The sequence below is a fragment of the Flavivirga rizhaonensis genome (assembly GCF_004791695.1).
In the GTDB taxonomy this organism is placed as follows: domain Bacteria; phylum Bacteroidota; class Bacteroidia; order Flavobacteriales; family Flavobacteriaceae; genus Flavivirga; species Flavivirga rizhaonensis.
The window spans coordinates 1-115343 of record NZ_SRSO01000013.1; the positions used below are offsets into that span (position 1 = coordinate 1).

The 115343-nt window shown below is 32.3% G+C and carries 95 protein-coding genes and 2 tRNA genes (1 of these 97 running past the window's edge); 46 read left to right on the plus strand and 51 right to left on the minus strand.

The window, feature by feature from the left end; translation table 11 throughout:
- Nucleotides 1–398: 398 nt before the first annotated feature.
- The 4 genes from rpsU to EM932_RS10680 all read right to left on the minus strand — a co-directional run bounded on the left by rpsU (nt 399) and on the right by EM932_RS10680 (nt 4670).
- Nucleotides 399–593 (minus strand): 30S ribosomal protein S21, encoded by a 195-nt coding sequence (gene rpsU / locus EM932_RS10665; protein ID WP_135877176.1) that lies wholly within the window; start codon nt 591–593, stop codon nt 399–401.
- A gap of 193 nt (nt 594–786) precedes the next feature.
- Complete coding sequence (locus tag EM932_RS10670; RefSeq protein ID WP_135877177.1) at nt 787–3477, minus strand: AsmA family protein; 2691 nt, start codon at nt 3475–3477, stop codon at nt 787–789.
- A 124-nt stretch (nt 3478–3601) separates the two neighbouring features.
- The gene (locus EM932_RS10675; RefSeq protein WP_135877178.1) at nt 3602–4306 is read right to left on the minus strand and encodes a queuosine precursor transporter; all 705 of its coding nucleotides are present in this window, start codon (nt 4304–4306) and stop codon (nt 3602–3604) included.
- Nucleotides 4307–4373: 67 nt separating this feature from the next.
- Nucleotides 4374–4670 (minus strand): GIY-YIG nuclease family protein, encoded by a 297-nt coding sequence (locus EM932_RS10680; RefSeq protein WP_135877179.1) that lies wholly within the window; start codon nt 4668–4670, stop codon nt 4374–4376.
- A 195-nt stretch (nt 4671–4865) separates the two neighbouring features.
- Between EM932_RS10680 and folK the strand changes: the two genes are divergently transcribed.
- Entirely contained in the window at nt 4866–5996 is a 1131-nt protein-coding gene (gene folK / locus EM932_RS10685) for a 2-amino-4-hydroxy-6-hydroxymethyldihydropteridine diphosphokinase (RefSeq protein ID WP_135877180.1), read from the plus strand.
- A 185-nt stretch (nt 5997–6181) separates the two neighbouring features.
- Here folK and EM932_RS10690 read toward each other — a convergent pair whose 3' ends face one another.
- Both EM932_RS10690 and EM932_RS10695 read right to left on the minus strand, forming a co-directional pair.
- Entirely contained in the window at nt 6182–6907 is a 726-nt protein-coding gene (locus tag EM932_RS10690; RefSeq protein ID WP_135877181.1) for a hypothetical protein, read from the minus strand.
- 161 nt (nt 6908–7068) lie between these two features.
- Nucleotides 7069–7497 (minus strand): DUF1801 domain-containing protein, encoded by a 429-nt coding sequence (locus EM932_RS10695; RefSeq protein ID WP_135877182.1) that lies wholly within the window; start codon nt 7495–7497, stop codon nt 7069–7071.
- 357 nt (nt 7498–7854) lie between these two features.
- Here EM932_RS10695 and EM932_RS10700 point away from each other — a divergent pair, with 357 nt between their 5' ends.
- Both EM932_RS10700 and EM932_RS10705 read left to right on the plus strand, forming a co-directional pair.
- Nucleotides 7855–8733: a hypothetical protein gene (locus tag EM932_RS10700; RefSeq protein ID WP_135877183.1), complete on the plus strand. Its 879-nt coding sequence runs from the start codon at nt 7855–7857 to the stop codon at nt 8731–8733.
- A gap of 51 nt (nt 8734–8784) precedes the next feature.
- Nucleotides 8785–10104: a hypothetical protein gene (locus EM932_RS10705; protein ID WP_135877184.1), complete on the plus strand. Its 1320-nt coding sequence runs from the start codon at nt 8785–8787 to the stop codon at nt 10102–10104.
- A gap of 142 nt (nt 10105–10246) precedes the next feature.
- Here EM932_RS10705 and EM932_RS10710 read toward each other — a convergent pair whose 3' ends face one another.
- Complete coding sequence (locus EM932_RS10710; RefSeq protein WP_135877185.1) at nt 10247–10777, minus strand: RNA methyltransferase; 531 nt, start codon at nt 10775–10777, stop codon at nt 10247–10249.
- A 319-nt stretch (nt 10778–11096) separates the two neighbouring features.
- Here EM932_RS10710 and mutS point away from each other — a divergent pair, with 319 nt between their 5' ends.
- From mutS to EM932_RS10730, 4 genes are all read left to right on the plus strand, one after another.
- Entirely contained in the window at nt 11097–13709 is a 2613-nt protein-coding gene (gene mutS, locus EM932_RS10715) for a DNA mismatch repair protein MutS (RefSeq protein WP_135877186.1), read from the plus strand.
- Nucleotides 13710–13826: 117 nt separating this feature from the next.
- Nucleotides 13827–13898, plus strand: a tRNA-Gly gene (locus tag EM932_RS10720).
- Between the two features lie 26 nt (nt 13899–13924).
- A tRNA-Leu gene (locus tag EM932_RS10725) sits at nt 13925–14008 on the plus strand.
- Between the two features lie 219 nt (nt 14009–14227).
- Nucleotides 14228–14443 (plus strand): T9SS type A sorting domain-containing protein, encoded by a 216-nt coding sequence (locus tag EM932_RS10730; protein WP_135877187.1) that lies wholly within the window; start codon nt 14228–14230, stop codon nt 14441–14443.
- A gap of 370 nt (nt 14444–14813) precedes the next feature.
- Here EM932_RS10730 and EM932_RS10735 read toward each other — a convergent pair whose 3' ends face one another.
- The 3 genes from EM932_RS10735 to EM932_RS10745 all read right to left on the minus strand — a co-directional run bounded on the left by EM932_RS10735 (nt 14814) and on the right by EM932_RS10745 (nt 16632).
- Complete coding sequence (locus EM932_RS10735; RefSeq protein ID WP_135877188.1) at nt 14814–15203, minus strand: hypothetical protein; 390 nt, start codon at nt 15201–15203, stop codon at nt 14814–14816.
- Between the two features lie 108 nt (nt 15204–15311).
- The gene (locus EM932_RS10740; RefSeq protein WP_211344280.1) at nt 15312–15617 is read right to left on the minus strand and encodes a hypothetical protein; all 306 of its coding nucleotides are present in this window, start codon (nt 15615–15617) and stop codon (nt 15312–15314) included.
- A 154-nt stretch (nt 15618–15771) separates the two neighbouring features.
- Nucleotides 15772–16632, minus strand: a complete 861-nt coding sequence (locus EM932_RS10745; RefSeq protein WP_135877190.1) for an AraC family transcriptional regulator — start codon at nt 16630–16632, stop codon at nt 15772–15774.
- A gap of 212 nt (nt 16633–16844) precedes the next feature.
- On the opposite strand from EM932_RS10745, the gene EM932_RS10750 reads away from it, so the two are divergent.
- The 9 genes from EM932_RS10750 (at nt 16845) to EM932_RS10790 (ending at nt 31984) form a co-directional block, all read left to right on the plus strand.
- Complete coding sequence (locus EM932_RS10750; RefSeq protein WP_135877191.1) at nt 16845–19919, plus strand: SusC/RagA family TonB-linked outer membrane protein; 3075 nt, start codon at nt 16845–16847, stop codon at nt 19917–19919.
- 10 nt (nt 19920–19929) lie between these two features.
- Complete coding sequence (locus EM932_RS10755; protein WP_135877192.1) at nt 19930–21405, plus strand: RagB/SusD family nutrient uptake outer membrane protein; 1476 nt, start codon at nt 19930–19932, stop codon at nt 21403–21405.
- 13 nt (nt 21406–21418) lie between these two features.
- Nucleotides 21419–22369 carry a hypothetical protein gene (locus tag EM932_RS10760; protein WP_135877193.1) on the plus strand — a complete coding sequence of 317 codons (951 nt, stop codon included), beginning with the start codon at nt 21419–21421 and terminating at the stop codon, nt 22367–22369.
- 8 nt (nt 22370–22377) lie between these two features.
- Entirely contained in the window at nt 22378–23913 is a 1536-nt protein-coding gene (locus EM932_RS10765) for a cellulase family glycosylhydrolase (RefSeq protein ID WP_135877194.1), read from the plus strand.
- 35 nt (nt 23914–23948) lie between these two features.
- Nucleotides 23949–25001, plus strand: coding sequence for a glycoside hydrolase family 130 protein (locus EM932_RS10770; RefSeq protein WP_135877195.1), 1053 nt, complete (start codon nt 23949–23951; stop codon nt 24999–25001).
- Nucleotides 24994–26547, plus strand: a complete 1554-nt coding sequence (locus EM932_RS10775) for a cellulase family glycosylhydrolase (protein WP_135877196.1) — start codon at nt 24994–24996, stop codon at nt 26545–26547. Before EM932_RS10770 ends, EM932_RS10775 begins: the two co-directional genes overlap by 8 nt.
- Before the next feature lie 48 nt (nt 26548–26595).
- A complete protein-coding gene (locus EM932_RS10780) occupies nt 26596–28191 on the plus strand; it encodes a sodium:solute symporter (RefSeq protein WP_135877197.1) in 1596 nt (531 codons plus the stop codon).
- 96 nt (nt 28192–28287) lie between these two features.
- Nucleotides 28288–29265, plus strand: coding sequence for a T9SS type A sorting domain-containing protein (locus EM932_RS10785; RefSeq protein ID WP_135877198.1), 978 nt, complete (start codon nt 28288–28290; stop codon nt 29263–29265).
- A gap of 217 nt (nt 29266–29482) precedes the next feature.
- Nucleotides 29483–31984, plus strand: coding sequence for a beta-mannosidase (locus EM932_RS10790; protein WP_246041023.1), 2502 nt, complete (start codon nt 29483–29485; stop codon nt 31982–31984).
- Nucleotides 31985–32035: 51 nt separating this feature from the next.
- Here EM932_RS10790 and EM932_RS10795 read toward each other — a convergent pair whose 3' ends face one another.
- A complete protein-coding gene (locus EM932_RS10795; RefSeq protein WP_135877200.1) occupies nt 32036–32758 on the minus strand; it encodes a hypothetical protein in 723 nt (240 codons plus the stop codon).
- Nucleotides 32759–33130: 372 nt separating this feature from the next.
- Here EM932_RS10795 and EM932_RS20885 point away from each other — a divergent pair, with 372 nt between their 5' ends.
- From EM932_RS20885 to EM932_RS10810, 4 genes are all read left to right on the plus strand, one after another.
- Nucleotides 33131–33283, plus strand: coding sequence for a hypothetical protein (locus tag EM932_RS20885; RefSeq protein ID WP_170179773.1), 153 nt, complete (start codon nt 33131–33133; stop codon nt 33281–33283).
- A gap of 41 nt (nt 33284–33324) precedes the next feature.
- The gene (locus EM932_RS10800) at nt 33325–34998 is read left to right on the plus strand and encodes a tetratricopeptide repeat-containing sensor histidine kinase (RefSeq protein ID WP_135877201.1); all 1674 of its coding nucleotides are present in this window, start codon (nt 33325–33327) and stop codon (nt 34996–34998) included.
- 9 nt (nt 34999–35007) lie between these two features.
- Nucleotides 35008–35676, plus strand: coding sequence for a response regulator transcription factor (locus tag EM932_RS10805; RefSeq protein WP_135877202.1), 669 nt, complete (start codon nt 35008–35010; stop codon nt 35674–35676).
- A gap of 206 nt (nt 35677–35882) precedes the next feature.
- On the plus strand, nt 35883–36188 hold the full coding sequence (locus EM932_RS10810) for an HNH endonuclease signature motif containing protein (protein ID WP_135877203.1): 306 nt from the start codon (nt 35883–35885) through the stop codon (nt 36186–36188).
- Between the two features lie 145 nt (nt 36189–36333).
- On the opposite strand, the gene EM932_RS10815 is transcribed toward EM932_RS10810, so the two are convergent.
- From EM932_RS10815 to EM932_RS10830, 4 genes are all read right to left on the minus strand, one after another.
- Entirely contained in the window at nt 36334–38070 is a 1737-nt protein-coding gene (locus tag EM932_RS10815) for a sodium:solute symporter family transporter (RefSeq protein WP_135877204.1), read from the minus strand.
- A gap of 123 nt (nt 38071–38193) precedes the next feature.
- Nucleotides 38194–39303, minus strand: coding sequence for a helix-turn-helix domain-containing protein (locus EM932_RS10820; RefSeq protein WP_135877205.1), 1110 nt, complete (start codon nt 39301–39303; stop codon nt 38194–38196).
- 976 nt (nt 39304–40279) lie between these two features.
- A complete protein-coding gene (locus EM932_RS10825) occupies nt 40280–40621 on the minus strand; it encodes a hypothetical protein (RefSeq protein ID WP_135877206.1) in 342 nt (113 codons plus the stop codon).
- Between the two features lie 145 nt (nt 40622–40766).
- Complete coding sequence (locus tag EM932_RS10830; RefSeq protein WP_135877207.1) at nt 40767–42002, minus strand: 3-deoxy-D-manno-octulosonic acid transferase; 1236 nt, start codon at nt 42000–42002, stop codon at nt 40767–40769.
- A gap of 127 nt (nt 42003–42129) precedes the next feature.
- Between EM932_RS10830 and EM932_RS10835 the strand changes: the two genes are divergently transcribed.
- The gene (locus EM932_RS10835; protein WP_135877208.1) at nt 42130–43287 is read left to right on the plus strand and encodes a DegT/DnrJ/EryC1/StrS family aminotransferase; all 1158 of its coding nucleotides are present in this window, start codon (nt 42130–42132) and stop codon (nt 43285–43287) included.
- Nucleotides 43280–44302, plus strand: a complete 1023-nt coding sequence (galE, locus tag EM932_RS10840) for a UDP-glucose 4-epimerase GalE (RefSeq protein ID WP_135877209.1) — start codon at nt 43280–43282, stop codon at nt 44300–44302. The genes EM932_RS10835 and galE overlap by 8 nt, the downstream gene beginning before the upstream one ends.
- Here galE and EM932_RS10845 read toward each other — a convergent pair.
- The 3 genes from EM932_RS10845 to EM932_RS10855 form a co-directional block, all read right to left on the minus strand.
- A complete protein-coding gene (locus EM932_RS10845) occupies nt 44299–45417 on the minus strand; it encodes a sensor histidine kinase (RefSeq protein ID WP_170179774.1) in 1119 nt (372 codons plus the stop codon). The two genes, galE and EM932_RS10845, sit on opposite strands and share 4 nt — an antisense overlap.
- A gap of 136 nt (nt 45418–45553) precedes the next feature.
- Nucleotides 45554–46669, minus strand: a complete 1116-nt coding sequence (locus EM932_RS10850) for a sensor histidine kinase (RefSeq protein WP_135877211.1) — start codon at nt 46667–46669, stop codon at nt 45554–45556.
- A 3-nt stretch (nt 46670–46672) separates the two neighbouring features.
- On the minus strand, nt 46673–47455 hold the full coding sequence (locus EM932_RS10855; RefSeq protein ID WP_246041025.1) for a LytR/AlgR family response regulator transcription factor: 783 nt from the start codon (nt 47453–47455) through the stop codon (nt 46673–46675).
- Nucleotides 47456–47989: 534 nt separating this feature from the next.
- Between EM932_RS10855 and EM932_RS10860 the strand changes: the two genes are divergently transcribed.
- The 8 genes from EM932_RS10860 (at nt 47990) to EM932_RS10895 (ending at nt 62947) form a co-directional block, all read left to right on the plus strand.
- Nucleotides 47990–51184: a SusC/RagA family TonB-linked outer membrane protein gene (locus EM932_RS10860; RefSeq protein WP_135877212.1), complete on the plus strand. Its 3195-nt coding sequence runs from the start codon at nt 47990–47992 to the stop codon at nt 51182–51184.
- Between the two features lie 10 nt (nt 51185–51194).
- Nucleotides 51195–52889 carry a SusD/RagB family nutrient-binding outer membrane lipoprotein gene (locus EM932_RS10865; RefSeq protein WP_135877213.1) on the plus strand — a complete coding sequence of 565 codons (1695 nt, stop codon included), beginning with the start codon at nt 51195–51197 and terminating at the stop codon, nt 52887–52889.
- 12 nt (nt 52890–52901) lie between these two features.
- On the plus strand, nt 52902–53795 hold the full coding sequence (locus tag EM932_RS10870; protein ID WP_135877214.1) for a hypothetical protein: 894 nt from the start codon (nt 52902–52904) through the stop codon (nt 53793–53795).
- Between the two features lie 601 nt (nt 53796–54396).
- Entirely contained in the window at nt 54397–55881 is a 1485-nt protein-coding gene (locus EM932_RS10875) for a helix-turn-helix domain-containing protein (RefSeq protein WP_170179775.1), read from the plus strand.
- 263 nt (nt 55882–56144) lie between these two features.
- Nucleotides 56145–59285, plus strand: coding sequence for a SusC/RagA family TonB-linked outer membrane protein (locus EM932_RS10880; RefSeq protein ID WP_135877216.1), 3141 nt, complete (start codon nt 56145–56147; stop codon nt 59283–59285).
- 18 nt (nt 59286–59303) lie between these two features.
- Nucleotides 59304–60767 (plus strand): RagB/SusD family nutrient uptake outer membrane protein, encoded by a 1464-nt coding sequence (locus EM932_RS10885; protein ID WP_135877217.1) that lies wholly within the window; start codon nt 59304–59306, stop codon nt 60765–60767.
- Between the two features lie 15 nt (nt 60768–60782).
- Entirely contained in the window at nt 60783–61487 is a 705-nt protein-coding gene (locus EM932_RS10890; RefSeq protein WP_135877218.1) for a hypothetical protein, read from the plus strand.
- 182 nt (nt 61488–61669) lie between these two features.
- The gene (locus tag EM932_RS10895) at nt 61670–62947 is read left to right on the plus strand and encodes a metal-dependent hydrolase family protein (protein ID WP_135877219.1); all 1278 of its coding nucleotides are present in this window, start codon (nt 61670–61672) and stop codon (nt 62945–62947) included.
- Between the two features lie 19 nt (nt 62948–62966).
- On the opposite strand, the gene lspA is transcribed toward EM932_RS10895, so the two are convergent.
- The 6 genes from lspA to EM932_RS10925 form a co-directional block, all read right to left on the minus strand.
- Nucleotides 62967–63482, minus strand: coding sequence for a signal peptidase II (gene lspA / locus EM932_RS10900; RefSeq protein ID WP_135877220.1), 516 nt, complete (start codon nt 63480–63482; stop codon nt 62967–62969).
- Entirely contained in the window at nt 63483–64373 is an 891-nt protein-coding gene (fabD, locus tag EM932_RS10905) for an ACP S-malonyltransferase (RefSeq protein WP_135877221.1), read from the minus strand.
- 283 nt (nt 64374–64656) lie between these two features.
- Nucleotides 64657–66213, minus strand: coding sequence for an NAD(P)/FAD-dependent oxidoreductase (locus tag EM932_RS10910; RefSeq protein ID WP_135877222.1), 1557 nt, complete (start codon nt 66211–66213; stop codon nt 64657–64659).
- Between the two features lie 365 nt (nt 66214–66578).
- The gene (locus tag EM932_RS10915) at nt 66579–68027 is read right to left on the minus strand and encodes an FG-GAP repeat domain-containing protein (RefSeq protein WP_135877223.1); all 1449 of its coding nucleotides are present in this window, start codon (nt 68025–68027) and stop codon (nt 66579–66581) included.
- A gap of 122 nt (nt 68028–68149) precedes the next feature.
- A complete protein-coding gene (locus EM932_RS10920) occupies nt 68150–68671 on the minus strand; it encodes a DinB family protein (protein ID WP_135877224.1) in 522 nt (173 codons plus the stop codon).
- Between the two features lie 4 nt (nt 68672–68675).
- A complete protein-coding gene (locus EM932_RS10925) occupies nt 68676–69338 on the minus strand; it encodes a pyridoxamine 5'-phosphate oxidase family protein (protein WP_135877225.1) in 663 nt (220 codons plus the stop codon).
- A 153-nt stretch (nt 69339–69491) separates the two neighbouring features.
- On the opposite strand from EM932_RS10925, the gene pdxR reads away from it, so the two are divergent.
- Nucleotides 69492–70988 (plus strand): MocR-like pyridoxine biosynthesis transcription factor PdxR, encoded by a 1497-nt coding sequence (pdxR, locus tag EM932_RS10930; RefSeq protein WP_135877226.1) that lies wholly within the window; start codon nt 69492–69494, stop codon nt 70986–70988.
- Nucleotides 70989–71189: 201 nt separating this feature from the next.
- Here the strand turns inward: pdxR and EM932_RS10935 are convergent, their stop codons facing one another.
- The 3 genes from EM932_RS10935 to EM932_RS10945 all read right to left on the minus strand — a co-directional run bounded on the left by EM932_RS10935 (nt 71190) and on the right by EM932_RS10945 (nt 73498).
- Nucleotides 71190–71672 (minus strand): PIN domain-containing protein, encoded by a 483-nt coding sequence (locus EM932_RS10935; RefSeq protein ID WP_135877227.1) that lies wholly within the window; start codon nt 71670–71672, stop codon nt 71190–71192.
- Nucleotides 71662–72441, minus strand: coding sequence for a hypothetical protein (locus EM932_RS10940; RefSeq protein WP_135877228.1), 780 nt, complete (start codon nt 72439–72441; stop codon nt 71662–71664). Before EM932_RS10940 ends, EM932_RS10935 begins: the two co-directional genes overlap by 11 nt.
- Before the next feature lie 139 nt (nt 72442–72580).
- Nucleotides 72581–73498 carry a dihydrofolate reductase gene (locus tag EM932_RS10945; protein ID WP_135877229.1) on the minus strand — a complete coding sequence of 306 codons (918 nt, stop codon included), beginning with the start codon at nt 73496–73498 and terminating at the stop codon, nt 72581–72583.
- A gap of 281 nt (nt 73499–73779) precedes the next feature.
- Here EM932_RS10945 and EM932_RS10950 point away from each other — a divergent pair, with 281 nt between their 5' ends.
- The gene (locus tag EM932_RS10950; RefSeq protein WP_135877230.1) at nt 73780–74076 is read left to right on the plus strand and encodes an isoamylase early set domain-containing protein; all 297 of its coding nucleotides are present in this window, start codon (nt 73780–73782) and stop codon (nt 74074–74076) included.
- Nucleotides 74077–74186: 110 nt separating this feature from the next.
- On the opposite strand, the gene EM932_RS10955 is transcribed toward EM932_RS10950, so the two are convergent.
- From EM932_RS10955 to EM932_RS10975, 5 genes are all read right to left on the minus strand, one after another.
- Nucleotides 74187–75041, minus strand: coding sequence for a thymidylate synthase (locus tag EM932_RS10955; RefSeq protein WP_135877231.1), 855 nt, complete (start codon nt 75039–75041; stop codon nt 74187–74189).
- Nucleotides 75042–75261: 220 nt separating this feature from the next.
- A complete protein-coding gene (locus EM932_RS10960) occupies nt 75262–76803 on the minus strand; it encodes a NupC/NupG family nucleoside CNT transporter (protein WP_135877232.1) in 1542 nt (513 codons plus the stop codon).
- 16 nt (nt 76804–76819) lie between these two features.
- A complete protein-coding gene (locus EM932_RS10965) occupies nt 76820–77434 on the minus strand; it encodes a bifunctional nuclease family protein (protein ID WP_135877233.1) in 615 nt (204 codons plus the stop codon).
- Between the two features lie 120 nt (nt 77435–77554).
- Nucleotides 77555–78514, minus strand: a complete 960-nt coding sequence (locus EM932_RS10970; protein WP_135877234.1) for an electron transfer flavoprotein subunit alpha/FixB family protein — start codon at nt 78512–78514, stop codon at nt 77555–77557.
- A gap of 113 nt (nt 78515–78627) precedes the next feature.
- Entirely contained in the window at nt 78628–79374 is a 747-nt protein-coding gene (locus EM932_RS10975; RefSeq protein ID WP_135877235.1) for an electron transfer flavoprotein subunit beta/FixA family protein, read from the minus strand.
- A 644-nt stretch (nt 79375–80018) separates the two neighbouring features.
- Here EM932_RS10975 and EM932_RS10980 point away from each other — a divergent pair.
- Together EM932_RS10980 and EM932_RS10985 are read left to right on the plus strand one after the other, a co-directional pair.
- Entirely contained in the window at nt 80019–80996 is a 978-nt protein-coding gene (locus EM932_RS10980; protein WP_135877236.1) for a pyruvate dehydrogenase complex E1 component subunit beta, read from the plus strand.
- 74 nt (nt 80997–81070) lie between these two features.
- Entirely contained in the window at nt 81071–83575 is a 2505-nt protein-coding gene (locus EM932_RS10985) for a DUF5686 and carboxypeptidase-like regulatory domain-containing protein (RefSeq protein WP_135877237.1), read from the plus strand.
- A gap of 119 nt (nt 83576–83694) precedes the next feature.
- Here the strand turns inward: EM932_RS10985 and EM932_RS10990 are convergent, their stop codons facing one another.
- On the minus strand, nt 83695–84489 hold the full coding sequence (locus EM932_RS10990) for a class I SAM-dependent methyltransferase (protein WP_135877238.1): 795 nt from the start codon (nt 84487–84489) through the stop codon (nt 83695–83697).
- Between the two features lie 468 nt (nt 84490–84957).
- On the opposite strand from EM932_RS10990, the gene dnaG reads away from it, so the two are divergent.
- Nucleotides 84958–86916, plus strand: a complete 1959-nt coding sequence (gene dnaG, locus EM932_RS10995; RefSeq protein ID WP_135877239.1) for a DNA primase — start codon at nt 84958–84960, stop codon at nt 86914–86916.
- On the opposite strand, the gene EM932_RS11000 is transcribed toward dnaG, so the two are convergent.
- Both EM932_RS11000 and nadE read right to left on the minus strand, forming a co-directional pair.
- Nucleotides 86911–87543, minus strand: coding sequence for a response regulator (locus EM932_RS11000; protein ID WP_135877240.1), 633 nt, complete (start codon nt 87541–87543; stop codon nt 86911–86913). The genes dnaG and EM932_RS11000 overlap by 6 nt on opposite strands.
- Before the next feature lie 98 nt (nt 87544–87641).
- Nucleotides 87642–88430 carry an NAD(+) synthase gene (gene nadE / locus EM932_RS11005; RefSeq protein WP_135877241.1) on the minus strand — a complete coding sequence of 263 codons (789 nt, stop codon included), beginning with the start codon at nt 88428–88430 and terminating at the stop codon, nt 87642–87644.
- Between the two features lie 92 nt (nt 88431–88522).
- On the opposite strand from nadE, the gene gldB reads away from it, so the two are divergent.
- The gene (gldB, locus tag EM932_RS11010) at nt 88523–89485 is read left to right on the plus strand and encodes a gliding motility lipoprotein GldB (protein ID WP_135877242.1); all 963 of its coding nucleotides are present in this window, start codon (nt 88523–88525) and stop codon (nt 89483–89485) included.
- Entirely contained in the window at nt 89485–89820 is a 336-nt protein-coding gene (gldC, locus tag EM932_RS11015; RefSeq protein WP_135877243.1) for a gliding motility protein GldC, read from the plus strand. The genes gldB and gldC overlap by 1 nt, the downstream gene beginning before the upstream one ends.
- Nucleotides 89821–89863: 43 nt before the next feature.
- On the opposite strand, the gene EM932_RS11020 is transcribed toward gldC, so the two are convergent.
- From EM932_RS11020 to EM932_RS11060, 9 genes are all read right to left on the minus strand, one after another.
- Nucleotides 89864–90697, minus strand: a complete 834-nt coding sequence (locus tag EM932_RS11020; RefSeq protein ID WP_135877244.1) for a carboxylesterase family protein — start codon at nt 90695–90697, stop codon at nt 89864–89866.
- A 401-nt stretch (nt 90698–91098) separates the two neighbouring features.
- Nucleotides 91099–91752: a peptide deformylase gene (def, locus tag EM932_RS11025; protein ID WP_135877245.1), complete on the minus strand. Its 654-nt coding sequence runs from the start codon at nt 91750–91752 to the stop codon at nt 91099–91101.
- 31 nt (nt 91753–91783) lie between these two features.
- Nucleotides 91784–93061: a rod shape-determining protein RodA gene (rodA, locus tag EM932_RS11030; RefSeq protein ID WP_135877246.1), complete on the minus strand. Its 1278-nt coding sequence runs from the start codon at nt 93059–93061 to the stop codon at nt 91784–91786.
- A 5-nt stretch (nt 93062–93066) separates the two neighbouring features.
- Nucleotides 93067–94995 (minus strand): penicillin-binding protein 2, encoded by a 1929-nt coding sequence (gene mrdA / locus EM932_RS11035; protein WP_135877247.1) that lies wholly within the window; start codon nt 94993–94995, stop codon nt 93067–93069.
- Entirely contained in the window at nt 94992–95498 is a 507-nt protein-coding gene (gene mreD, locus EM932_RS11040) for a rod shape-determining protein MreD (RefSeq protein ID WP_135877248.1), read from the minus strand. Before mreD ends, mrdA begins: the two co-directional genes overlap by 4 nt.
- On the minus strand, nt 95491–96297 hold the full coding sequence (mreC, locus tag EM932_RS11045) for a rod shape-determining protein MreC (RefSeq protein WP_135877249.1): 807 nt from the start codon (nt 96295–96297) through the stop codon (nt 95491–95493). The genes mreD and mreC overlap by 8 nt, the downstream gene beginning before the upstream one ends.
- Before the next feature lie 17 nt (nt 96298–96314).
- Nucleotides 96315–97343 (minus strand): rod shape-determining protein, encoded by a 1029-nt coding sequence (locus EM932_RS11050; protein WP_135877250.1) that lies wholly within the window; start codon nt 97341–97343, stop codon nt 96315–96317.
- Between the two features lie 163 nt (nt 97344–97506).
- Complete coding sequence (purH, locus tag EM932_RS11055) at nt 97507–99039, minus strand: bifunctional phosphoribosylaminoimidazolecarboxamide formyltransferase/IMP cyclohydrolase (protein WP_135877251.1); 1533 nt, start codon at nt 99037–99039, stop codon at nt 97507–97509.
- 477 nt (nt 99040–99516) lie between these two features.
- The gene (locus EM932_RS11060; RefSeq protein WP_135877276.1) at nt 99517–99975 is read right to left on the minus strand and encodes a GAF domain-containing protein; all 459 of its coding nucleotides are present in this window, start codon (nt 99973–99975) and stop codon (nt 99517–99519) included.
- Nucleotides 99976–100068: 93 nt separating this feature from the next.
- Here EM932_RS11060 and xrtF point away from each other — a divergent pair, with 93 nt between their 5' ends.
- The 6 genes from xrtF to EM932_RS11090 all read left to right on the plus strand — a co-directional run bounded on the left by xrtF (nt 100069) and on the right by EM932_RS11090 (nt 105194).
- Nucleotides 100069–100620, plus strand: a complete 552-nt coding sequence (xrtF, locus tag EM932_RS11065) for an exosortase family protein XrtF (protein WP_246041027.1) — start codon at nt 100069–100071, stop codon at nt 100618–100620.
- The gene (locus EM932_RS11070; protein WP_135877253.1) at nt 100613–101041 is read left to right on the plus strand and encodes an exosortase F system-associated membrane protein; all 429 of its coding nucleotides are present in this window, start codon (nt 100613–100615) and stop codon (nt 101039–101041) included. Before xrtF ends, EM932_RS11070 begins: the two co-directional genes overlap by 8 nt.
- Nucleotides 101042–101099: 58 nt before the next feature.
- The gene (locus tag EM932_RS11075) at nt 101100–101510 is read left to right on the plus strand and encodes an HYC_CC_PP family protein (RefSeq protein WP_135877254.1); all 411 of its coding nucleotides are present in this window, start codon (nt 101100–101102) and stop codon (nt 101508–101510) included.
- Between the two features lie 186 nt (nt 101511–101696).
- Nucleotides 101697–102413, plus strand: coding sequence for a heavy-metal-associated domain-containing protein (locus EM932_RS11080; protein WP_135877255.1), 717 nt, complete (start codon nt 101697–101699; stop codon nt 102411–102413).
- Entirely contained in the window at nt 102414–104669 is a 2256-nt protein-coding gene (locus EM932_RS11085) for a TonB-dependent receptor (RefSeq protein ID WP_135877256.1), read from the plus strand.
- A 138-nt stretch (nt 104670–104807) separates the two neighbouring features.
- On the plus strand, nt 104808–105194 hold the full coding sequence (locus tag EM932_RS11090; protein WP_135877257.1) for a heavy-metal-associated domain-containing protein: 387 nt from the start codon (nt 104808–104810) through the stop codon (nt 105192–105194).
- A gap of 936 nt (nt 105195–106130) precedes the next feature.
- Here EM932_RS11090 and groL read toward each other — a convergent pair.
- From groL to miaB, 7 genes are all read right to left on the minus strand, one after another.
- Nucleotides 106131–107765, minus strand: a complete 1635-nt coding sequence (gene groL / locus EM932_RS11095; RefSeq protein WP_135877258.1) for a chaperonin GroEL — start codon at nt 107763–107765, stop codon at nt 106131–106133.
- A gap of 108 nt (nt 107766–107873) precedes the next feature.
- A complete protein-coding gene (locus EM932_RS11100) occupies nt 107874–108149 on the minus strand; it encodes a co-chaperone GroES (protein WP_135877259.1) in 276 nt (91 codons plus the stop codon).
- Nucleotides 108150–108324: 175 nt separating this feature from the next.
- Entirely contained in the window at nt 108325–108687 is a 363-nt protein-coding gene (secG, locus tag EM932_RS11105; RefSeq protein ID WP_135877260.1) for a preprotein translocase subunit SecG, read from the minus strand.
- A gap of 2 nt (nt 108688–108689) precedes the next feature.
- Nucleotides 108690–109727, minus strand: coding sequence for a hypothetical protein (locus EM932_RS11110; protein ID WP_135877261.1), 1038 nt, complete (start codon nt 109725–109727; stop codon nt 108690–108692).
- A gap of 4 nt (nt 109728–109731) precedes the next feature.
- The gene (locus EM932_RS11115) at nt 109732–110235 is read right to left on the minus strand and encodes an LptE family protein (RefSeq protein ID WP_135877262.1); all 504 of its coding nucleotides are present in this window, start codon (nt 110233–110235) and stop codon (nt 109732–109734) included.
- A 162-nt stretch (nt 110236–110397) separates the two neighbouring features.
- Entirely contained in the window at nt 110398–111666 is a 1269-nt protein-coding gene (locus EM932_RS11120; protein ID WP_135877263.1) for a sigma-54-dependent transcriptional regulator, read from the minus strand.
- Between the two features lie 43 nt (nt 111667–111709).
- Complete coding sequence (gene miaB, locus EM932_RS11125; RefSeq protein ID WP_135877264.1) at nt 111710–113158, minus strand: tRNA (N6-isopentenyl adenosine(37)-C2)-methylthiotransferase MiaB; 1449 nt, start codon at nt 113156–113158, stop codon at nt 111710–111712.
- Between the two features lie 177 nt (nt 113159–113335).
- On the opposite strand from miaB, the gene EM932_RS11130 reads away from it, so the two are divergent.
- The 3 genes in view from EM932_RS11130 to EM932_RS11140 are tightly spaced (at most 21 nt apart) and all read left to right on the plus strand, a layout consistent with a single transcriptional unit that may run on beyond the window.
- Nucleotides 113336–114034: a lipocalin-like domain-containing protein gene (locus EM932_RS11130; protein WP_135877265.1), complete on the plus strand. Its 699-nt coding sequence runs from the start codon at nt 113336–113338 to the stop codon at nt 114032–114034.
- A gap of 21 nt (nt 114035–114055) precedes the next feature.
- Nucleotides 114056–114496, plus strand: a complete 441-nt coding sequence (locus EM932_RS11135) for a hypothetical protein (RefSeq protein WP_135877266.1) — start codon at nt 114056–114058, stop codon at nt 114494–114496.
- A gap of 16 nt (nt 114497–114512) precedes the next feature.
- Nucleotides 114513–115343, plus strand: partial view of an LVIVD repeat-containing protein gene (locus tag EM932_RS11140; protein ID WP_135877267.1) — the 5' portion only. It continues 411 nt past the right edge of the window; the window shows 831 of its 1242 coding nt (coding positions 1–831); its start codon is at nt 114513–114515; the stop codon falls past the right edge of the window.

The following is a 115343-nucleotide window of genomic DNA, read 5'->3' on the forward strand; positions in this document are numbered from 1 at the left end:
CATTTACAGGGCTATTTAGATGAAATCGCTTTCAAGTTCAACAATAAGGGAAAGGATTTGTTCAACCTGCTTATCTGTAAAATAATTCAAGGAAGAAATGAAATTGCCACTTTATAGGAAATCGCCCCTCAAGGGGACAATTTTACCGAGTGAGATTCCTCCCTCGAGGGAGGATTAAGGAGGGTGTTTTTAAATACAAAATACTTTATAAGTCTAGCAATCAGAATTTTACAGCGAAGTTAAATAATTTAAGTTACATCGAACTCGTTAAGTAATAAGTTTTTTTGAAGATGTTATACAATATCAATTCAGATTAATGAAAATATCATCTTGAAATTGTGGCAATAAAAAAGCCACATTTGTTATACACAAATGCGGCTTTTTTATAATAGGGAATTCTAAATATCTTCTTGATCTCTTAAGTTTTGAATATACGCAGCTTTTTGGATTTCGCGACGTCTTTTAACAGATGGCTTTGTGAAAAACTGACCTTCTCTCAAATTTTGCATAACCTTAATATTTCTGTGTTTTCTTTTGTAGCGTTTTAAGGCACGCTCAATATTTTCACCTTCTTTAATAATAATCTTTAGCATGTGTGATTTTTAAATTTATTCGTTTTAGGACTATCCGTAAATACGTTTTTAATACTTTACTTTTTAAAGTATGTCTTAACCATGCTATTTGTTTTCGTTAAATTCATAGAGCTGGCTAGTTACAATAATAACTTTTTTAAATTAACATCCTAATAAAAAAGGAATTATTTAAATAATGTGCAAAAATACGGTTTTATTTTTTGGTGTCAACCTTTTTCTTTCTGCCTCCTAAAAGACCGCCAAGAGCATTTTTTACAGCATCTTCTGTAGTGTTAGTTTTGGTAGAATCTTTTTCTGTTTGATTCTTTTTATTTTTAATAATGCCACTTAAAACATTTTTAACCGAATTATTTTGCTCTTTCTTTATAGAGTCTGTTTTGCTCTTATTGCCACCAATAACACCGCTAATTAAATCTGATACTTTGTCTTTGCCTTTATTGAGTAATTTTTGTTTCTCAATTTCAATAAGTTGATTTGTCAGGTTTTTAACGCCACTTGTTAAATCGGTTGTTACAGAAGGGCTTGTATATGTGCCTCCAATGTTAGCTGTAACGGGAATTATTATGTTTTTTGCTTCCTTATTATCAATTTTTCCAATTAATTGATTAACATCGCTCCCTAAATATTTAGCAGGCACATTAAAAATCGCACTGTATTCTAATTTTTTATCAAAACCATGAGACCCCGAAACATCAATAGTAATATCATCGTATTTTAGTTGGAAAGGTTCAACACTAACTTTTCCATTAGCGAATTCTAACTTTGTTTTAAGGTCTTTCAAGTCTAATTTATCAAAATCTATAAAGCTTAAAGACCCTTCTAGTTTGTTAAATAATTCACTTTTATTCTCATTGACTTTTGAAGTTAATAATTCAGCTAGAGCATCCCCAGAGACACTACTTAATTCAGGAGAAAATTCACTATCTAAATTACCCGCTAAATTAATATCGGTATTTAGTTTTCCTTGAAGTATTTTGGCAATAGGAGCTAGGCTTCTTAATAGTTCTAGCTCTTTAAACGACTGACCTATATCAAAACCATCTATACCTAAATTTAGATTAAAAGTCGGTGTTTCACTTTTTGTGGAAACATTACCGGAAATAGCTAAAGCACCATCAAATAAATTAGAGGTCATATCTTTAAGTGTTGCTCGCTGATCTTTAATTATAAGTGTTCCTTTTAAATTTTTTAAATTTAAATTGTCATAAAGAACAGTTTTTGCATTGGCATTAATAGTACAATTTAAAAATTTTGGAATTTTCAAGGACTCAGCATCACTTGTGGTTTTATTATTTGTTGAGGCGGTTTCATCTTCAGACATGAAATCACTTACCTTAAAAAAGGTAGAATTCACATTGAAATACCCTTGAAGCGTATTATCACTTAATAAAAACCCTAATAGATTTTTAATAGTTCCTGTGGCATTCAAATCGCTATTCCCTGTTCTGGCTTTAAAACTGCTAAGGGAAACTGTTCCTGGGTTAAAAGACATATTAGCTTCAGAAATATGAATCGGATTCACAATGTCTTCCGAAGAAAACACAAAATCACTAATACTAGCAGAACCATTATTTTTTATACGCTCGTAAGCATTTGTTTCGATAGCGTTCATATCGAAAGCAGTATTGATATTCCCTTTTAAAGTACCTGTTAAGGTATTTTCTAATTCAACAGGATACACCTTTGTAATATTTGCTAAGTTTAAAATACCATCAATATTGGCATTAACTAACATATTTTTACTAATATTTTTTAAAGAGGCAGACGATTTAAACATGTCTTCATCAATACTAAAATTAAGCGCTTTAATATCAACATAAGTATCGTCAGCATGTCCTGTAGTATTTTTTATAACTGTATTTATAGTAATGTTTTTAACACGTTTTGGTAAATCAGGGTATTTAAACGATGCATTGTTTGAGGTCAGGCTAATATCTAGCTTAGGAATTGTTGTTTCTGAGCTTAACCCTTTTACAATACCTTTAACTTTAAAGTCACCAGTAGTTTGAACACCTTCAATGTTTTTTGAAAATTCTTCTGGAATGACTGCTAAGAAATTTTTAAAAGAAGTTTCTGGATTTTCAAAAGTAATGTCCATTTCTTGACCATTTTCTAATTGCTGAACATAGCCATGAAACTCCAAAGGTAATTTGTTTATAAGTGCCTTATTATCTTTAAAAGTGTATTTGCTATTAGCTAAATCTAATCCTATTATAGCGTCCAGTTTTACAGGATTATTATTTAAATAGGTGCTGCTATCTATCTTAAAACTAATATTTGCTTCGCTTTTTGTCTCTAATTCTGATGTTTCTGCGGAAAAGATGCCTGTACCTTCATGATTGAGTTCAGATACATAAATAGTCATCTTGGAGGCCTCATCAATATATGCTAAAGCACTGTTATTGATACTGTAATTTTCAATATCAAACGAAAAACTACTTCTCTCTGTTTCTGTTTTGGTTGATGCTTTTTCTTCATCTTTTTTAGCAATGTCAAAATTAGTGTTGCCGAATTTATCTGTTTTAAGAGTGAGCAAAGTTTCGTCTACAGTAATGGAATTTACGATAATGGGATCTCCACCAGACATTTTAAATAATTCTTTAATAGGCATCGTAAGTGTAATGTTTTTGGAGGTTACAAATGTCTCGCCTTTAAAAGGCTCAAAATTAGTAATGACCAAATCACTTACAGAAACATGTGCTTGTGGAAAGCTTATTAAAAAACTTAAACTCACATCGCTAAATTCTACTTGTGCATTTAAGTTGTCATTTATTGATTGCTTTACCATGTCTTTAATTTGCCCTTTAAAAGCAAATGGAATAGCAACTAAGAGTACTAGAATAATGAGTAAAGTAATACTTAATATTTTTAAAGCTTTTTTCATTGTGTAGGTTTTTTTGATTAATAGGCTTGCGGGATGTTGATATAGAATATGTTATGAATATACGTAAAAATGGTATTAGAAAGATGAAACTTGTTTTTATTTAATATTAATTTATTATAAAATTTTAAAGCAAATCAATTTCTTCGTTCACTTTTAATTTAAAACGCTTTCTAAACAAATAAACACCCAAATATAGAAAAGGTGTATCACAAGCAGCAACAAAAACTTTAAATAAAAACCCACTAATTAATAAACCTTTAAAATTCGACCAATCGATGATGCCGAATGAACATAATAAAGTTACAATCGTAAACGTATCTACAAATTGAGAAAACCAGGTAGAGAAATTATTTCGTAGCCAAAGATATTTCCCTTTGGTGAGTCGTTTCCAAAAATGGTAAATCTGAATGTCTACAAACTGTGCGAATAAATAGGTGAGCATGCTTGCAAATACAGCAATGATGGAATTACCAAAAACCGTATTAAACATATCGTTTTTAACGTAAGACCAGCTTGTGGCAGGAACGCTGTCTGCAACCAGTATTATTAAAAGTGAAAAAAGTGAAGCAAAAATACCCGTTACAACAACATCATTAGCACGCTTTTTACCATAAATTTCACTAATTAAATCGGTGATTAAAAAAGTAATCGGGTAGGGTAAAATACCAACAGAGATTTCGAAAAGCTTACTTCCAAAAATTTCAATGTCAACAGGATGCCAATAAAAAAACTTCTGAAAAATGAGGTTTGACACCACCAATGATGTTATAAATAAAGCCCCAAGGAGTATGTAGATACGCTGAGCAGCAAGTTTGTCTTTTAATGTCATAACAGGTTATAAATAAATTTCACTTTGTCAGTTCGAGTGATGCGACGAAGGAGCATTGTATCGAGAACTAAGGTGTGTTGAATTTCTTTTTAGCTAAGTTAGGAAGCTTTTCAAATTCATTTTTAATTAATGCTTCTTTTTTTGCTCTAGACCACTTTTTAATTTGCTTTTCTGTTTGTATGGCTAAATCAACATTTGTGAATTCAGCATAGAACTCCAAACGTATTGGTCGGCGTTTATAAGTGTAACTATCTGCATGTTTTCCTAATTTATGTTCTGTAATACGTCTAGTCAAATTAGATGTTATACCTGTATAATAGCTTTTATCGGAACATTTTAAAATATAAACATAATATATTTTCATATTTATGGAAATAAAGCTTCTCGATACAATTTTTCTTCATTTAGTTTCGAAAAATTACTCGAAGAGACATATTAACTAAGTTCATGTCTATTTGAGTATTTAGAAACTTTAGAAGTGTTTCGAGGTAATTTGTGAATAAATACGTCTCGTAAATATAAACGAATAAAAATTGTTTTAGTTATTTTGCCAATACTTATGATAAAACCAACGACATTTCATATCGCTTTAGGAAGTAATAAAGGAGATAAACTTAAAAACCTCCAAAATGCAGTTGATTTAATACATGTGAGAGCTGGTAATATAAAACTGATTTCTAAAGTATATAAATCGCCTGCTTTTGGATTTGAAAGTGATGATTTTTTTAATGCTTGTTTGGTTTTAGAAAGTTATTTAAAACCTCAAAAATTACTACAGGTTTTATTAACTATTGAAAAGGACTTGGGGCGTACTAGGAAAAACTCTGAAGGTTATGAAGCGCGTATTATTGATTTAGATATTATTTTTGCTGAAGATCGTATTATTGAAACCAATACACTTCAAGTGCCACATCCAGAAATGGAAAAACGAAGGTTTGTATTATTACCACTTCATGATATAGCATCTAAAATAAAGCACCCAAAATTAGATAAACAAGTATCAGTTTTGTTAGAAGAATGTGGAGATGAAAGTGTTTTAGAACCTATTAATATTTGGTTGAAAAACCCAAGAAAGGCCTTTGATTTTTCAAAGTATAATTACATTGCTATTGAAGGTAATATTGGTGCTGGTAAAACCAGTTTGGCAAATAAAATAGCACATGATTTTAATGCGAAACTTATTTTAGAGCGTTTTGCTGATAATCCATTTTTACCTAAATTTTATGAAGACGCTGCGCGGTATTCCTTCCCTTTAGAAATGTCTTTTTTAGCAGATCGCTACCAGCAAATATCGGACGATTTATCTCAGCTAGATTTGTTTAAAGATTTTATTGTAAGTGATTATGATGTGTTTAAATCACTTATTTTTTCAAAAATCACATTGCAGGAAGATGAGTTTAAGTTGTATAGAAAGTTGTTTTATTTAATGTACAAAGAGATAGCAAAACCCGATTTGTATGTCTATTTATATCAGAATACTGAGCGATTACAAGAAAATATTAAAAAACGTGGTCGTGATTACGAACAGAATATTGAAAACGACTACTTAGAAAAAATTAATGCTGGGTACTTAGAGTTTTTAAAATCACAACCTGATTTTAATGTGAAAATCATTGATATTTCGGATAAGGATTTTGTTGAAAACAGATTGGATTATTTGTGGCTTTTGGGAGTGATTTGTAGGGAGTGATTTTTGAGTTGCGCTTATCGGTTTTGTGTATGGCTAGTTGTGGAAAATCAGCTATGATTTTTCACTGTAACCAAAAGATAGCAAATTGCAGCGAATTCCGACTAAGGAATTCAGCCGCAATGAGCTATACAAGTTGTTGGCAAACGTTTTTTACTTTCATATTTTGGACCACGACTATGTCAAAATCAACTATTATAATTATCATGCTGTTTATTAATGATTATAACTATGTCATTAATAGGCTTTGATTTATGTGCTTTATTTAAAGTATTGGCGATTGTCCTATCTTTCTTAATTGTTCCATATTTTGAAGTGTAATCTGCCAATAATTCAGAAGCTTTTGTTAAGGTGTTTTGGTACAATTGATTACTTGATTTCATTTCATTTATTGTTTTCTGGTCATCGTATGATTGCTTTTTCAAGTTGTTTAATTCACTATTTAGGTTGTCATTATCAGCTATATACTCGTCATTAGATTTTATCAAATCAGTTCTCTCCGTATTTATGGACTGAATCTCATTAGCCCATTTATCTTTTATGTTTTTTAATTCGTCTAATAATTTGCCATATTCAGCCGAATCTACTTTGGTTCGCTTATCCACGTATGTGAACTGAAAATTTTTAAATTGAAGTACAATCCAAGAAGTAATTATGTTAAGTATGCCTAAAGCAATTAATGCTACCACTGCTATACCGAATGGTTTCCACACTAAGTTATTGATTCCTAAAAGTTGAAGATTCTCAATGTACTCAATGCGAGTAATGTCTTTTAAGTGTTCTTCATTGATAAAGAAAATCGCAACTAAAATTTTCCAATTATAAGCAATCCATGCTAAAATAAATGTACCAGTAAATGGTTTTTTTGCTCTATCATATAAAGTCGCTTTTACTGATTGAGTAAATTCTTGCATAAATTTTATGTTTTGAGAGTTAATTTAATGTTTGCCAACGTTAAAATATAATTCCGTTTCAATGAATTATATCGATTGATAAGCAAAGTTATAATTTTGTATGTTTAGAATCAAACCAAATTGTATATAAAAAACTACAAATCAGGAAGTTGCTTTGTGTTCTAGATCCCTAACAAAGGCAAATGCTTCACATTATGATATGTTAAAGCCGCAGCAATACATTTTTTTAAGGGCTCTTCAGGAAGTTCTTTATGTAGCTGCAAAATGATAGCTCTTTTACCTTCAAAATCTAGCGTGTTTTTATAAACGGTTCTGAATGTAGAGACCAGCCTGCTAGTACATTGGAAATACATAGCATATTGATCGGGGTTTTTAGAGCTCCAATTTATTCTAATGGTACTACCTTTTTTGGTTAAATAACTTGGTTCTCCCCATTTTAGTGTTTCTTCCAGATTGGTTACTCCTTCTATGTTATTTGCAGTCTCAATAATCAATTCCCGAAGGTTTGTCATTTTCTTTCTAACGGAATCGGGGTAATTATTGAAAATCGATGCAACTCTAGGGTCTGTTTTTACTTCTAAATGTTTCATTCAGTTTTAGTTTCGAAAATATATTATACCCAAACAGGGGACATTGATAAACGAAGTTATGATTTTCAAGCTTTTCAATCAAGTTAAATTATGTTTAAACATATTCAAAAACTTTGTACTCCTGTCATTCCTGTTGTAATGGATTCCGTGTCAAGCACGGAATGACAAAAAATGAATTATTTAAGAATAGAGATGATTAAAACAAAACATTCACTATTTATTAATAACTGAATACCATGGCACAAGCCGTTTAAACCAGAAAACTTGTATTTAAGCGAATTTTTTTGAGGCTATAGAAGGTTAGTATATACATTTGACAGCACCCTCATTTACTGTATTAAACTTAATTTATAATTTATGAAAACTATTTTCATATGGTCGGTTCTTACATTCTTAGCAGTTTGTAATGCGTATTCTCAAGAAAAGCACTACGAATTTAACAGACTCAACACTAGGAAACAAACGTTAAAAGGACAATCTACTTCAGAAATTTATGTTGTCTCTTGTTTAAAAACAGAGGAATCATTAAATCCAGAATATACTAAATTAAAAAGTGAGTTAGAAAAGGTAATCACCGATAGTATTTCTAAAACGGCAGATTATTATAAGGCTCTTGATAGATTTAATGATATATCGACTGTTAAAAGTAAAGTCGTTGCTTTTAACAGCTCAAGTAAGTCTTTCAGAAATAAAGTAACGTTTTTAAAAGAAGCACAAATTCTAGCTTCAAAACATAATATTAAAGATCTTTTTTATTCCGATAACTACATAAATAAAGGTATGAAGGCTGGGTTTTTACTTCTTAGTTTAAATCCTGAGAATATGAAAGCGCATTTAAACAAGATTTTATTGAAATTAGATAATAAAATTGAAGTTCCAGAAAAACCTACTTATGAATCAATTGCTGTTTTAAGAGAGAAATTATCCAATACTAAGAAAACAAAAGATATTAAAAACCTAAAAAATAAAAGGGGTTATGCGTTACAGAATAACATAGTACCTCCTGAAGAGATAACAGGAGATTTCTCGGTTGTAGGCGAATATTTTGTATTAAACAGACCAACCAATAGGTTTTTGAAAGATCAATTAATATCAAAAAAAACTGTTTTAAATTTACGTATAGCTAAAGAGAAATTATACACTAAAGAAGAGCGCGTGTTAATTCAAAATAAGCGAACTAAAGAAATGTATTTGGTGGATAATAGTTTTTTAAATGGCTTTTCTGTTAAAAGTTAAGAAGGTTCTATGAAGTCTAATAAAGAACTATTTTAATAATAAATATGTATCATGAAAAATTTCACTAAAATAATATGGTTGCTAATAGTCGTTTCTGTAAGTGTTAGTGCGCAACAAGAAAGAGGTATAATAGGGGCTAATAATTGGCTCAATGGCTGGACAGAATTTAAGCCGAATACAGTGGGTTACGGAGAAAGCACTCACATATTGACTGGCAATATAACAGAAGATACAACACTTTATAAAGAATATACTTATTTGTTGATAGGAAATGTTTTTGTTACAAATAATGCCATTCTTAGTATAGAACCAGGAACAGTGATTATGGGGGATTCCAAATCGAAAGCAACACTTACTATTACTGTAGGAGCTGCTATAATAGCTGAAGGGACTTTAACCGATCCTATTGTTTTTACTTCAAATAAAACCACCAAAAAAGCAGGAGATTGGGGAGGTATAATAATACTTGGAGATGGGCATACTAACAAATTGGAGAAAAATTCTGGAACTTCTTTTTATGCAGAAATTGAACCCCCAAACTATAAATACACAAATTTTGGAGGAGAAGGCCTAAAAGACAACTCTGGATTTATATCATATGTAAGAGTGGAATATGCAGGAGGAAAAACGAAAAGGTCTCATGTTTCCAATGCCTTATTGTTAGGTGGATTAGGGGCGAAAACTACAATAAATAATGTCATGGTAAGCTATTCTGCGGGCAATTCCTTTAGCGTTATTGGAGGAGAAGCTAACTTGGATAAGATGGTTTCATATAAATCTAATGGAAATGATTATAATTTTAGCTATGGGGCAGTATGTCATATAAATAACTCATTAGCTGTTCGGTCGCCTTATATATCATCTGGTGAATCTAGATGTATTAACGCAGTCTCCTACAATAGTGTTAAAGAGGTCGATTTTACTAAACAGGAAACAGTAGTAATAGCAAAAAACATGACGCTTTTAACTGATACTAAAAACTTAGATTATGAAATTGAAGTAGGTCTGGTAAAGGAATCTATATATATAGGTGAAAATACAAATTTTAAAATTGACAGAAGTGTCATATCTGGTTTTAGTAAAGCAGTAATACTTGATGAAAATATCAAAATTAATGATGCTGGTTTGGCAAGGATACAATTTAAAAATACATGTTTTAACAATTGTAAAGGAACTATTTTTTCAAACTTTAACGATAACAATGAAGATTTAAAAAGTTGGTGCGAAAACTTTTCTTTTTTTAATATCTTCTCTAAAACTAATCCTTCTGAATTATTCATTGATTTAGGCAATGGTAAAAGACCAGATTATCGATTGCTTAAAAACAAAATAATGGCCATGAGTAATGGTTCAAAAATAACTAATAATTAATCGTTGAAAATTCTTGTGTGAATTTTGTGATTAAAATTAGTTAAATATGAGCATGATAGAAACGAATTATAAGGGGCATCATTTTATGTTTATTTGGTATCAAACATAAAAAATCTCTGGATTTTAGCTCCATAGTGTTCTATTAGTTATTCAACTTAGAGAACACATCCCAAACCACAACGCCACAACTCACAGAAATATTTAATGAGTGTTTGGTTCCAAACTGTGGAATCTCAATAACAGTATCGCTAGCACTAACCACATTTTGAGCAACTCCTTTTACTTCATTGCCAAAAATTAAAGCGTAAGTTGTGTTAGCTTCAGGTTTAAAATCATTTAACATGGTAGCGTTTTCAGTTTGTTCAATAGCACATACTTTTATGTTTTTAGCTTGTAATGTTTCAACTAAATCCATCGTATCGTCAACATATTCCCAATCTACCGTATTAGTACTTCCTAAAGCGGTTTTATGAATGTCTTTATGAGGTGGTTTGGCTGTGATACCACAGAGGTAGATTTTTTCAATTAGAAAAGCATCACTGGTTCTAAAAACAGAACCGATATTATTAAGACTTCTAATATTATCTAGGACAATAATGATTGGTGTTTTTTTTACCGATTTAAAATCATCGACACTCAATCGATCCAATTCACTATTTTTTAGTTTGCGCATTGAAAATTATTTTTTTTCATTTCCTCGAAGGAGGAAATCTAATCATTTACATGTCATGGCGAGAAACTTTTTTGTGACGTGGCAATCTGTTTAATGAAACTCAGAAATACTTTCAATAAGATTACTACAGTTGTTCCTCCTTCGTAATGGCATATTGTTAAAATCTTACCATAATTGTAGATAACTTCTAATGTTTCAATTTCAAAAAAAATCAAAATAATACTACATTAGCAATCTTACAATATCTGCAAAAATAACATTTAAAAACCATTTTACCATTGGTAGATTTCCGTCTTCACGGAAATGAAAAAAAGATTAAATGAAGAAAAAATCAAAAAAAGAGACGCCTTTAATGAAGCAATACAATACGATTAAGGCAAAGTATCCAGATGCTTTACTATTGTTTCGTGTTGGCGATTTTTATGAAACTTTTGGAGAAGATGCTGTTAAAACAGCGGGTATTTTAGGTATTATTTTAACCAAACGTGGTGCAGGTAGTGAAAGTGAAACCGAATTAGCTGGTTTCCCGCACCATTCCTTAAATACGTATTTGCCTAAATTGGTTAAGGCAGGCGAACGTGTTGCTATTTGCGATCAGTTAGAAGATCCTAAGCAAACCAAAACAATTGTAAAGCGTGGTGTAACAGAGTTGGTTACTCCAGGAGTTGCATTGAATGATGAGGTTTTGGTATCAAAATCCAATAACTTTTTGTGTTCGGTTTATTTTGATAAAAAATATATAGGTATTTCGTTTTTAGATATTTCTACTGGGGAGTTCTTAACCTCACAAGGTAATGCAGAGTACATAGATAAATTGTTGCAGAATTTCAGACCTAGTGAAGTCTTGGTCTCCAAGAAAAAACGTACCACGTTTAATGAGATGTTTGGAGACGATTTTCATACATTTTATATGGAAGATTGGATCTATCAAACTGATTATGCCTATGAAACATTAATAAAGCATTTTGATACTAAAACATTAAAAGGTTTTGGTATTGAAGATTTGTATGAAGGCATCATAGCATCGGGGTCTATTCTTCATTATTTATCAGAAACGCAGCATAACAAACTACAGCATATTACGTCTATTTCCAGAATCGCGGAAGATGAATATGTGTGGATGGATAAGTTTACCATTAGAAATTTAGAGCTTTATAATTCGACTAATAATAATGCTGTTACACTTTTAAACGTGATTGATAAAACGATTTCGCCTATGGGCGGAAGGTTATTGAAACGTTGGCTGGCATTGCCTTTAAAAAATGTTGAAAAGATCAAACAGCGCCATGAAGTCGTTAGTTTTTTAACTCACGAACATACTGTACTTCAGGAAATTCAAGGTCATATTAAGCATATTGGTGATTTAGAACGACTCATTTCTAAAATAGCAACGGGTAAGGTAAATCCGCGTGAAGTTATTCAGCTTAAGAACTCTTTGGAGGCTATTGTGCCTATAAAATCGTTGGCGTCAAATTGTGAAAATGAATCGCTTAAAGTTATTGGAGATAATCTTCAAGGTTGTGACGTGCTTCGTGAAAAAATTAAAGAAACACTCAATGAAGATGCTCCTGTAAATGTGTTAAAAGGAAATAGTATTGCCCCTGGCTTTTCATCAGAATTAGACGAATTGAGAGATTTATCAAAATCTGGAAAAGACTATTTGGATAATATGTTGGAGCGTGAAAGTGAACGCACAGGCATTACTTCTCTAAAAATAGCTTCAAACAATGTGTTTGGGTATTATATAGAAGTACGCAATACACATAAAGATAAAGTGCCCGAAGAATGGATTAGAAAGCAAACTTTAGTAAGTGCTGAGAGGTACATTACTGAGGAGCTTAAAGAATATGAAGCTAAAATATTAGGAGCAGAAGATAGAATTCAGGCTATTGAGCAACAGTTGTTTGCAGAATTGGTAAGCTGGATGAACTTATATATAAAAGTAGTGCAACAAAATGCCTATTTAGTAGGGCAGTTAGATTGTTTATGCGGATTTTCCCAACTAGCAAAAGACAACAACTATATATATCCTGTTATTGATGATTCTTTTGATTTAGAGATAAAAGATGGTCGTCACCCAGTCATAGAAAAGCAATTACCTATTGGGGAAGCCTATATTGCTAATGATATATTTTTAGATAGGGAAGTCCAACAGATTATTATGATTACGGGACCTAACATGTCTGGTAAGTCAGCAATTTTGCGTCAAACGGCGTTAATCGTGCTTTTAGCTCAAATAGGTAGTTTTGTACCTGCTAATGAAGCGCGTATTGGTTTAGTAGATAAGATTTTTACCAGAGTTGGGGCGAGCGATAATATCTCTATGGGAGAATCGACCTTTATGGTGGAAATGAATGAAACAGCTTCTATTCTGAATAATATATCAGATAGAAGTTTGGTATTGCTTGATGAAATAGGGCGTGGAACAAGTACCTATGATGGTATTTCAATAGCTTGGGCAATTAGTGAATATTTGCATGAGCATCCTGCGAAACCAAAAACGTTGTTCGCAACACATTACCATGAGTTAAATGAAATGACCGAAACGTTTGGTCGTATTAAAAATTTCAACGTATCGGTTAAAGAATTAAAAGATAATGTGCTTTTTTTAAGAAAGCTGGTTGAAGGAGGTAGTGAGCATAGTTTTGGTATTCATGTAGCTAAAATGGCAGGGATGCCACAACAAGTATTACGTCGCGCAAACAAAATTTTAAAGAAATTAGAGAAATCGCATTCCAGTGAAGAATTAACAGATAAGGTTAAATCCATAGACGACGAGATGCAGCTAAGTTTTTTCAATTTAGATGACCCATTATTGGAGAATATTAAAGAAGAAATATTATGTACTGATATTGATACGCTTACACCTGTTGAAGCGTTAATGAAACTCAACGAAATTAAACGAATGTTGGTCAAAAAAAAGCGGGCGTAAAATAAATGGAATTTATTTTACTAAAAGGCTTTGCAATTAATATAAATATTTTAAATTTGCATCCGCAATCACGATTGCATTACCTGCTTGCCGCAGGTAAGTTCATTAAAAATGACTGCGAAAGTAGCTCAGGGGTAGAGCATCACCTTGCCAAGGTGGGGGTCGCGGGTTCAAATCCCGTCTTTCGCTCTGATACTTTCTTAAAATATACCAATGCTGAAGTGGTGGAATTGGTAGACACGTTGGACTTAAAATCCAATGGACATTAGTCCGTGCGGGTTCAAGTCCCGCCTTCAGTACATCATGGGACAAATCAAATAATTATGATTTGTCCCTTTTTTATTCCCTTGTAAATCCCTGTAAATACTAGCATTTTTTAAAAGTATCGAATTAACATCTTTGGTTCGAACCTTGTAATTCTCAAATTGAAATTTTTCAGGAAAGATTGAACCCTATAAATTCAATTACATTTGAATGGTCACAAATTAGTGTGTCTACTTTTTCTTTACAGTGATGATATGGTAAGAGTCCCAGTCATTTCTGGACTAGTAACTAGTAATACGTATACTTTTAAGTTAACCGTAAGTGATGAAATTCTTGATAGCAGTGATGATATAATTTCTAATGTATTTGTTTCTGATAAGTTAAATATGTTTGGTTTTTCTTCTGGAATGTATTTTATTAGAATACCTAGTGATACAAAGGAGACAGTCAAAAAACTTATAGTTAAATAATAAGGGCTATTAACCGCTTTGAATTAATCATTAAAGAAGTATCTCTTAATTCTTTTGTGAAAAAAATAGAAAACCTACCCTATAATTAAAAAACATAAACCTCGAACTTATTATGTAATTAATTATATCAGGATAGGCTTTTCTTCATAGAAGGGGCATTTTTCTTTTCCTTAAATTAATTATTCAATTATTAAGTAAACGATTGCAAACCGTAAAACCCTCTTTTTATTATAAAAATTATTTTATTGCTTTGGTAGTCGGTGATTAAGTGTTGGTTAGGGATAGGATTCCTCAAGACAGACTCTATCAAAAGACTCATTTTCCACACCATCGAAATAGAAGCTATTTTACTTGTTATCATATGGAGTATCTAGTCCTTTTTTTTAGGAAAGGGCTCAATAGGCATTGAAACAGGAGTAGGGAAGAATGTCGGATCAAAACTATCTAGTATTTTTATACTTGACGTGTCTGTGTTTATTCTTAAACGATACTGCTCAAAAAGATCGTTAAAATGCTTTAAATCTATAAGGTTATTATCTAGTTTTCTTATTGTCATTTCGAATAGATTTTTATTTTCATTATCAGCCGTTAATACAATGAGATAATTTTTACTTAATTCGAATAGACCTTGAGAAGTAAAATATTTGATCTTTTCTAAATTACTGGTTATTAGTATTGTATTTATTTTTTCTATAATGGCATTGTGATTTTTTAAAAGTGCACTATAAGAATAAGAATTTTGTATGCGATAAAGATTCATTTTAAAATTCTCATATTTTATTTTACGACCTATATCAAATTCAATACCTCCATCTGGTGTTCTTATAAGAGAGGAATCTTCCCAATCTATACCTATGTTCTCAATTCCCTAGTTAAATTCACTTTGTTTATAGACGGCAGGGTTAATTAAAAATGTAATTTCATTATAAGTATAGTAATCGTTAATATTATGAATCCTTTTTTTGAGATGAACTCTTGTTAATTGGCTAATAGGGAATCCATTATTTTCTAGTTTTTTAGCAACTTTCATAATAAACTTTTGTTCCAAACTAGTAAATTCAGTAATAGCAGGTTTAAGACCTCTAGTAATATTCATAGATGAATTTTTTGATGAATTTTTACCACTAAAGAAAAGTATAAAAACACAAAGATTAATGATAATTTTATATCTCATAAAATTTCTTATTTGTTTTATACTTGATCTCTTTTAGTTTTTTGCAATTCCCTTATTAAATACATTGATTTCTTTCTAATGACTGTTTTTTGATTTGTATGGTTAAATTTCGATAAATAATTTGAGCATTAGATATACGTTTTAACAATCACTTTTATTCTTCTAAATGATTAATATAATTAATTCTGTATTGTTTAGGAGACACCCCGTGCTTTTTTTTAAAAGATCTGTTGAAGTTTGACAAAGTGATAAAACCAGTCATGTATGAAATCTCATTAATAGGGATGTTGGTTTCAGATAATAATTTGGTAACAATAGATAATCTATGATCAAGTAAATATTTTATAAAACTCTGGCCTGTTCTCTTTTTAAAATAGTGACTAAAAGCAGATTCAGACATATTAATCATTTCTGCTAATGTTGTTAGCTTAATCTGCTTGTCATAATTGTTTTCTATGTATTTTGTTACTATTGTAATTCGTCTACTTTCTCTTTTTTGACTGTAATTATTACTGGCAGCACTACTCAGTACTTTTTTGTCTTCAGATTTAGATAAATCATGTAAAATTTCTAAAAATAATAGAAAAGAATCAAAATGATCGGGATCCTTTAGTTTTGAAATTTTTTTAGCAATTTTATTTTTTGTTGGATTTTGTATTGAGATGCCTCTTTTGGATAATTCTAATAATGCCCTTATATCTTTAAAGATAGTATAATCAAGTGTTTTGGATGCTAAGAAGTGCTCTTGAAATTGAATTGTTATAACATTGGCGGTGCTAATAATCTCATTAGATTTCCAGATATGTTTCAATTCTGGACCTAATAATGTTAAATCAACAGATTCACACTCTTCAATAGAGTCACCTACAATTCTTTTTCCTTTAAAATTAGTTATTAAATTTAATTCAAACTCATTATGATAATGTATAGAATAGTCAAATTTCGCATTTTTATGTTTTAAAATGACGAAAGGAGCATTTGATTTTAAAGGTGTTATCTCTTTAATAGTTTTCATTGAGAAGGTTATTTTATTGAAGTATTTGGGATAGTTTAGCAACAAAATTAATAAATATTATTATAATGGCTTATTTTTTAATAATATGATAATGTTTAAATGTTCCCTTGATGAATAAATTCATTATAAGCATAGTTTTAGGTGGAAAAGAGTCATTCTTGAGTATTGAAGTGATTTAATTTTGTCTTAGATAAAACTTTATACCCTAATCTATGAAAAAAATAATAAATAAATCATTTGGAATATTTCTATTGTTTAGTTTATGCGCTGGTTTTTCTTATGCTCAAAAAAAGGTGTCAGGAAAAGTTGTAGACCAATCAGGATTCTCCATTCCTGGAACTTCAATTGTTGAAAAAAATACAACAAATGGTGTCTCAACAGATTTTGATGGTTCTTTTACTTTATATGTTGAAAACGAAAACGCCATTTTAGAAATTTCTTCAATGGGTTTTAAAACTCAAGAAGTACCAGTTTTAAATACATCAACATTTACTATCGTTTTATTAGAAGATATTTCACAATTAGAAGAAGTTGTTGTAATTGGTTATCAAACGGTTAAAAAGAGTGACGTTACAGGAGCTGTTAGTAAAATTAATACCGAGGAATTATCAGAAATACCAGCAAACTCTGTAGAAGAATTATTAGTAGGCCGTGTTTCAGGTTTAATAATTGGAAACCCTTCAGATGATCCCGGCGCGGGATTAAATGTTAGAATCCGTGGAGCAAGTTCGTTTACTGCGACAACACCTTTAATAGTCGTTGATGGATTTCCTTTAGGAGATGCTGGTAATTTAAAACAAATTAACCCTGCAGATATCGTTTCTGTTGAGGTACTAAAAGATGCGTCTGCCGCATCAATCTACGGTTCCAGAGGAGCAAATGGTGTGATTTTAGTAACAACAAGAAGGGGTAAAGAAGGAAAAATGGCTGTTAATTTTACAGGAATCACAACCGTTAGTGATTTTGCTTCAGAATTTGATATCTTCAAGAATCCAGTAAATCTCGCAGTATTAACTGACGAAGGTAGAGTTAATTCAGGTTTGACTCCTATATATGTAGGAGCAGAAGATGTTAATGGTACTTTTTTCCCTTCTATTTCACAAATAAGAGACGGGTATCCAACAACAGATTATGTTGATTATGCTTTTAGAACAACTATTAATAAAAATTACAACGTAAGCATTTATGGAGGCACCGAAAAAACGAAGTATAATTTTGGATTAAACCTAAATACACAAGATGGTGTAGTGAGGAATAACGATTTATCTAAAGTAACGGTTAGTTTTGGAATTGACCAAAAACTTAATGATAAGGTAAGTCTCTCTACAAACATGAATATTTCCAGAGGAAAAAGAAGTGATAATGGTGGGATTTCTTTTGACAGAAATATATTGTTTCCAATTTTTGACGAGAATAATAATTTTTTCAAAGCAAATGATAATGATTTTGCCAACCCAGCAGCACTTACAGAGTTAAGAGTAAATGAAACCAAAACATTAGATTTAATATCTTCCTCTATATTTTTATGGCAAATAAATGATGCTTTAAAGTTTAAATCGCAATTTAACTATAGTTTAGGGTCTTCATTTCAAGAACGCTATTTTCCTGATACATACACACAATTAGGTTTTGAAGGAAATGGTGTGGCATTTAATGATAACTTTCAAAATCAACGTGTCGTAGTCGATGCTTATTTTACTTATAATAAGACGTTTGCAGAAAAACATGCCTTGACTTTATTAGCAGGGTATTCAAGTGAATATTTTGAAGTGAGAACGTCGCAACTTAGAGCTCAGGATTTTGTTAATGGTTCTTTAGGAGCTGGAAATTTAAGTCTAGGGAATGAACAACGTACTTCTAATGACTTTATAGAAACAGCTTTATCTTCTGCAATTTCAAGGCTAAACTATACTTTTGATGATAAAGTGTTATTCACATTTACAGGTCGTTTGGACGGTTCATCAAATTTTGGAGCCAATAATAAATATGCATTTTTTCCATCTGGAGCTATAAGTTGGAAAATGCAAAAAGAGGCCTTTGTAAAGGAAGGTCTGCCATTTGTTAATGAGTTAAAACCAAGGGTGAGTTATGGTATTGTAGGGAACCAAGCAATCGGGCCATTCGAAACATTAAATAGACTAGGAAATGGGCGTTACTTTACAAATGATGGTTTTGTAACTACAATTGGACCAGGCATCATCTCAAATAATGGCATCTTTATAGAGTCAAGAGGTTTAGGTAATCCAGACCTTAGGTGGGAAACAACCAAGGTTTTTAATGTAGGTCTCGATTTTTCTGGATTTCATCGTCGTTTAGATTTCGCTTTCGAATTCTACAATAAAACTACAGACGATTTACTTGTAGATAGTACATTACCACCAACTTCAGGTTTTGATTTTTTAAGAATAAATGCAGGTAAAATTGAAAACAAAGGTATCGAGTTAAGCCTAAATTATGATGTTGTTAGAAAGCAAGATTTTAAAATCTCTACAGGTTTGATATTTAATAGAAATAAAAATAAAGTGTTAAGTATAGGTCCACCAGAAACGACTTCTGTTTTAAGCGATGATTTTGGTAATCAATATAGATTTACTGGTACTAATTTTAGAGATCAGTACAGATCAAACATTAATGTCTTCGCTATAAACCACCCCGTAAATGTGTTTTATGGTGCTGTAGTTAGAGGGATCGTTCAGAGTGAGGCAGAAGGACTGTTTAATGGCCTTACGGGAGCAGCTGCTCAACCAGGAGAATTTTTGTATGAAGATATAAATGGAGATGGGCAAATAGACCCTTTTGGAGCAGATAGAACCATCATTGGAGACCCGAACCCAGATTTTTCAGCTAGTTTCACTTTAGATGCATCATATAAAAACTGGGAACTGTCAGCCTTATTTAATGGATCGTTTGGAGGTGATGTAGTAAACATGAATAAATTTAGTACAGGAGCTGGAGGCGGACAAGTAAGCAACCTTTTACAGCGATGGTCACCAGATAATCGTTCTACAGCCTATCCATCTTTAAGAGATAATAGAAATGTAGCATTCTCAGATTGGTGGATCGAAGACGGAAGTTTTGTAAGGATCCAAAATGTTAGACTAGGTTACAATTTAGGTATTAAGAATATAAGATGTATCGATAATGCTAAGATTTATTTTAGTGGAGATAATTTATATAATTTCACTAATTACAGCGGTATAGACCCCGAAGTCAATTTGCAGGGTACAGATCAAAATAGAGTACCAAGGTTAAGAAGATTCTCATTAGGTTTAGATATAACATTTTAGAAAATTAATTATGAAAAAAATATATATAGTAATATTCGGACTTGTTTTGGCCTCATGCTCTTTGGAGCCAGAACCAACAACTTTCTTGTCAGATTCTAATTTTTATAATACCGCTGAAGAAGCAAACTCGGCCATACTGCATAGTTACCAAACCATGACGCTTTTGGATTATTTAAGGCCTTACATGAATATTCCAACAACAGCCTCAGAAGAAACATTTCCGAAAGAAGGAGAAGGTTTAAATATTGATCAGTTTGATAATTTTAACATCGATGATAGAAATCAGAATTTAGAACAATTCTTCAGACTGTCTTACATTGGTTTAAATAGAGCGAATACAGTTATTGAAAAAACAGAAGAAGTAACTTATGATGCCGATTTAGCGAATAAATATCAAGGAGAAGGTTTGTTTTTAAGGTCTTGGCATCATTTTATGCTAGTTAGATTATTTGGTGAAATACCATTAAAAACAAGTGCTGTAGATGAGCTAAGCGAAGTATTCGGTGCCCAAAATAGCTCGATAGAAACCATTTATAATTCAATAATATCAGATTTAAATAGAGCCATAGACTTACTTCCAATAGAAAAAGTAGGAGGAAGAGCAGATAAGGTAGCAGCCCAGGCATTACTTTCAAAAGTATACATTACTATGGCCTCAGCAAAAAGCACAGGAAGTCCTAGTTACGAATGGGTTTCTGGTGCAGATACTTATTATAATTTAGCGTCACAAACGGCCTCAGAAGTCATTAATAATCAATCTGTTTATACATTCGACCCAGATTTACTTCATATTTATGATGTGTCTACAGCAGACGCTTTTAATGGTCCTGAACATATCTTTTTTATCCCTCAAGATAGAAGTGGACAGGATGAAGGAGAATTTTCTAAACTATCAAAATTCTTTATTCCAGCAAATGCACCTTCATCCTCTTTTCTGCCAGACGGAACAGCAACTCATGGTGGTTTTGGTGTTTATGTTACAGAGCTTCCATTTTTATCGTCGTTTAATTCTAATGACAGAAGAAAAAATGAACTTGTAATTGATGAGTTGTATGATGCAGCAGCAGGTGGGAGTTTGGTATGGACACCATCTGGAGGTGAATCACAGCCTTTTTCCAGAAAATATATCGATCCAAATTATGAAGGAGATAAGACAAGTACACATCCGTATTTATTGAGGTACTCAGACATTCTTTTAATTTATGCAGAAGCAGAAGGCCCAACAGTTGAAGGTTACAATGCTGTTAATCAGATTAGGAATAGAGCTGGTTTGGTAGATTTACAACCAGGATTATCGGCAGCAGATTTTAGAGAAAAAATTATAGAAGAACGTTCTTTTGAATTAGCTTTTGAAGGCCACAGATTATATGATTTGAGGAGAACAAATAAAATACAGTCTGTCCTTACAGGAATTTATGGAAAAACAATCACTAATAGTGCTTATTTTTTCCCAATTCCAGCAATTGAAGGCGAGTTGAATAACTAAAAAAAAGAGAATTATGAAAAATCAAATTTTAAAATTAGTACTTTTTATTTTCGTTGCAGCTTTTGTTGTATCATGTCAAGAAGATCCATTAGAGGATATTATAAGTAACGATAGACAGTTTTTATCTTTTAAAATTGAAGGACAAGTAGGACCATCAATAATAAAGTCTATAGGCGAAGATTCTGGAACGATAGAATTGTTTGCTTTAACAGATAATGTGAATTTAAATAATATCACGCCAATATTTGAAGTGTCTGAAAAAGGGTCAGTTTCTCCACAAGAAGGCGAGGCCGTAAACTTTAATAATAATGATGGCTCATTTACCTATCAAATCGTTTCTGAATCTGGTAAATCAAGAGCATGGACCGTAATAATTAATACATACGATTCTACTTTAGATGGAAATTGGAAAGTAAGTTCATTGATCTACGATTGGCATATAGGGTTAAACAATGATTGGGGATGGGGTGTTTTTGGGCCTTATGATGTAGCAACAAGCTCTTACGATCCTGCAAATTATGCCCCAGAAGTACTCGCAAAAGATTTTCCAAATGTAGCTTTTGAAGAAGATAATACTTTAGAGTTTCGGACGCTTTTAATTAATGAAAATGGTAACCCAGAGGGCGCTTTTTCTTTTGGAGCTGGTGCAGATAATACCTTTTCTTCCTTTGTCTTAGATCCAGATCATAAAGGGAATGTAAGAGACTATTCAGATAGGTACAGACAAATGCCAGAAGGAAATGGTGTTTGGGAATATAACGAACTAGGAAAAGTAATCACACTTTGGGAAGGTAATAAAAATGGTCCCAGCGTAAAAGGTGATGTAACAGTAGATGCACAAGGTAATATTACCATAGCTTTTAATATTTGGGAAGATGCCTTTACATGGGATCATTGGGATGCAGAATCACACATACAAAACGCCTATACCATTTATTACAATTTTGAAGAAGATAACCTATAATTAGAAAAATGAAAAAAGAATATTTTAAGCCCCGTTTTAGATTTAGTTTACTAATTCTAGTAATAATATTTTGTGCAATAAGTGCTTTTAGCTGTGATGATGATCATGACGTTAAAATTGAAGAAAAATCAAACGATTTGGTTGTTAAAACCAGAGAAGTATTAGTAGAATCTTATATAGGTAATGGCGTACAATGGGATCCATATCCACAAGCATATCGTTACTGGAACCAACCAATACAAGATGCAGATTGGAACAAGATGTATGCGCGTCTGGATTATATGAAGCCAAGTTTTATACGTGTTGTATTTGGATCTTATGACAAATATGCTATATCTAGTGCAGATAGTTATGACCCAACAGCATTGTATGAGGGATTGGGTAAGATTTTACAATACTGTCAAGACAATGATATTACTGTTATGCTAGGAGATTGGGGGTATAATCAAGTTGATTCTAATCAAGATATAATTTTTGAAAACAGAATCGATAATGCTGTTAATTATTTGGACTATCTGGTAAATACACAAGGGTTTACATGCATTAAATATTATACGACAATCAATGAACCTAATTTAAGTGGATCTGCAGCTAATGGTAATTATAACGTTTGGAAAAATGCAACTGCTTACTTCTATGATAAAATGGTTGAAGCTGGATTAGACACTCAGGTAAAGTTAGCAGGACCAGATATTGCTATTTTTAATGATAATGATGTGTCTTGGATTACAGATACAGAGTCCGATTTAGGCAATAAAATAGACTTATACGATGTTCATACCTATCCATCAAGAGGCGCTTTGTTTAGTGGAGAGTTTGAAGAATTACTAAATGTATATAAATCTCGAGTACCAGCAGGAAAACAAATTGTAATTGGAGAATTTGGTTTTAAATATGAGACAGGATCCTCAAGAATGGATGTGGAATTAAGCAATGAGAATTTGAATAACATCAATTCAGACCCATTCATTGGAACTGACTCCAACACCTTAGTAGATCAATATATACATGGTGTAGACTTAGTTGGATTAAATATGAAAATCATAAATTCTGGATTTGCAGGAGCCATTAATTGGAATTTAGATGATGCCATGCATAGTAGCTCGACTTCTGGTCAAGATTTAAAAGTTTGGGGATACTGGAATGTATTGGGAGAAGAACTATTAGGGAACTCCGAAAAAGAAACTCTAAGACCTCATTTCTACTCTTTCTCTCTCATTTCAAGATATATGCAAAAAGAATCTAAAGTGTATAAAGTAGAAGTTCCGGAATTAGTAGGATTAGATGCTATTGCAGTAGAAAAAGATGGAAAATATATGATTGCTATTAACAACATGAGTAATAACGAATACAATATAAACTTCTCGTTAGATAACGGTAATGAATTATCGGGATTAAAAAAGTTCATATATAAAGAAGTTAACAGGTTAGTTGATGCTGATGGTTTCCCTTTACCAGAGGAAGAGAACCTATCTATTGGAAAAGGAAATATCATTAATATTAAGCCGGAAACACTTACTGTATACACAAACTTTGATTTTTAAATTAAAAAATTAAAGCCTAGCAACTAGAATAATCAATGAATAATACAAAAGATAAAGTAAAGACCATTCGTTTAAAAAAGTACGAAAACAACCCTATTTTAAGTCCTAACTCTCAAAGCGAATGGGAAAACTTAGTAGTTTGTAATCCAGGAGTATGGTACGAGAACGGTAAATTTTCTATGCTATATAGAGCCGCTGGAAATGATGAAGAACATTTAATTAGATTTGGATTGGCTGAAAGTGTAGATGGCATAAATTTTACAAGAGTGTCAAACAAACCCGTATTTTCTCCTAGCATAGATGGACCAGATATGGGAGGTGTAGAAGATGCCCGAATAGTAAAGTTTGGAGATGATTTTTATATCACCTATGCTTACAGGCCATTTCCACCTGGACAATATTGGAAATTTGAACATGATGTTATTATGTTGCCAGAATCTGGAGAAGACGCCCCTTTGGTATACAAGAATAACATAGCAAATTCTGGCTTGGCTATTTCAAGAGATCTTAGAACTTTTAAACGATTAGGAAGAATTACGTCTTCTAATTTAGATGATAGAGATGTGATTCTATTTCCAGAAAAGATACATGGAAAATTTGCCATGCTTCACAGACCAAAAGAATGGGTGGGAGAAAAGTATGGTACAAATCATCCTGCAATCTGGATTCGTTTTTCTGATGATCTAATGGTATGGGAAACACCAAGTACTTTATTACTAGCAGGAAGAGAAGATTCATGGGAGGTGAAAATAGGAGGAAGTACGCCGCCCTTAAAAACTAAAGATGGTTGGTTGATTATTTACCATGGCGTAGAAAATGGCGGCTTAGGTTATTATAGAGTGGGTGCTGCATTATTAGATATTAATGACCCAACAAAGGTTATTGGGCGTATTAAAGACTGGATCATGGAACCGGAACATGACTATGAAATCAATGGATATTATAATGGCTGTGTATTTCCAACAGGAAATGTTATTATAGAAGATACGCTATATGTATACTATGGTGGTGCAGATAAGTATGTTGGTCTGGCAACATGTAGTGTTCATGAACTGCTAGGCCAATTAAAAAATAGTTTAAATGCCTAAAGCTTTAGTTAGTTTCATACTATTGATTATTTTGTTTAGTTGTAAGGAAGCAGGTACGATTGATAAAAGATATAAGCTTAAGTTTAAGAAATCTAATATCATCGACCTGCCATTTATTGGTCATGGAGTGCAGTGGTCTGCATACCCCCATGCCGATTCGTATGAAGCAGAATGGGGCTTTTTAATGACAGATGAAAAATGGAACGAATTATACAAACGACTAGACTTTGTGAATCCACACATAATACGTGTTATGGATGTTTCAACTTGGCGTTATTACAAAGGATTAGATGTAAATAATCAACCCATTTTGGATTTCAATACGCAAGAGGTTAAAAGTTTATATAAAGTTTTAGACTATTGCCAAAAAAATGACATTACAGTTCTTTTTGGAGAATGGGGAGCACCAGGGCTTTGGAAAACAGATAAAAATCCAAACAATATTAATAGAGCAGATGATGTTCGTTGGATTGAAATGATTACTAAATATCTTGAACATCTAATTGTTGAAAAAGGATACACCTGTATCAAGTATTATAATTTAGTTAACGAACCTAATGGCTATTGGGCATCCACAAATGGAGACTGGGAACAATGGAAGGCAGGTTATCAGTTGCTAAATAATACTTTAAAATCTAAAGGATTAGATAAATACGTAACCTTGGCAGGGCCAGATGCAGTAACACAATGGAATCATCCAACACATCCCAAAAAAGCCGAGGATTGGGTATATTCAACAATAAATGATCTGGATAGTATAACAGCTCTATACGATTTTCATATTTATGCAGATCAAGAGTTAATTAGAACAGGGAATTTTCAAACCTACTTAACACCATTTACGACCGAAGTCAAAAAGACAAAAAAACCATTAATTCTTGGTGAGTTAGGAATGAAATATAGCGGTGATCTTAAGGAAGAAAACCTTAAGAAAGGAAAAGCCGATCCTTTTGCAGGTCCCGACGATTCCAGTATGTTTGTTTACGACTATTTTTACGGGGTCGATATGGCAGATGCAGCCATACAGAGCATGCTTGCTGGAGTAGGAGGGGCTGTTGCATGGGATCTAGATGATGCTATGCATACTGTAGGAGATTTAGGTGAGAAAAGCCAATTAAAAAAATGGGGTATGTGGAATATTTTAGCCGAAGAATTTGGAGACCTTGAGGTAGATAAAACACCGAGACCTTGGTCTTACTCATGGACCTTACTTTGTAATTTATTTCCTCCCAATGCTAAGTTATACAAGCCTGAATTTTCGATAAAAAATGATAGTATTCGTGCTATTGCCTCAGTTACAAATAAAAATGTAACGCTTGCAGTAGTTAATCAATCAAAAACATACAAAACATTTAATATTGAAACTGAAGGATTGATAAAAAAACGGAATCTCTATGTGTATGAATATATAGATGGTAAAAGAGCATTAAATGCTGATGGTTTTCCGGTGCCTTCAAAATCTTTTGAATATAATGAAAATGAGGTTGCAAATATTACTGTTCAGCCAAAAAGTGTTGTGTTTTTAAGTTCTATCTTACTCAACTAGTAATCACTACATTTTAGCATATAATTTAATATAGATGAAATCATCATTATGGAATATAATTTAGGACTAGTAGATAATATTATACTCATTGTTTATTTTATTTTTATAGTATGGTTTGGTATTAAATATTCAAAAAAAGGGAGTGATTCCACTGATAACTACTTTTTAGCAGGAAGAAAAATGACATGGCCAATTATTGGTTTTTCATTATTTGCTGCAAGTATTTCAAGTACCACTTTAATTGGTAAAAGTGGTGATGCCTATTCTACAGGTATTGCTGTTTTTAATTACGATTTAATTTCGGTGTTGGTCATGGTATTTTTTGCGATGTTCTTCCTGCCGTTTTATATTAAATCCGGAATTTTTACGATACCGGAATTTTTGGAAAAACGTTTTGATAAACGCTCCAGATATTATTTTTCATTCATAACCCTTTTAGGTTCCACGTTTCTAGATGCTGCTGGAGCATTATATGCTGCGTCATTATTAATGAAACTTGTATTCCCATCACTATCAATAGTAGAATTATCTGTGATTTTTGCCATTATAGTGGCGGCTTATACAATTCCTGGAGGGTTGTCTGCCGCTATTCGTGTGGATTTGATTCAAGGGGTGTTATTACTTTTTGGTACACTTATATTAACATTTTTAGCCATGAATAATGGCGGGTTAGATTATTTAAAAAGTTTACTTCTAGAAGGCGATACTATGATGAAGCTAATAAGGCCATTGGATGATAGTTCGGTACCATGGTTAGGTATGATTGTAGGGATTCCTATTTTAGGCTTTTACTTTTGGGGAAATAACCAAATGTTGGTGCAACGCGTACTCACAGCAAAATCTGTTGATCATGGTAGAAAAGGAATTTTAATGGTCGGTTTTTTAACCGTATTAATCCTTTTTATTATCATATTTCCAGCAGTTATAGGTAAACATTTATTTCCAGGTTTACCAAAAAATGACATGGTATACCCTAAACTAGTTATTGAGCTTATGCCAATAGGCTTACTAGGCTTGATGCTAGCTGCAATGATTGCAGCATTAACCTCTACATTAAGTGCCTTGCTTAATTCTGTTGCGACTTTATTTACTATGGATTTTTATACCAAGTTTAAAAAGGATACCTCACAAAAAGAACAGGTGTATGTTGGTAAAGTTGTTTCTATGATTGTTTTAGTATTGGCGGTTGCATGGGTTCCTTTTGTATCTAAATTTGATTCCTTATTAAAATATTATCAAGAGATGCTTACTTATATTGCACCTCCGGTAGTGGCTGTATTTATGCTGGGTGTTTTTTGGAAACGTATTAATAAACATGGCGCCTTTTGGGGCTTAATAGGTGGAGCTATAGCAGCTTTTTTAACAGTGCTGCTAAAATATACATTTGATTATGAGTTATTGGGAGAGATTCATTTTTTACTTAAAGTACCAGTATATTTTATTATAAGTTGTGTTATTATAATTACAGTAAGTCTATTATCCCCTCCAGATGATGAAGATGATATAAAGGACTATGTTTGGTCTAAAAAAATCTATCACGAAGAAACACAAGAATTGGTAGGCGTTCCTTTTTATAAAAATTTTAGATTTTGGTCCCTTGTGCTTATAGCATTTTGTTTTGTGGTGATGTACCTATATCAATAAATTCATAAAACAGGTAGTTTTCAGCAGTATTTAGTCGTTTTTGCCTTACATAGAGAGTTAATTTTACGAAGAACATTAACCTTTAAAAATTTAAATATGATTTGTAAAATTACTCAAAGGAATTCTATTAAGATTTCTTCATTTCTTTCAAGTCTTTTAATACTTGTATTTTTTTTGTCAACAAGTATGATTAATGCACAAGAACCTGGTGCTCCAACAGGGCTCGCTTATACAGATGGTACGCCAAATCAATTTGCCTTAACCTGGGATGCTAATGCATTAGCAACGGGAGGATTCAATATAGGTATAGTTGGTGCAGATGGTTCAGATATTTGGATTGAATGGGGTTATACAACAGGAACATCTTATGTGTTTTCAGGAACCTATGGGGCTGGTGGATCCGCAGAAATCACAATAACAGATGGGCAAACTTATAAAGTGAAACTGCAAGCACAACCAGATACCGATTTTAACGCTTATTCTGATCTTGATGTAACAGTAAATGGAACACCTTCTATGGATCCTAATGCACCAACAGGCTTAGCTACTACGGCTATTTTGTCAAATCAATTTACTTTAACATGGGATGCTGATCCGTTAGCAACGGGAGGATTCAATATAGGTATAGTTGGTGCAGATGGTTCAGATATTTGGATTGAATGGAATTATAAAGGAGGAACATCTTATCTCTTTTCAGGAACCTACGGATCAGGTACACCTGCAGAAATCACAATTGCAGATGGAGGAACTTATACAGTAAAATTACAAGCGCAACCTGATTCTAATTTTAATGCGTATGCAGAAACAACAACAGGAACACTTTCAGCAAATGATATTAATGAGGTGAATTTTAATGTATCCCCAAATCCTGTAGCCAATGTTGTTAATATTCAAGCCAATGCTAATACTTTAAATGAGATATCAAAAGTTTCTATATATTCTTTAATGGGTCAATTAGTTAAAGAATCAAATACAGTTAAAATCGAAGTAGAAGATTTAAGCTCTGGCATATATATGCTATCTGTTCAAGATGAAAATGGAAATACCACAACTAAAAAATTTGTTAAAAATTAATATAGAGATTAGTATTTACAAATTAAAAGCACTGCTTCTGTTAAAGGAAGTGGTGTTTTTTTATAAAACCATATGTACTTAATATGTTGCTTTTTCGAATTTATACTTAAGATGAGTTCAGTATTTAATAGTTATGTTTTACAATCCTTTTAAATATCTTTTAGTTTTTTTATGCTTATTAGCTTGTTGTCAAAATAAGCCAAATCAATATATACAAGTGATAGATGAACATTGGACTTTTAAAGATGTTAAAGGTGTGGGATGGCTTCCGGCAACCGTACCAGGCTCAGTACATACAGATTTAATAAACAATAAAATTATTGAAGATCCATTTTATCGTATAAATGAAGATACGTTACAATGGATTGATAAAAAAGACTGGGAGTACAGAAAAACGTTTACCGTTCCTAAGGATGTTTTAAAGAAAGAACAAATTCAGCTTCATTTTGAAGGATTAGATACGTACGCAAATGTTTATTTGAATGACTCACTTGTTTTAAAAGCTGATAATATGTTTTTAGGTTGGCAAGTGCCATGTAAACCTTTGTTAAAGGAAGGTGTAAACGTATTGCGAATTGTTTTAGAATCACCAGTTAAAGTTGGATTAAAAAAAAGAAAAAGATTGGGGTATGAGTTGCCTAATGCAGTCAATGATCAGTCTGAAAAAGGCGGATTAGGTAAAAAACAAGTCGCTGTATTTTCAAGAAAACCAGGATACCATTTTGGTTGGGATTGGGGACCAAGATTAGTAACTAGCGGCATATGGAAAAAGATTAAAGTAGTAGCTTGGGATAAAGCGAAGCTTACAGATGTTTTTATCAATCAAAAGAAATTAAGTGAAACGGAAGCCAGTTTAATTGCCGAAATTGAAATTAAAGCCAGTAAAGATTTTGATGCCACAATCGAAATTTCAATTGATTCAACAAGAAAAATAAATAAAGAGGTTACCTTAAAAAAAGGAATAAATAACTTAAAAATACCTATAACGATTCATAAGCCAGAATTGTGGTGGACAAATGGCTTAGGCAATCAAAAATTATATAAAATAACAACTATTTTAAAAGAGAATAATGCGATAATAGATACTGTATCAAAAACGATAGGTCTACGTACTATTAAAGTTATACAGGAAAAAGATGATGTAGGAAAGAGTTTTTACTTTGAGCTAAATGGCGTACCCGTTTTTATGAAAGGAGCTAACTACATCCCTCAAGATGTGTTTTTAAATAGAGTTTCTAAAGAAGATTACGAGCGTATTATTAAAGCAGCAGTAGAGTCTAATTTTAATATGATTCGCGTTTGGGGAGGCGGCATCTATGAAAAAGATATTTTTTACGATTTATGCGATAGATATGGGATGCTAGTTTGGCAAGATTTTATGTTTGCATGTGCCATGTATCCAGGAAATGATGCGTTTTTAGATAATGTAAAAAAAGAAGCAGCATATAATGTGAAACGCTTACGTCAACACCCTAGTATTGCATTGTGGTGTGGGGATAATGAGATTTTAACAGCTTGGAATAATTGGGGTTGGATAGATCAGGTAACCGAAAGTCAGGGAGAAGCTGTAAAAGATAGCGTATGGAAAGCTTATGAAGCTGTATTTCATGATATTTTACCAAATACCATAAAAAAATATGATCGTGATAGACTTTATTGGTCATCATCACCAAGTTCTGGTTTTGGAACCTTAGATAGTTTAACAGCTGGAGATTATCATTATTGGAAAGTATGGTCTAATAAAGAACCGTTTTCTAAATATAACGAAGTTATCCCTAGATTTATGTCTGAATATGGTTTTCAATCTTTTCCAGAATTTGAAAGTGTAAAAAAATACACCGAAGAACAAGATTGGGACATCTATTCTGAGGTCATGAAATCGCATCAACGTTCATCAGTTGGTAATGAGAATATTGAATATTATATGCTTAAAAGCTATAATAAGCCTAAAGATTTTGAGTCTTTTTTATACGTTGGACAGTTACTTCAAGCTAAAGGAATTACAACAGCCATTGAAGCACATAGACGGAACATGCCTTATTGTATGGGCTCGCTATATTGGCAACTTAATGATTGCTGGCCTGCTGCTTCCTGGTCGAGTATAGATTATTATGGGAATTGGAAAGCCTTACAATATAGCGTAAAAGAAGCTTTTAAGCCCATTTCGGTGGTACCGTTTCAGAAAGATGATAGTATAGAGATATATGTGGTTTCAGATGCATTAAAGAATCAAAATGCCATTTTAAGACTCAAGGTCTTAGATTTTAATGGAGAAACTTTATTCAAAGAAGAGCAAATAATTTCAGTTAAATCAAATTCAAGTGCATTGTATTTTTCTAAAGATGTTTTTGATATTCTCGAGAAGAAACTTTTAGCAAAATCTCTAATTCATGTGGAGTTAATAGGAGAGGGAAATATAGAAATTGATGATAAAGTCTTTTATTTTAAAGAGCCCAAAGACTTAAAATTAACCAAGCCAAATATAAATTTTGATTGTACTAAAAAAGATATTAATACTTTTGAAGTCACTTTAAATAGTAATGTTTTGGCTAAAAATATATTTTTAAAAAGCAATGTAAAAGGTCGCTTTTCTCAAAACTTTATGGATGTTTTGCCTTCTAAAAATTATAAAATTTCATTTCATTCAGAAGGAAAAGATATTACAATTGATGCATTTAAAAATAGTCTAAAAATAACTTCGTTGTTTGATTCTTTTTAAAATACGAAAAAAGGTAACTTCTAATCGTTCCATAAGCTTTTTTTAAGTGTATTATTCTTTAGAGCTGATTTTAATAAAGCTACAGGGTTTTATTTCAGACTGAATAATGGTTTTGGTTATAGAATTCGTATATACGCCTTCAAATATTGGATGTTTACTATCACTTATAAAAAAATCAATGTTATTATTGAGTCTGGTATAATGAACAATTGATTTTTCATTTTTATAGAAGATATAGTCTTTACAAGTGCATGGCTTCTTAAATTCTCTTAACACGATCTCTTCTAATTTATTTTCATTAACTACTTCAGAACATCGTACCTTTTTATAATGATCATTAACCCATATCATGCAGTCCTTTTTGTAATATTTCGAAATAAATAATACTAGCATTATTATTAAAGGCAAGCAGGTGAATAAACCTATCTTTTTTATTTTAATCAGTTTGTTATTAATACTTATAATTTCTTTTCTTAGTTCATTCTTTACTATTTCGTATTCACGATTCTGCTGGAATTTCCTGTAATTTTCATGACCTAAATATTGGCTTAGAATATTTAGATTATGTTCGCTTGGAGTTCTTCGTTCGCTTTTTTTATCTAAAATATAACCATCGTAATATCTGGTGAGAGTTCTTTCTGTAATTTTTTCATTTAATACGTCTTCAAGATATCTTGAAATTCCATAAGCCTTCGTTTTTTTAGATGCTTTTATGGCTTTTACAAATACCAATTCAATTAATTCCTGAATTAATTCGTCTTTTCCTAGTTCCACTATTATGTTCTTTTAAGGGTTTAATGTATTGTAGGTTAGTGCTTTAATTAAATTTGGTTTCTGTGTCAAAAAGATGTCAAAAAGTTGACAATAGCGTGTCAACAATTGTTTTTAATAACCTCACGTAATTCGCTTCAGAATTCGGTTCAAGTTATATCGCGCTAACATAATGAATGTGTAAAACTGAATTGTGCGGAAAACCGTAAAGTGGTAAACGAATGGTTGCATTGGGAAGTAATTATTTGTTATCACTATACATTCTCCACTTCCCAAAACAACAAAAATTAATAACCCAAAAGGGGTTGCTGTTGCTGTAAACAAAGTTATCTGAGTAAAAGCTCGGACAGGGATCTCTTTGCAAAATTTCAAATTATGAAAACCATTTTATATGTATTTGTATTTCTTTTAATTGGAGCTAATTTTTTATCGTGTACACCTCAAAACACGATTGAAGCAGATGCACAGAAAATAAATCCACAAGAATGTTGTGGGGACGGAGGGAATATTCCTCCGCCAACATCGTAAAAACTGATTGCTGAATAAAAATTAGTTATTACATTAGGGGAATGAAATATACCATATTATCATTCCTCTTTTTTTTTGTTGTTAAAAACGGGTTTGGAGCTAAGGTTATTAATAGTAGGCAATTAGATAGTTTGAGCTATTATAGTCATATGGCTAATAATCCTACAACAGATTCAAGTCTTATAAAAGCTTATGCTTTTTACGAGCGAAAAAAAAATGAAAGTATTGAATCAAACGATACAGGATCTACAATTCGTCATTTAAGACAAATAGCTATTATACAGAATGAGTTAGGAGATTATTTTGGAGCCGAAATATCAGTTGTCGAGGCATTAAAACTGCTGGAGACTATAAAGGATTCTAAGAATGTTATAAATAATAAGATTGGTTTGTATAATCAGTTAGGGCGAATTTATTTGGCTTTGTTAGATTATGAAGAGGCTATTAGGTACTTTGATGAAGGGTTAAAGATCGCTAAACTTAAAGATTACATTAATATTATTCAGAATAACAAGGCGTTGGTATATATTCGACAGCATAGATATGAATTGGCCGAAAATGAATTTTTAAAAGTCTATAAGAATAGTCTTTTACAAGATGACAAAAAACAACTATCAAGAGCTTTAGATAATTTAGGCTTTGTTCAATCAAAACTAAATAAACCAGAAGGGTTAGAAAAATTAATGTCAGCCTTGAAGCAGAGAATAGCTATAAAAGATAATGCAGGAATCTATTCAAGTTATAAGCATTTGGCTGAAATTTATGAAGACCGAGGGGATTTAGAAAAAGTTACTTATTACGCTCATAAAGGATATGAAGTAGCAAAAACAATTAATAGCCCATCATTTATAAAAGATGCTTTGTCAGGTCTTATAAATTTAAATCAAGACAACAATATTGCTGAATACGTAAAGATTCTAGATAGTATAACTTTAGCAAAGCAAGTACAAGAGAATAAGTATGCTAAAATGAAGTACGATTATACCGAAAAGGAGAAATTGGCAAAAGAGAATGAGCTAGCCAGAGAAAAGGAAAAAGGTTTAAAAATCCTCTATTTGTTTATAGCAGGTTTTATTTTATTGATATCAATATTCTTGTTCTTCATTTTAAGATCTAGACATAAAAAAGAGAATATCAAGAAAGTGTATAGAGCAGAAACACGTATGTCTAAAAAAGTCCATGATGAGGTTGCAAATGATGTGTCAAGTCTCATGAGTTTTGTTGAAAATGATTTGGAAATTAAGGCAGATAAAAAGATAGAATTGTTAGATGTTTTGGAAGATATTTATTTGCGCACACGAGATATATCGACTCAAACAGCTAGTATTGATTTAATTAATTTCACTGAAAGTCTTGAATATTTGCTAATTCAGCATAAGCGAAAAGGAACAAAAATTATTACGAATAAAATAAGTACTATTAATTGGTCCAAAGTTCCCGATCATAAAAAAATGGCCGTTTTTAGAAGTATTCAAGAGTTATTAGTTAATATGAAAAAGCATAGCCAAGCTAGAGTGGTGAGTTTAGTGTTTAAAGAAGATCGTCGTAAAAAGGAGATTATCTATTCAGATGATGGGGTTGGTGTTTCAATAAAAGATGTTAAATTAAATGGACTACTAAATGTGGAATCCCGCATTAATAATATAGGGGGAAGTTTTAATTTTATAACTTCAAAAGGAAATGGCTTTAAGGCTGTATTAAAGTTTAATAGTTAATATGTCACTATGTTTCAAAAGGTTTTAATTGCAGAAGATCAGAATACAATTCATAAAGGTCTTGAGAATATACTTAAGGAGTTAAATATTAAAGAAGTAGATACAGTGCAATATTGTGATGATGCACTCTTGAAAATTAAAGCGTCTTTAAATACAGAAAGCCCGATTGAGCTTTTAATAACAGATTTATCTTTTAAGGAAGGTCATCGAGATAGAACATTAACATCGGGGCAAGAATTAATACAAGCAGTCATGGATGTACAGCCTGAGTTAAAGATTATTGTATTTTCAGTAGAGCATCGTATTGGCAAAATAAAAAATTTAATAGAGGTTTCTAAAGTAGATGCTTATGTTGAGAAAGGACGAGAAGAATCAAGAGAGATGATAAAAGCAGTCCGAGCAGTGTTAAAAGACGAAATTTATTACTCGCATAATCTAGCTCAATTAATTCGAAGTGCTGATGATATCTCCCAAACAGATATATATGATGAATTACTTTTGCAATTATTGGCAAAGGGATTAAAAAGAAACCAAATTGCTTCATATTTTAAAGAAAAAGATTTACCTGCACGTAGTTTAAGAAGTATTGAAAAACGTATTAATAAGCTTAAAATTCTTTTTGATGCCAATACGTCCGAACAATTGGTGGCAATTGCTATAGATAGAGGCTTGATTTAAATTATTCAAAAATATTTAATGTAATTGCGGTTTTCCGTATAAAACTATTGTTTAATAATAATAGTTTTGAAACGCTATTAATAATTATCATAAGCGAAAATAACTATTAGCATGGGTTAGAGCGTGCGTTTCGTTATCATGCTTGGGGGTTGATTGATTTTAGAAGTGTTTTAGGTTTACATATGATTAATTTTTAAGAATAAAATATGGAAAGAAAACCAAACACGGATAAAGTTGGTAAAAAGTGGAGTGAATTTCAAAAAGTGGCTGTTTGGAAAAAAGGAAAAGTCATTTCTGGGATAGATGCAGATATTTGTAGAAATGACGAATTAGGAAAAAGAATAAAATGGGGACATCACGGTAATAGAGAATCTTCCTATGGGTGGGAAATTGACCATATAAACCCCGTATCAAATGGTGGGGCTGACAATATTGATAATTTACAGCCTCTTCATTGGAAAAATAATACTGAAAAAGCAGATAAACTAGACTGGATAGAAGTTCTTAAATGAAATAAGATAGTTACTATTCATGTTTCAAGGAAAGCACCTGTCTGTAAGGTATCGCGAACATAATTTTTAAGACATTTCAACACTTTTTTTTTTGTTAAATGTAGGTAATAACTTTAAATTCTATGTGTATTTAGTGTTCCTATTTCTACCACAAAAAACCATAGATGGCGGAAAGAATAATAAGAATTATGTACGCTATCATATTAAAAGATTTTTCAGTTTTAAAAATTTGAGGGCCAAGTACAATGGCTTTTCTGTTATTGGTTTTATTAGAAAAAACAAAATACAGACAAACAACATTCATAAATAAAAGTAATGTACCAACCCAGGGGGGAAGAATAATATCATTAGTAAATATTCTAAGAACAAATGGGATGGAGGTTAGTAACATCGTACCGAGAATAACCAATGCAGATTTCGAATCTATTTTTTTGTCTACAGAATAAGGTTTATCAAGATAAGATAAAGAAACTATTAGCGTGGATAATACAACAAACGAAATAGTCATACGGTAGAAAAAAGGTAAATCAGTCATCAAAAATAACCCTATGGACAAAGGGACACATAATAGTGCAACCCATAGTGCTGCTTTCGCACTGGTTCGTTTCCAAAACATGCCAAATATAATAGCAACAAAAGCACCAGGACTTATAAAGCCTGTAAACTCTTGAATGAATTGGAAGGCTTGATCAAGTTCTAGCATACTCAAAAGAGGAGCGGCCAACATGCCAACTAATAGAGCTGCGGCAGCTGTTATTTTTCCAACCTTAACCAGATGTTTTTCAGAAGCCTTTTTATTAAATATTGGTTTATACAAATCTAGTGTAGTTATGGTGGACACGCTATTAACCAACGAACTAATAGAGCTGCCAATAGCAGCTACTAAAGCGGCAAAAACCAATCCTTTTACGCCTATTGGGACTAACTGACTAAGCACCCATGGAAACGCTTCGTCTGGTTTTCCTATATCTGCATGTAATGCATAAGCAGTCATTCCTGGTATAACAGCTATTATGGGTATTAAAATTTTTAATAAAGCAGCAGAAGCAACCCCTTTTTGAGCTTCCTTTATGTTTTTTGCAGCCAATGCTCGTTGAATAATAAATTGATTTCCGCCCCAATAATATAAGTTAGTAATCCACATACCTCCAACTAAAACACTAATTCCGGGAACGCTACTAAAATGTTCGTGGCTTTTATCTAAAATCATATCAAACCTCTCTGGAGCAAATTTGTATAAATTGGAAAGACCATCAAATATGTTTCCATGCCCCAGCGTATAAAGAGCTGCTCCTGCTGCAAATAATCCGCCTATTAATAAGACAACAGCTTGTATAACATCTGTCCATACAACAGCTTTTAGACCTCCAAAAATTGAAAAAGATGCCGAGTATATAACCAGACCAAGGACTCCAATTAAGATAGGAAGTCCCGTTAAGTTTTCAATAGCCAAACCACCTAGATAAAAAATGGAAGATATATTAACAAAAACGTAAAGGATGATTAGAATAAAACTAAAACAAATACGCACACGATTATCAAATCTGTTTTTTAGAAATTGAGGGATAGAATAAATCTTTTTCTCAAGAAAAACAGGAAGAAGATATTTTGCAACTAAAATTAAAGTTAAAGCAGACATGAGCTCGTAACCACCAATGGCTAAACCAATAGCATAGCCAGACCCATTTGTTCCTAAGATTTGCTCAGCTGAAATATTGGATGCGATAAGAGAGCCTCCAACAATCCACCATGGCAAAGACTTACTCGCTAAAAAATAATCTGAGGCATTTTTGTATTTAGCACGAGACATCCATAGTCCATAGCCTATGATTCCAAATAAATAAACAAATAAAACAATAAGGTCTAGGTTCGATAAAAACATGATTTACTAATTAGGTTAGACCCAAAAGTATAGAGGACTAATCTTAATGAGGGAATAAAAAGGTTAACAGTGGTACTGTTTAGTGAAATAAATGTTCGTTTTAGCTTAGCCGTACGTATTGATTTATAGAAAGATACTTTTTTTGTACTCAGAAGGAGTCTGTCCTGTGCTTTTTTTGAAAGCAGTATTAAAAGTAGTTTTAGAGTTAAAGCCAGCTTCCATAGCTATAGCTATTAATTTATAACCTTTATGTTTTTCAGAATTCATCAACCTTTTAACTTCATTAACTCTATAGCTATTTATAAAATCGTAATAATTGGTTTGAAACTGTTTTGCTAAAACTTCAGACACATTATTTTCAGAAGTTGAAACCTCCTTGCTTAAATCTTTTAGTTGTAATTTTCTGTTTTTATATAACTGCTTTTCTTCCATTGTAGAAAGTATTTTCTCTTCAATGTTTTTAAGTCGTTCAAAATCTAACTCATATAATTTGTTGTAGGTAACTGTTTTGCTGCTTTTTCTTTTTGCTGAATCGATACCAATAATTTTTTGATACGCAATTATTAGTCCTCCGGTAGTAACAATGGTTAAGTATAGGTTGTTGGGAGCGGATAAAATATTTTGGGGATATAAATATAAATCCTGAACAATTTGCATGACAGACAAAGATGTTATGATACCAAGCAGAATAAATAAGTAATAAATATCCTTGTTTGGCTTGATAGATTGTCTTTTTATAACAGAAAAACTTAATGTCAAGCCTACAATTTGAATGATAGTTATAAATATTTTTATAATCCAATATTCTATATAAGCAAAAGAGTTTTCAGTAAGGAAATAAAGATCTCTCAAAGTTAAGTCTCCTAATAAAATGTAATACGATTTTATGAAAAAATAAGAAAACATCATGCCAGAGAGTAAGAGTAATAATTGGAATACTTTCTTATGAAAAAGCGCTTTTTTATTATGAGAGATTAAGGTTAATTTATAAAATGAAATAGGCGTAAATACAGACCAGGGAAGGTAAGCTAGTGTGAAATTTGGGGAATAAAAAAACAGATTAAATAAACCAACATAATTAAATAAATCTAACACTATAGATAATACAAATGTACTATACCATAGGGTTGGTTTTTTGTGAGAATAGGAGAGTAGTAAAATATATAGAAGGAATAGATTCAGTAATCCAAAAATATGATAGTGCTTTAATATTTCTGATAAGATAGGAGGCATTCTAAATAATCTATATATAAATTAAAGTGTTGAATTTAACATAATTATTTAATTTGGAAAAGAATCATGAGCTTGAGTTTAATATATTAGAAATTAACTTTGTTATTGTCCGGTCTAGAGTAATAAAATGTTTTTTAAGACAAGTTTAATGAAAGAATAATATCGGATTTGATAGAAAAAGTATTTAAATTGAAACTATGAAATAGTTAATTTAACCTTCGATTAATTGATTAAACATAAGTGCTAATAAGGCTTGTTTTGTAAATTTTTGTTCTTTAAATAAAAGCCGAAATAATTCTTTTTACGAATATTTTTTACAAAAATAGATGTATTGACACATATTAAATTGCCTTTTATAATCAATTAATGATACTATTTTTAATTCAAATAAATAGAAGGGTAGATTGGGAGTTTCTTAAACAATGCGAGTTCGACATATTAAAAACTGACAGTCAGTTGTTTAACTGTTTTAATAAAGAAACTATGTCATTTCGAATGCTACGGAGGGTAAAATATATTTTACTTGAACGTATATAGCGTAGCTATTGAAGAGGAATCCCATCCTTATGAGATTTCTCGAAAGTTTATCTTGAGTACTTCGACTACGCTCAGCATAAACTAAAGTCGAAAGGCTCATATTTCACTCTGTCAGAAATGACAAACACTTGAAAATCATTGATTTAATATTATTTTTATAAAAAAATTAAATAGAAACTGACGTTAAATAAGCAAACATTAAGAAGGTTAAATCTTTATAAAACACGCTTAATACAGGCATTAAAATCCCCTCTAAAGTCACTAGGGGGTCGCTTTTTTATTTTTTAAAAATACGATTAAAGTTTGCTATATTGTTAAACCCACATTTATTGGTAGTAGAGAAGAATAATGATCGTTTAAAGTTGTTGAAATTAAATAAACGTATATAAATAAAAAAGACCGCCATATAGCAGTCTTTTTTTAAAGAATATCGTTGGTATTAGTGACCAGCTTCTTTCTTTACTTCTTCAACTTTGCTTTTTGCAGCATCTACTGCTTCTCCAGCAGCTTTTGCAGCACCTTCTACTGCTTCTCCGGCAGCATCAGCAGCGCTTTCTACAGCTTCAGTAGCACTTTCTACAGCCGCGTCAGCAGCTTCTCCTGCGACATCAGCAGCAGCCTCTACAGCCTCTCCGGCAGCGTCAGCAGCGTCTTCTGCAGCATCAGCAGCAGCTTCTACAGCCGCATCAGCAGCGTCTTCAGCTTTTTTAGTATCTCTACAAGAAGTAAAAGATAAACTTAGTACAAGTAATAAAGCAGTACTTAATAATAATTTTTTCATTGTTCTTTGTTTTAGTGTTAATTATTTGAGTGTTAAAATACTGATTACTAATCAGGTATTAAAACGTTAGTCACGAATTTAATAACTTTTAGTATATTCTAAGAATATTATGTTAATTTTTTTAACGATTATTCTACGAAATACATTATATACGCAGATAATCTATTATTTGGATGACGGCACCTTTATTTTTTTGAATATAATCACTACAATTTTTCCCACAAGACAAACGTTTTTCCTTGTTTTGAATCAATTCGTTTAAAATATTATTGAACGCTTCCTGATTCGAAATAGAGAACATACCATTGATGTTTATCATGGCATTAGCCTCGGGAAATTTTTGATGATTAGGGCCAATAATAATAGGTATTCCAAATACAGCAGGTTCTAGAGTGTTATGTAGGCCAGTATGTCCCATAGCACCACCTACATAGGCAATATTTGCATAACTGTAGACTTTAGAGAGTATTCCAATAGTGTCTATTATAAAAACCTGAGCACTAGCCAGTTGTTTGTCTTCCTTTTTAGAATACAGAACAGATGTAACGTTTAGCTTTTCCTGGATGTTATTTATTTGAGAAGTCTTTATGTTATGGGGAGCAATAATAAATTTTACGTTTTTATGATTGCTGGAATTAATATAATCAATCAGTAAGTTTTCATCTTCAGGCCAAGTACTGCCTGCGACTACGCATAATTTATCGTCTTTAAAAGTTTCAATAAAAAGTAAGTTGTTGTTTAATTCTAATTGACTAAAAACACGATCAAAACGAGTATCCCCACTAACGGTCACATCGTTATAGTTTATCGATTCCAGCAATGCTTTTGAAACTTCATTCTGAGTAAAAATATGTTCGAAAGTAAACAAAGCACGTCTCAATACTTTACCATAGAATTTAAAATAAGATTGGTTTTTTCTAAAGGCTGCTGAAATTAAAATAGCACGACACTTTCTTTTTTTTAATTCATTTAAAAAATTAGGCCAAATATCATACTTAACAAAAACACTAAGTTCAGGATTAAGAAGATTTACAAATCGTTTTGAAAGTCTTTTACTATCTAATGGTAAATAAACAACGATATCTGCTATTGGTGAGTTTTTACGAATTTCGTAACCAGAAGGAGAGAAAAAGCTAAGGACAATTTTGTGTTGTTTATAGTGTTTTCTTAATTCTTTGAAAACAGGAAGCCCCTGCTCATACTCACCTAAAGAAGCACAGTGAAACCATAAAGTTTTATCACCGAAATTTAAATGGCTTTCAAGAACTTTAAAAGTGTTTTGTCGACCAACAACTCCTTTTTTAATTTTTTTATTAAATAAGGAGGCGCATTTTAATCCAAAATGTACTACACCAATGCCTATATTGTAAATAAAACCCAATTCTTTTCTTTGGCGCTAAAATACATTTCTTTGAAATAAATTCATTGGTTAGCGTAAAGGAATTTTGTAATTTTGTATACTGTAGCCCTCAATGGGTATTCATTAAAATTAGTCTTAATTTTTTTAGATGAAGAAAATTCAAATGGTTGACCTTAAAGGTCAGTATAATGGCATAAAAGATGTCGTTAATCATTCTATTCAAGAAGTTATAGAAAACACCTCATTCATAAATGGACCTAAAGTTCATGAGTTTCAAAAGAATTTAGAGCAATATTTAGGAGTTAAGCATGCTATTCCTTGTGCTAATGGTACAGATGCATTACAAATAGCCATGATGGGGTTGGGTTTAAAGCCAGGAGATGAGGTCATTACTGCTGATTTTACTTTTGCCGCCACTGTAGAGGTAATAGCATTGTTACAATTAACGCCGGTTTTGGTAGATGTTAATGAGGATGACTTTAATATAAATATTGAGGCTGTAAAAAAGGCCATTACACCAAGAACGAAGGCCATTGTACCTGTGCATTTATTTGGTCAGTGTGCTAATATGGAAGCGATCATGCAGATTGCTAAAGCGCATAATTTATTTGTAATTGAAGACAATGCTCAAGCTATAGGTGCATCTTATACATATAAAAATGGTAATAAAATCAAAGCAGGAGCTATTGGTCATGTAGCTTCTACGTCCTTTTTCCCATCTAAAAATTTAGGATGCTATGGAGATGGTGGTGCTATTTTTACAAATGATGACAATTTAGCTCATACTATTAGAGGCATCGTAAATCATGGAATGTACGAGCGTTACCATCATGATGTGGTAGGAGTAAATTCACGTTTAGATAGCATTCAAGCAGCGGTTTTAGATGCTAAACTACCGCATTTGGATAATTATAATAAAGCACGACAAAATGCTGCTAAAAAATATAGTAAAGCATTTGAAGACTATGAAAATATTATTGTTCCAAAAATATCAAATGACTGTTCTGAGATTTGTGATACTTCATGCGATTGTCACGTTTTTCATCAATATACACTTAAAATAAAAGACATTGATAGAGACGCCCTGGTAAAATATTTAAATGAACATAATATACCTTGTGGTGTGTATTATCCAATACCACTTCATAATCAAAAAGCATATAGAGACGAAAGGTATAATGAAGACGATTTTAAAGTAACAAATCAATTAGTTAAAGAAGTTATTTCGTTACCAATGCATACCGAATTAGACGACGAACAAATAGCATATATTACATCAACAATTATTAAATTTATAAATGGATAAAATATTAGTTACTGGCGGATTAGGGTTTATAGGATCACATACCGTTGTTGAATTACAAAATGAAGGTTATGAGGTTGTTATAATTGACGATTTATCAAACTCTTCGGAAAAAGTGTTAGATGGAATAACTGCAATAACTGGTAAAACGCCTATTTTTGAAAAGTTAGATCTTAAAGAAAAAGAGAAAGTAAAAAGTTTTTTTAAGAAGCACAATGATGTAAAAGGGGTGATTCATTTTGCTGCAAGTAAAGCTGTAGGGGAAAGTGTAAAAGAACCATTGTTATACTATGAGAACAATATTAGTACGTTAGTTTATATTCTTAAAGAATTGCAAAAACTACCTTCTGCTGGATTTATTTTTAGTTCATCTTGTACGGTTTATGGACAAGCCGATGAGTTACCAATTACCGAAAATGCTCCTGTGAAGCAAGCAGAATCTCCTTATGGAAATACAAAACAAATAGGAGAAGAAATAATTAAGGATACTTGTAAAGTGTCACCAAATTTAAAAGCGATTGCTTTACGTTATTTTAACCCAGTAGGAGCACATGAATCTGTTAATATTGGAGAGCTTCCAATTGGTGTGCCTCAAAATTTAGTTCCTTTTATTACACAAACAGCTATTGGGTTACGTCAGGAATTATCTGTTTTTGGAGATGATTATCCAACACCAGATGGTACCTGTGTTCGAGATTATATTCACGTAGTTGATTTAGCAAAAGCACATGTTGTTGCATTAGAACGTTTACTCCAAAACAAGAACAAATCTAATTATGAAACATTTAATTTAGGAACTGGAAAAGGGAGTTCAGTATTAGAAGTAGTACAGTCTTTTGAACGTGTTTCTGGAGTAAAACTAAACTATAAAATTGTAGGTAGAAGAGAAGGGGATATAATCTCAGCTTATGCAGATACCAATAAAGCTAATGATGAATTAGGATGGAAAACCAAATTATCTTTAGATGATGCTATGCGTTCAGCATGGGCATGGGAACAAAAAGTTAGAGGACATTAAAGATCGTTTTCAATTTTTGATATAGATAGCTGTACAGGGAATGTTATTGAAGTAACAACATGATTGTTTTTATTAAACATTTCGAATTGATGGTTTTCTTCGTAAAGTGTTTGCAATCGATCTTTGATATTGGATAGCCCATGTCCTTTTTTCAATAAACTTGATAGGTTACTGTCGAGTTTTTTTCCGTTATTTTCTATTATAATAAATAAGGTGTCGAGTTTTTTATAAATGTTTACAAATACCTCTAATATTATATGCTCCTCACTATATCCATGCTTTATGGCGTTTTCTACTATGGGTTGAATTAACATATTAGGAATTAGGATATTATCTAATCCAGTTTCAATGTTTATATGAAATTTTAAGTTATCAGAAAACCTCATTTCATTAATATGAATGTATTTTTTAAGAATAAATAATTCCTCCTGAAATTCTATGAGGTTCTGGTCTTTTTTATCTAAAACATTTCTTAACAAATCACTTAAACTTATAACCATATCTTTCGACTTTGAAGAGTCAATATCCATTAGGGAATAGACACTATTTAAAGTGTTAAAAAGGAAATGTGGGTGAATTTGAGATTGTAAAAATTTTAATTTTGTATCAGAAAGTTGAGCCTGTAAACGGGCGGTCTGAATTTTGTTTTCTTGAATTTTTTTAAAATAAAAGTATAGATATATAATGCCCAGAATAAGAAAGTATAAGGTATAATAATACTTAATATGTAAAACATATCTAGAAATATAAAAATCGGTAAACTCAAGAGATTTTAAGCTTTTTTCTCTTATAATTTCTGGAATATGGTAAATAGTCCAGGTAAACTGAGGTAACGTGATAGGGATTATTAAATGAAATATAGAGACAATCCAAATCGAGGTCCTTTTTTTTATAAAAAAGTTGACAATGACAGATACTATAACCATGTAGATAATTACGCCTATAAATTCTGCTAATTTGCCAAATATTTCTTCACCTTGTAGATCATAGTTTAACTTGAGGACTCCTCTTTTTGTAATAAACGAGCGTTGAAATACATCATATAAATTTAGGGTTAACTGTACTATTACTATTATTAAAATTAGTTTTAAATCGGTGTATTTTTTAAAAAACATTGTCATGATTTAAAACATTTGATTATAATATAAATGAACACATACAAATAAATTACTTAAATATACTTTATAAAAATATGAGAGAATTAAATTTAATTTGAATTAAATGACTTACACAATATCTATAAAAGGAGTCTTAAAAACCTTTTTCGATTTGAGATATAGACAGTTTAATCGGGATATTTACTTCGGTAATTACACTATTTGATTTGTTATAAATTTTTAATTTATAATCATTGTTATAAAGAGAGTCTAGTCTTTCTTTTATGTTATTAAGACCAGTCCCTTTTTTTAACAGAACAGAAAGTTTATCTTTCAATTCTTTGCCATTATTTTTAATCTTCACTATAAGCTTATCATTTTTTCTAAAAATGCTTATAGTTATGTCGAGTGATAAATGTTCTTTATCATAACCATGTTTTGTAGAGTTTTCTACAATTGGTTGTAATAACATATTGGGAACCAAAACATTTTCTAAGCCCTCTTCAATATTGAGATGAATATTTAATTGATCGGAAAAGCGAGCCTTTTTAATATGAATATATTTTTTAAGTATTTCTAATTCTTCTTGTAATTCAATTAGGTTTTGGTCTTTTTTTTCTAAAACATTTCTTAATAAATCACTTAGATCGACTACTATGCTTTTAGATTTTGCAATGTTTATGTCCATTAAGGAATGAATACCATTTAAGGTATTGAATAAAAAATGTGGGTGCATTTGAGATTGTAAAAACTTCAAATGCGTTTTTGAAAGTTGATCCTGTAGTTTTATGGTTTGTATTTTACTTTCTTGAATTTTCTGAAAGTAATAATACATATATATCATGGTTACTAAGGACATATAAATTAAGAAATGTAAATCTATAAGTCTTATATAAGATGTAAATAAACTGGCAATAGAGTTTTCTTTCATTGGCCAGGGACTTTTAAGGTGTTCCACAATTTGTGACAAGCCAATTGTAAAAGCACCAATAAAAAATGAAAAAAATAAATGTATAGATATAATATAAATTAATTTTGTTTTTTTCTGCATCAAAAGCTTGGTAGTAAAAGCTATAAACATCATGAAAATGACAATAATCACCCAGTCTAATAAATTTGCAAAAATAAATTCACCCCAATCTATCTGTCTTTTAGAATAGATTCTTAAATAAGCATTCTTAGAAGCATAAATAACCACAAATATGAAATAGAACAAAGATAAAATGCCTATAAGTTTTAAATCTAAATATGGTTTTACCCTTTTAATCATAAATTAAATCCCCATTTTTTTCTGAAACTCTTTTTTATAAGTCTTACTAATTCTAAATAATTTTTCATCCTGCATTTTTACATCAATTTCACCATAGTTTGAGTATAGTACTTCAGAAATAAAGGAAGTGTTTATAATTGTAGATCTGTGAATTCTGGCAAAATTATAAGGTTTTAATTGATCCAATAAAGAGTTTAGGGATTCTCGTAAAAGAAATTTTTTGTGTTCAGTAAAAATCTCAGCATAATATCCTGAAGCTTGTATATACTTAATATTATTTTTTTCAATAAAAGAAATTTTTCCGTTAGCCCTTATGGCCAGTTTGGTCTTTTTTGTTTCTGGGAAATCTTCGTTAGGATTTTCAATATAGCGGAGTAAATCACTTATTTTTCTATTTAATATATTCGATTTGTTAGAAGTAAGTAACTCAATGACTTTATTTGTAGATTGAAAAAAGCGTTCATCTTTAAAGGGCTTCAATAAATAGTCAAAAGCAAAAAAATCAAAAGCTTTAAGAGCAAACTCATCAAAAGCAGTAATAAAAATGATTAAGGGTCTGGTTAAAGGATCTATTTGTTTTAAAACATCAAACCCTGTCATGTCCGTTATTTGAATATCAAGAAATATCAAGTCAGGTTTTTTATTAGAGATGGCATTTATAGCCTCTTTACCTGAACTACACTCTTCAAGTACTTCAATTTCTTTTATATCACTTAACAAATTTGAGATTCTTTTTCTTGCTAAGCTTTCATCATCAATAATTAAAGCTTTAATAAGATTACTCATAGGGATTAATTTGGTATCCTAAAACTACTACAAAAAAATGACTTAAAATGACGTACAGATAATGTTCACTGCATAAAATGATAATTTCAAATCATAATAAATTTATTACAATTCAATAAAGAGGCTGTTTAAATCAATTTTTAATGGTTTCATAAATAGTAGGCTTTCATTCTATAAATATGATGATAATATTGATTTATGAATGTAATTTAATGATTTTTAAGTGTTTATGTATTATATCGAATAATTGTTTAAGAAAGCTAAATAAGCTATGTAATCATTTACCGTCAAAATAAGCCATGTGAATTCAATAAATAACCACTTCAAATCAAAGTTAGGTAAAAGACACTATTAAAGTTCTTCTTTTACTAGTGCAATTGTAAAGGTAAGGCAGTAAAAGAGCTTTACAAAAAACCAGAGTTGCACTAAACTTTGGATTCATTTATGTAATTTTTTTGAATTAGTCTTTAAAAAATATTCTTTTCTGCCTTCCTTTCTTACAATCTGCATTGACTAACTCATAAAATAAATAAAATGAAAAAAAAGTTTAGTGGATTACTAACGCTATTACTAGCGTTTGTCGTGCAATTATCTTTTGCACAAGAAAAAACGATATCGGGTACAATATCCGATATTTCTGGTCTGCCACTTCCTGGGGCAACAGTCCTTATTAAAGGAACCACATCTGGAACGTCTTCAGATTTTGACGGTAAATATTCAATAAAAGCAAGTCAAGGAGCTGTTCTTGTGTTTAGTTTTGTTGGGTATACAAGTACCGAAGCTACCGTTAATGCTTCCAATACAATTAACGTGACATTGGAACAGGACGCAACAGCACTAGAAGAAGTGGTAGTCACTGCTTTTGGTATTAAAAGAAATGCTAAAAACTTAGGATACGCTGTAAGTCAGGTAGAATCTAAGGAAGTTATTGAAAACTCAGAGCCAGATTTATTAAGATCCTTATCAGGAAAGGTTGCTGGTGTTAATGTGAATTTCTCTAATGGTGTAGCAGGAGCTTCAAACCAAATTAGTATTAGAGGTCAAACGACTATAGGGGGAGCCAGTCAACCGCTGTTTATTGTTGATGGTATTGCTTACGACAACCGACAAGTTACAACAGTAGAATTACAACCACCAAGCGGGTTTAGCACTGGAGGTGGAGGATATGAGTCTGGTATTTCCAGTTTAGATCCTAATAATATAGAAACCGTAACAGTATTAAAAAGTACAGCTGCAGCAGCATTATATGGTTCTAGAGCAACAAATGGTGTCATCGTTATTACTACAAAATCAGGTTCATCACTCAATAAAGATGCTAATAATAAATTAAGCGTTAATATTAGTAGTGGAACGTATTTTGAAAAAATTGCAAACTTACCAGACTATCAGAACAAGTATGGACAAGGTACACAGTTTAAATTTAATGCAGGTTCTAACGGGTCATGGGGACCAGCTTTTGATACTTTGGAAACTATCCCAGTTTGGAATAGCTGGGTAACGGCTTTTCCAGATGTTTATGGACCTGGTTTAATAGAAACACTTCCCTATGAGGCACAGCCAAATAATGTTGAAGATTTATTTGAAACAGGAATTGTTTTAGATAACTCAATAACAGCTTCCTCTAACAGCGAAAAAGGAAGTTTTAGTGTAACACTTTCAGATTTACAACAAAAAGGTTATATGCCTTTTAATACTTATGAAAGAACGTCTTTTTCTGCTGGGGGTAATTTTAAGCTTCCAAATAACATAACCGTTGGTGGTTCTATTGCTTATTCAGATACTGATCAGGTAGGAGGTTTTTTTGGTAATCAGCAGTTTGCGGGATCGTCATCTTCTTTTGCAAGATCATTATGGTTAGGACGTACTTGGGATTTATCGATTCCTTTTACCAATCCAACTACTGGAGGTTCTGTTATTCCAAATACAGGATGGGATCATCCGCTTTGGTCTTGGAAAAATGACCAAATTATAACCAATACGAATAGAGTCGTTACAAATTTAAATATTGGGGTACCAATTAATGAGCATATTTCAGCATCGTTTAGAGTAGGCTACAATAAATATAATTTAAATAGAAGAGAGATTAGGCATCCAGCATCTATAGCTTCAGCTTTAACAGGCGGGACACTTATAACAGATGGTGCTGTTAATGAAGATTTAGAGTCTACTCTTTTGTTGAATTTTAATTATGATTTAACAGATAATATTGGTTTATCTGCTATAGCTGGATTAAACACCTATCAAAATACTTTTAAACGAGATGCGAATTTAGGAACCACATTTATTTCTCCAAATATTTATACACTTGCGAATACAATTACAACATCTAATTTAGCTGATTCTTATGAAAGAAAACGTAATGTTGGAGTTTTTGCAGATTTAACACTATCATATAAGGATTTTCTATTTTTAAATGGTACAGGGAGAAATGATTGGTCTTCTACTTTACCGTTAGATAATCGATCTTACTTTTATCCTTCAGCCAGTTTATCATTAATTGTTACTGAAGCGCTTAAATTAGATAGTAACGTACTAACATTTGCTAAACTAAGAGGAGGTTGGGCGTCTGTTGGTAATGATGCCGCTGCTGAGTTTTTAAATACAACATTTGCATTAGGAGTGCCTTTTGCAGCAATTCCTGTAGTTGGAAATAGAGTAGGTCTAGGTGATCAAGAAATTACTCCAGAATTTACAGATGAAATTGAAATTGGAGCCGACTTAGAGTTCTTTAAAAGGCGTATAGCTATTGATTTTACATGGTATAAAAAAACAACGACCGATTTAATTTCTCCTGTATCTGTACCTCGATCTAGTGGTTTTACATCATTTAATACCAATATTGGTGAAATGACAAATACGGGTGTAGAAATTGGATTAACATTGTTACCTATTCAAACAAATAATTTCACATGGAATATATTTACCACATTCACAAAAAACACCAATGAGGTAACCGAATTGGTAGAAGGCCTTGAAAGAATTAGGTTAGATGGTAACCAAATTGCATATGCTATTAAAGGACAGCCTTTTGGTGTCTTTTTTGGGTCACAGCACCTTAGAGATGATGAAGGGAATTATATCATCGATCAGTCTACGGGATGGATATTTCAAGACCCTGTCAGTGACATTATTGGTGATCCTACTCCAGATTTTAAAATAGGCTTTATCAATACATTTACCTATAAAAGTTTCAGCTTACGTGCTCAGGTTGATTGGAGAGAAGGAGGCGATATACAATCTATAAGTATAGGATCCCTTTTAGGAAGAGGAGTTACCAGAGATACTGAAGATAGAGAACGTACACATGTTATTCCAGGTTTTTATGGCGATGTAAATGGAAATTATATACTGGATTCAAGTGGAAATAGAATACCAAATACAACACAGATTGATACTAACGATTTGTATTTCACAGGCGGTGGCCCTAGTAATACTTGGGGGATAAACTCAACAGATCAAGGGACTGTTTATGATGGTACAGTCTATCGTTTAAGAGAATTAAGTTTAACGTATGATGTGCCATCAAAATGGTTAGATAAAACACCTTTTGGCAAAGTTTCATTTAGTGCGGTAGGTAACAATTTATGGTATTTTGCACCAAATGTTCCGAGATATACTAATTACGATCCTGAAGTGACTTCTTTCGGTTCTGGTAGAGTTCAAGGTATTGAAAACTCTTCAGCACCAACTTCAAAACGCTATGGATTTAAAATCAACTTAACTTTTTAAATAAAAGAAAATGAAAAATATAAAATTTAAAAGGTATCACATATTAATGGTCTTTATGGTGACTGTATTCATTTTTGGATGTAGTGAATATTTGGATGTTGATACAGATACAGATAACCCAACGGTAGCACCAATTAACCAGTTGCTACCTAATATAGAAATAACAGTGGCATTAATTGCCGATTGGAATAACTTTAGTGGAGAAGTTCTTGGAACACAAACACATCAAGGGGTTTCAAGAAGTGAACAAGATCAATATGGAACAAAAGCCGATAACATAGCTCTTAATAATGATTGGAATAATGTTTATTTGTCTCTAACAGATTTAGAAACATTAATTACTCAAGCAGATACAGAGGGAGCTACAGTTTATAAAGGCATAGGCGAATTACTAAAAGCCTATATGATGTCGGTTGCAGTAGATTTGTGGGGAGACGTGCCTTACACTGAAGCTACTTTATTAATAGAGGGTACAGTTAGTCCAGTTTTTGATAGTTCAGAATCAGTATATCAAGCCGTTTTTGATTTAATTGACAGCGCTAAGACAAATTTAAACAATCCAGCAGGTTTGCTTCCTGGAGCAGACGATTTTTATTATGCAGGTTCAGCAATTCAATGGATTAAGTTTGCTAATACACTTAAGTTGAAATTATTAAACCAAATACGCTTATCATCTTCCCCTTTGTTTAGTCAATCAGCATTGGATGCATTGGTTGCAGAAAACAATTTTTTCACTACGAATGCAGACGATTTTCAATTTACTCATACCGCCACAGTGTCACCTCAGGATGAACGTAACCAATTATTTCAAGCTGCTTATGGTGGCGCTCAAGTAGACCATTATGTTAGCCCTTGGTTCTATGAAATTTTAATGGGGATGAACCCTAATATTCATACTAATAATAAAGATCCTAGAATACCATATTATTGGGCTAACCAACTAACAGCAGGGCAGTTTCCCAGAGATCAATCAGACCCTATTTCTGGAGATCCTAGAGCCGATTATTGGGATGCTTCTACAGGTTTCTTTACAATCCGTTTTAGTAGTGTAGGACCTTGGAGAGATGGTGCTGTTGCTAATGATGCTACTTTTCCTGGAATTTTTCCTTGTGGCGGTAGATATGATGATGGTTTAGGTTTTGCTAGAACCGTTGCGAGTGGTACTGGAGTAGCACCAAGGAGAATACTTACTTATGATGAGTTTTTATACATCCAGGCAGAGTTAATGCAAGTTGGATTAATTGCTGGTGACCCTGCTGCTAAGCTAACCGAAGCTGTTACTGCAAGTTTTGCTAAGGTAGATCAAGTGGTAGCTGGTACTGGAACAACTCAAACAGTTCCCGTTTTAAGTGGTACCACTGCAGTTACGGATTTCATAGCTAATATTGATGCAGAATTTGCTGCTGCAAGCGCAGAAAAACAGCTAGAAATAATCATGACACAAAAATGGGTGGCTACTTATGGCGATCAGATGGATCAATATAATGATTATAGAAGAACAGGATATCCCGTATTGGCAGATCCTGACGCAACAAATGAATATCAACTAGACAATGGTGATGGTTTTCCTTTGCTAGACACGGATACGGCATTAAATAACCCATTTAATAGAACCTTCTTTTGGCCAGATAATGAGTTGAATCTTAATGAAAATGCTCCAGCTCAAAAAACTTTGGCAACTTATAGAGTGTTTTGGGATAATTAAAAAACATAAAAAATGAAAAACATAAAATTTTTATTACTTATAACAACAATTATTATCGCTAGTTTTTCTTGTGATAATGATGGTGGGGATTCAGCGCTTGTTTTAGAAACTGGTGCTGTTCCGAATTTCGTTAAAGATGCTGCATCAGACCAGATATTCGATCTTACCAAAATATTAAATGGTACAGCAGTAAATCTAGCTTTTAATGCATCGGTGGCACAAGGAACTCCTAGTACGGCAGATATAATTGCTACATATTCTACGTTGGCAGGACCAACGTATACAAGTGTATTATTTACTAATGTAACGTTACCAGGAGACTTTTCGTTAAGCACTAGTGATGTTATTGATGCTTTTGCAGAATTAAATAGCACTAATGACTTTAAACTTGGTGATGTTTTAACAGTATCTACTAGGTTTACCATGTCAGATGGACGTGTTTTGAGCCTATTAAATGACGATGGGACAGATAATACTGGTACTACAGTTAGTAATTCTGGATTATTTACAGCAAAAATAAGTTATCCAGTTTCTTGTCCTACAATGTTAGAAGGTAACTATATAAGTACTGTAATAGCGTCAAGCCTTCCAATTGCAGGTAATTTTAGAAGTCCGCAACCAGTTACAATAACACAGCCTGCAGCTGGAACCTATAACTTAAGTGATGGTACGGCAGATATTTTTGGACCAGATTTCCCTGTTGCTCTTGAGTTTACAGATGTTTGTGGGACTATTACTGTAACCGAGAATTCTATTCCATTTGGCGCTCAAGTTGCCTGGGTACAAGGTGCAGGAACTAGTTTAGATCAAGATACTGGAGTAATTACGCTCGATTTAACATATACGGCAACCTCATGTTGTGGTTTGGCTGGAATTCAATTTACACTTCAACTAACACCAAATTAATACGTGGTTATTAAAACAGCTATTCAGTAAACCTGTAAAAGACTGCCTAACAGGCAGTCTTTTACTTACCATTGATCTGATTTCGATCTTTTTTAAGATTAATACTAATTATCTTGATTCGATAAAATGAAGTACAAATTGTTAAAAAATAATAATCGATTTTAATAATTAATTATAAAGATAATGCTCGTTTTTTAAGAGAGCTTTCTATGACATACCAAGTTTATATATAATTATTTTGTGGCGAAGTGTTATTGCATTTTAACTGTTTTTGAAAGTTAACATAATCTTGAAAAAGATGATCTTGTCTTTGTGATAAATAAACTGCAAAACCTAATTGTTTTTCAATTTTTTTGTTAAAAATGCCTTCTTATATCTTAATGATTTTTGTATTAAAAAAACTACAAAATAAAGCAATATGAGGTATATTATTATCGGGAGTTACTTTTTTAAGTTTTTTTTAAGAATAATAGACAGCTTTATTTATAATTTCATGGTATGTTAGTTTTGCTGATAAAAAGCATTGTATAACCACTCTCAATCAACCCATTTGATGTCTTATAATTCAAGAATATTTCTTTTTGTTTTATGCTTATTTGTTATGTCTAACAAATTAGTTGCAGCTTCAAAGATAGATGTTGCTCCCGATCTATTTTTAGTGCAACTTGATAGTTTAATAAAACAGAAAAATATCAGTAATGATATGACTCAGTTAGAACTATTAGTACTTTATAATGATGCTTTAATTGAAAAACATCCGGATTCAATCAAAATATTTAAAAATTTAGCAATTTTAAATGCAGATTTAAATCAACCTAAAGATGCTTTAATTTTTACTAAAAAGTATATTAATAATACGTTAGATTTTTCAATTTTAAATAATGGAGCGTATGACGTTATAAGAGATTCCAAAGAGTATAAAGAACTGTCCGAAAATTATTTATTGCAAATGGACTGGCTTACATTTTTGTTTCTATACGTTGCTTTAATTGGCTTTTTTTTCACCATAATCATCAATTTTTCTAAAAAGTCAAATCGGTACGCTAAATTATTTATTAGTGGTTTTGTTGGGGTACATTCGTTGTTTATTTTGGAGTTTGTTCTGTATATATCCAATATTCAGTATAAAGCTCCACACACATATTTGATGGCCTCATCTGTGGCGCTTTTATACGGACCACTACTTTACTTTTATTTTAAGAGTGTCACGTATAATTTTAAATTTAGAAAAATAGATTTATTGCATTTTTTGCCAACACTTGTTTTAATTGTGTTTTTATTTCCAATGTATTCACTCTCCGGTAATGAAAAAATCGAGCTCATGTTGGAATTAAATGATTCATATGATATTTATAACAGATATGTAATATTCTTTTCAAAAGTAGCATCACTTGTTATATATGCTGTTTTAATAGGAAAGCTTCAGTATGGTAACGGTAAAAAAGAAATTAATTCAGAAAATACAAAGCAACCTATTAATAAATGGAAGAAAACCATCTATAGAATACATATTATTTATCTAGTTTCTTATATTATTTATGGCTTACCAGTAAGTGGATTATTGCTCTCTTTTCCATATTTCATCAACTATATACAGGTTAGTATTATGTCTGCTATGGTTGTTTACCTTGCTTATATGGCCTATGTGCAACCAGAAATTTTTAAATATGATTATGCGCTAAAAGATGTTATGTCTTTGGAGAAGTATCAAAAATCAGGACTTACTAATGCATTATCACAAGAACTCAAAGAGAATTTAATTAAGTTATTTATCGAAGAAAAAGTGTATAAAGAAAACAATATTAGTCTTGAAGTATTGTCTCAAAGATTAAATACAACTAGACATAATACGTCTCAAATAATTAACGAACATTTTAATATCAATTTTTTTGAGCTTATAAATAAATTTAGAATTAAAGAAGCTATAAGCATTTTTAAAGAAGATGTTCACGGAAGTCTTAATATTATAGACATTGCCTACGAGGTGGGTTATAATAATAAAGTTACTTTCAATAAAGCATTTAAAAAAGAGACCTCGCAAACACCTTCAGAGTTTATAAATTCTCAACTTAAAAAGGTTGAATAACAAGTAAATGCAAGGTAAATTATCTTCGGTGAAGTAAGGTATTATAAGAGTTGCCATCAAATAATAACTTTATTCTTTTTTTTATTGTTGCAATTGCAAATAAGGTAGGACAGTAAATAGAACTTTACTTAAAACATTTTAGATTCTTCTAAGCTTTAATTTCATAGTAGAGTATAATTTTTTGAATTAGTCACTTAAAAAAACATCTTTACTGCCTACCTTTTTTCAATCTGCTTGACTAATTCAAATAAACATTTAATTTTATGAAAGTAAGAAACTACTATTTAATGTTAGTGTTCTTGATGATTGGTATGGTATCATCTTTTGCACAAGAAAAAATGGTTTCTGGAAGAGTTGTGGATAAAAACAATTTACCACTACCAGGAGCAACAATTTTAATTAAAAACTCCATTAATGGAAGTTCAACAGATTTCGATGGGAATTATTCAATTAAGGTTAATCAAGGAGACATTCTGGTATTTAGTTTTATTGGCTATATAAATCAAGAAATCATAGTAGGGGCATCAAACACCATTAATGTTACTATGCGAAACGATACAACTGCTCTTGAAGAGGTTATTGTGGTTGCATATGGTTCGCAAACAAGAGAATCTATAGTAGGGTCAGTAGGAGTTGTTTCAAGTACTACAATTGAAACGCAACAAGTAACATCTCCATTAAGAGCATTACAAGGTGCTGTACCTGGAGTAAGTTTATTAACAGCAGGCGGTCAACCAGGAAGTAATCCAACTATTAGAATTAGAGGAATATCAAGTGAAAGTTTAGCAAGGGGGCCACTTATTGTTGTAGATGGTGCGCCATTTAATGGTAGTCTTAATACGATAAGCCAGGATCAGATAGAGTCAGTCTCAGTATTAAAAGATGCCTCTTCTTCAGCTTTATACGGTTCAAGAGCTTCTGGGGGAGTTATATTAATTACAACTAAAAAAGGATATATTGACTCAGCTCCAAAAGTGACATTAAGGTCTCAAATAGGACTTTCTAACCCAGCTGTAGGGGTTCACAATTTAACTGAACCAGAAGGTTATTTAAAGCTAACTTGGCAAGCTTTGAAGAATACAAATCAATATGAAAATGGTCAAACTGCTACCGATGCAGCTCAAAATGCAACAAATGGTTTGGTCGATTATTTAGGATATAATCCATATAGTGTTGCAAACCCAATAGATATTAATGGTAATTTGGTAGCAAACGCAAATCTATTATGGAATTCTAACTGGGAAAATGAAATAATTAGAGAAGATTACCTTAGGGTAAATCATAACATTGGTGTCTCTGGGGGTAGCAATAAAACAAGATACTTCATGTCTTTTGATTATTTAAATGAAGATGGCCCGGTAAGACCTTCAGATTTTGAGAGAGTAGCTACAAGATTAAATTTAGAAACTCAGATAAATGATTGGTTTAAAATAGGCCTTAATTCTAGCTTTTCACGCTCTAGTTCAAATAATCCAGATCAAACAAGTGACAATACAACACAAGCAATTTCATGGATTTATGGGGTGTCAAGTATTTATCCCATATACTTACGTGATGCTAATGGAAATTTAATTAGAGATAATGCCGGAGATCGAATTTTCGATTTAGGAAATGGACTTGTTACTGGTCAAGCAGTAAATAGTACAAGACCAGTTTTTAACGATGATAATATTTTGGCAAGTTTAACTTTAGGGAAAGAAAGAAGAGTAAGAACTAATTATTTAGCCAATGTTTTTGCAGAAGTAAATCTTTTTGAAGGTTTAACATTCAAAACGCGATTGAGTTATGAGAATTACCTGTTCGATTCTTTTAGTTTTGATGATGATAAGACAGGTGCCGCAGCTAATGTACAAGGACGTGTATCGCAGAATCGAGATTTAACAACGACTTTAAATGCGATTCAATCTTTAAACTATAAGAAGAGTTTTGGAAATCACCATGTATCTATTGATGCTATAACAGAAGCCTATACAAATACCCAAGATGACTTATTATCTCAAGGTACTGGATTTTTGCCAGGAGTAGATAACTTAGATAGCAGTACGACACCGGAAGGTGTTGGAGGTAATGTTATTACGGAAAGAATTAATAGTTATTTAGGTCGACTTAGCTATAATTTTAATGAAAAGTATTTTGGAGAGTTTTCAATAAGAAGAGATGGGTCTACCCGTTTTCATGAAGACACAAGGTGGGGTAACTTTTTAGCAGGAGGTATGAGCTGGATTGTTTCTAAAGAGCATTTTTTAAGTGAAAATAATGTTCTTACATATTTAAAACTTAGAGGATCTTATGGTGAACTGGGAAACAATAGAACCGCAAACCTTTTTCCTTATCAATCTGTTTTTCAAACAGGTTTTGTTAACCAAAGTAACTCAGGTACTTTGCCTGAAGGTGTAGCCGATGTGAATTTAAGATGGGAAAAAATAGAATCTTTAAATATTGGGGCAGACTTCGAATTATTTAATGGAACCATATCAGGTACTTTAGAATACTATAACAAAGAATCTGTAGATTTAATTTTAGATAAACCATTACCACGATCTTTAGGTGTAAATAAAATTGTTACAAATATTGGGTCTATCAAGAATTTTGGCTGGGAAGCATCGTTACGCTCTATTAATTTCAATACAGAAGATTTTACATGGACTACGGGTATTAACGTGGCACTAAATAAGAACGAGTGGACTAAGTTATCTCAAGATCAAATTATAAATGGGTCTAAACGTTATAGAGTTGGTGGCTCTATTTTCGATTTCTTTATCCCAGAATGGGCTGGTGTAGACCCTGCCGATGGTAAAGGTATGTGGTATAGAGATGTATTAGATGTTGAAGGTAATGTAATTGATAAGGTCACAACAAAGGATTATAGTTCAGATTCCAATACTAGAGCCACTCCATATGATACTGGAAAATCTTCCTTGCCAGATATAGAAGGCGGGTTTACTTCCTTTATCAGATACAAACAGTTTGATTTGAATGTATTGTTCAATTTTAGCTTTGGAGCTTATTTATTAGATTCAGACTATTCATCACTAATAAACCCTTTCCAAAACCCGGGAGCTAGTGCCCATCCAGATAATTTTAATGCATGGCAAAACCCTGGGGATATTAGCGACTTCCCTTTACTATTAGCTAGCAACAATGATCATGCCTCCCGATCAACGCGCTTCTTGTTTAAAAATGATTATATAAGATTGAAAAGTTTAACATTTGGTTACAATCTTCCGCAATCAGTAATTGAAAGAGTAGGATTAAGCAAGTTAAGGTTGTTTTTACAAGCAGATAATATCTTAACCTGGCAATCCCATAAAGGAATTGATCCAGAACAGGCATTTAACGGTGTTGCCAATAGTAGGTCTCCATTATCTAAAACAATAACGTCTGGTATTATTTTAGAATTTTAAAACCAAAAAATTAAAGAAATGAAAATATATAATACATCAAAAAGTACAAAATTTCTACTGGTTTTAATGGTAGTCTTTTTGTCTAGTTGCTCAAAAGAGTTTATAGATGAGCCTCAGAACACGGCAGGCCTTCCAGAGTCAATAGTTTTTTCAGATAGAGAAATTGTACAGTCTTTTATAACAGGTATATATGCTAGGTATAAAGGGCAGTGGGATGATGATTTAACAGATGGTGAAAATACTTCTGATCCAGATACAGGGGGCTTATATGCTATGTATTTTGCGAGGACAGCTAAAGGAAATGACTTAATCCTTGCACCTACATTTTATAGGTTTGATTATGCCCATGATAATAGACTGCCTACTTTTAGGAGAACAAGTTTTACGTGGACTTTTAATTACGAAATAATTAATTATGCTAATGTATTAATCAATGGATTAGCAAATAGTAGTCTTGATGATGCGACGAAAAAAGAATTTACTGCTGTAGGTAAGGCCATAAGGGCATTTCATTATTTTCAAATTGCCTTAGAGTTCGCTCCTAATTATAATACAGATAGGACGAGCTCTAGAATTCCTATTTATACAGAACCAGCTACAGGATCTTCAGTTGGTAACCCTCCAAGCCCATTAACCGATGTTTATAATTTAATATTGTCTGATCTTAAATCTGCAATTCAGGATTTACCTGAGGAAAGGCTTGGTAAAAGTTATATTAATAAAGCTGTTGCTAATGGGATATTGGCTAGAGTTTTATTAGTGACTCAGGATGATTGGGAGTTAGCCTCTTCTGCTGCTAAAGCAGCTTATGGAGATAATGCGGCAATGGCAGTGGTATCTTCAAATTGGGGTAATGGGTTTAATGAATTATCGGATCAAGATTGGCTGTGGGGACATTTTCAAAATGGAACGAACGAAACCAGTGCTTTTTGGATGGCACCTCATGTATTTACAGATCATTTAACAACATCACTTAAAAACACCTATATAAATACAAATTTCAGAGATGAGTTTTCAGATACCGATGTTAGAAAGTTGTTTCAGGATATTTATAATTCAACAACACCTTACAGAGAATTTGTAACGACTAAGTTTACTTTTACGTTTGCATCAGATGTTCCTTTAATGCGAAAGTCTGAAATGGTATTAATTGATGCAGAAGCTCAATACAATTTAAATAACGAATCTGAAGCTAGGAATTTACTTTTTGCATTACAAAAAGACAGAGATCCAGGAGCGACGTTATCCACTAATTCTGGAAGCGATCTGATGGATGAGATTTTACTGGAAAGACGCAAAGAGCTATATGGCGAATTAGGTGTCGAATGGTTTGATGCTAAAAGATTGAGTATGCCTATTAATAGAGACACTGTACATAGGGTAATTGTGAATGTTCCTGCTGATAGTGAATTGTTTTATTTAACTATTCCACAGTCTGAAATAGATGCTAATCCTAATATGGACGAAAGTATAAATCAATAATTAATAAGCTTAGTTATGAGAAAAACAATCTTTTTATTTTTATCAATACCACTATTAGTTTTCTATAGCTGTGATAGTGACGACCATAATATTATTAATTATGTGTCTTTTGAATCGACGTCTTATGATTTTGGGGTAGATATACAGAGTAGTAATTCTAATGATATTAAAATTTATACAACACGCATTTCAAATGTAGAAAGAGTGTTTAACATCAATATTGACACAGACATGTCAACTGCCGATCCAGCATCTTATACAGTTCCTGGATCTGTTTCTGTGCCTGCCAACTCTAATGAAGGCGTTTTTACAGTAAATATATCAGATTTGAATATTGGAGCAGAAGGAGAAACACTAGTACTTTCTTTTACTAATGAAGAAGGTTTGTTTATTGGAGACCCCATAACGTTTAACATTAAACAGATTTGCCCATATCCTGAAACTCAGCTAGCTATTACATTTGATGATTTTCCTGAAGAACAATATTGGGAATTATATGATTCTAATGATGATTTGTTATTTGAAGGGGGGCCATACCCAGATGAGACAGAATTCAGTAGAGGGTTTTGTTTAGAAAATGGAACATATAAAATTGTAATGGGAGATACCTTTGGAGATGGTGGAGGTGGCTATACAATTACTTATAATGGAAATGTATTAGTTACAGGTGATGGCAATCATGGTTTTAGTGAAGAATTAACGTTTCAAATAAATAATTAGTAAAATATAATTCAACTAAATAAACTATTAACTATTTAATCAAAAAGGATTCTCCGAGGCCCTGCTTCGGGGTTTCTGTTGAAATTGTCATTCCCGTGAAAAGAGGAATCTAAATTATTCAATACGCTTTTTCTTCACAAGAGAATATGTATATTTAGAGTATAATTATTTAAACTCTAGATATGAAAAAATTAATATTGATACTTCTACTAGCATTTTCTTATGACGGGATTTCTCAAAATACGTATTTGCATTGTGGTAAATTGATTGACACAGAGAAGGGTAAAGTTTTAAAAGAAATGACAATTGTTATTTCTAATAATAAAATAATAGCCGTTGAAAAGGGGTACACTTCCATACAGAATCCTGAAGATGTTACTATTGATTTAAAAACAAAAACAGTTATGCCTGGGCTTATCGATATGCATGTGCACATTGAGCATGAAACCAACCCAAAACGTTATTTACAGAAGTATACATTAAATGATGCCGATGTTGCTTTTAATTCACTGCGATTTGCAAAAGCCACTTTAGATGCTGGATTTACTACGGTTAGAGATCTAGGAGGTTCAGGCGTTAATATTTCACTTAGAAAAGCGATTAATTTAGGAAAAGTTGATGGTCCTAGGATATTTACTGCAGGTAAATCTATAGCAACTACAGGAGGGCATGCAGACCCAACCAATGGCAATCGTAAGGAGTTAATGGGTGATCCAGGTCCGAAAGAAGGTGTTGTAAATAGTGTTGAAGATGCAAAAAAAGCAGTAAGACAACGTTATAAAAACGGAGCAGATTGTATTAAAATCACAGCCACTGGAGGCGTTTTAAGTGTAGCAAAAAGTGGTACTAACCCACAATTTACAGTTGAAGAAATTAAAGCTATTTGCAAAACAGCAAAAGATTATGGGATGCATGTTGCTGCGCATGCTCATGGAGATGAAGGCATGCAACGAGCCGTAATAGGAGGAGTTAAAACCATTGAGCATGGTACTTTAATGAGTGAAGAAACTATGGAATTAATGAAAAAACATGATGCTTACTATGTACCAACTATAACAGCAGGAAAAGAAGTGGAAGGAAAAGCCAAAATTAAAGGGTTTTACCCAGAGATCGTTGTGCCCAAAGCATTAGCTATTGGACCTCAGATTCAAAAAACATTTGCTAAAGCTTATAAAAAAGGTGTTGGAATAGCTTTTGGAACAGATGCAGGTGTTTTTAAACACGGAGACAATGGAAAAGAATTTGGCTTTATGGTTGAAGCAGGTATGCCCGCCATAGAAACTATACAGAGCGCCACAATTACCAATGCCAAGATTTTAGAAATGGAAAACCAAATTGGTCAAATAAAAACTGGATTTATTGCAGATATAGTAGCTACTAATGATGATCCGACTGAGAATATTTCAACTATGGAAGATGTTGTTTTTGTGATGAAAGAAGGGAAGGTTTATAAAGAATAATGAATGTTATTTTTTATTTTTATGTTTTTGAAGGTTTCTTCTTCTTAAAACTAGCAACAACTAAAATGATCATGCCCGTAGTTACTGATAAATCAGCCATATTAAAAATACCAGTTTTAAAAACCCCTCCTAAATCGATAAACAAGAAGTCAGTAACTTTTCCATATACAATACGGTCATAAACATTGGCTAAACCACCGCCAATGATACTTGCGAAAGCAAAAAGAGAAAGGGTGTCTAAGCTTTTGTCTTTGAAAATATGGCGCAACACAAAACCAAGTACTACTATAGGTAAAATAAGTAATAAGATAATTCTAAGCGTAGGATTTAAATCGCTACCCATGCCTAAAAAGGCACCGGTATTTTCTACATTCATCATAATGAAAGCATCACCTATTAAAGAAATACGCTCACCAGGATGAATGTCAGTTCGTAAATCAATATTGGCTCTAACAAGTACTTTCGAAATTTGATCGATGACAATAGTTAAAATGATAACTAATAAAATATAAACAGAGCGTTTTGATAATGTCATTTAGCTATTTTCAAAAGTTGCCGAAGCTGTCTCAGCTTCTTTATTGATTTTCTTTACCAAACCTTGTAAAACTTTACCAGGACCAACTTCGGTAAATAAAGTAGCACCATCTGTAATCATTTGTTGTATAGACTGTGTCCAACGTACAGGAGCTGTTAATTGAGAAATTAAATTCGTTTTTATAGCCGTTTCATCTGTAACAGCATGAGCCGTTACGTTTTGATAAATAGGACAGTTAGGTTTGCTGAATGTCGTATTTTCTATAGCAGCTGCCAACTCTTCTCGGGCAGGTTCCATTAACGGAGAATGGAAAGCGCCTCCAACAGGTAGTACTAAGGCACGACGCGCACCAGCATCTTTTAAAGATTGACATGCTTCATTAATAGCATTAATCTCTCCTGAGAGAACTAATTGTCCAGGGCAGTTATAATTTGCTGCAACGACAACGCCTTCAGTTACAGAGCATATTTTTTCAACAATATTATCTTCTAAGCCTAAAACAGCGGCCATGGTACTTGGTTGTAATTCACAAGCTTTTTGCATAGCTAATGCTCGTTGAGATACTAATTTTAAACCATCTTCAAAATTCAAAGCCCCATTGGCTACTAATGCAGAAAATTCTCCTAGAGAATGTCCAGCAACCATTTCTGGTTTAAAAGCATCACCTAAAGTTTTTGCTAAAATTACTGAGTGTAAAAATATAGCAGGTTGCGTTACTTTGGTTTCTTTAAGGTCTTCAGCAGATCCTTCAAACATAGTATCTGTAATTGTGAAACCAAGAATATCGTTTGCTTTTTCAAATAATTCTTGAGCTAAAGGAGATTTTTCATATAAGTCTAAACCCATTCCTGAAAATTGAGCGCCTTGACCTGGAAATATATATGCTTTCATGTGCTTGTTATTATTATTTTTTAAAGTACATACAGCATTCATTTAATCATTTTCTGAAGTACAGAAAATTTACTTAAGAATGCTTCATGTTGATTGGTTTTTTAGTGCTGCAAAAGTATAAATAAAATCTTTAAAAAAGAGATAAGATCGTTCTAAAGACCTAGAACTGCTAGAAAATAGAATCAAGACTTAATTTTGGCTTGATTAGAGAATATTGAATCTTAATTAATAAGGCGTCTATATTCTCGTTTCTGAAAGCGAGCGAAGCGATCTTTTTCTAATATTATAAACCAATAACAGCAGCTTCAGCACAACGCTCCCCGTCCATAGCAGCAGATACAATGCCACCTGCATAGCCACCACCTTCACCGCATGGGAAAAGATTAGAAACTTCAGGGTGTTCTAATTGTTCGTTTCTTGGAATGCAAACTGGCGATGAGGTTCTAGATTCTACCCCAACAATGTTAGCTTCAGAGGTATAATAGCCTTTCATTTTTTGTCCGAAGGCTTGAAACCCTTTTCTAAGTCTACTACCTATTAATTTAGGTAATAACGAATGTAAAGACGCAGATTTTAATCCTGGCTGATAGGAGGTCGGGTTTAAATCTTCCGATAGTTTACCTTCAACAAAATCAGTAAGTCTTTGCGCTGGCGCCACCTGGCTTCTTCCTCCAGCTGTATAAGCTAACTTTTCAAGGTTTTTCTGATACTCTAAGCCTTTTAAAACGCCAAATTTTTCATATTTATTTAAATCAGCCTCCGCATTAATTTCAACAACGATACCCGAATTCGCATACAGATTATTACGTTTAGAAGGGGACATACCGTTAACTACAACTTCACCATTAGCCGTTGCTGCCGGTACTATAAAACCACCAGGGCACATACAAAATGAATAGACCCCTCTGTTGTTTATCTGGTTTACTAAACTATATGAAGCTGCTGGGAGTAATTCGTTGCGTTCCCCACTACAATGGTACTGTATGGAATCTATAATATGCTGTGGGTGTTCTACCCGAACCCCCATGGCGAATGATTTTGCTTCTAAGGCTATTTTCTTTTTATGTAATAAATAAAAGATATCTCGAGCAGAATGTCCCGTAGCTAAAATAACCCTGTTTACAGCTATTTCTCCACCATTTTGAAGTTGAAGTGCTTGAATTTTGTTGGTCTTTATGATAAAATCTGTCACTCTGGTTTCAAAGTGTATTTCACCACCATAATTTAAAATAGTTTCTCTTATGTTTTGAACCACTTTTGGTAATTTATTAGTTCCAATATGTGGATGGGCATCCACTAGAATTTGATCGGTAGCACCGTGAAATACTAAGTTTTCAAAAATTCGACGTACATCGCCTCGTTTTAAACTTCGAGTATATAATTTTCCATCGCTATAAGTTCCAGCACCACCTTCACCAAAGCAATAGTTGGAATCTTCATTTACAAAGTGGTCTTGATTTATGGCCTTTAAATCACGACGGCGGTCTTGAACGTTTTTACCACGTTCTAATACAATGGGTTTATAACCTAATTCAATACAGCGTAAAGCAGCATACATACCTGCAGGACCAAACCCGATAATATGAACAGGTTTTGCTTTTGAAACGTCTTTGTAATCAAATTGATAATCAGACGTTTTTGGCAATGCCTCTCTTATATAAACAGCAACTTTATAGTTGAAGATGATTTTTGGTTTTCGGGCATCAATAGACTTTCGAAGTACTTTAATACCAGTAATATCTTCTTTATCTATATCTAGCGCATATGCTGATTTTATTATTAAAATATCACTGCGCTCTTCGTCTTTAAGTGAAATACGAAACTGAATCTCTTTTATCATAGGGCAAAATTAATGAAATTCAAATGAAGCTTTTAGTTTAGAAGGCTAATTGTGTTTATTTTCCACCATTAGCTATAGCGGTGAATTTTACTATGTTTATATATAACACGCCATTTGTCCAGTTTAATGAATAATGGGGTTAGTTATGGCCGTTATATAAATCTTGAAAATGGTCTATTTGCCAATCGGCTACTTTTTCCATGATTTTTCACCCTTTCAGGATTAATTTTTTGAGGTTGAGCTGTGTTTGCTATTGAAAAAAAACAAGTATAATAAAAAGTTTTGCTGTTTTCATTTTATATCTTTTTTTTAAGATAAGTAATTAATTTAATGGTATATAATACAGAATATTCCATTTAATATTCTTATTTATCTGGAAGAGGCATCTCTTCGCTGTCAGCAGGTCTTGCTTTTGTAAATGACTCTATAGCTTTATCAGATCTTATTTGTTCTAGCCAAAAAACACCATCATATGGATAGCTATTACCACGTGTTGAAACAAAATCAATATCACCATCATTGTCCATGTCCTTGGCAATGAATTTATCAAACATTCCTCTTTTTCTTCTTGAAATATCATGTCGTATCCATGATTTTGTAAAGTCTTTAGGGTTTTCAAACCATGCAATACGCCCTAGAGGTTGATTAATTTTAACATTGCCATCTGTATCTCTTGTTCCTCTACTATAGCCTCCTGTTAAAAAGTCTTTATAGCCATCATTATTTATATCTGCTCCAATAAAACCAACAATTTGATCTGGGTTTGTAGTACCGATATGATGTGAAGTCCAGCTATTTTCCCAATCAGAGGGTTGTTCCAGCCAGATTAAATGGGTATCATTTTCGGTTAAAATAATATCTAATAATCCATCTTTGTTTAAATCCATGAAGTCCATGTTAAATCCGGAAATGGTATGAGGTTTTTTATTTGAAATTTTTATATCATGGGATAAAAAAATGATAGAATCGTTACTTATGTTTTCCATTAAAATAATTCGATTTTCGCCTCTAGATCCTGCAATAATATCTATGTCACCGTCATTATCAATGTCTATAGTTTGAGAATTTATTGGAACTTGAACATTGATTAGTTTATGTTCTTGCCAAGAAGCGTCAACTAATGGATTTCCCGAAATTTTAAAATAAGAAATAGGTTTTGGGTCGGTTCCTTTAGACTTACCTCTTTGGTTTCCTTTATTGGCCGTAATGACTTCAATGCTTTTATCTTTATTTAAATCTGCTGTAAAAACACGTATAAAGGAGCCTCTATTTTGAGTGATTTTCGGAATAATTCTATTCCAATAAGCAGATCTAATATTTACTTTAGGATTTTCAAAGTATATCAAGTGTGCCAATTCGCAAGCTGCAACTATATCTAAATATCCATCTCCGTTAATATCACCAACAGCAACATCTTCTGCGGCGCCAGCTTCATTGCCTTCAGCAAGTGTAACTAAATCCCATTTATCTGGATTGACAGAGCCAAAAGCGATTCTGATATGACCTTTTGGAATGTCATCATATTTGGTGTCAGACTCATGTACAGATATAATATCTTCAAATCCGTCCAAATCTAAATCTGCCATAATTAGTCCATCGCTCCCACTTATAACACCTCCACTTAATGCGGTGTCATCAATAATGTGTTCTTTCCAGGATATGTATTTATCATCTGATGCTCTTGCAAAAGATTTTATGTTGCCTAATGGTAACTTGTGAGATTGTCTGTTAGGGATATCTTTACATGAGATAAGTAAGGTAAAACAAATAAAATATGTCAATTTTACTTCTTGTGATGATAATTTGAAATACATATAGATACTTTAAAGAAAACTAAGATACTAAAAACTTAACGCCATTTTCTTTCACAAGTTAAAAACGAAAACCTGTAATTATACTTGTTATTTTTAGTATGAAAGGAGGGTAAATGTTTCCCCTAAACTGAGGGAGTATAATATCTTTCTTTTAATATATTTATATGATGTTGTGCATGGCCTATAATAACAAAACCTATGGCAAGTGTGTTCATTTTTGTTTCAAAACATATACCTGTTTTGTGTAACATATTTTCAGAAAAACTTTCAAATAATATAGTACTTGATTGTCTTACTAATCTAAACTCTTTTAGTAAGTTTTCAATGCTTCTATGGTTTGCATTTGAATTATCAGCATACGCATTTTCATCAAAACCCAAAAGAGCCTTTGGTTCTAATCTGGAGATACACAATGCTCTGTAAGTAAATATTCTTTCAGTGTCTATAATATGCTGAAGCATTTCTTTAGGCGTCCATTTATTTGGTTCGTATCTATAGTCTTGATATTGAATCAATTTTTCAGAAACGTTTTCAAAAATAGTCTCATTAGTCTTTAAACCATCTATTAAATTAATATTATCATCAATTAAAGCGATGTATCTATCAAAGAAATTTGGAATGAATTTTAAGTCGGATTTTTTCATTGTTTTAGGCTTTATTCTTTTTGTAATATAACACCACATGCTTAGGAGTTCTTATTTGTTTTGGTAATAAGGGATCTTTAACAGGAAGTTTTGCTACTTGTCTTATTGGTATAACACCAGCCCAGATAGGAAGATCTAAATCACTTTTTTCATCTAATACCCCCACATCTCTAATTTTAGCAGATGCTGTTTGTATTTCCATTTCAAGGACAAGCGTACCATTAAATTCTTTAAGATTCATAGGTCTTAGTGTGTCCCAACGCCCTGGAATCATATGATCTACAACACATTTTAAAGCAGCTTCTTTTTCGGCTCGGTTTTCAACTTTGGTAATACTTGTAAATAGTGTAGCCGATCTGTAATTTACAGAATGATGAAATCCAGAACGCGCTAATATAAGTGCATCTAAATGCATAATGGTCATACTAGCTTCTTTAGCCTCTAAGAGCGCTAGTAACATTCTGTTTTTTAGAGAACCATGTAGGTATATTTTGTTGTCTATTCTACCATAAGCCATGGGTAGGCAAATAGCTTTTCCATTGTAGTTGTAGCCTACATAACCTACAAATCCTGCGTCCAGAATATTGTTTATTTGTTCGACATCATAAACGGCTCTTTTGGCCCCTCGTTTTACCTGGTTTAGTTCTGATGTTGTGTAAGTTGACATAACTGTTCGATTTTGATTGCTGTTTGTTGTTTATACCAATTAAACTTCAAAATAATCATCAATCATTTTAAAATTCATTTGATATTAAAACAAATTTAGTAAGTTTATGGATTGTCATATTCATCCAGAAATCATTTTTTAAATAGTCCAGTTATGATTCCTTATAAAACCATTATTAAAATTGACAGAGCTGGTAAACAGTCTGTTTATATTCAACTTACGAATCAGTTTATCGATTTAATCAAGGAGCGAATCCTTCCACCGCGGACAAAATTACCGGGAAGTAGAACATTGGCAGATTTAATTGGGTTACACAGAAAAACAGTGATAGCTTGTTATGAAGAGCTTACATTGCAAGGGTGGATAGAGAGTATTCCGAAAAAAGGAACATTTGTTCATAAAGATATTCCAATATTACAGCAACAAAAATGGACCAAAAAAGCAGCTAATAAAAAGGATGATAAGGCAGGATTTACCTTTAAGCAAAACCCCATTCTAGATCGAAAATTTCCGCAAGATTATGCAGAAGATTATATGTATGTTAATGATGGTGTTTCGGACGAAAGATTAACACCAATTAAAGAATTATCGATTATTTATAGAAAAATTGCGAATAAGAAACGCACCATTAAATATATGAATTATGGAACGACTTATGGTAATCCAGAATTAAGAGAAACCTTGGTCTGCTATTTAAATGAAACCAGAGGATTAAATATTACCAAAGATAATATTCTTATAACCAGAGGAAGCCAGATGGGGATGTTCTTAGCGTCTCAGTTATTGGTTGAAAATCAGGATTATATTATAGTAGGAGAAACTAATTACAGCTCATCGGATACGACATTTGAATATGCAAATGCTAAATTACTAAGAGTTAAAGTGGATGAAAACGGACTGAACACTCACGACATAGAAAAGTTATGTAAAAAATATAACATTAAAGCTGTTTATACCACGCCACACCATCACCACCCAACAACTGTTACGCTTTGTGCAAAACGAAGAATGCATCTTTTAAACTTGGCGAAAACCTATTGTTTTGCCATTCTGGAAGACGATTATGATTATGATTTTCATTATAATCATGCGCCTATTTTACCTTTAGCAAGTCATGATACCTGTGGGAATGTTATTTATGTAGGTTCTATTTGTAAAACGGTAGCACCTGTTTTTAGAGTGGGGTATTTAATTGCTCCCAAAACATTTGTGGATGAATGTGCCAGGTTACGACGTTTTGTGGATAGACAGGGCGATGCTATTTTAGAATTAACCTTTTCTAATTTTATTAAAGAGGGGAGCTTAGACAGGCATATTAAAAAGGTCATTAAAATATATAAAGCCCGTCGTGATTTATTTTGTAAACTTCTTAAGGAAGAATTGAGTGATTATTTGTCTTTTGAAATTCCCAAAGGAGGTATGGCACTATGGGTAACCTTAAATAAAAAGTATTCATGGGATACTGTTACAGAAATTGCAAAACAGCATAAATTAATCATTTCGGAGTGGCAACGTTATGATGTAGCAAATACTAAGCATAATGCTATAAGGATAGGCTTTTCATGTTATAATGACATTGAAGCTAGAGAATTTGTTAAGCGGTTTAAGAAAACGATGCAGGGTATTGATATAAAAGAATCTTTTAGCTAGTATAATATGTTTGTTGCCTGTGTTTTGAGAATTTAGGGTTAAGAGTTTGAGGTGTAGTTTAACGTGATTATTTATGGTTAGTTGAATTGGGACTAAAGATAGCAAAAAGAAACAGCGTGAAGGAAATTCCACAGAATTTCCCGAGAAGACATTATCCACCATCCAGCAATTAATTAGGATGCGTTGTTGTAAAACGTATTTTTATAAATCTAAAATCCCGAATGTTTCTGTATATGGAACATCAATACTAATTATATCGAATTTTGGGTTAGTTCCTTTCTTTAATAAAGCCAAAGTGTTTTTTGAACGAACGTCAGAAGTTACAAAATAACTAATAGTTTTATCTAAATCAGATTGAGCAAAAAGTTTTGAATCATTGGGAATTATTGCTCGAGGTGATAATTTTTCCACATTAATTTTGTTTTCCGTAAAAATAATTTTAGCAAATTCACCTGTTTTTTCGGCATCTTTTAAGTTAAACGGAACAATTTGAACATTTTTTAGAGGTAAATCTTCAAGTTCTCCGAGAACACAATATTCCGCAATACTGATTGTAGAAACTTTTAGTGCTATTTCATTTTCCAAGAAATATTTAAAATAACCAATAGCGTTTGAATGAAGTGGATCTTCGTCATTAAGAAGTCGAATAAAAAAACTTGTATCTAATAAAACACTATGCTTCATATCCACCTCTTAAATTTAACAACCATTCATCAGGATTAATGTTATTCCAGCTTTTTTTTGCTTTTTTAATTAGTGAATTCAGATAGTCGCTATCGAATTTTGGGTGATAATCAATTAGTTCTAATAAAGAAAGTGATTTTGTGTCAATTTCACCAGTTTCAATATTTTGTTTTCCACTTGCTCTAACACCAAATTTTTTATAAAGTAAATTCTCTTCTCTCTCCTTTAAAAATTCCTCTCCAGTTTCAATTGATAAGTATCCATAATCTTGAGTATCTAAATGGATATTAGCTTTATTTTTCCCTCCAGCATCTTTTAGGATCCCATAAAAGTAGAATTCCGCTTCAACCCAAATATTTTCTGTTCTAAAATATTTAGTTGAAGGATTTATCGTTAATTCATAGTCGTCTTTGAGAGAAGTTTTTATTTGAAATTCGTAATTTTTCTGACGCGATAAATTTTGAATATTTTCAATTGCTCTCGCTGTTTTTAATTCCAGAAAATCTATAGATTCATTGACTTGAACTTGACCTAATACAGCACTAAAACCTATTACTGTTTGAATAGTTGTTTTAAACAAATGTTTGACAGAACCTTCTTGAATATCATAAGTAATGATTGGTCTATCTTTCTTATTATTAGGATAAAGTAAGTCCTCAACATTTTGCAAAATCGTTGCAATATGCTTAATATCGTAGTTGTTAGGATTTAAACTTTGATTACCTGATTTCCCAACAACTCGGATTTCTATGTCTCCAATTTTTTCCACAATTCAAAGATACAATTATTTTAATATGGTTTATTGGATTGTTTTTTCCAATATGTTTTACAACGACTTAATACGAACCCATTTTAATGTTTCATGTTAAACGAATTTAGTTGAAAATTTTACAAAATCAAGTCTTGATCTATTTCCTCTCATAAGTTAAAAACGAAAACTCATGCTCATGATTTTCATCTTTTGTGTGGAATATATTGGCTGTTTCTTTCCAAACAGATGTATCTATTTCTGGAAAGAAAGCATCAGCCTCAAAATCTTCATGTACACGTGTTAATTCTATTCTATCTGCTAAAAGCAGGGCTTGTTTGTATATTTCACCACCACCAATGATGTAAGGTTGCGGATCATTTTTAGCAGCATTAATGGCATCTTCTAAACTGTTTACGACAATAACCCCTTCCGGTGCTTGATAATCACTTTGTCTTGTAATAACGATATGTGTTCTGTTCGGTAAAGGCTTTGGAAAACTTTCAAATGTTTTTCTACCCATGATGATATGATGACCATTAGTAAGGCTTTTAAAGCGTTTTAAATCATCACTTAAATGCCAGATCAATTTATTGCCTTTACCAATAGCATCATTCTCTGCAGCAGCAACTATAATAGTAAGCTCTGATGTTTTTTCTTTTTTGTTTATAGATTCGTTATAATGTTCGCTTTCAGCAATAATAGGCGCTTCTTTTTTAAGTTCATTTTTCAACTGCTCTATTCTTAGTTTTTGTTGAATCATTAATTTGTCTAATTGTTTTTGCTCCCAAGCTTTTCCCATGAATTTATGTGTTATAAACACATTAAATACATGGTAAAGGAAAAAGAAGAGCCAAACAAAAATGGCAGATAAAAACCATTCTTTATCAAAAGGTCTGAAATCTTTGCCTATATCCAGAATGGTATTGGCTATAATTATAAATATAGATCCAATTAAAAAAAGTACGAAGTGAAAGTACAAACGTTTCTTCTGTTTAATACGTTTTTGAGCATTTTGAATCAATTCTAATTGCTCTTTATCTATTTGAGGCGGCTGTTCTTTCTTTTTTCCAAACATAAGTATCTAATAATAGATGTAAAGTTATAATATTTTGTTGAATTTTTTATGTTTTAGAATGAAATCGTTTTTGTTTTAAAACCACTGATAATCAAGTGTAAAACAAAAAGTTGAGTTTGGCAATCTCATAAATATGGCATAGATATTTTACGTAGTTTAAATAAATGTAAAGCAATACTTAACAAATTGATAATTCTTTTTGGTTTACCAGATTATATATAAACAGATGCAAAATTGTTTTATAAATTTGCCGTATAAACAACACACAAATAAACAAAACAATGGCAATTACAAAACAATATTTAAAAAGCAAACCAGTTTGTAAAGTTACTTTTTCTGTGCCTGCTAAAGAAGCAAATGAAGTAACCGTAGTTGGAACTTTTAACGAATGGAATACAAAATCAACAACGCTTAAAAAACTTAAAAACGGTACGTTTAAAGGAACTGTAGATTTAGAAAAAGATAACTCTTATGAGTTTAGATATATTGTTGATGGTACTTACATTAATGATGAGCAAGCAGACGCTTTTGCCTGGAGTGATTATGCATCAGCTGAAAATGGTGTATTAAACGTTTAGTTAAATCCAACCTTAGTATTTTAAAATAAAATATAAAGGTGTCACATCAAGCGAAGTCGAGATATCTTAAAGGTTCTCGACTGCGCTCGAACAAATATTATACTTACTTTTTATATGGCTACCACACCTTTTATATGCGGATGCGGGTCGTAATCTACCAAAGTAAAATCGTCGAAAGTAAAGTCGAAAATGTCTTTTACCTCAGGGTTTAGTATCATTTTTGGTAATGGTCTAAGCGCTCTAGATAATTGTAGTTTCAACTGTTCATAATGATTACTGTAAATATGGGCATCACCAAACGTGTGGATAAATTCACCAGCTTCATAACCGCAAACTTGTGCCACCATCATAGTAAATAAGGCATAGGATGCAATATTGAAAGGGACTCCTAGAAAGATATCTGCACTTCGTTGATATAGTTGTAAAGATAATCGAGGTCTAGCATTCACGTCCCCTTTGGGGGTTGGGGGGCTTACGTAAAATTGAAAAAATGCGTGGCATGGAGGGAGTGCTGCTTTGCCATTAGCAACGTTTTCATCAAATGATTTTGAAGTATCTGGCAATACGGATGGATTCCATGCAGAAACTAACATCCTACGACTATTAGGGTTGTTCTTTAAAGCGTGAATAACTTCTTTGATCTGATCAATCTCATCACTGTTCCAGTTACGCCATTGATGGCCGTAAACAGGCCCTAGGTCACCGTTTTCATCTGCCCACTCATTCCAAATACGGACACCATTTTCTGTGAGGTATTTAATATTGGTATCCCCCTTTAAAAACCAAAGCAATTCATGAATTATCGACTTTAAGTGTAGTTTTTTAGTAGTAACCATCGGAAACCCTTCACTTAAATCAAATCGCATTTGATGTCCGAAAACACTTTTAGTACCAGTGCCGGTACGATCTCCTTTCTCATTTCCGTTTTCTAAAACGTGCTTAACTAAGTCGTGATATTGCTTCATAATTTTATTCCTGCGAAGTCAGGAATCTTTTTAAATTAAAAAAATAGATTGAGAATGCAGTGAGAATCTTTTCAAAGATACTTCGAATGCGCTCAGTATGACAAAAATGTTATGCGATAAAATTAAAAAAAGCATCAGATTTTAAAGCCTGATATTTTGATATATTATTATAAAGTTATTAACTATAAAAAATGAGATTCCTGCTTTCTCAGGAATTAGATTAACCGATAATCATTCCTGCAATAGTAGCAGAAATTAATGAAGCAATAGTACCACCTATAAGTGCTTTCATACCAAATTGGGATAGTAATTTTCGCTGCCCTGGAGCTAAAGAACCAATACCTCCAATTTGAATACCAATAGAAGCGAAATTCGCAAAACCACACAGCATATAAGTTGCCATGATTATAGATTTTTCATAATTAAGATGAATCGCATTAGAGGTGTTTTTTAAATCGGCTAATTGAATGTAGCCTATAAATTCACTGGCAGCTAGTTTAATACCTAGTAATTGTCCCATTAAAGCCATGTCTTCTCTAGCAACACCAATAAGCCACATAAGTGGAGCAAATACATAACCTAAAATTAATTCAAGTGATAAGCTTTTATATGGTGTATTATTAACAACCCATGTATTTAAAGAAGATATATCTCCAACCCAACCTAATATACCATTAAACATGGCGATAAAAGCAACAAAAACTAGAAGCATAGCTCCCACATTAACAGCGAGTTTTAAACCTTCGGTAGTTCCATTGGCAATAGCATCTAAAAAGTTAGCGCCAATTTTTTCCTGAGAGACTTTAACGTCTGTGTTTACATTTTCCGTTTGAGGGTATAATATTTTTGAAATAACAATGGCGCCTGGTGCTGCCATAACGGATGCTGCTAAAAGATGTTTAGCATAAAATAATCTGAGTTCAGGGTCATTACCTCCCAAAAAACCAATATAAGCTGCGAGGACAGCACCTGCAACAGTTGCCATACCACCAATCATCACTAAAAGCATTTCAGACTTATTCATTTTTTCTAAATAAGCTTTTATTAAAAGAGGTGCTTCGGTTTGACCTAAAAAGATATTACCAGCAACACTTAAACTTTCTGCTCCGGAAATTTTTAAGGCTTTTGATAGTAACCAGGCCATGGCTTTTACTACTTTCTGAATAATACCCAAATAAAACAAAACAGATGTTAAGGCGGAAAAGAATATAATGGTTGGTAATACCTGAAAGGCAAATATAAACCCAAATGTATCCATGTCTACAACTAAGCCTTCAAATAAAAATTTACTGCCTGCTCTTGTAAACTCCAAAACCTCAACAAAAAGCCCACCAATAAATTCAAAAATACCTTTAATGAATTCAACTTTTAAAACCCCAATAGCAATTAATAACTGAAATGCCAGACCAATACCGACAATTTTCCAATTAATGGCTTTTCTATTGCTACTAAAAAGAAATGCTAGAAATATTAAAAAAACCATGCCTAAAGCACCTCGCCATAAGCTATTAATTGAAAAGCCCTGACTGGGAATTATAGTACTTACAGAAGTGTTAGTATCACTTGTTGTTGGTACAGTTTCAGTTTTAGAACCTATATTATTTATATTTAAAGTATCTGAAGAATTATTTATAGATACTTGTTGAATTGTAGTGTTGCTTTGAACAGAATCCAACTGTTTTGTTTCATTTACCTCTTGTGCTATAACTGATGACGTCAATAAGAAAAAAACGGCAGTAATGAACAAAAAAAGCTGTTTCATATGTAAGGAATAAATATTATTCTCGTTTCGAGATTTCATCACGAATATGAGCTGCCCTTTCATAATCTTCATTAGAAACAGATTCATCTAATAAAGCATGCAATTCTGCAAGTGTTTTGCCTTTAAGGTTTTCGCGAGGTGCATCTGGCTCTAACTCGGTAGAAATTATATCGTCTACCAGAATACTGTCCTGATTTTCACTTTCTTCTTTAGGATTCACTTTTAAGTATATCCCAGCTTTATCAAGAATATTTTTATAAGTAAAAATAGGCGCGTCAAAACGGAGCGCTAAAGCAATGGCGTCACTGGTTCTAGCGTCTATAATTTCCTCAATTTTATCGCGTTCGCAAATTAAACTAGAGTAGAAAACACCATCTACTAGTTTATGGATAATGACTTGTTTTACAACAATATCAAAACGATCGGCAAAATTTTTAAACAAATCGTGTGTTAATGGTCTGGGAGGCCTAATTTCTTTTTCCAAAGCAATGGCAATAGACTGTGCTTCAAAAGCACCAATGACGATTGGAAGTTTACGGTCACCATCTAATTCATTTAGAATTAAGGCATAAGCACCGTTTTGGGTTTGGCTATAGGATATTCCTTTTATATTTAATCTTACTAAACTCATAATTTATAAAAACGCAAAGAACTGTTTAAATTAGGACTTTACCAACTGACTAAGGCAGATTTAAGTATTTAGTGCTAATTTAAGCAGCTCTATACTACTATACAATTTATAAAAAATTATTTATTGTTGCGCTTTAAAAGCTTTTAATTTTTCTATAAGCTGGGGAACAACTTCAAACGCATCTCCAACAACACCATAATCTGCAGCTTTAAAGAAAGGTGCCTCAGCATCTGTGTTGATTACCACTTTTACTTTTGATGCATTAATTCCAGCTAAATGTTGAATGGCTCCAGAAATTCCAATAGCAATATATAAATTTGATGCTACAGGTTTACCCGTTTGACCAACATGTTCGCTATGTGGTCTCCACCCTAAATCTGAAACAGGTTTAGAACATGCAGTTGCTGCTCCTAAAACATCTGCTAATTCTTCTATCATACCCCAGTTCTCAGGACCTTTCAATCCACGACCTGCAGACACAACAATTTCTGCATCTGCAATAGTTACTTTATCTGTTGCTTTATCTACAGATTCTACTTTAACTCCTGAATCTGAAATTGAAGACGAGAAATCTTCCGCGGAAGCGTTACCGCTATTTTCTACCAATCCAAATGAATTATTAGAAACCCCTATGATTTTTACATCGGTGTTAATTTGAGACATTTCGAAAGCTTTATTGGTGAAAGCGGTACGTTTTACTGTAAAAGGAGATGTACTGGTTGGTGCTTCAATAACATTAGAAGCATACCCTGCATTTAAACCAACTGCTAAAAGAGGTGCTAAATATTTACTATCTGCACTAGAGCTTACAACAACAACTTGCGACCCTTCCTTTTCTGCAGCCTGTTTAATAGTTTCTGCATAGCCATTGGCATTAAAAGATCCTAATTGTGCATTAGATACCTTTAAAACTTTATCGACACCATAATTTCCTAATACTGTGACATCATCTATATTTATGGTAATGGCGGTAACGGTTGTTCCTAATTGATTGGCTACTGCTTTGGCATAAGAGGCAACTTCTAAAGCGGCTTTTTTAAATACTCCTTGCTCTGATTCTGTATATACTAAAACTGACATAATATTTTGTTTTACTCTCCCCAATCCCTCTCCAAAGGAAAGGGGCTTAAGGACTTTTTATTAATATTGTTTTCCCGTCTCTAATCCCCTCCTCTGGAGGGGCGAGGGGAGGATTAAATAACTTTGGCTTCGTTGTGAAGTAAGTTTACTAATTCATCCAGATTATCTGCTGATACTAGTTTTACAGCACCTTTAGGGGCCGGTTTTTCAAACTTAACAGATGTTGTTTCAGCGTTAGCGTCGATAGGTTCAACAACTGTTAAAGGTTTTTTACGTGCCATCATTATACCTCTCATATTTGGTATTCTAAGATCACTTTCTTCAACCAATCCTTTTTGACCTCCAATAACTAAAGGAAGGGAAGTGGAAACCGTTTCTTTTCCACCATCTATTTCCCTTATAACAGTCGCAGAAGTACCATCAACCTCTAAGCCAATACAATTATTTACAAAGTTTGCATCTGTTAATCCTGCTATCATACCAGGAACCATACCGCCATTATAATCAATAGATTCACGACCTGCTATAACTAAATCGTAAGCACCGTCCTTAACAACATTGGCTAATTGTTTTGCTACCGAAAAGCCATCAGATGCTAAGGTATTTACTCTAATAGCCGCATCGGCACCAATGGCCAAAGCTTTGCGAAGTGTAGGTTCAGTATCTGCGCCACCAACATTTACAACGGTAACGTTAGCACCTTGTTTTTCTTTAAACCACATAGCACGAGTTAAACCAAATTCATCATTTGGATTTATAACAAATTGCACACCATTGGTATCAAATTTTGTGTCACCTTCACTAAAATTAATTTTAGAAGTCGTATCAGGAACATGACTAATGCACACTAATATTTTCATATTATAACAATTTAATCGTTTAGTTTTATTTAAGTTAGATAGTCCTTGTTTTGTAATTAGTATTTGAAAAACAATCCTTTAAAAATTACAATTATTGACTTAATTTTAAGGATACGAAGGTAATTATTTTATTCCGATTATTTACTATGCGCGCATAGTAAATAATCGCTAAAATTATCAAAAAAGCATAAATATTAGCATTTCTTTATGAATTTTAAGCCTTTTACTTTCTAATGGGTAATAAATTTTTTGCAGAACAAAGATTATTTACTTATTCTTTGATAGGTATTTATTGTTCAAGATTAAAATTATACGAAGAATTTCTTATTTGAGCCTTGATAACATTTCAAAATAAAACTGTTAATTTTTACAGTTTGGAATTATAAAATAAGACCAGTTTTTTAATTGATAACAGTTTTATGGTTCTTAGCGAAAAATTATACCATATATAAATAGTACATTATAGTATTATGAGGAAAGAAATAAAAAGAATGGGAACTAACTTAAAGTAATAAATCCTCATTATTCATATATAATTTCTATAAAATTAATAATTTTTTTTTGTAGATAATTTTACTGTTAGTTTTTATATCAGATTATAATCAATAATTCCTATTTTTGCAACTCGAATTAAAATTAAGTTAATGAAGACTATTCAATTTAGAGAGGCTATTTGCGAAGCCATGAGCGAAGAAATGCGCAGAGATGAAAGCATTTATTTAATGGGTGAAGAAGTAGCGGAATATAATGGTGCTTATAAAGCGTCGAAAGGTATGTTGGATGAATTTGGAGCCAAGCGTGTTATTGATACACCTATTGCAGAACTTGGTTTTGCCGGGATTGCTATTGGTTCTACTATGACAGGTAACAGGCCTATTGTTGAGTATATGACGTTTAACTTCTCTTTAGTTGGAATTGATCAAATTATAAACAATGCAGCAAAAATTAGACAGATGTCTGGCGGCCAATTTAAATGTCCAATAGTGTTTCGTGGTCCTACTGCTTCTGCAGGTCAATTAGGAGCAACACACTCGCAAGCATTTGAAAATTGGTTTGCTAACACACCAGGTTTAAAAGTAGTAGTGCCATCAAATCCTTATGATGCCAAAGGGTTGTTAAAAGCTGCGATTCGTGATGATGATCCGGTTATTTTTATGGAAAGCGAACAAATGTATGGTGATAAAGGTGAAGTACCAGAAGGCGAATACATATTACCTTTAGGTGTTGCAGAAATTAAGCGAGAAGGAACCGATGTAACGATTGTATCTTTTGGTAAGATTATTAAAGAAGCTTATAAAGCAGCCGATGAATTAGCTAAAGAAAATATTTCTTGTGAAATTATAGATTTGCGTACTGTTCGTCCTATGGATAGAAAAGCAATCGTAGAATCGGTTAAGAAAACCAACAGATTGGTCGTTTTAGAAGAAGCATGGCCTTTTGGAAATGTAGCTACCGAAATTACATATTTAGTACAAAGTGAAGCGTTTGATTATTTAGATGCGCCTATTGTAAAAATTAATACAGCAGACACACCTGCACCATATTCACCAGTTTTATTAGCAGAATGGCTACCAAATAGCGATGATGTTATTAAAGCAGTAAAAAAGGTATTATACAAATAAATTAATATTTTTTACGTTATAGAAACTTCATTAGCACGATTGTTGATGAAGTTTTTTTGCTTTTGTTTCGTATTATGAGAATAAGACTACTTATTGCATTTTTTTTCTTTGGAATTATTTCCACTATAGCCCAAACCAAAGTAAGTGGCTATGTGTTTGATGAGTTTAATGAACCTGTATCGTTTGCAAATGTTATTTTTAAAGGATCTACCATAGGAACCATAACAGATGAGAACGGGAGGTTCTATTTAGAATCTGATGAAACCTGGAAAGCGCTCACCGTGTCTTTTATTGGGTATGAAACATTAAATGTGCCTTTAGAAAAAAAAGTAAATTATAATTTAAAGTTTACGCTTAAAGAAGAACTGGGAGAATTAGATCAAGTTGTTATAACTACTGGAAAGCAATCTAAAAAGAATAATCCTGCCATAGATTTACTAAGAAAAATCTGGGAACATAAACGTAAAAATGGTTTAAACCTATATAAGCAGTACGAGTATGATAAATACGAAAAAGTAGAATTCGATATTAATACCATAGATAGTGCACTTATAAAGAGTAAGCTTTTTAGGGGTATGGAGTTTGTTTTTAACGAAGTAGATACGTCGCGAGTTACTGGTAAAACATATTTACCAATGTTTATAAACGAAGCCGTTTCAAGAGTTTATGGAGATAACATTATTAATAAGGAAAAAGAAGTTTTAAAAGGAAATAAAAACTCTGGATTTAGCGACAATCAGATGGTGATTGATTTTGTTAATGATTTGTATTCCGATTATAATGTATACGATAATTATTTGAAGTTTTTTGATAAGAGTTTTGTTAGCCCTTTGTCTAAAACAGGAATTAGTACTTATAATTATGTGTTGTCCGACAGTACATTTATAGATAATAAATGGTGTTACAATATTATTTATTATCCAAGACGAAAAAACGAGCTCACTTTTAAAGGTGATTTTTGGGTCGCAGATACTACATATGCTATTAAAGAAATTAATTTACAAGCCTCAAAAAGTGCCAATATTAACTGGGTAAAAGAGATTTATATAGAGCAAGAGTTTGAAGTGTTAAACGATTCGTTATTTCTTGTAAAACGTGATTATATGATGTCTGATTTTGCTTTTAATAAAAAAGAAAAATCACGTGGTGTTTATGGTAAGCGTACAACCTTATATGATAATTATACGTTTGATAAAGATTTGGATGATAAATTCTATGACCAAGAAGTTTATAATTATGATAAAGATGTTTATCATAGAGGGGATGCGTTTTGGAAAGAGAATCGAATGGAGGCTTTAAACAAAGATGAACAAGGTGTTTACAAAATGCTTGACACATTAAAAACAGTCAAGAAATTCAAGCAACTATATAATTTAGGGAGTATTTTAGCATCAGGTTATATAGAGTTTAATACCTTACCATTAGATTACGGACCTATTTTTTCAACCTTTGGGTTTAATGAAGTGGAAGGATTACGTTTGCGAGCAGGTGGACGTACTTATTTTGGGAGAAATGATCTTTGGAGATTAGAAGGATTCGTTGCTTATGGTTTTGAGGATAATAAATTTAAATACGGTATTTCCGGAAAGTGGCTGTTAGATAAAAAGAGTAGACTTATTATTTCTGGAGGAAACCGTCGTGATGTTGAACAAATAGGGGCGAGTTTAACAACTTCTACAGATGTTTTAGGAAGAAGTTTAGCATCCTCGTCTGTTGTTGGAACAGGTGCCAATGATAAATTAACTTCTATAAATTTAACCAGTTTAGCTATTGAGGCTGAACCATGGCGTAATGTTATTTTTAGGTTGGGGGGAAACTACAGGACTTTAGAATCTGCTTCACCTACTTTTAGTTTGGATTATAATACACCAACAGGTATAGAATCAGAAATCAAGCAGTTTGAAACCTCATTATCTATGTCCTTCTTTCCAAAACGAAAAATGACAGGTTTTGGTGTTGAACGTCGTGTTGCTAATGATGATTTTGCACGCATATTTGCGCAAGTAACGCGAGGTGATAAGCGTGTATTCGATAGTGATTTCGATTATACAAAAGTACAGTTCTCTTATATACAGCCATGGCAAATAGGTGGTTTTGGTCGGTTAACCACAACGGTTGAAGTTGGGAAAACCTTTGGAGAAGTACCTCTAGGATTGTTAAGTGTTATACCTGGAAATCAATCTTATTTCTCTATCTATAATACTTTTTCTCAGTTGGACTTCTACGAATTTGTGTCTGATACCTATGCATCTTTACATTTAGAACATAATTTTAACGGACGTATATTTTCAAGAATTCCACTTTTAAGGAAACTTAATCTCCGTGAAATTATTAGTGTTCGTAGTGTGTGGGGAGAGATCTCTGATGAAAATATTTTGTTAAATACAACAGGCAATCCCAATGAGGTTCCTTTAGCCGCTCCGTCTGATAAAATGTATTACGAATACAGTTTGGGTGTCGGTAATATTTTTAAAGTATTCAGAATAGATTTTAATTTCAGAGGGAATTATTTAGATGAAGTTGACTACCCGGATGCTAGAAAATTTGGTGTTACAGGTACTTTTGGATTTCACTTTTAAGATATATTTATATTTATTGCTTTTTTGTTACAACCTACTTTATATAGCTTAAGTTGACTTTTATCAATAAAGTTATAGGTTTATATATAATAATAAAGAATAGAAAGATCGGATTAAGGTTATTTTGTACAGTGGATAACTTCCGTCTTATTTTTAAATTCTTGGAAGTCTATTAGGTTTAAGTATTCTTTTCTGTTATTATTCAATTCACTATAGTCATAAAACTCACCTATTTTGTCAATACTCTCACCTATTGCATGGGTTTTTGATAAAATTCCAACTCCCCAATCTGAATCAATACAGCATGATTTTACAAGATTATTACATCGCCATTTTAGAAATGATTTCCACGTGGTTCCATTCCAATTGTGACGCGCAGGTGTATACCTATAATTGTGCTCAATTCTGGCATGCCATTCTGTTGGCGGATTGCAGTCATGAATCACAATATAGCCATCTTCTTTGATATACTTCAATGAGTTTTCAATATCCTTATTAACTTGTTCTGCAAGATGAAGACCATCAATAAAAATGACATCAAACTTAATGTCTTTAGACAGGGCTTTTCCATTTTTAAGCTGTTCAAAAAACGCATCGCTGGTTAGGGCAAAGTCAACGGGGTTTTCTTCAAATTCTATTCCAGGGTCTACAGAATATTTTTTATCGGCATTGATGAGATTAAAATTTTCATCTGGGTCACGAACACCAATTTCCAGATAAGTAGTTTTTGTCTCAAAAAGAGATAAAATATAGTTAATTATCTCAGTTCTTGAAGGTGTCTTCTTTTTTTCTAATTCTCCTTTTTTATGTTCATTAATGTAAAATTTATCATTTAGATGCGCCTTGCCTAAAAAATAATATTGAATAGGTTTAATTTTTAGTAATTTAAATTTAAGTGTATTTACTATTCCCATTTTTTAAATTTAATTTTTACGATGATATGTTCGTAAATATTAAGCTGCAATTTTTACGGGAAGATTTTTCAAAGGAAAATCAGGCGTAACAAAAGAGCATTAATTCTTAATTAAGCATCCAATTTAGTAAATACAAATCAAAAAAAGACTCTTTCAGGAAAACTTGTTCTGGTTTTGTAGTTTGACTTGAAAACGTAAATGAATTTACTTTCTTAGGTCTCTAAGATAAAGGGGACACGAGTTTCATTTTTGTTAAAATAAATAGCAGTTCTCTGATTGAACAAATGCTAAAAGAATTATTTTGATTTTTATTATTATTTATTTTTACAATTTGTATTTTCCTTTTCGATTCGGCTTGGTAGTAATATCAATAGTTTGTGTTATTTTTACATGGTCGTTACGGTAAACGTAAGAACTCGTTTTAGTTTAATTTAAAAGACCCCTAGTTTTAAGGGTATAAGAAACACTTTGATATCAGCAACAACTATAGATCAAGTATTTGAAGCTTCTCGTGTAGAGGAAGTTATTGGCGATTTTGTAAATCTTAAAAAGGCTGGAACTAATTTTAAGGGTTTAAGCCCTTTTAGTGATGAACGTTCACCAAGCTTTATGGTGTCGCCTGTAAAACAAATTTGGAAAGATTTTTCGACAGGAAAAGGAGGGACTGCCGTGTCATTTTTAATGGAACACGAACATTTTACCTATCCAGAAGCCATAAAATACCTCGCTAAGAAATATAATATTGAAATAGAGGAAACCGAGCAATCTAACGAGCAAAAAGAACAAGCAAACGAACGCGAAAGTTTGTATTTAGTGAGTGAGTTTGCAAATACATATTTTCAAAAAATACTTCATAAAACAGATCAAGGAAAATCAATAGGATTAAGCTATTTTAAAGAGCGTGGATTTACTCAAGAAACCATAGAAAAATTTGATCTAGGGTATTCGCTTAACGAGTGGCAAGCCTTTACAGATGAGGCTTTAAAGCAAGGCTACAATATTGACTATTTAGAAAAAACAGGGCTTACCATTGTAAAGGAGGCTAAACGTTTTGATAGGTTTAAAGGACGTGTTATGTTTCCTATTAAAAGTATGAGTGGTCGTGTTTTGGGATTTGGTGGTCGTATACTAACGAATGATAAGAAAGCTGCAAAATATTTAAACTCTCCCGAAAGTGATATTTACCATAAAAGTAATGTGCTATATGGTATTTATCATGCCAAACAAGGTATTGCTAAAGAAGATAACTGTTATTTAGTTGAAGGGTATACAGATGTTATTCAATTTCATCAAACGGGCGTGAAAAATGTTGTGTCTTCGTCAGGAACAGCATTAACATCTGAGCAAATACGACTTATAAATAGACTAACAAAAAATATCACAGTACTTTTTGATGGAGATGCAGCAGGTATGCGTGCTTCACTGAGAGGTATAGATCTTATTTTAGAGCAAGGTATGAATGTAAAAGTTTGTACTTTTCCTGAAGGTGAAGACCCAGACAGTTTTGCAAAACAAAATACACTGGAAGAACTTACTTCGTATTTAGATGAGAACTCCAAAGACTTTATTCAATTTAAAGCATCTGTTTTATTTGAAGAGTCGAAAAATGATCCTATTAAAAAAGCTGATACAGTTAGAGATATTGTAAATAGTATTTCTAAAATACCGGATCAAATAAAAAAGGAAATTTATATTCAGGAGTGTGCCAGAATAATGGATATTAGTGAAGAAGTTTTGTTTAGTACACTGGCTCAAATTAATAAAAAGGAGTTTCAGGAAGAAAACAAGCAGTTTAAAAAAGATCAAAAAGCATTTGAGGTTATCAAACATCAGGCACCTATAAAGAAAGTTGATGTACAGTATGTTTTAGAACGAAAGATTATTGAAGTTCTATTACTCTATGGAAATAAAGTAGAAGATTTTGAGGATTTAGTTTTAAAAGAAAATGATAAAGGCGAATTGATTTTAGAACCGGTAATTCATCAAGCGAAGGTCTTCGAAAAAATATTTCTAGACCTTCAAGATGATGAAATGGAATTTTCTAATGCACAATTTAAAAGTCTGTATTACAGTATTATAGATGCACTAAATCGAAATCAGCATTTTGAACTTAAGTCGTTTATAAATACAGTTGATAACCAGACATCTAATGAAATTACATCTATTTTAATGGAAGATGAGCGTTACACATTAGATGACTGGAAACGCATGAATATTTTCCCTAAAGAAAAAACGCAAAGTATTGCACAATTAGTTAGCGAAACGATTTTAAGCTTAAGATGCTTTTTAATAGACCAAAAAGTTAAGGACTTTCAGCAAGAAACATTACAAAGAAAAAACGATGTAAATAGAAATATTCTTGAAGAAGTTAAAGACTATTCTGGCTTAAAAATGCTACTCTCTAGAAAATTAAGTCGTGTGCTATAATAATTGCTCACTTAGTTTGGCTTGATTAACTAAATCAACTAAGTTAGTAACTTTTAACTTACGCATTAATCTTGCTTTGTAAGTACTAACTGTTTTTTCGTTAATGTCCAGCTCTTTAGAAATTTCTTTGTTTTTTCTACCTACAGTTAAAAGTTTTAAAACTTCGGCTTCTCTAGTTGAGAGTTTTTTGTAAAAAGTACCACTTTTATTAACTCTATTTCCAAATGCTAATTGTTGAGTTAATTCGTTACTTAAATGAATCCCTCCATCATGCACTTTTAATATTGCCTCGTTGATACTTATAACATTTACAGATTTATTTAAATATCCAGAAGCGCCAGCTTTGATGGCGTTTATGGCATAAACTTCTTCTGGTTGACCACTAAAAATTATGGTTTTAATATCCGGATAGTCGTTCTTTAAATAACGTAGAACAGTTAACCCATTTAGCTTAGGGAAATCTGCTTCGGTTAGAATAATGTCTACAGGGTTTTTTTTAATGAATTCTAATATGGCCTCGCCATCTTCTACGCTTCCTACAATTTTAATGTTGGGAGATGCAGAAAAAAGAACCTCAAGCCCCTTTCTTGTGATTGGGTGGTTGTCTGCTATTAATAATTTTATCATAATTAAAGCTTTTATAATATTTAGTTAGAGATTAGTATTATAATTGAGAGAGTAAGCTTGCCGTAAATGTAGTGATTTTTTGAACAACCTACAAAATCCTACATTAAATAGTTGGGAATGTTGCAAATAGGTATAGGAATCATCTTATGTTTATTAGTAGTGTTATAACGTTTATAAATCTTAAAAACATCTAATTCTCTACCAGAAAAATCATTTGCATTTTTGCCTTCATCATCCATTTTCATTGCCCATTCCAGCTCTGGGTAAGAAGCTCCTATTTGATCTTCGTCACTTCTAGCATCTCCAAAAAGACCATCACTTGGTGCAGCTTTCATGATAGATTCTGGTACTTGTAAATAGTCTCCTATTTTATAAACTTCAGATTTTACTAAATCGGCAATTGGACTTAAATCAACACCGCCATCACCATATTTAGTGTAAAAACCAACGCCAAAATCTTCAACTTTATTTCCTGTCCCTGCAACTAGTAGTTTATAAAGCCCTGCGTAATAGTATAGTGTTGTCATTCGTAATCGAGCTCTTGTATTAGCTAAAGCCATATCTATTGTTGCTTGATCACCATCAAAGAACACTTCAGCTTTAAATGCTTCAAAAACAGGAGTTAAATTGGTACGTGTATCACTTACATTATCAAATCGATTTTTTAGTTGTGCTATATGTTCCTGTGCTCTGGTTACATGGCTTTCTGCTTGATGAATAGGCATTTCTATGCATAGTACATTCAAACCCGTTTTTGCACATAATGTAGAGGTTACTGCAGAATCAATGCCTCCAGAAATACCAATGACAAAACCATTAACACCAGCTTTTGTTGCGTAGTCTTTTAACCAGTTAACAATATAGTCTACAACTTTTTCTGTTTGCATATTAAATGAATTTAAATCTAAGAATAGTACCTTTGCAAACAAAAATAAACGAATCACTCAATTAATAAAAATTTATGTCGTGTAAGTTTTATATGAAGAATTTATTATTGTGTTTAATCACAATAATGGTAGCTATTTCTTGCAAAGATAATGATGCATTAGAAAATGAAATAGCTAGTATAAATACAGATGTTGAAGTAGAACGTTTTGATTTATTATTTGCAAACACTACTCAGGAAAGTTTGCCAAAACTAAAGAAGGCATATCCTTTTATGTTTTCAGAAAAATATAAAGATTCGTTTTGGATTGTTAGAATAAAGGATACATTACAAGTAGCATTATTTAATGCCGTTAAAAAAGAATTTCAAAATTTTGAAGAAACGGAGCTAGAAATAGAATCTTTATTTAATCATTTAGAATATTATTTTCCAGAATTTACTCCACCAAGAGTTATTACTACAACAAGTAATGTAGATTATAGGAATAGAGTTATAATTACAGATACCATAGCTATATTGGCTTTGGATGCCTATTTAGGAAGTGAACATGAATTTTATAGTAGCATTCCGAAGTATGTAAGCGAAAATTTAAAGAAGGAGCAAATTGCGGTTGATTTGGCTGAGGAGTATGCAAAAAAATATATCTATCAAGGTGAAAATAAAACCTTACTGGACGAAATGATATATTTTGGAAAACTGCTTTATTTTAAAGATGCTGTAATTCCCTTTAAAACAGATGCCGAACGTATTGGGTATTCTGAAGAACAGCTAGATTGGGCTATTGCTAACGAGAGTTATATTTGGCGCTACTTTGTAGAACGTGAGTTGTTATTTAGTACAGATTCTAAACTACTAGGTAGATTTATAAACCCTGCACCGTTTTCTAAATTTTATTTAAAAGAAATTGATACAGATTCACCAGGTCGCTTAGGTCAATATACAGGTTGGCAAATTGTAAGAGCTTATATGTCACAAAATAGATTATCGTTAAAAGATATGCTAATAACTAGCCCTGAAGATATTTTTAATAATTCAAAATTTAAACCACGCAAATAATGTCTGAAAAAATGACTTCAAAAATAGAGTTGAATGTAGAGCTTGATGCTAATAGAATACCAGAGAAATTATATTGGACGGCGCAAGATGGAGGTATAACAAATGAAGAGGCAAAAGCGATGATGCTTGCCGTTTGGGATTCTAAGGTACAAGAAACTCTTCGTATCGATTTATGGACAAAAGATATGCCTGTAGACGAAATGAAAGTGTTTTTTCATCAAACATTAGTTGCTATGAGTGATACTTTTAATAGAGCGACTCAAGATGAAAAAATGACTGCAACTATGAAGGATTTTTGCGATTATTTTGCTGAAAAACTGGAGATTAAAAAGTAATCTATAGTTTTCTATCGTTTCTATAAATTTTGTTTGTAAAGATTTATTTTTCAAACAAAAACATCCAATCATAGATGCTTGTATCAAAAGTGTCGTATTCACTGCTTTCGTCTCCCATACCACTTGCATTATAAGTTCTAGACCAGGAGTTATGCCCAACGTTTGGGTATATAGTTAGTTTTGCGAGTGTATTGGGGTTTTCTTTATTGATTGCATTTACCATATCGATTGACTTGTTGTATGAAACCACATTGTCATTGTCGCCATGAAAAGCCCAAACAGGAATAGTAATAAATTTATCTCCAGAATTTTTATTACCTCCTCCAGCAATAGGAACAATAGCAGCTACATAGGCCTCTGATCCGTATTTAGATACATAGTTGAAACTTCCAAAACCACCAAGGCTTAAACCTGTAAGGTAGATTCGTTTAGTGTTTATTTTATAATTAGTAATTAAATAGGTTATAAAATTATGAATGTCTTCTGGGTTCCAATTTCCAGAAGGTAATTGAGGTGAGGCAACAATCATCGGGTATTTAGGAGACCATTGGTTTTTTTCTATGAGTTTAGGCGGACCATTGACTAATACTTTTTTTAAAATATCTGGGTTTGTTTCGCTATTCCCTCGTTCTCCTGATCCGTGTAAAAAAACAAGTAACGGGTATTCAGAAGTGCTACTATTATATTCACTTGGGGTATAAATATAGTGTCCAAAACCAGCATTAGTGTCGCCAAGAACATTTGCTTTATGATCACCACCTAAGTCTTTCGGTAAGGATTCTAAATTATTTTGATTTTCTTCAGAAATAGTGTCGTTGCCATTACAACTTAAAAATAAAAATGGCAATATTACCATTACATTTAGTAGAGTTTTCATAAGTAGGTATGTTATGTTTGATTCATTTAATATAACGTCAGTTTGATTTAATTTTTTTATAAAAATAATATTAAATCAATGATTTTCAAGTGTTTGTCATTTCTACAGAGCGAAGTATGAGCCTTTCGACTTTAGTTTATGCTGAGCGTAGTCGAAGTACTCAAGATAAACTTTCGAGAAATCTCATAAAGATGGGATTCCTCCTCAATAGCTACGCTATATACGTTCAAGTAAAATATATTTTACCCTCCGCAGCATTCAAAATGACATAGTTTCTTTATTAAAACAATTAAACAACTGATTGTTAAGTTTTGATATATCGAGTTAATATACGTAATAATAGCTATTTTAGCTTATATGATAATTTTGGTATAAAATATTTAGAGCTTAAGTGCGAAAAATTAAGGGTGTGAATTTTTAATTTGTTTTGGATTTTTGGCATCACGAATCTCTTTATCGAGATGATCTAAATATAAAATACCGTATAAATGATCTATTTCGTGTTGAAAAATAACCGATATAAAACTTTTAACTGTTTCGGTTTTATGCTCTCCTTTCATAGTATCGTATTCAATAGTTATTGATTGCGCTCTAGTATTTAATATTTCTGTACGATTAGGAATAGATAAACAACCTTCTTTAACCGTTTGTTTGTCTTCAGAGTATTTAATAATCTTTGGATTTAAGTATACTTCAAAAGGAAAGCGTTCCTTGTCAAAACGTTGTACCCAAATAATATTTTTTAAAATGCCAACTTGGGGAGCTGCAATACCAACGCCCATAGACATACTATCTATAACTGTAGTATGTAGTCTTTTTACAAAAAGTTGTAATGTCTTATTATTTGGATCAGGTTTTATGTAGCTGCTTTTAGTTCTTAGCAAAAGTGAATCTTTTTTATTATTTATTTTAAAAACCCTCATAGGGGTTAAACTATCAGCACTACTGATAAGTTTAATTTCATTAGAAGAAAAAGAATTCACTCCCATATTTTTGCTACTAGAGCATCCCATAATACATGAAAGAATAAAAATTAAAAGAATTAATTTTTTCATAAGATTGAAATAATTAAATGTCGATTATCGACTACCATTCATTAATTCTATTAGAATCTAATTTAATAAATATAAAAATTAGAATTGTAAATGCCCAAAGTCCTGATCCACCGTAGCTAAATAGAGGTAAAGGAATGCCTATGGTAGGAATTAATCCCATTACCATGCCAATATTGATTAGGAAATGAATAAATATAATAGAGGCTACGCCATAACCATAGACCCGACTAAATTGCGATTTTTGTAATTCAGCTAAATGTAGAATACGTAATAAAAGTAAAATAAATAATATGACTACAAAGGAGCAGCCTAAGAAACCCCATTCTTCCCCAACGGTGCTAAAAATATAATCGGTATGTTGTTCTGGTACGAACTTTCCAGTTGTTCTGGTTCCTTCCATAAACCCTTTTCCTGTAAAGCCTCCTGAGCTAATTGCTTTTTCAGATTCGTTTAGATTGTAGGCAAAGGTTTTTTTCATCTGTTGTAATTTAACAGGGTCTTTTTCCAGACGTAGCCATAGACTTATTCTATCCTGTTGATGAGGAGGTATCACATTTTGATAAAAGAATTTTACACCAAAAGATAAACCTATAGAAAGAAGTAAAGCAAATAAGGCTTGAAATAATGAAAACTTTTTTCTGTTTTTAAAATGATAACCTAAAATTAGAATTGAACCAATTATTGAAGCAGTTAAGGCTCCAAATTTCAAAGCTAAGACTGATAGTATGATGACCGATATACCTATAGAGAGGTAATACTTTGGTAATCCTTCTCTATATAATACAAAAAAGAACGCTCCGTAAACAATCGTACTTCCTGTATCATTTTGTAATAAGACTAAAATAGCAGGTATGATAATAATTATAAAGGTTTGTATTTGGTCTTTAAAGCTATTAATATTCGTGTTTAAATCACTAATATGTTTTGCTACAGCAAGCGCAGTTGCAGTTTTTGCAAATTCACTTGGTTGTAAGGTCATCCCCCCAATAGCATACCATGATGTTGCACCGTTTACATTTTTCCCGAAGATAAAAAGACCAACAAGTGATAGCATGGAAACTAAGTAAATAATGCTGGAAAAGCGTTCATAAAACTTAGCATCAATACCTAGTAAAAGGATTATTAAAACGAATGTTAAAAAAATAAATACGAGTTGTTTTCCATAAGAATGAGATAAATCAAAATAATCAATGTCACCTCCCGTATGAGAAGCTGATAATATATTTAACCAACCAAACCCGACTAGCAAGAAAAAAAGGATAATAGTAGTCCAGTCAAATTTAAAATATTTGTTAGTTTCCCTAACCATCTAATTTATGGGTTTTGTATTTTTTTTAATCGTCGTTTAAGTCGTTTGTATTCGGAATCGTTAATAAGCTGTAATCTGGTCTGTTTATTTATTTTAAAAGGTTTTCCAGAATAAGGCTTCGCATATTCATCTTCTAAACTATGTTTTAAAATCCACTCCTCTAAATCTTTTCTGGTAATCTCACCTTTAATATGTTTCTCTATCATTAAACTTGCTATTTTTCCAGCAAAGCGACTTCCCCAATAACCATTTTCAACAAAAACGGCAATCGCTATTTTTGGGTCATTTTTAGGTGCAAAAGCAACGAAAATGGAATGATCTGTCAGATCGGTTTTTACACTATCAATAATAGTAGAATTTTGAACAGTTCCCGTCTTACCACAGATTTCAATGTCTTTTACTTGTAATGATGCCGCAGTTCCTTTCTTATAAACTTGCAACATGCCTTCAATTACAGGTTCAAAATGTACTTTATCAATAGTAGTATACTTAGCTTTAGTAAAATTTTCGGGAAGTGTTTTGTTTTCAATAGATTTAATTATATGAGGGGTATAATAATAGCCTCTATTGGCTATGGCGGCAACCATATTGGCTAACTGAATAGGGGTCGTTGCAACTTCTCCCTGTCCAATCGCATTAGATATGGTATAAGTAGAATAAAAAGTTTTAGGATATATGTGTTTGTAATAAGCTCTATTAGGAATTCTACCTTTTTGCCCAACAAATAAATCGTTGTTTAAAAAGTCGCCTAATCCAAAGCTTTTAGCATGTTTGCTCCAAGTATCAATGCCAGTAGAGGCATTACCATCTTTATCTAAAATCTTTCTATAGGTAGTCGCAAAATAGGCATTACAAGATTCTTGTATCCCGGAAACCATATTATTACGTTTACCAATATAACAGTGACATTTCATAAAACGATTACCATATTTATAGCCAGCATAACAGGTAACCGTTTCATTTGGTGTTATAACCCCTTCTTGTAAACCAATTAAGGCATTCATTAATTTAAAAGGCGAACCTGGTTCATAAACGCCTTGTAAACTTCTATTAAATAAAGGTTTTGCTGAGTCATTAAAAAGTTTAGTGAAATTCTTGGAACGTTCTCTTCCAACCAAAATATTAGGATCATAGGTCGGTGCTGCGACCATGGCTAATATTTCTCCCGAAGACGGTTCAATAGCAATAACACCACCACGTTTGTTTTGCATAAGTAGTTCACCATACTCTTGCAATTTTGAATCTATAGTAATGGTAATATCTTTTCCTTGTTCTGGAATGGTATCAAACTTACCTTCTTTATAGGGACCAATATTTCTATTAAATCTGTCTTTTTGAATAAACTTGATACCTTTTACACCTCGAAGTATTTTTTCGTATGAAGCTTCAACACCTTGTTTCCCTTTTAAATCACCCATCCTATAATAAAGGTCTCTTTTCAAGTCGCTGGTGTTTACTTCTCCAATATCTCCCAAAACATTAGCGCCAATGTTTCTTTGGTAATGTCTGAGAGATCTTTTCTGAATATAAAACCCTTTAAACTTTCGCATTTTTTCTTGCAAGGCGGCATAATCTTCTTTAGATAGATGTGATAGAAAAACGGATGCTAATCTAGGAGAATAGCGCCTGGCTTTGTTGTATGTTTTTATAAATTGCTCCTTATCAATTTTTAATAATGAACAAAACTCAAGCGTGTCTAATGGTTCTACTTCACGAGGAATTACCATAACGTCGTAAGAAGGTTGGTTTGCGACTAAAAGTTTACCGTTTCTATCGTAAATAAACCCTCGTTTTGGATAATCATATACTTTTCTAATAGCATTATCATCAAATAAATCGTACTCATTTGAAGTATATATTTGAAGGTAAAAGAGTCTAGATAAAAATAAAAGACCAACAAATATTATAGAAGCGAAAAGTAAAAGCTGTCTCATTTAGATTTTCTACTAAAAATAATAGTTATTATAATGCATAATAAAATAGTGAATATACCTGAGAATAACGTTTTTTGAAGTACTAAAATTATTTTTGGCAGGCTAAATATTTCTAATGAAAACAAAATAATATGATGTATACTTACAATCAATGTAATATAAGTGATTTTAGAGCCAAATTCTACGGCGCCAAATTTCATATTATGATGTTCATACATCGTTCCAAAAGAAAACTTTAATATTACGGGTCTTACATACGCTATAAATACACAAGCAGCCGCATGAATCCCACCAGAATCCATAAACATATCAATAATTAATCCTAATAAGAAACCAGATAGGATTATCATAACACGGTTACTTTTTACTGGAAAAAAAGCAATGAATAAAATATATGGATAAGGATTAATATATCCCCAGAAATTAATATTATTAAATACTAAAACCTGTATTAATACTAATACAATAAAACGGACGCTATTTACAGAAAGTAAATTATTCATTTAGTAAATTAGTAATCTCAGGTTTATTAATGTTTTCTATAATATAAACATGCTCCAGATTGGTCATGTCATTAAAAAGCTTCACATTTATTTCATAATAATTTTCGGCATCATCAAGTTTATAGTTTTCAACAGTGCCTATATTTATGTCTTTTGGAAATATAGAAGAACGTCCAGAAGTAACAATGGTGTCACCAACTAGAATTTTAGCTATTTTAGGGATGTCTGTAAGCTGAACAATAGCAGGGTTTTTAGCATCCCATTTTAAGTCACCATAATGGTTTGTTTTTTTTAATTGAGCACTTATAGAAATAGTCGTATTTAAGATAGATATTACGGTAGCAAAGTTACCACTTGTTTTATCAATAATACCTACTATGCCTTGAGTTGTTATAACACCGAAATCTTGTTTTATACTGTCGTTTGTGCCTTTGTTAATTGTAAGAATATTATCTGTTGCAGAATAATTGTTTTTAATAACCTGAGCATTGGAAAAATAATATGGCGCATTAAGACTATCTATTTGGTTTATTTCTGTAATGCTTTTCAAATTATATAAAAGCGATTTTAGACGTTTGTTTTCTTCAGATAAAAGTTTGTTTTGCGATTTTAAACTAAAATACTCACTAATCTCGTTTGCAGAATTGTAGATGCCCCCAGTTAGAAAGTTAGCCGAATTAATAAACTTACTTTTGTGATATGAATGTGATTGAATGGTAAATAAGATTGAAAAAGAGAACAACAATAAGAACAACAGAAAGTTTTTGTTTCTTATTATGAAATTAATAATCTGCTGCATGATTTAATGGGGTGTCTCTATTTTATCAATACACTTTTGTATTTAGGTAAATTTTTAAGTGTAATACCAGTACCTCTTACTACGGCACGTAATGGATCTTCTGCTATGTAAACCGGGAGGTCTGTTTTTTGAGATAATCGCTTGTCTAAACCTCTTAGCATAGAACCTCCACCTGCTAAATAAATCCCCGTATTGTATATGTCTGCAGCTAATTCTGGCGGTGTTTGAGATAATGTTTCCATAACGGCATCCTCAATTCTTAAGATCGATTTATCTAAAGCTTTAGCTATTTCTCTATGCGAAATAGATACTTGTTTAGGTTTACCGGTTAATAAATCACGTCCTTGTACGCTCATATCTTCTGGAGGTAATTCTAAATCTTCAGTTGCAGCACCTATTTGTATTTTTATTTTTTCGGCAGTACGCTCTCCAACATATAAGTTATGTTGCGTACGCATGTAGTAAACAATGTCATTTGTAAAAACATCACCTGCAATCTTTACAGATTTATCACAGACAATACCACCAAGAGCAATAACGGCAATTTCTGTGGTACCACCACCTATATCCACAACCATGTTTCCTTTAGGTTGCATGATATCTACGCCAATACCAATAGCTGCTGCCATTGGTTCATGTATTAAATAAACTTCTTTACCATTAACACGTTCTGCACTTTCCTTTACCGCACGCATCTCTACTTCTGTAATTCCTGAAGGAATACATATAACCATACGAAGTGCTGGGGTGAAAAATTTCTTTTTTAAAGCTGGTATGTTTTTTATAAACATACTTATCATTTGCTCGGAAGCATCAAAATCTGCAATTACACCATCTTTTAACGGGCGAATTGTTTTAATATTTTCATGCGTTTTACCTTGCATTAAACTGGCTTCCTGACCTACATGAGTTATTTTTCCTGTAACTCTATCTCGTGCAACAATAGAAGGTGAATCAACAACAACTTTGTCGTTATGGATAATAAGTGTGTTTGCAGTTCCTAAGTCTATTGCAATTTCTTCGGTTAAGAAGTCAAAAAAGCCCATGTGCTATTAAAAATTTAAGTGGTTTAAAAAACGAATCCCGTAAATGTAATAAAAGTTAATAAATATATGGGTTTTAAGCTTATCCAAATTTTACTAAAAAAATACCATAATCTAGTTATACGCTTTTTTGTTATTTTTTAGATGCTTAAAACAGTATGTTTTTTTAGTGTTTAAAATGACGTGTACCTGTAAATACCATAGCCAGATTATTTTCATTACAGTAATCAATACTTAATTGGTCTTTTATAGAACCACCTGGTTGGATAACAGCTGTAATACCGGCATTTTTTGCGATCTCAACACAGTCTGGGAAAGGGAAAAAAGCATCACTTGCCATAGCAGCGCCATTTAAATCAAAATTAAATGAATTTGCTTTGTGAATCGCTTGCTCTAGAGCATCAACACGACTTGTTTGTCCTGTGCCACTAGCGCACAATTGTTTATTTTTTGCTAATACGATGGTGTTAGATTTTGTGTGTTTACAAATTTTTGAGGCAAATATTAAATCTTCCAATTCACTATCGTTAGGGTTTGAATTTGTAACATTTGTTAAACCTTCAATAGTATCTGTTATGCTATTTCTATCTTGAAGCAACATACCATTTAAACAACTTCTAACATTCATTTTTGGTAATTCTATATCATGAAGTGTTAGTATGATTCTATTCTTTTTGCCTTGAAGAATAGTTAAAGCTTTAGCAGAAAAAGAAGGTGCAATAACAACTTCACAGAATAATTTATGAATTTCTTCTGCTGTAGCAACGTCAATTTCAGTATTACTAATTAACACACCTCCAAAAGCAGAGACAGGATCTCCTGCTAAAGCGTCAACATAGGCTTGATGTAATGTGTCACGTTGAGCTAAGCCACAAGCATTATTATGTTTTAAAATAGCAAATGTTGGAGCATCATTTTTAAATTCTGCCATTAAATTTACAGCAGCATCAACATCTAAAAGGTTGTTGTAGCTTAATTCTTTACCATGAAGTTTCGTGAACAACTCATCAAAGTTTCCAAAGAAAAACCCTTTTTGGTGCGGGTTTTCTCCATAACGCAATACTTTACCTTTAGTTTCGCTAATTTTTAATGCAGCTTCATCATGATCTTTGTTGAAGTAGTTAAAAATAGCAGTATCGTAATGAGAGGATACATTAAAAGCTTTACCGGCAAAACGTTTTCTGTCTTCCTCAGAAATAGCACCATTTTTTTCAGAAATCAGGTCTAAAAATTCAGCATAATCATCTACAGACGATACACAAATAACATCTGCATAATTTTTAGCAGCAGCACGAATTAACGAAATACCACCTATATCTATTTTTTCAATAATATCTTCTGTGCTAGCACCAGAGGCAACTGTTTTTTCAAATGGATATAAATCAACAATAACGACATCAATTTGAGGAATTTTATATTCGGCTAATTCAGCAACATCACCATCATGACTTTGTCTGTTTAAAATACCTCCAAAAACTTTAGGGTGTAATGTTTTTACACGACCACCAAGAATAGAAGGATAAGACGTTATATTTTCAACAGGAACAACCTCTACACCTAAATCGTTTATAAATTTTTGAGTACCACCAGTAGAATAAATGGTAACGCCCTGTTCATTTAATTTGTTTACGATAGGTTCTAATCCGTCTTTACTAAATACTGAGATTAATGCAGATTTAATTGTTTTTTCGTTGCTCATTAGTCGTTGTGTTATGGTTTTTAATTCCTGTTTTTCAGGGTTGAAATTTTTGCTGTTTTTCAATGTTTTACATTGAAATTTGTAATAAAATGCAAAAGTAATTATTTCAACTAAAAAATGAGCTCAAGATTGCTTAAAAAGGACACGTTTTTTTAACGAAAAAGAGAAGTTGTTAACATCTGTACGAAATTCCTAAAAAATGGGCTTGAAAATATTAAAAGTCTAACTTCGAATACAAAAATTTAAAGACTGAAGATTGAAGACGGAGGACAGAAGACCGAAGGCGAGAGACGGAGGTTAGAGGATATTATCTTAATGTTTACTAATAAGTATATTATTGTTTAATTATAAGTAAACTTTATGGAAAGCGGTTGAAATTATCCTAAATACAGAGAAAGAAAGACCAGTGCCTGAACACTGAACACTGAACACTGAATTTAAAACAAATAACCTAATCTAGCGATTGAAACTTGAAATTTACTCAAGTATCATAGCCGCTTGAGAACAAACAAACTCTAAAAAACGTTCATCTGCTTCAGTAAAAGGATCTGAAGTATTGGAATCAATATCTATTTGGCCAATGTTTTCACCATTTACGAAAATTGGAATAACAATTTCGGCTTTAACAGTAATACTACAGGCAATATAATTATCTTGAGCTGCTACATCTGGTACCACAAAATTTTCATTGCTAACTGCAACCTGTCCACAAATACCTTTCCCAAAAGGAATTACAGTATGGTCTGTAGGTGCTCCCACATAAGGACCTAAATGTAACTCTTCTTTATTGCCATTTCTAAAATAAAAACCCACCCAATTATAATAATCTATATGGGTTTCAAGTAGTTCACAAATGCTTAAAAGGCGTTCATCTACTGTTCTTTCTGTGTTCAAAACAATAGTTTCCACTTGTGGTTTTAGGTCTTCAAAAATCATAAATTCAAAAGTTTTGGCAAAAGTATTTAAAAAGACGTAATTTCGATGTCTTGTTTGCATAATTTTAACCTATATAAATTAGTAAAAACGTTTTTGAAAACACTTTTTATAAAATACAAATCAGTTATAAAGTTCATCCTTACTTTCTTATTAGTTTATGTGTCTTTTTCTGTGATTTATAAACTGTATTTAGACGCTTCTGAGAGCTCGATATTTTACCCTGATTATATGACGCATTTAGTGTCTAGGCAGAGTGAAGTATTATTAAGTGCATTTGGGTATGATGCTCAAATGATACCACACCCAGAAGAACCTTCTATGAAACTTATCGTAAATGGTACGTATGTTGCTCGCGTTATTGAAGGGTGTAATTCAATAAGTGTTATCATACTATTTATGTCATTTATTATAGCTTTTTCTGGAAAATTAAAAACAACGTTTTTCTATATCCTTTCTGGTAGTGTTTTAATTTATGTAGTTAATTTGATACGTATTGTAATAATATCTATAGGGCTATATCGCTATCCAGAGCAACAAGAAATTATGCATACAGTTGTATTTCCCGGAATTATTTACGGCATGGTTTTTTTATTATGGATTTTTTGGGTGAATCGTTTTTCTAAATTAAAAAAGAAAGATGCCTAAGTTAATTAAATATATACTACTGTTTCTGTTATTTGGGTTGCTGGTTTTAATTCGAGTTTATGAAGGTGAATTATTTTATGACCCTTATCTAACATTTTTTCAAAACGACTACCTGTATGTTGATAGCCCGAGACGAGAAGTTTTAAAATTAGTAAGTTTTACAACATTACGATATTTATTAAACAGTATTATTTCATTGAGTGTTTTATATGTTTTTTTTAAAGATAAGAGCATCATTAAATTTTCAATGATTGTTTATTTGCTGGCCTATGTTATTTTGATGTTAATTTATTTATACTTTGTTATAAACCCAAGACAGGAAGACTATTATTTATTTTTTAATGTACGTCGTTTTTTAATTCAGCCTATTATTCTACTCTTACTATTACCTGCTTTTTATTATCACAAACTCAAGAATTAAGTGTTAATCATTTAATAAAAAACACAATTCCAATTTCAATTTTTTGTATTTTTGTTCTGTGATAAAACTATTACATAAAGGGTTTTCAATGTTTCTGGCATTACTGGTTTTGTTTTCGACAGTATCTTTTACTATTGAAAAACATTTTTGCGGTGATGTTTTAGTCGATATTTCCATTTTTACTGAAGTGGATAAGTGTGCTATGGAAACTTATGAAATCGCTTTAGAAAAAATCACGAAAAAGCCGTGTTGTAAAGATGTCGTTGATGTTATTGAAGGTCAAAATGAATTAAAATTTTCTTCATTTGAAGACTTAGATTTTGAGCAGCAACAAATCTTTGCGTCTTATATATATACTTATTTTAGTCTTTTTGAGGAGTTACCAAAACTAACAATTCCTCATAAAGATTATTCTCCCCCTAATTTGGTCACCGACATACATGTATTGGACCAAGTCTTTATAATTTGATTTATTGTCATTCCTGTCTTTCGTCTTTAGTTTATGCAGAGCGTAGTCGGAGCATTCAAGATGAACTCAAGCAGGAACCTCATCGATTATAGATGAGTTTAAAGTGAATTCCCGCTTTACTGAAACAAGTTCAGCATAAATTGCTGGAATGGCAATCAAGATTATTCAATCAAATTATTTTTCAAAATGAAACATACATATGCAATTACGGGTATGACCTGCAATAGTTGCAGAATATCGGTAGAAGATAAGCTTAATGCTATTGATGGTATTTCAAACGCTACAGTAAATTTAGAAAAAGCAGAGGCCTCTATTGAGATGTCAAAACACATTTCTCTAAATATACTCCAAAAGGTGTTATCGGATAAGTATTCGATTTCAGAAAATAACGTATCAAGTATAAGTAATGTAAAAGAAAAGAAATCAGAGTTCAGACAGTTATTTCCGTTGTTTTTAATCTTTGGGTATATAACAGCTGCATCCATTTTAATAAATTATAGATCATGGAACGGAACCGATTTTATGCTCGATTTTATGGGGCTTTTCTATATTGTTTTTAGTTTTTTTAAGCTTTTAGATTTAAAAGGCTTTCCAGAGTCCTTTAAAATGTACGATCCATTGGCTAAAGTAATGCCTATTTATAGTTGGATATACCCGTTCATTGAATTGGTATTAGGAATTTTGTTTTTGATGCGTGTCCAAATTCCAATAGCCTTAATAATCACGTTGGTTATTTTAGGAATAACAACTATAGGAGTCACAAAAACACTTTTAAAAAAGAAAACGATTCAATGTGCTTGTTTAGGAACCGCACTAAAACTCCCCATGACTAAAGCAACGTTTATTGAAAATAGCATCATGATTGTTATGGCAATTGTCATGCTAATTAAGACCTATAATTAAATGAAGAACATAATATATATACTATTAATACTTCCTATGGTGATGTTATCTCAAAACAAAATTAGTGGGATTATCATGGAAGCAAATGAAAAAAACGAACCCATTGGTTTGCCTGGCGCTAATGTGTATTGGTTAAATACATCTGTTGGAGCTGTAACAGATATAGATGGAAAGTTTAGTATCCCTTACAAAAAGGATTATACGCAATTACTAATTAGTTACGTGGGCTATAAAACAGATACCATAACAATTTCGAAGCCTGAAATGGTAAGGCACTGGTTGCAGTCAACAGATAATTTAGATGCTGTTACAATTAAATCCAGAAAACAAGCAACATCAAAATCATATTTACAAGCTACGAATGTATTTACTGTAAGTAGTGATGAATTGTTAAAAGCAGCTTGTTGTAACCTTTCCGAGAGTTTTGAAACCAATCCGTCTATTGATGTGAATTTCGCTGACGCTATTACGGGAACGCGACAAATAAAAATGTTAGGACTCAATAGCCCATATATTTTAATTGCTACCGAAAACATTCCTTCAATTCGGGGGGCTTCACAAGCTTTTGGGTTGAGTTTTATCCCAGGAACCTGGGTGGAAAGCATTCAAATAACTAAAGGAGCAGGTAGTGTTGTAAACGGTTACGAAAGTATAGCGGGACAAATAAATGCAGAGTTGGTAAAACCAACAACTGATGATAAGTTGTTTGTGAATCTATATGGAGCTAGCAGCGAACGTTTAGAGTTAAACACACATATCAATACAAAAGTAAGTGACAAATGGCATACAGGTTTGTATTTACATGGTAATACCCATAATAAAGAACACGATGTTAATGATGATGGTTTTATGGATATGCCCAAGTATAATCAAATTAATATTATGAATCGTTGGCAGTATACAAATGCCGAAAAAGGTTTTGTGAGTTTTATAAATCTGAAATTTTTAAATGATGAAAAACAAACAGGACAACTTGGTTTTAATCCAGATACTGATAAGTTGACAACTGGAGTTTGGGGAAGTGAAATTGATACAAGGCGTTATGAAATATCGACTAAATTAGGCTATGTAAATCCAGAAATCCCATATCAAAGCCTGGGAGTTCAAACAGCATTTAGTAGTCATAAACAGGATTCTTATTTTGGGCTAAATCAATATGATATCACTCATAACAGTTTGTATGCGAATGCTATTTATAACTCTATTATTAGCGATTCCAGGCACAAAATAAAAACAGGAGTGAGTTATACTTACGATCATTATGATGAACTTGTGAATACTACAGAATATGAAAGAACAGAAAGATCTGTAGGTGCATTTTTTGAATATAATTATGACAATTTAGAGAAGCTGAATTTAACAGCAGGGATTCGTATAGATGACCATAATTTACTAGGGACATTTGTAACACCTCGTGTGCATGCTCGCTATACACCCTGGGAGAAATCGGCATTACGAGCATCTTTTGGACGCGGAAAACGTAGTGCAAATATTTTTGCTGAAAATCAACAGTTATTTTCAACCTCAAGAGTGGTTAAGATAACGAGTTCCTCTCCTTCGGGGAGGTTAGGAGGGGCTATTTATGGTTTAGACCCAGAGATCGCATGGAATTACGGTGTGTCTTATTTGCAAGGGTTTAATCTTTTTGGAAGAAAAGCAGATATCACTTTAGATTTTTATAAAACGGATTTTAAAAACCAAGTGGTAGTTGATTATGAAAACCCGCAAGAAGTGAGCTTTTATAATTTAGAAGGCGATAGTTATGCAAATAGTTTTCAAGTAGAGCTTAATTACAATGTGTTTGAACATTTCGATTTACGAATGGCTTATAAATATTATGATGTAAAAACGGATTATAATTCTGGCAAATTATCAAAACCATTAGTTCCAACCCACCGTTTATTTGCAAATGCGTCTTACGAGACTCATAAGCAAGACGATGGTCAACACTGGAAATTTGATGCAACTTATAATTGGTTGGGAGAGCAGCGCTTTTCCTCAACAGAAACGAATCCTGTACAGTATCAATTACCAGGCAAAACACCAACATTGGCAACGTTAAATGCGCAAGTAACTAAAGTGTTTTCTCCCAAATTTGAAGTATATTTAGGAGGTGAAAATATTACCAATGTGAGACAAAATAATCCGATTTTAGGAGGAGACGACCCTTTTGGTTCAAATTTTGATACCACATTTGTATATGGTCCCATTTTTGGGAGTATGTATTATGCAGGATTGCGATTTAAATTAAAATAAATTCCCTCGAAGGAGGGAATCTCATTAATTGAAACTGATGTCCGACTAGACAAAGTAAAAATGAATCTTTTTAAATTAAGAACTAAAATTAAACAGATTGCCACGTCGTGCCTCCCGCAATGACAAAATAACAGAATTATGAAAAAACTAATAATAATAGTAGCCGTATTAATAACAACAGTATCATTTGCACAGAACAAAAACGCTAGAGCCTCCATGGAAGTTGATGGTGTTTGTTTAATGTGTAAAAGCCGTATTGAAAAAGCAAGTTTAAATACCAAAGGTGTGAAGTCGGCAGTATGGAATGTAAAAACCCATGAATTGAAACTGATTTATGACGAACGCAAAACAGATTTAAAAACCATACAAACCAGTATTTTGGCTGTTGGTCATGATACTAAAGAAGTGAAAGCAACAGACGAAGCTTATGCTACTGTGCACCCTTGTTGTAGGTACAGAGATGAAGCCGTTAAAGGCGATCATAAAGAAGGTAAAGAGTATAAGGAAGGTGATGGTCATAATTAGCAATTTCGTTTAAATGATTTATATTATACTTAGCTCTTCTTTTTACAGGGTAGTATCTCACCAAGTGTGTAAAGTCAAAAAAATATCGAGAGTTGCAACCCTCGATATTTTTTTGACTAATTTTATTTACACACTTTACGGGATAGTGTCTTTTACAGATTCTACATGAGAAATAAAACTACTACTCATTCCCACCTTTTGAGACAGGGCAACTTGAGAGATTTTCTTTTCCTATCTCATTTCTTTAACTTTTTTGATTATATATCTTTCAATTTTAGTAGCCAAGAATCAATTTAATTATAATGCAAATTGACATATTTTTTTATTTATAATAAATCTAAAGGTACCTGGGCGTGGGCTTTCTTATTCGTGCACGGGTATACCAGTACCGTGATAGCGATAATTTGAGTTCCACGCCTTTTTTGTTTCCGCACATTTAAGGTTTTATTAGGATTTGTCTCAATTAATTTAGCAACGCCTATGTTGTTATCATAACACCTAGGTCCGCTATAAATGCAACTAATCTGCCTGTCCGGACCAGGCAGGTTCAACTTAAATTTTATGAGTGTTCGTGTTATGCGAACCCTTAAACCTAACTTTACTAGTAAAACATACTTTAATTCTTATCCGAGATTCACGTTAATTTTAACGTGAGTTATAACCAAAGTTTTATAAAATTAATACCATTTCTTGTTTGGAATTACTGTAAAATAAAATAATGATTTTTTGCTTTATACAAAATATAAAAATAAAGCATAGCCTCAGTTACGGTTTCTTTTTCTATTGAAGTAGAAGGCGAAAAAGGGTGTTTTATTACGGTTATTTCAAATGAGAATTGGTATAAGACATCGACCCAACTTAAAATAGAAGTGATAAAAAAACGCCTCAAAAATAAATCGAGGCGTTTTTTTATAATTTGCGTGTCGAGGCTCTCGACTACATCATTCCTGGCATACCACCGCCACCCATTGGAGGCATAGCTGGCACTGCGTCTTCTTTAATATCGATTAATGCACACTCGGTAGTAAGAATCATTCCAGCAACAGACGCTGCATTCTCTAATGCAATACGTGTTACTTTCTTAGGATCTATAATACCAGCTTTAAGCATATCTACATATTCTTCAGATTTGGCATCGTAACCAAAATCTTTTTTACCTTCTAAAACTTTAGAAATAACAACGCTTCCTTCACCACCAGCGTTTTCAACAATAGTACGTAGAGGAGACTCGATAGCACGTGCTACAATTTGAATTCCTGTTACTTCGTCTAAGTTTTCAGTTGTTATCTTTTCTAATACAGATTTTGCTCTTACTAAAGCAACACCACCACCAGCAACAATACCTTCTTCAACAGCAGCTCTGGTTGCGTGTAACGCATCATCAACACGGTCTTTTTTCTCTTTCATCTCTACCTCACTAGCAGCACCAACATAAAGTACAGCAACACCTCCAGCTAACTTAGCTAAACGTTCTTGTAGTTTTTCTTTGTCGTAATCGCTAGTGGTTGTTTCAATTTGAGCTTTAATCTGGTTTACTCTAGCTTTAATGTCTTTTGCAACACCAGCACCATTAACAATCGTTGTATTATCTTTATCAACCGTTACAGTTTCAGCAGTCCCTAACATGCTTAAGTCTGCATTCTCTAAAGTAAATCCTCTTTCTTCAGAAATAACCGTACCACCAGTTAAGATAGCAATGTCTTCTAGCATTGCTTTACGTCTGTCACCAAAACCAGGAGCTTTAACAGCTGCAATTTTAAGTCCACCACGTAATTTGTTTACTACTAAAGTAGCTAAGGCTTGTCCGTCAACATCTTCAGCAATAATTAATAAAGGGCGACCAGATTGTGCTACAGGTTCTAAGATTGGAAGAATTTCCTGTAGGTTAGAAATCTTTTTGTCAAATAATAAAATGTATGGATTCTCTAAATCAGCAATCATTTTATCAGCATCTGTTACAAAGTAAGGCGATAAGTATCCTCTATCAAATTGCATCCCTTCAACAACATCAACGTATGTTTCCATACCCTTAGCTTCTTCAACAGTAATAACGCCTTCTTTACCAACTTTACCAAAAGCGGTAGCAATTAATTCGCCAATAGTATCATCGTTATTTGCAGAAATAGCAGCAACTTGCTTTATTTTTTCTGAAGAGTTACCAACTTGTTTAGATTGTTTTTCTAAATCGGCAGTAATAGCTTTTACTGCTTTATCGATACCACGTTTTAAATCCATTGGATTTGCACCTGCAGCAACATTTTTTAAACCTTCTTTTACAATAGCTTGAGCTAAAACAGTAGCAGTAGTAGTACCATCTCCTGCTAAATCGTTGGTTTTAGAAGCTACTTCTTTTACCATTTGAGCTCCCATGTTTTCATGTGGGTTTTCTAACTCAATTTCTTTTGCTACGGTAACACCATCTTTAGTTACTTGTGGTGCTCCAAAAGATTTACTAATAATTACATTACGTCCTTTAGGACCTAAAGTTACTTTTACTGCATTGGCTAATGCATCAACACCACGTTTTAATCCGTCACGTGCTTCAATATCAAATTTTATATCTTTTGCCATTTTTTTATTATTTTTTGACATTCCCGCCTTGGTGGGAATCTGTTTAATAGAAATTTAGTTTTTATTTGAATGGGATTCCCGCCTTCACGGGAATGATAGAATTTATTATTAGATAATTGCTAAAATGTCACTTTCGCGCATAATTAAATAATCTTTACCTTCTAGCTTAAGTTCGGTTCCAGCATATTTTCCGTATAAAACAGTGTCTCCAACTTTTACAGTAATAGGTTCATCCTTTGTGCCTTTTCCAGCGGCAACTACGTTTCCTTTTTGTGGTTTTTCTTTAGCGTTATCTGGAATAATAATTCCTGATGCGGTTGTAGTTTCAGCTGCAGCAGGTTCAATAAGAACACGGTCTGCTAATGGTTTAATATTTAATGCCATTTGTTATATTTTTTAATTAATTTAAAATATGTTTTTTCTTAACGCTTAAGCGTTATACTAAAAATGTGCCAATGATTAAGAACTGACAAACTTGCAGACCTGTCTACCAAATAGGTAGAAACAAAAAATGCCAACTTTTAAAGTTGGCATTTTTTGTTTCTTTTATTGAGCAGAATTAATTCCCTGTAGAATCTGCTGGTGTTGCAGTTGCAGCATCATTAGTTGCAGGCAACGGTGCAGGTAATGCAGGCGCACTTGTAGCTGCATCTTGGTCTAAAGCTTTAGAATCTATATTGTCTCCACCTCTGTTAATTGCTATGTTTGAAGCTAGTATTAAAACTAATAATAGGGTTGCTAAAGTCCACGTGCTTTTGTCTAAAAAATCGGTTGTCTTTTTTACACCACCTAATTGTTGTGTTCCGCCGCCACCAAAAGATGATGATAATCCACCGCCTTTAGGGTTTTGCACCATAATTACTACAATTAGTAAAAATGCTACCACTACAATTAATGCTAAAAATATTGTAAACGTACTCATTATTATATATTATTTTGTTCTTGTAATTGCTCTATTGCGTTAATTTGGTCTGCAAAGAAACCACTTTTTTCTGGATATTTCAAACTTAAAACTTTATAAGATTGAATTGCTTTTTTGTAGTTTTTTTGTTCTACATAAATACGTGCTAAAGTCTCAGTCATTAAGGCTTCAGGTTGTATCATCTGCGCTTTTGCAAGATTTCCTTTGGTAATTGTAGCTCGAAAAGGGTTTATCTTGGGATTTTTTGTGATAAATTCATCAATAAGCTCAAACTTTTTAGCTTTGTTTAACGCCTTGGAGGATTTCTCTTCTACCAAAACTGTACTTTTTGAGTTTTCTTCTGTGCTTTCGGAACTTTTAGTGTTGTTTGAGCTTTCTTTGTCTTGGTCTTCGTTTCTTTCAATAGGCGTGTAACGGGCTAATTTTAACCACTCATTAAAAGAGTGTGTTTCTCTTTTATCAAATTCAAAAGGTTTGCCTAAGCTTAATATATTGCTAATTGGTTTTTCTTGAGATTTAGTATCTTCTTTTGGTTTGGTTTCTTTAGTAACGTCATTTTCAGTGGTAATACTTTCAATAACTTCAGAGTCATCTAAAACAAAATTTGTTGTCATTTTTTTAGGTCGTTCTTCCTTAGGTTGGAATAATGTAGGATCTAATACGCCTATAGTGTCTTTAATCTGCTGTTTTAAAGTATGGTCTATTTTAACGCTTTTATTCACTGAAATATCCTCAACAGTAACATCAATATCTTTTAGATGAGAAATATTTTGTTTTATAAATTGTGAAATTTCATTTTGAATAAATACTTCCGATGTAATAAAATCAAATAAAATACTTCTGTCTGTAGTATAAGCAGCGGTTGTTTTAAGTTCTTGATTATATTTAAAACTACTTTTGTTTTTTAAGCCTTTAAGATATATAGCACGAGCCGATTGAAAATACGGAAATTCATCAACAACAGATTTTACAGCCTCAGTTTGCTGATGCGTTATAGTTTGTGGATGTTGTAATAAGTTTACGAAATCTGTCGCGTTCATCTGGTTACCATCTAGCTAGTGTTGCATTAATAATATCTTGTGTAATGCGCTCAAAAATTTCTTCGTGGGCCGTTGCTTTTTGACCGCCAACAAGTTGAGCGCTTCCTGGATAATCATAAAAAAATGAAAAAGATTGATCTAAATCTTCTTCTTCATTCAATCTATTATAAAATCGAATCTTAACTCCAATGGTTAATCTATTTTGAGCAGCTGTATTTTGGGATGTTGCAGTAGTTGGTGAAATTCTATAATTTGTTATTTCACCTTCATAAACCAAATCACCATTTGAAGGTACTAATCCTAAATTGGTTTGGTTTTGTATTAAATCCTCAAGCGCTAATTTAAAATCTCTTTCTAAGCCAGGTTCAATTAATAATGATGTGTTTTCAAAACGGTTTACCTGAAATGTTTTAGCATCTCCAGTTTTTACACCTGTAAATGAGTAAATACCACAACCAGAAAGGATTATGCTTACTAATAAAATAAAAATATATTTTGTGTATTTCATTTGTTTAATTGGATTCTTGCTTTCACTTCGATTAGGTTCAGTGTAAACTTTAGAATGATAATTGATTTATTTTTAAACGATTACTTTTTTATAATGTTGTTATCTTGACTATTTACTGAACACTGAACACTGAACACTGAACACTGAACACTGAACACTAATTTAAAGATCATATTGTTTAATCTTTCTATATAAAGTACGTTCACTAATTCCTAGTTCGGCAGCAGCTAATTTACGTTTTCCGCTGTGACGTTCAAGCGATTTTTTTATTAATTCTAATTCTTTGTCATGTAACGATAAGGTTTCTTCTTCCTCAATCTCTTCAGCAAAATGATATTTATCCTGAATATCAATAATTTCATCTTGCTCTGCAGGATGTTCTGGAATTGATAACACCTCTGTTTCTTGAACAGGGTTTTCGTAGATGGTTTCTTCCTCTTTGTTTTTGCCGTAAATTTTTTGAATTAACCCTTCATTATCCTTTTCAACATCCTTAGTGTTTCCATTTTTCATGAGCTCCATGGTAAGCTTTTTTAAATCATTTAAATCAGCTTTCATATCGAATAAGACTTTATATAAAATCTCGCGTTCACTGCTAAAATCACTTTCAGATTTTGATGTTTTTATAATAGCAGGCAAATTGGTTCCTGCTGTTGGTAAATAACCTCTAAGAGTCTCAGCAGTTATCGTCCTATTTTGCTCTAAAACGGATAGTTGTTCTGCAATGTTTCGAAGTTGACGAATATTACCGCCCCAGCGATGTTTTGCTAATACTTGAATGGCAGAATCTGTTAGTTTAACAGTTGGCATTTTATATTTGAGAGCAAAATCACTGGCAAATTTTCTGAACAATAAATGAATATCTTCTTGTCGCTCTCGTAAAGGAGGTAAATGGATATCTACCGTGCTTAACCTGTAATATAAATCTTCTCGAAACTTTTCCTTCTCGATAGCTTCAAACATATTTACGTTGGTAGCAGCAACAATACGAACATTGGTTTTTTGCACTTTACTGGAACCTACTTTTAAAAACTCGCCATTTTCTAAAACACGTAGCAAACGAACTTGAGTTGTTAGAGGCAATTCACCTACTTCATCAAGAAAAATGGTACCTCCATCTGCTACTTCAAAATATCCTTGTCTGGTTTGTGTAGCCCCTGTAAAGGCTCCTTTTTCATGACCAAAAAGTTCACTGTCAATGGTGCCTTCAGGAATAGCACCACAGTTTACCGCGATGTATTTATTGTGTTTTCTATGCGATAACTGATGTATTATTTTTGGAATACTTTCTTTACCAACACCACTTTCTCCTGTAACCAAAACCGAAATATCGGTAGGGGCTACCTGGATTGCTTTTTCAATGGCTCGATTTAGTAAAGGTGTATTGCCAATAATACCAAAACGTTGTTTTATTGCTTGAACTGATTCCATATTGTCATTCCTGCGAAGGCAGGAATCTCATTATTTATTGTTATTAATTATTATCACTTAACCCAATACCTTTCCCAATAAGCGTAGCACTAGTGCAGTCTGTTATTTTCACATTTACAAAGTCACCTATTTTATATGGCCCTTTAGGAAATACCGCTACAATATTTTGAGACGTACGTCCAGACCATTGTGAGTTTGATTTCTTTGATTCTTTTTCAATGAGCACTTCTACAATAGTGTTGAGGTGTTCTTTAGTTTTAATTTCACTATGATCACGTTGTAAATCAACAATATCTTGTAATCGTCGTTTTTTCACTTCCTCGGGTACGTCATCTTTCATTTTACGTTCTGCCAAAGTTCCTGGGCGTTCAGAATACGTGAACATATAACCGAAATTATATTTTACATAGTTCATCAATGAAACGGTATCTTGAAAATCATCTTCAGTTTCAGTAGGGAAACCAACAATCATATCCTGGCTAATAGCACAAACGGGAATAATTTGACGAATGTTATCAATTAAGGTCATATATTCTTTACGGGTGTGCAAACGATTCATCTCCTTTAAAATACGGTCGCTGCCACTCTGTACAGGCAAATGAATATGATTACAGATATTATTGTATTTTGCCATAGTTTTAACCACATCCAAGGTTAAATCTTGCGGATTTGATGTTGAAAAACGAATCCGCATTTTTGGCTGGGCTTTAGCGCATAGTTCTAATAATTTTGAAAAGTTTACAGAGGTTGCTTTTTGAATTTCACTTGCTTTTTCAAAATCTTTTTTCAAACCTCCGCCATACCATAAGTAACTATCTACATTCTGACCAAGCAACGTAATTTCTTTAAAACCTCTGTTCCATAAATCGTTCACTTCCTCCAGAATACTTTGCGGATCACGACTTCGTTCACGTCCACGTGTAAAAGGAACCACGCAAAACGTACACATATTATCACAGCCACGGGTAATAGAAACAAAAGCTGTTACACCATTTGTGTTTAAACGCACAGGTGAAATATCTCCATAAGTTTCTTCTTTTGAAAGAATGACATTAATAGCGTCTCTCCCTTCATCCACTTCTGCCAAAAGGTTTGGTAAATCTTTATAAGCATCTGGACCAACAACCAAATCGACAATTTTTTCTTCCTCAAGAAACTTTGTCTTTAAACGTTCTGCCATGCAGCCTAAAACACCCACTTTCATTTTTGGATTATGGGCTCTTTTTACGGCATTATATTTCTCTAAACGTTTGCGTACAGTTTGTTCTGCTTTATCACGAATAGAACAGGTGTTTACCAAAACCAAGTCGGCATCTTCTAAATTCTGTGTGGTATTAAAACCTTGGTTGGCCATAATTGAAGCCACAATTTCACTATCACTAAAATTCATAGCACATCCATAACTTTCAATAAAAAGCTTACGTTTGTTATCTTTTTTTTGTTCTAAAATGAGGGATTCCCCTTGTTTATTTTCGTCTATAATTTTATCCATAGTATTTCAAAACTGAAAGCAGTCAATAAGTGTGCAAAGATACGATTTATTTATGTTTTATGACAAAGTGGCAGTTTAAATTTCTTTCAGTTTTTAATAATTATTTGAAGCTATTTACGCAACCAAAATGAGCTTTGAGTATCTATTTAGAAAATAAACTTTTAAAACCCCACATTTATGAAAAAGATACTATTTGCTATTTCTATGATATTTTGTTTTATGAATATGCAATGCTCAGATGATGATACTAATAATGTAGATTCAGATAATTTATTAATAGGTAGTTGGGTAGAACCCACCTATGATGGTGAAGAAATAACATATAAGAGAGCTAACGCTCTACCTGAAAAAGATTACGGAATTTTATTCAAAGAAAACGGAAGTTTTGTTGAACGTTCTTCTGGTTGGTGCGGAACGCCTCCATTATCTTTTTTCGATTCTAATGGGGAGTGGACGTTAACTGATAAACTAGTAACAATAACTCAAGAACAATACCCTATTAATTACGCTTGGCGTATTGTTTCACTTACCAAAAATAAATTAGTGGTAAAAATAGAGTTAACAGAACAGGAAAAAGATCATCGTAAATTAATGGATTTGTTTAATGAGATTTATCAACTATCAACAAGTATTTCTTGTACTAATGCTAACGATTGGACTTTTACAGCTTATGGTTCTAAAGCTTGTGGAGGACCTCAAGGGTTTATCGCTTATTCTACACAAATAGATACTGTAGGCTTTTTGCAGAAAGTTAAAGAATATACCAATTTGGAACATGCATATAATATTAAATGGAACATAGTTTCAACATGTGATTTACCAGCACAACCGAAAGAAGTAACGTGCGAAAATGGGCTCCCTGTATTAAAGTATTAATCTAAAAAAAGGAATTTAATTATGTTGAAAAAAATTCTTTTTGTTGTTTCTGTAATGTGCTGTTTTTTGAGTATTCAGTGTAAAGACGACGACGATATCAAGCCTACTATAGATATTTGTGATCAAAAAACAGTAATAAATAAAAATATTTATAATAACTTAGTTTCTGCCGATTTTAATTTTGTTCGTACTGAAATAACGGATAATTGCTTAACTATTGAAATAAGTGCCTCTGGTTGCGACGGTAATTCTTGGGAGTTTAATTTGGTAGATTCTGGAGCTGTTGCCGAGTCTTCACCGGAACAACGTTATTTGAAGTTTCAATTAATTAATGAAGAGGCTTGTTTGGCTATTTTTAAAAAAACAGTCTCGTTTGATTTAACATCACTTCAAATTAATGGAAGTAATGAAATTATATTGCGCCTTGAGGGATTAGAACCTTCATTACGTTATAAATATTGAACTAAAATCATTTGCTATGAAATTTAAATATCTTTTTTTGTCCTTCGTTTTAATAAGCATTTGGTCTTGCGATAAAAAGGATCTTAACTTTGAGCTTGTTCAAGTGGCAATCCCAGAGTTAATGACTAAAGCTGACTTTAGAAACCTGGTTGAGATTACCGTCCCTAAAAACATTGAAGAAGCTGGTAAAATATATGCTTATAAGAATTATATTTTTGTTAGCGATAATAATAAGGGTGTGCATGTTATTGATAATTCTAATCCTAAACAGCCAAAAGTTACTAAATTTATTAAGATTCCAGGCAATGAAGATATTTCGGTAAAAGATGATTTCCTGTATGCTGATAGTGCAACCGATTTAGTGGTTTTTGATATCTCTAATATTAATTCAATTACTTTGGTTGAAAGATTAAAAGATGTGTTTAATATTTATGACTACAAGATTCCTGTTGAAGCTCAAGCTGTCGATTATGGTAAAATAGATTTAGAAAATAACATTATTGTAGGTTGGACGGTAACTACCGAGAGACGTAAGAAAATGGATAACCGATTTGTTGATGTTACTTTTCAAGATGGCGTTTTATCCACTGCAACTGCAGAATCAGTTACAGGGCAAGGCGGGTCTTTGGCACGTTTTCAAATAGTAAACAATTATTTGTACACCGTTGGGAATTATCAAATGACTATTTTTAATATTCAAAATTTGTCTTCACCGGTTCTTGAGAATACACAAAATGCAGGCTGGAATATAGAAACTATGTTTCAAGCTGATGATTATTTGTATTTAGGAAGTACCAATGGTATGTATATCTACAGTATTAAAAACCCATCATTACCTGAATATGTA

Coding starts and splice junctions, on each gene's coding strand:
- rpsU (WP_135877176.1), bottom strand. CDS start 593: ATGCTAAAGATTATTATTAAAGAAGGTGAAAATATTGAGCGTGCCTTA.
- EM932_RS10670 (WP_135877177.1), bottom strand. CDS start 3,477: ATGAAAAAAGCTTTAAAAATATTAAGTATTACTTTACTCATTATTCTA.
- EM932_RS10675 (WP_135877178.1), bottom strand. CDS start 4,306: ATGACATTAAAAGACAAACTTGCTGCTCAGCGTATCTACATACTCCTT.
- EM932_RS10680 (WP_135877179.1), bottom strand. CDS start 4,670: ATGAAAATATATTATGTTTATATTTTAAAATGTTCCGATAAAAGCTAT.
- folK (WP_135877180.1), top strand. CDS start 4,866: ATGATAAAACCAACGACATTTCATATCGCTTTAGGAAGTAATAAAGGA.
- EM932_RS10690 (WP_135877181.1), bottom strand. CDS start 6,907: ATGCAAGAATTTACTCAATCAGTAAAAGCGACTTTATATGATAGAGCA.
- EM932_RS10695 (WP_135877182.1), bottom strand. CDS start 7,497: ATGAAACATTTAGAAGTAAAAACAGACCCTAGAGTTGCATCGATTTTC.
- EM932_RS10700 (WP_135877183.1), top strand. CDS start 7,855: ATGAAAACTATTTTCATATGGTCGGTTCTTACATTCTTAGCAGTTTGT.
- EM932_RS10705 (WP_135877184.1), top strand. CDS start 8,785: ATGAAAAATTTCACTAAAATAATATGGTTGCTAATAGTCGTTTCTGTA.
- EM932_RS10710 (WP_135877185.1), bottom strand. CDS start 10,777: ATGCGCAAACTAAAAAATAGTGAATTGGATCGATTGAGTGTCGATGAT.
- mutS (WP_135877186.1), top strand. CDS start 11,097: ATGAAGAAAAAATCAAAAAAAGAGACGCCTTTAATGAAGCAATACAAT.
- EM932_RS10730 (WP_135877187.1), top strand. CDS start 14,228: ATGGTAAGAGTCCCAGTCATTTCTGGACTAGTAACTAGTAATACGTAT.
- EM932_RS10735 (WP_135877188.1), bottom strand. CDS start 15,203: ATGAATCTTTATCGCATACAAAATTCTTATTCTTATAGTGCACTTTTA.
- EM932_RS10740 (WP_211344280.1), bottom strand. CDS start 15,617: ATGAGATATAAAATTATCATTAATCTTTGTGTTTTTATACTTTTCTTT.
- EM932_RS10745 (WP_135877190.1), bottom strand. CDS start 16,632: ATGAAAACTATTAAAGAGATAACACCTTTAAAATCAAATGCTCCTTTC.
- EM932_RS10750 (WP_135877191.1), top strand. CDS start 16,845: ATGAAAAAAATAATAAATAAATCATTTGGAATATTTCTATTGTTTAGT.
- EM932_RS10755 (WP_135877192.1), top strand. CDS start 19,930: ATGAAAAAAATATATATAGTAATATTCGGACTTGTTTTGGCCTCATGC.
- EM932_RS10760 (WP_135877193.1), top strand. CDS start 21,419: ATGAAAAATCAAATTTTAAAATTAGTACTTTTTATTTTCGTTGCAGCT.
- EM932_RS10765 (WP_135877194.1), top strand. CDS start 22,378: ATGAAAAAAGAATATTTTAAGCCCCGTTTTAGATTTAGTTTACTAATT.
- EM932_RS10770 (WP_135877195.1), top strand. CDS start 23,949: ATGAATAATACAAAAGATAAAGTAAAGACCATTCGTTTAAAAAAGTAC.
- EM932_RS10775 (WP_135877196.1), top strand. CDS start 24,994: ATGCCTAAAGCTTTAGTTAGTTTCATACTATTGATTATTTTGTTTAGT.
- EM932_RS10780 (WP_135877197.1), top strand. CDS start 26,596: ATGGAATATAATTTAGGACTAGTAGATAATATTATACTCATTGTTTAT.
- EM932_RS10785 (WP_135877198.1), top strand. CDS start 28,288: ATGATTTGTAAAATTACTCAAAGGAATTCTATTAAGATTTCTTCATTT.
- EM932_RS20885 (WP_170179773.1), top strand. CDS start 33,131: ATGAAAACCATTTTATATGTATTTGTATTTCTTTTAATTGGAGCTAAT.
- EM932_RS10800 (WP_135877201.1), top strand. CDS start 33,325: ATGAAATATACCATATTATCATTCCTCTTTTTTTTTGTTGTTAAAAAC.
- EM932_RS10805 (WP_135877202.1), top strand. CDS start 35,008: ATGTTTCAAAAGGTTTTAATTGCAGAAGATCAGAATACAATTCATAAA.
- EM932_RS10810 (WP_135877203.1), top strand. CDS start 35,883: ATGGAAAGAAAACCAAACACGGATAAAGTTGGTAAAAAGTGGAGTGAA.
- EM932_RS10815 (WP_135877204.1), bottom strand. CDS start 38,070: ATGTTTTTATCGAACCTAGACCTTATTGTTTTATTTGTTTATTTATTT.
- EM932_RS10820 (WP_135877205.1), bottom strand. CDS start 39,303: ATGCCTCCTATCTTATCAGAAATATTAAAGCACTATCATATTTTTGGA.
- EM932_RS10825 (WP_135877206.1), bottom strand. CDS start 40,621: ATGAAAAAATTATTATTAAGTACTGCTTTATTACTTGTACTAAGTTTA.
- EM932_RS10835 (WP_135877208.1), top strand. CDS start 42,130: ATGAAGAAAATTCAAATGGTTGACCTTAAAGGTCAGTATAATGGCATA.
- galE (WP_135877209.1), top strand. CDS start 43,280: ATGGATAAAATATTAGTTACTGGCGGATTAGGGTTTATAGGATCACAT.
- EM932_RS10845 (WP_170179774.1), bottom strand. CDS start 45,417: ATGTTTTTTAAAAAATACACCGATTTAAAACTAATTTTAATAATAGTA.
- EM932_RS10850 (WP_135877211.1), bottom strand. CDS start 46,669: ATGATTAAAAGGGTAAAACCATATTTAGATTTAAAACTTATAGGCATT.
- EM932_RS10855 (WP_246041025.1), bottom strand. CDS start 47,455: ATGAGTAATCTTATTAAAGCTTTAATTATTGATGATGAAAGCTTAGCA.
- EM932_RS10860 (WP_135877212.1), top strand. CDS start 47,990: ATGAAAAAAAAGTTTAGTGGATTACTAACGCTATTACTAGCGTTTGTC.
- EM932_RS10865 (WP_135877213.1), top strand. CDS start 51,195: ATGAAAAATATAAAATTTAAAAGGTATCACATATTAATGGTCTTTATG.
- EM932_RS10870 (WP_135877214.1), top strand. CDS start 52,902: ATGAAAAACATAAAATTTTTATTACTTATAACAACAATTATTATCGCT.
- EM932_RS10875 (WP_170179775.1), top strand. CDS start 54,397: ATGTCTAACAAATTAGTTGCAGCTTCAAAGATAGATGTTGCTCCCGAT.
- EM932_RS10880 (WP_135877216.1), top strand. CDS start 56,145: ATGAAAGTAAGAAACTACTATTTAATGTTAGTGTTCTTGATGATTGGT.
- EM932_RS10885 (WP_135877217.1), top strand. CDS start 59,304: ATGAAAATATATAATACATCAAAAAGTACAAAATTTCTACTGGTTTTA.
- EM932_RS10890 (WP_135877218.1), top strand. CDS start 60,783: ATGAGAAAAACAATCTTTTTATTTTTATCAATACCACTATTAGTTTTC.
- EM932_RS10895 (WP_135877219.1), top strand. CDS start 61,670: ATGAAAAAATTAATATTGATACTTCTACTAGCATTTTCTTATGACGGG.
- lspA (WP_135877220.1), bottom strand. CDS start 63,482: ATGACATTATCAAAACGCTCTGTTTATATTTTATTAGTTATCATTTTA.
- fabD (WP_135877221.1), bottom strand. CDS start 64,373: ATGAAAGCATATATATTTCCAGGTCAAGGCGCTCAATTTTCAGGAATG.
- EM932_RS10910 (WP_135877222.1), bottom strand. CDS start 66,213: ATGATAAAAGAGATTCAGTTTCGTATTTCACTTAAAGACGAAGAGCGC.
- EM932_RS10915 (WP_135877223.1), bottom strand. CDS start 68,027: ATGTATTTCAAATTATCATCACAAGAAGTAAAATTGACATATTTTATT.
- EM932_RS10920 (WP_135877224.1), bottom strand. CDS start 68,671: ATGAAAAAATCCGACTTAAAATTCATTCCAAATTTCTTTGATAGATAC.
- EM932_RS10925 (WP_135877225.1), bottom strand. CDS start 69,338: ATGTCAACTTACACAACATCAGAACTAAACCAGGTAAAACGAGGGGCC.
- pdxR (WP_135877226.1), top strand. CDS start 69,492: ATGATTCCTTATAAAACCATTATTAAAATTGACAGAGCTGGTAAACAG.
- EM932_RS10935 (WP_135877227.1), bottom strand. CDS start 71,672: ATGAAGCATAGTGTTTTATTAGATACAAGTTTTTTTATTCGACTTCTT.
- EM932_RS10945 (WP_135877229.1), bottom strand. CDS start 73,498: ATGTTTGGAAAAAAGAAAGAACAGCCGCCTCAAATAGATAAAGAGCAA.
- EM932_RS10950 (WP_135877230.1), top strand. CDS start 73,780: ATGGCAATTACAAAACAATATTTAAAAAGCAAACCAGTTTGTAAAGTT.
- EM932_RS10955 (WP_135877231.1), bottom strand. CDS start 75,041: ATGAAGCAATATCACGACTTAGTTAAGCACGTTTTAGAAAACGGAAAT.
- EM932_RS10960 (WP_135877232.1), bottom strand. CDS start 76,803: ATGAAACAGCTTTTTTTGTTCATTACTGCCGTTTTTTTCTTATTGACG.
- EM932_RS10965 (WP_135877233.1), bottom strand. CDS start 77,434: ATGAGTTTAGTAAGATTAAATATAAAAGGAATATCCTATAGCCAAACC.
- EM932_RS10970 (WP_135877234.1), bottom strand. CDS start 78,514: ATGTCAGTTTTAGTATATACAGAATCAGAGCAAGGAGTATTTAAAAAA.
- EM932_RS10975 (WP_135877235.1), bottom strand. CDS start 79,374: ATGAAAATATTAGTGTGCATTAGTCATGTTCCTGATACGACTTCTAAA.
- EM932_RS10980 (WP_135877236.1), top strand. CDS start 80,019: ATGAAGACTATTCAATTTAGAGAGGCTATTTGCGAAGCCATGAGCGAA.
- EM932_RS10985 (WP_135877237.1), top strand. CDS start 81,071: ATGAGAATAAGACTACTTATTGCATTTTTTTTCTTTGGAATTATTTCC.
- EM932_RS10990 (WP_135877238.1), bottom strand. CDS start 84,489: ATGGGAATAGTAAATACACTTAAATTTAAATTACTAAAAATTAAACCT.
- EM932_RS11000 (WP_135877240.1), bottom strand. CDS start 87,543: ATGATAAAATTATTAATAGCAGACAACCACCCAATCACAAGAAAGGGG.
- nadE (WP_135877241.1), bottom strand. CDS start 88,430: ATGCAAACAGAAAAAGTTGTAGACTATATTGTTAACTGGTTAAAAGAC.
- gldB (WP_135877242.1), top strand. CDS start 88,523: ATGAAGAATTTATTATTGTGTTTAATCACAATAATGGTAGCTATTTCT.
- gldC (WP_135877243.1), top strand. CDS start 89,485: ATGTCTGAAAAAATGACTTCAAAAATAGAGTTGAATGTAGAGCTTGAT.
- EM932_RS11020 (WP_135877244.1), bottom strand. CDS start 90,697: ATGAAAACTCTACTAAATGTAATGGTAATATTGCCATTTTTATTTTTA.
- def (WP_135877245.1), bottom strand. CDS start 91,752: ATGAAAAAATTAATTCTTTTAATTTTTATTCTTTCATGTATTATGGGA.
- rodA (WP_135877246.1), bottom strand. CDS start 93,061: ATGGTTAGGGAAACTAACAAATATTTTAAATTTGACTGGACTACTATT.
- mrdA (WP_135877247.1), bottom strand. CDS start 94,995: ATGAGACAGCTTTTACTTTTCGCTTCTATAATATTTGTTGGTCTTTTA.
- mreD (WP_135877248.1), bottom strand. CDS start 95,498: ATGAATAATTTACTTTCTGTAAATAGCGTCCGTTTTATTGTATTAGTA.
- mreC (WP_135877249.1), bottom strand. CDS start 96,297: ATGCAGCAGATTATTAATTTCATAATAAGAAACAAAAACTTTCTGTTG.
- EM932_RS11050 (WP_135877250.1), bottom strand. CDS start 97,343: ATGGGCTTTTTTGACTTCTTAACCGAAGAAATTGCAATAGACTTAGGA.
- purH (WP_135877251.1), bottom strand. CDS start 99,039: ATGAGCAACGAAAAAACAATTAAATCTGCATTAATCTCAGTATTTAGT.
- EM932_RS11060 (WP_135877276.1), bottom strand. CDS start 99,975: ATGATTTTTGAAGACCTAAAACCACAAGTGGAAACTATTGTTTTGAAC.
- EM932_RS11070 (WP_135877253.1), top strand. CDS start 100,613: ATGCCTAAGTTAATTAAATATATACTACTGTTTCTGTTATTTGGGTTG.
- EM932_RS11080 (WP_135877255.1), top strand. CDS start 101,697: ATGAAACATACATATGCAATTACGGGTATGACCTGCAATAGTTGCAGA.
- EM932_RS11085 (WP_135877256.1), top strand. CDS start 102,414: ATGAAGAACATAATATATATACTATTAATACTTCCTATGGTGATGTTA.
- EM932_RS11090 (WP_135877257.1), top strand. CDS start 104,808: ATGAAAAAACTAATAATAATAGTAGCCGTATTAATAACAACAGTATCA.
- groL (WP_135877258.1), bottom strand. CDS start 107,765: ATGGCAAAAGATATAAAATTTGATATTGAAGCACGTGACGGATTAAAA.
- EM932_RS11100 (WP_135877259.1), bottom strand. CDS start 108,149: ATGGCATTAAATATTAAACCATTAGCAGACCGTGTTCTTATTGAACCT.
- secG (WP_135877260.1), bottom strand. CDS start 108,687: ATGAGTACGTTTACAATATTTTTAGCATTAATTGTAGTGGTAGCATTT.
- EM932_RS11110 (WP_135877261.1), bottom strand. CDS start 109,727: ATGAACGCGACAGATTTCGTAAACTTATTACAACATCCACAAACTATA.
- EM932_RS11115 (WP_135877262.1), bottom strand. CDS start 110,235: ATGAAATACACAAAATATATTTTTATTTTATTAGTAAGCATAATCCTT.
- EM932_RS11120 (WP_135877263.1), bottom strand. CDS start 111,666: ATGGAATCAGTTCAAGCAATAAAACAACGTTTTGGTATTATTGGCAAT.
- miaB (WP_135877264.1), bottom strand. CDS start 113,158: ATGGATAAAATTATAGACGAAAATAAACAAGGGGAATCCCTCATTTTA.
- EM932_RS11130 (WP_135877265.1), top strand. CDS start 113,336: ATGAAAAAGATACTATTTGCTATTTCTATGATATTTTGTTTTATGAAT.
- EM932_RS11135 (WP_135877266.1), top strand. CDS start 114,056: ATGTTGAAAAAAATTCTTTTTGTTGTTTCTGTAATGTGCTGTTTTTTG.